This is a genomic window from Paracoccus sp. 228, from assembly GCF_000967825.1.
GTDB classification, from domain to species: Bacteria; Pseudomonadota; Alphaproteobacteria; order Rhodobacterales; family Rhodobacteraceae; genus Paracoccus; species Paracoccus marcusii.
Genome location: NZ_JYGY01000005.1, coordinates 4,485 through 115,474 on the forward strand (window position 1 = coordinate 4,485; position 110,990 = coordinate 115,474).

General features: G+C 68.9%; 106 protein-coding genes, 1 tRNA gene and 1 pseudogene (1 of these 108 only partly in view). 57 read left to right on the forward strand and 51 right to left on the reverse strand.

All coding sequences use genetic code 11. The features are described 5' to 3' along the window. The 5 genes and pseudogenes from SY26_RS21225 to SY26_RS14910 form a co-directional block, all read left to right on the forward strand. Positions 1–87 (forward strand): annotated as a pseudogene (locus SY26_RS21225) (ATP-binding protein); the annotation flags it as partial. A gap of 1,102 nt (positions 88–1,189) precedes the next feature. Next, entirely contained in the window at positions 1,190–1,813 is a 624-nt protein-coding gene (locus tag SY26_RS20020; protein WP_052715307.1) for a hypothetical protein, read from the forward strand. Further along, positions 1,806–2,207: a phage holin family protein gene (locus tag SY26_RS14900; RefSeq protein WP_046001191.1), complete on the forward strand. Its 402-nt coding sequence runs from the start codon at positions 1,806–1,808 to the stop codon at positions 2,205–2,207. The genes SY26_RS20020 and SY26_RS14900 overlap by 8 nt, the downstream gene beginning before the upstream one ends. After that, positions 2,197–3,216 carry a DUF3618 domain-containing protein gene (locus tag SY26_RS14905; protein ID WP_046001192.1) on the forward strand — a complete coding sequence of 340 codons (1,020 nt, stop codon included), beginning with the start codon at positions 2,197–2,199 and terminating at the stop codon, positions 3,214–3,216. The genes SY26_RS14900 and SY26_RS14905 overlap by 11 nt, the downstream gene beginning before the upstream one ends. Positions 3,217–3,551: 335 nt before the next feature. After that, the gene (locus SY26_RS14910) at positions 3,552–3,914 is read left to right on the forward strand and encodes a DUF202 domain-containing protein (protein WP_046001193.1); all 363 of its coding nucleotides are present in this window, start codon (positions 3,552–3,554) and stop codon (positions 3,912–3,914) included. Positions 3,915–4,181: 267 nt separating this feature from the next. Here the strand turns inward: SY26_RS14910 and SY26_RS14915 are convergent, their stop codons facing one another. The 3 genes from SY26_RS14915 to SY26_RS21935 are packed head-to-tail and all read right to left on the reverse strand — an operon-like array spanning position 4,182 to position 6,726. Beyond that, complete coding sequence (locus tag SY26_RS14915) at positions 4,182–5,333, reverse strand: MBL fold metallo-hydrolase (protein ID WP_084693868.1); 1,152 nt, start codon at positions 5,331–5,333, stop codon at positions 4,182–4,184. A gap of 10 nt (positions 5,334–5,343) precedes the next feature. Further along, positions 5,344–6,252, reverse strand: a complete 909-nt coding sequence (locus tag SY26_RS20025; protein WP_052715308.1) for a patatin-like phospholipase family protein — start codon at positions 6,250–6,252, stop codon at positions 5,344–5,346. A 15-nt stretch (positions 6,253–6,267) separates the two neighbouring features. After that, a complete protein-coding gene (locus SY26_RS21935) occupies positions 6,268–6,726 on the reverse strand; it encodes a hypothetical protein (RefSeq protein ID WP_046001194.1) in 459 nt (152 codons plus the stop codon). A gap of 295 nt (positions 6,727–7,021) precedes the next feature. Here SY26_RS21935 and SY26_RS21230 point away from each other — a divergent pair, with 295 nt between their 5' ends. Next, a complete protein-coding gene (locus SY26_RS21230; RefSeq protein ID WP_157020506.1) occupies positions 7,022–7,198 on the forward strand; it encodes a hypothetical protein in 177 nt (58 codons plus the stop codon). Between the two features lie 223 nt (positions 7,199–7,421). Here SY26_RS21230 and SY26_RS14930 read toward each other — a convergent pair whose 3' ends face one another. The 5 genes from SY26_RS14930 to SY26_RS20030 are packed head-to-tail and all read right to left on the reverse strand — an operon-like array spanning position 7,422 to position 16,334. Beyond that, on the reverse strand, positions 7,422–9,695 hold the full coding sequence (locus SY26_RS14930; RefSeq protein ID WP_084693870.1) for a glycosyltransferase family 4 protein: 2,274 nt from the start codon (positions 9,693–9,695) through the stop codon (positions 7,422–7,424). Between the two features lie 20 nt (positions 9,696–9,715). Continuing rightward, positions 9,716–10,813: a zinc-binding alcohol dehydrogenase gene (locus SY26_RS21655; protein ID WP_198143185.1), complete on the reverse strand. Its 1,098-nt coding sequence runs from the start codon at positions 10,811–10,813 to the stop codon at positions 9,716–9,718. Beyond that, positions 10,803–12,905: a glycosyltransferase gene (locus SY26_RS14935; RefSeq protein ID WP_198143186.1), complete on the reverse strand. Its 2,103-nt coding sequence runs from the start codon at positions 12,903–12,905 to the stop codon at positions 10,803–10,805. Before SY26_RS14935 ends, SY26_RS21655 begins: the two co-directional genes overlap by 11 nt. After that, a complete protein-coding gene (gene glf, locus SY26_RS14940) occupies positions 12,898–15,186 on the reverse strand; it encodes a UDP-galactopyranose mutase (RefSeq protein ID WP_046001195.1) in 2,289 nt (762 codons plus the stop codon). The genes SY26_RS14935 and glf overlap by 8 nt, the downstream gene beginning before the upstream one ends. Next, the gene (locus tag SY26_RS20030; protein WP_052715309.1) at positions 15,183–16,334 is read right to left on the reverse strand and encodes a glycosyltransferase; all 1,152 of its coding nucleotides are present in this window, start codon (positions 16,332–16,334) and stop codon (positions 15,183–15,185) included. Before SY26_RS20030 ends, glf begins: the two co-directional genes overlap by 4 nt. A gap of 316 nt (positions 16,335–16,650) precedes the next feature. Here SY26_RS20030 and SY26_RS20035 point away from each other — a divergent pair, with 316 nt between their 5' ends. Next, a complete protein-coding gene (locus SY26_RS20035) occupies positions 16,651–17,214 on the forward strand; it encodes a hypothetical protein (protein ID WP_052715310.1) in 564 nt (187 codons plus the stop codon). 272 nt (positions 17,215–17,486) lie between these two features. On the opposite strand, the gene SY26_RS14955 is transcribed toward SY26_RS20035, so the two are convergent. Both SY26_RS14955 and SY26_RS14960 read right to left on the reverse strand, forming a co-directional pair. Next, positions 17,487–18,155: a DUF1236 domain-containing protein gene (locus tag SY26_RS14955; RefSeq protein ID WP_052715311.1), complete on the reverse strand. Its 669-nt coding sequence runs from the start codon at positions 18,153–18,155 to the stop codon at positions 17,487–17,489. 107 nt (positions 18,156–18,262) lie between these two features. Beyond that, a complete protein-coding gene (locus SY26_RS14960) occupies positions 18,263–18,655 on the reverse strand; it encodes a hypothetical protein (RefSeq protein WP_046001196.1) in 393 nt (130 codons plus the stop codon). Positions 18,656–18,843: 188 nt separating this feature from the next. Here SY26_RS14960 and SY26_RS14965 point away from each other — a divergent pair, with 188 nt between their 5' ends. Beyond that, the gene (locus tag SY26_RS14965; protein WP_046001197.1) at positions 18,844–19,284 is read left to right on the forward strand and encodes a pyridoxamine 5'-phosphate oxidase family protein; all 441 of its coding nucleotides are present in this window, start codon (positions 18,844–18,846) and stop codon (positions 19,282–19,284) included. 109 nt (positions 19,285–19,393) lie between these two features. Beyond that, positions 19,394–20,191 carry a sulfotransferase gene (locus SY26_RS14970; RefSeq protein WP_046001198.1) on the forward strand — a complete coding sequence of 266 codons (798 nt, stop codon included), beginning with the start codon at positions 19,394–19,396 and terminating at the stop codon, positions 20,189–20,191. A gap of 68 nt (positions 20,192–20,259) precedes the next feature. Here SY26_RS14970 and SY26_RS21660 read toward each other — a convergent pair whose 3' ends face one another. Then, positions 20,260–20,433: a hypothetical protein gene (locus SY26_RS21660; protein ID WP_198143187.1), complete on the reverse strand. Its 174-nt coding sequence runs from the start codon at positions 20,431–20,433 to the stop codon at positions 20,260–20,262. On the opposite strand from SY26_RS21660, the gene SY26_RS14975 reads away from it, so the two are divergent. The 4 genes from SY26_RS14975 to SY26_RS14990 are packed head-to-tail and all read left to right on the forward strand — an operon-like array spanning position 20,432 to position 23,721. Continuing rightward, entirely contained in the window at positions 20,432–21,448 is a 1,017-nt protein-coding gene (locus tag SY26_RS14975; RefSeq protein WP_046001199.1) for a glycosyltransferase family 2 protein, read from the forward strand. The genes SY26_RS21660 and SY26_RS14975 overlap by 2 nt on opposite strands. Then, a complete protein-coding gene (locus SY26_RS14980) occupies positions 21,445–22,485 on the forward strand; it encodes an acyl-CoA dehydrogenase family protein (protein WP_052715312.1) in 1,041 nt (346 codons plus the stop codon). The genes SY26_RS14975 and SY26_RS14980 overlap by 4 nt, the downstream gene beginning before the upstream one ends. Continuing rightward, on the forward strand, positions 22,482–23,171 hold the full coding sequence (locus SY26_RS14985; protein ID WP_052715313.1) for a PIG-L domain-containing protein: 690 nt from the start codon (positions 22,482–22,484) through the stop codon (positions 23,169–23,171). The genes SY26_RS14980 and SY26_RS14985 overlap by 4 nt, the downstream gene beginning before the upstream one ends. After that, positions 23,161–23,721 (forward strand): SAM-dependent methyltransferase, encoded by a 561-nt coding sequence (locus SY26_RS14990; RefSeq protein WP_052715314.1) that lies wholly within the window; start codon positions 23,161–23,163, stop codon positions 23,719–23,721. The genes SY26_RS14985 and SY26_RS14990 overlap by 11 nt, the downstream gene beginning before the upstream one ends. 6 nt (positions 23,722–23,727) lie before the next feature. Here SY26_RS14990 and SY26_RS14995 read toward each other — a convergent pair whose 3' ends face one another. From SY26_RS14995 to SY26_RS15010, 4 genes are all read right to left on the reverse strand, one after another. Beyond that, a complete protein-coding gene (locus tag SY26_RS14995; protein ID WP_046001200.1) occupies positions 23,728–24,915 on the reverse strand; it encodes an MFS transporter in 1,188 nt (395 codons plus the stop codon). 85 nt (positions 24,916–25,000) lie between these two features. Next, complete coding sequence (locus SY26_RS15000; protein ID WP_046001201.1) at positions 25,001–26,233, reverse strand: GAF domain-containing sensor histidine kinase; 1,233 nt, start codon at positions 26,231–26,233, stop codon at positions 25,001–25,003. A gap of 89 nt (positions 26,234–26,322) precedes the next feature. After that, complete coding sequence (locus tag SY26_RS15005) at positions 26,323–26,886, reverse strand: DNA-3-methyladenine glycosylase (RefSeq protein ID WP_232303362.1); 564 nt, start codon at positions 26,884–26,886, stop codon at positions 26,323–26,325. 159 nt (positions 26,887–27,045) lie between these two features. Beyond that, a complete protein-coding gene (locus SY26_RS15010) occupies positions 27,046–27,348 on the reverse strand; it encodes a hypothetical protein (RefSeq protein ID WP_046001202.1) in 303 nt (100 codons plus the stop codon). Between the two features lie 293 nt (positions 27,349–27,641). Here SY26_RS15010 and SY26_RS15015 point away from each other — a divergent pair, with 293 nt between their 5' ends. The 3 genes from SY26_RS15015 (at position 27,642) to SY26_RS15025 (ending at position 31,411) form a co-directional block, all read left to right on the forward strand. Continuing rightward, positions 27,642–28,337: a haloacid dehalogenase type II gene (locus SY26_RS15015; protein WP_046001426.1), complete on the forward strand. Its 696-nt coding sequence runs from the start codon at positions 27,642–27,644 to the stop codon at positions 28,335–28,337. Between the two features lie 324 nt (positions 28,338–28,661). Continuing rightward, on the forward strand, positions 28,662–30,809 hold the full coding sequence (locus SY26_RS15020) for an FAD-dependent oxidoreductase (protein ID WP_046001203.1): 2,148 nt from the start codon (positions 28,662–28,664) through the stop codon (positions 30,807–30,809). Continuing rightward, positions 30,806–31,411, forward strand: a complete 606-nt coding sequence (locus SY26_RS15025) for a CDP-alcohol phosphatidyltransferase family protein (protein WP_046001427.1) — start codon at positions 30,806–30,808, stop codon at positions 31,409–31,411. Before SY26_RS15020 ends, SY26_RS15025 begins: the two co-directional genes overlap by 4 nt. 567 nt (positions 31,412–31,978) lie before the next feature. On the opposite strand, the gene SY26_RS20040 is transcribed toward SY26_RS15025, so the two are convergent. Together SY26_RS20040 and SY26_RS22120 are read right to left on the reverse strand one after the other, a co-directional pair. Beyond that, positions 31,979–34,087 carry a glycosyltransferase family 2 protein gene (locus SY26_RS20040; RefSeq protein ID WP_052715315.1) on the reverse strand — a complete coding sequence of 703 codons (2,109 nt, stop codon included), beginning with the start codon at positions 34,085–34,087 and terminating at the stop codon, positions 31,979–31,981. 26 nt (positions 34,088–34,113) lie between these two features. Continuing rightward, complete coding sequence (locus SY26_RS22120) at positions 34,114–36,300, reverse strand: glycosyltransferase family 2 protein (RefSeq protein ID WP_052715316.1); 2,187 nt, start codon at positions 36,298–36,300, stop codon at positions 34,114–34,116. Positions 36,301–36,574: 274 nt separating this feature from the next. Here SY26_RS22120 and SY26_RS15040 point away from each other — a divergent pair, with 274 nt between their 5' ends. Continuing rightward, the gene (locus SY26_RS15040) at positions 36,575–38,203 is read left to right on the forward strand and encodes a Na/Pi cotransporter family protein (protein ID WP_046001204.1); all 1,629 of its coding nucleotides are present in this window, start codon (positions 36,575–36,577) and stop codon (positions 38,201–38,203) included. Here SY26_RS15040 and nagA read toward each other — a convergent pair. From nagA to SY26_RS15055, 3 genes are all read right to left on the reverse strand, one after another. Then, the gene (gene nagA / locus SY26_RS15045) at positions 38,200–39,324 is read right to left on the reverse strand and encodes an N-acetylglucosamine-6-phosphate deacetylase (protein ID WP_046001205.1); all 1,125 of its coding nucleotides are present in this window, start codon (positions 39,322–39,324) and stop codon (positions 38,200–38,202) included. The genes SY26_RS15040 and nagA overlap by 4 nt on opposite strands. Next, entirely contained in the window at positions 39,321–40,154 is an 834-nt protein-coding gene (locus SY26_RS15050) for a BadF/BadG/BcrA/BcrD ATPase family protein (RefSeq protein ID WP_046001206.1), read from the reverse strand. The genes nagA and SY26_RS15050 overlap by 4 nt, the downstream gene beginning before the upstream one ends. Before the next feature lie 122 nt (positions 40,155–40,276). Then, positions 40,277–40,361: transfer RNA gene (locus SY26_RS15055), tRNA-Leu, on the reverse strand. Positions 40,362–40,558: 197 nt separating this feature from the next. On the opposite strand from SY26_RS15055, the gene SY26_RS15060 reads away from it, so the two are divergent. The 5 genes from SY26_RS15060 to gltB all read left to right on the forward strand — a co-directional run bounded on the left by SY26_RS15060 (position 40,559) and on the right by gltB (position 49,320). After that, the gene (locus SY26_RS15060; RefSeq protein WP_046001207.1) at positions 40,559–41,542 is read left to right on the forward strand and encodes a complex I NDUFA9 subunit family protein; all 984 of its coding nucleotides are present in this window, start codon (positions 40,559–40,561) and stop codon (positions 41,540–41,542) included. Continuing rightward, positions 41,542–42,345 carry an undecaprenyl-diphosphate phosphatase gene (locus SY26_RS15065; protein WP_046001208.1) on the forward strand — a complete coding sequence of 268 codons (804 nt, stop codon included), beginning with the start codon at positions 41,542–41,544 and terminating at the stop codon, positions 42,343–42,345. Before SY26_RS15060 ends, SY26_RS15065 begins: the two co-directional genes overlap by 1 nt. A 150-nt stretch (positions 42,346–42,495) precedes the next feature. Then, positions 42,496–43,980 (forward strand): NAD(P)-dependent oxidoreductase, encoded by a 1,485-nt coding sequence (locus SY26_RS15070; RefSeq protein ID WP_046001209.1) that lies wholly within the window; start codon positions 42,496–42,498, stop codon positions 43,978–43,980. 97 nt (positions 43,981–44,077) lie between these two features. Next, positions 44,078–44,785: a hypothetical protein gene (locus SY26_RS15075; RefSeq protein WP_046001210.1), complete on the forward strand. Its 708-nt coding sequence runs from the start codon at positions 44,078–44,080 to the stop codon at positions 44,783–44,785. A 2-nt stretch (positions 44,786–44,787) separates the two neighbouring features. Further along, positions 44,788–49,320: a glutamate synthase large subunit gene (gene gltB / locus SY26_RS15080; RefSeq protein ID WP_162198035.1), complete on the forward strand. Its 4,533-nt coding sequence runs from the start codon at positions 44,788–44,790 to the stop codon at positions 49,318–49,320. 37 nt (positions 49,321–49,357) lie between these two features. Here gltB and SY26_RS15085 read toward each other — a convergent pair whose 3' ends face one another. Continuing rightward, positions 49,358–49,798: an MliC family protein gene (locus SY26_RS15085; protein WP_084693875.1), complete on the reverse strand. Its 441-nt coding sequence runs from the start codon at positions 49,796–49,798 to the stop codon at positions 49,358–49,360. Here SY26_RS15085 and mtgA point away from each other — a divergent pair. From mtgA to queG, 3 genes are all read left to right on the forward strand, one after another. After that, positions 49,790–50,509, forward strand: coding sequence for a monofunctional biosynthetic peptidoglycan transglycosylase (mtgA, locus tag SY26_RS15090; protein ID WP_064503569.1), 720 nt, complete (start codon positions 49,790–49,792; stop codon positions 50,507–50,509). The genes SY26_RS15085 and mtgA overlap by 9 nt on opposite strands. A 77-nt stretch (positions 50,510–50,586) precedes the next feature. Then, positions 50,587–51,273, forward strand: coding sequence for a glutathione S-transferase family protein (locus SY26_RS15095; protein WP_045982541.1), 687 nt, complete (start codon positions 50,587–50,589; stop codon positions 51,271–51,273). Positions 51,274–51,322: 49 nt separating this feature from the next. After that, complete coding sequence (gene queG, locus SY26_RS15100; protein WP_255352890.1) at positions 51,323–52,360, forward strand: tRNA epoxyqueuosine(34) reductase QueG; 1,038 nt, start codon at positions 51,323–51,325, stop codon at positions 52,358–52,360. Here the strand turns inward: queG and SY26_RS15105 are convergent. Then, on the reverse strand, positions 52,357–55,869 hold the full coding sequence (locus SY26_RS15105) for a calcium-binding protein (protein WP_052715318.1): 3,513 nt from the start codon (positions 55,867–55,869) through the stop codon (positions 52,357–52,359). The two genes, queG and SY26_RS15105, sit on opposite strands and share 4 nt — an antisense overlap. 133 nt (positions 55,870–56,002) lie before the next feature. Continuing rightward, complete coding sequence (gene cobA / locus SY26_RS15110) at positions 56,003–56,746, reverse strand: uroporphyrinogen-III C-methyltransferase (protein ID WP_046001212.1); 744 nt, start codon at positions 56,744–56,746, stop codon at positions 56,003–56,005. Positions 56,747–56,894: 148 nt separating this feature from the next. On the opposite strand from cobA, the gene SY26_RS15115 reads away from it, so the two are divergent. Beyond that, on the forward strand, positions 56,895–58,271 hold the full coding sequence (locus tag SY26_RS15115) for a deoxyribodipyrimidine photo-lyase (protein WP_046001213.1): 1,377 nt from the start codon (positions 56,895–56,897) through the stop codon (positions 58,269–58,271). Next, positions 58,268–58,936, forward strand: coding sequence for an SDR family NAD(P)-dependent oxidoreductase (locus SY26_RS15120; RefSeq protein ID WP_046001214.1), 669 nt, complete (start codon positions 58,268–58,270; stop codon positions 58,934–58,936). The genes SY26_RS15115 and SY26_RS15120 overlap by 4 nt, the downstream gene beginning before the upstream one ends. Here SY26_RS15120 and SY26_RS15125 read toward each other — a convergent pair whose 3' ends face one another. Beyond that, positions 58,937–59,473 (reverse strand): glutathione peroxidase, encoded by a 537-nt coding sequence (locus SY26_RS15125; protein WP_046001215.1) that lies wholly within the window; start codon positions 59,471–59,473, stop codon positions 58,937–58,939. A 27-nt stretch (positions 59,474–59,500) separates the two neighbouring features. After that, on the reverse strand, positions 59,501–60,307 hold the full coding sequence (locus SY26_RS15130; RefSeq protein WP_232303363.1) for a tryptophan-rich sensory protein: 807 nt from the start codon (positions 60,305–60,307) through the stop codon (positions 59,501–59,503). A 60-nt stretch (positions 60,308–60,367) separates the two neighbouring features. Here SY26_RS15130 and SY26_RS15135 point away from each other — a divergent pair, with 60 nt between their 5' ends. Continuing rightward, positions 60,368–61,390 (forward strand): LacI family DNA-binding transcriptional regulator, encoded by a 1,023-nt coding sequence (locus SY26_RS15135; protein ID WP_046001216.1) that lies wholly within the window; start codon positions 60,368–60,370, stop codon positions 61,388–61,390. On the opposite strand, the gene SY26_RS15140 is transcribed toward SY26_RS15135, so the two are convergent. Further along, on the reverse strand, positions 61,387–62,244 hold the full coding sequence (locus SY26_RS15140) for a hypothetical protein (RefSeq protein WP_052715319.1): 858 nt from the start codon (positions 62,242–62,244) through the stop codon (positions 61,387–61,389). The two genes, SY26_RS15135 and SY26_RS15140, sit on opposite strands and share 4 nt — an antisense overlap. Next, a complete protein-coding gene (gene mobA, locus SY26_RS15145) occupies positions 62,231–62,839 on the reverse strand; it encodes a molybdenum cofactor guanylyltransferase MobA (RefSeq protein ID WP_046001217.1) in 609 nt (202 codons plus the stop codon). The genes SY26_RS15140 and mobA overlap by 14 nt, the downstream gene beginning before the upstream one ends. Positions 62,840–62,997: 158 nt before the next feature. Between mobA and exbB the strand changes: the two genes are divergently transcribed. From exbB to SY26_RS15160, 3 genes are read left to right on the forward strand one after another with little or no spacing between them, the layout of a single operon-like run. Then, complete coding sequence (gene exbB, locus SY26_RS22125) at positions 62,998–64,041, forward strand: tonB-system energizer ExbB (RefSeq protein WP_046001218.1); 1,044 nt, start codon at positions 62,998–63,000, stop codon at positions 64,039–64,041. Between the two features lie 3 nt (positions 64,042–64,044). Then, entirely contained in the window at positions 64,045–64,506 is a 462-nt protein-coding gene (gene exbD, locus SY26_RS15155; RefSeq protein ID WP_046001219.1) for a TonB system transport protein ExbD, read from the forward strand. After that, positions 64,503–65,402, forward strand: a complete 900-nt coding sequence (locus SY26_RS15160; RefSeq protein ID WP_052715320.1) for an energy transducer TonB — start codon at positions 64,503–64,505, stop codon at positions 65,400–65,402. Before exbD ends, SY26_RS15160 begins: the two co-directional genes overlap by 4 nt. Positions 65,403–65,572: 170 nt before the next feature. On the opposite strand, the gene SY26_RS15165 is transcribed toward SY26_RS15160, so the two are convergent. The 4 genes from SY26_RS15165 to SY26_RS15180 are packed head-to-tail and all read right to left on the reverse strand — an operon-like array spanning position 65,573 to position 69,144. After that, positions 65,573–66,331: an ABC transporter ATP-binding protein gene (locus tag SY26_RS15165; RefSeq protein ID WP_046001220.1), complete on the reverse strand. Its 759-nt coding sequence runs from the start codon at positions 66,329–66,331 to the stop codon at positions 65,573–65,575. Further along, positions 66,328–67,284, reverse strand: a complete 957-nt coding sequence (locus tag SY26_RS15170) for an iron chelate uptake ABC transporter family permease subunit (RefSeq protein WP_052715321.1) — start codon at positions 67,282–67,284, stop codon at positions 66,328–66,330. Before SY26_RS15170 ends, SY26_RS15165 begins: the two co-directional genes overlap by 4 nt. Beyond that, on the reverse strand, positions 67,277–68,245 hold the full coding sequence (locus SY26_RS15175) for an ABC transporter permease (protein WP_046001221.1): 969 nt from the start codon (positions 68,243–68,245) through the stop codon (positions 67,277–67,279). The genes SY26_RS15170 and SY26_RS15175 overlap by 8 nt, the downstream gene beginning before the upstream one ends. Beyond that, complete coding sequence (locus SY26_RS15180; RefSeq protein ID WP_046001222.1) at positions 68,245–69,144, reverse strand: siderophore ABC transporter substrate-binding protein; 900 nt, start codon at positions 69,142–69,144, stop codon at positions 68,245–68,247. The genes SY26_RS15175 and SY26_RS15180 overlap by 1 nt, the downstream gene beginning before the upstream one ends. A 181-nt stretch (positions 69,145–69,325) precedes the next feature. On the opposite strand from SY26_RS15180, the gene SY26_RS21665 reads away from it, so the two are divergent. From SY26_RS21665 to SY26_RS15225, 9 genes are all read left to right on the forward strand, one after another. Further along, entirely contained in the window at positions 69,326–69,613 is a 288-nt protein-coding gene (locus SY26_RS21665) for a DUF2218 domain-containing protein (RefSeq protein ID WP_052715322.1), read from the forward strand. A 109-nt stretch (positions 69,614–69,722) separates the two neighbouring features. Then, positions 69,723–70,337: a ribonuclease D gene (locus SY26_RS15190; RefSeq protein WP_046001223.1), complete on the forward strand. Its 615-nt coding sequence runs from the start codon at positions 69,723–69,725 to the stop codon at positions 70,335–70,337. A 39-nt stretch (positions 70,338–70,376) separates the two neighbouring features. Further along, positions 70,377–71,321, forward strand: a complete 945-nt coding sequence (locus tag SY26_RS15195) for an SIS domain-containing protein (RefSeq protein WP_046001224.1) — start codon at positions 70,377–70,379, stop codon at positions 71,319–71,321. Between the two features lie 2 nt (positions 71,322–71,323). Then, the gene (locus tag SY26_RS15200; RefSeq protein WP_046001225.1) at positions 71,324–71,932 is read left to right on the forward strand and encodes a hypothetical protein; all 609 of its coding nucleotides are present in this window, start codon (positions 71,324–71,326) and stop codon (positions 71,930–71,932) included. 40 nt (positions 71,933–71,972) lie between these two features. Next, positions 71,973–72,452 carry a lipopolysaccharide transport periplasmic protein LptA gene (lptA, locus tag SY26_RS15205; RefSeq protein WP_046001226.1) on the forward strand — a complete coding sequence of 160 codons (480 nt, stop codon included), beginning with the start codon at positions 71,973–71,975 and terminating at the stop codon, positions 72,450–72,452. Further along, positions 72,452–73,186, forward strand: coding sequence for an LPS export ABC transporter ATP-binding protein (lptB, locus tag SY26_RS15210; RefSeq protein ID WP_046001227.1), 735 nt, complete (start codon positions 72,452–72,454; stop codon positions 73,184–73,186). Before lptA ends, lptB begins: the two co-directional genes overlap by 1 nt. A 179-nt stretch (positions 73,187–73,365) precedes the next feature. After that, positions 73,366–73,941, forward strand: coding sequence for a ribosome hibernation-promoting factor, HPF/YfiA family (gene hpf, locus SY26_RS15215; RefSeq protein ID WP_045984022.1), 576 nt, complete (start codon positions 73,366–73,368; stop codon positions 73,939–73,941). 104 nt (positions 73,942–74,045) lie between these two features. Further along, positions 74,046–74,510, forward strand: a complete 465-nt coding sequence (locus SY26_RS15220) for a PTS sugar transporter subunit IIA (RefSeq protein WP_046001228.1) — start codon at positions 74,046–74,048, stop codon at positions 74,508–74,510. Between the two features lie 82 nt (positions 74,511–74,592). After that, positions 74,593–74,781, forward strand: a complete 189-nt coding sequence (locus SY26_RS15225) for a hypothetical protein (RefSeq protein WP_045983215.1) — start codon at positions 74,593–74,595, stop codon at positions 74,779–74,781. Between the two features lie 43 nt (positions 74,782–74,824). Here the strand turns inward: SY26_RS15225 and SY26_RS15230 are convergent, their stop codons facing one another. After that, a complete protein-coding gene (locus SY26_RS15230) occupies positions 74,825–75,691 on the reverse strand; it encodes a branched-chain amino acid aminotransferase (RefSeq protein ID WP_369799449.1) in 867 nt (288 codons plus the stop codon). Between the two features lie 156 nt (positions 75,692–75,847). On the opposite strand from SY26_RS15230, the gene SY26_RS15235 reads away from it, so the two are divergent. The 5 genes from SY26_RS15235 to SY26_RS15255 are packed head-to-tail and all read left to right on the forward strand — an operon-like array spanning position 75,848 to position 82,635. Further along, on the forward strand, positions 75,848–76,366 hold the full coding sequence (locus SY26_RS15235; protein ID WP_046001230.1) for a MarR family winged helix-turn-helix transcriptional regulator: 519 nt from the start codon (positions 75,848–75,850) through the stop codon (positions 76,364–76,366). A 7-nt stretch (positions 76,367–76,373) separates the two neighbouring features. Then, positions 76,374–77,075 (forward strand): response regulator, encoded by a 702-nt coding sequence (locus tag SY26_RS15240; protein WP_046001231.1) that lies wholly within the window; start codon positions 76,374–76,376, stop codon positions 77,073–77,075. Positions 77,076–77,102: 27 nt separating this feature from the next. After that, positions 77,103–77,909: a uracil-DNA glycosylase family protein gene (locus SY26_RS15245; RefSeq protein ID WP_046001232.1), complete on the forward strand. Its 807-nt coding sequence runs from the start codon at positions 77,103–77,105 to the stop codon at positions 77,907–77,909. A gap of 54 nt (positions 77,910–77,963) precedes the next feature. Beyond that, positions 77,964–79,292, forward strand: coding sequence for an efflux RND transporter periplasmic adaptor subunit (locus SY26_RS15250; protein ID WP_052715323.1), 1,329 nt, complete (start codon positions 77,964–77,966; stop codon positions 79,290–79,292). Further along, complete coding sequence (locus SY26_RS15255) at positions 79,285–82,635, forward strand: efflux RND transporter permease subunit (protein ID WP_046001233.1); 3,351 nt, start codon at positions 79,285–79,287, stop codon at positions 82,633–82,635. The genes SY26_RS15250 and SY26_RS15255 overlap by 8 nt, the downstream gene beginning before the upstream one ends. On the opposite strand, the gene SY26_RS15260 is transcribed toward SY26_RS15255, so the two are convergent. Further along, on the reverse strand, positions 82,632–83,432 hold the full coding sequence (locus SY26_RS15260; RefSeq protein ID WP_046001234.1) for a protein-disulfide reductase DsbD domain-containing protein: 801 nt from the start codon (positions 83,430–83,432) through the stop codon (positions 82,632–82,634). The genes SY26_RS15255 and SY26_RS15260 overlap by 4 nt on opposite strands. Positions 83,433–83,535: 103 nt before the next feature. On the opposite strand from SY26_RS15260, the gene SY26_RS15265 reads away from it, so the two are divergent. After that, a complete protein-coding gene (locus tag SY26_RS15265; RefSeq protein WP_046001439.1) occupies positions 83,536–84,129 on the forward strand; it encodes a YqgE/AlgH family protein in 594 nt (197 codons plus the stop codon). A gap of 150 nt (positions 84,130–84,279) precedes the next feature. Here SY26_RS15265 and map read toward each other — a convergent pair whose 3' ends face one another. Then, positions 84,280–85,077: a type I methionyl aminopeptidase gene (gene map, locus SY26_RS15270; protein ID WP_046001235.1), complete on the reverse strand. Its 798-nt coding sequence runs from the start codon at positions 85,075–85,077 to the stop codon at positions 84,280–84,282. Positions 85,078–85,179: 102 nt separating this feature from the next. On the opposite strand from map, the gene SY26_RS15275 reads away from it, so the two are divergent. Both SY26_RS15275 and SY26_RS15280 read left to right on the forward strand, forming a co-directional pair. Then, positions 85,180–85,920: a molybdopterin-binding protein gene (locus SY26_RS15275; RefSeq protein WP_045983329.1), complete on the forward strand. Its 741-nt coding sequence runs from the start codon at positions 85,180–85,182 to the stop codon at positions 85,918–85,920. Then, positions 85,917–86,636 carry a GNAT family N-acetyltransferase gene (locus tag SY26_RS15280; RefSeq protein WP_046001236.1) on the forward strand — a complete coding sequence of 240 codons (720 nt, stop codon included), beginning with the start codon at positions 85,917–85,919 and terminating at the stop codon, positions 86,634–86,636. Before SY26_RS15275 ends, SY26_RS15280 begins: the two co-directional genes overlap by 4 nt. Positions 86,637–86,734: 98 nt before the next feature. Here the strand turns inward: SY26_RS15280 and SY26_RS15285 are convergent, their stop codons facing one another. From SY26_RS15285 to SY26_RS15340, 11 genes are all read right to left on the reverse strand, one after another. Further along, the gene (locus SY26_RS15285) at positions 86,735–87,556 is read right to left on the reverse strand and encodes a tryptophan 2,3-dioxygenase (RefSeq protein WP_046001237.1); all 822 of its coding nucleotides are present in this window, start codon (positions 87,554–87,556) and stop codon (positions 86,735–86,737) included. Next, positions 87,553–89,166 (reverse strand): benzoate-CoA ligase family protein, encoded by a 1,614-nt coding sequence (locus tag SY26_RS15290; protein WP_046001238.1) that lies wholly within the window; start codon positions 89,164–89,166, stop codon positions 87,553–87,555. The genes SY26_RS15285 and SY26_RS15290 overlap by 4 nt, the downstream gene beginning before the upstream one ends. 10 nt (positions 89,167–89,176) lie before the next feature. Further along, on the reverse strand, positions 89,177–89,572 hold the full coding sequence (locus SY26_RS15295; RefSeq protein WP_046001239.1) for a RidA family protein: 396 nt from the start codon (positions 89,570–89,572) through the stop codon (positions 89,177–89,179). Continuing rightward, positions 89,565–89,954: a thioesterase family protein gene (locus tag SY26_RS15300; RefSeq protein ID WP_046001240.1), complete on the reverse strand. Its 390-nt coding sequence runs from the start codon at positions 89,952–89,954 to the stop codon at positions 89,565–89,567. Before SY26_RS15300 ends, SY26_RS15295 begins: the two co-directional genes overlap by 8 nt. Further along, a complete protein-coding gene (locus SY26_RS15305) occupies positions 89,951–91,081 on the reverse strand; it encodes an acyl-CoA dehydrogenase family protein (RefSeq protein ID WP_046001241.1) in 1,131 nt (376 codons plus the stop codon). Before SY26_RS15305 ends, SY26_RS15300 begins: the two co-directional genes overlap by 4 nt. 48 nt (positions 91,082–91,129) lie before the next feature. After that, positions 91,130–91,942 (reverse strand): enoyl-CoA hydratase family protein, encoded by an 813-nt coding sequence (locus SY26_RS15310; protein ID WP_084693878.1) that lies wholly within the window; start codon positions 91,940–91,942, stop codon positions 91,130–91,132. Then, positions 91,939–92,373: a MarR family winged helix-turn-helix transcriptional regulator gene (locus tag SY26_RS15315; RefSeq protein WP_046001243.1), complete on the reverse strand. Its 435-nt coding sequence runs from the start codon at positions 92,371–92,373 to the stop codon at positions 91,939–91,941. Before SY26_RS15315 ends, SY26_RS15310 begins: the two co-directional genes overlap by 4 nt. Next, positions 92,370–93,095 (reverse strand): SDR family NAD(P)-dependent oxidoreductase, encoded by a 726-nt coding sequence (locus SY26_RS15320; RefSeq protein ID WP_046001244.1) that lies wholly within the window; start codon positions 93,093–93,095, stop codon positions 92,370–92,372. Before SY26_RS15320 ends, SY26_RS15315 begins: the two co-directional genes overlap by 4 nt. Then, a complete protein-coding gene (locus SY26_RS15325) occupies positions 93,092–95,371 on the reverse strand; it encodes a bifunctional salicylyl-CoA 5-hydroxylase/oxidoreductase (protein WP_046001245.1) in 2,280 nt (759 codons plus the stop codon). The genes SY26_RS15320 and SY26_RS15325 overlap by 4 nt, the downstream gene beginning before the upstream one ends. Before the next feature lie 42 nt (positions 95,372–95,413). Continuing rightward, positions 95,414–96,682 carry a DUF4202 family protein gene (locus tag SY26_RS22235; protein WP_369799444.1) on the reverse strand — a complete coding sequence of 423 codons (1,269 nt, stop codon included), beginning with the start codon at positions 96,680–96,682 and terminating at the stop codon, positions 95,414–95,416. A gap of 120 nt (positions 96,683–96,802) precedes the next feature. Beyond that, complete coding sequence (locus tag SY26_RS15340; protein ID WP_139598994.1) at positions 96,803–97,834, reverse strand: FAD-binding oxidoreductase; 1,032 nt, start codon at positions 97,832–97,834, stop codon at positions 96,803–96,805. 28 nt (positions 97,835–97,862) lie between these two features. Here SY26_RS15340 and mnmD point away from each other — a divergent pair, with 28 nt between their 5' ends. From mnmD to SY26_RS15355, 3 genes are all read left to right on the forward strand, one after another. Next, a complete protein-coding gene (gene mnmD / locus SY26_RS15345) occupies positions 97,863–98,546 on the forward strand; it encodes a tRNA (5-methylaminomethyl-2-thiouridine)(34)-methyltransferase MnmD (protein ID WP_046001247.1) in 684 nt (227 codons plus the stop codon). 108 nt (positions 98,547–98,654) lie between these two features. Next, positions 98,655–99,584, forward strand: a complete 930-nt coding sequence (locus SY26_RS15350; RefSeq protein ID WP_046001248.1) for an ABC transporter ATP-binding protein — start codon at positions 98,655–98,657, stop codon at positions 99,582–99,584. 2 nt (positions 99,585–99,586) lie between these two features. Next, positions 99,587–100,348, forward strand: a complete 762-nt coding sequence (locus SY26_RS15355; RefSeq protein WP_045983333.1) for an ABC transporter permease — start codon at positions 99,587–99,589, stop codon at positions 100,346–100,348. Here SY26_RS15355 and SY26_RS15360 read toward each other — a convergent pair. Next, a complete protein-coding gene (locus SY26_RS15360; RefSeq protein ID WP_232303364.1) occupies positions 100,345–100,815 on the reverse strand; it encodes a hypothetical protein in 471 nt (156 codons plus the stop codon). The genes SY26_RS15355 and SY26_RS15360 overlap by 4 nt on opposite strands. A gap of 246 nt (positions 100,816–101,061) precedes the next feature. On the opposite strand from SY26_RS15360, the gene rimO reads away from it, so the two are divergent. From rimO to ettA, 3 genes are read left to right on the forward strand one after another with little or no spacing between them, the layout of a single operon-like run. Then, positions 101,062–102,432 (forward strand): 30S ribosomal protein S12 methylthiotransferase RimO, encoded by a 1,371-nt coding sequence (gene rimO / locus SY26_RS15365; protein ID WP_046001249.1) that lies wholly within the window; start codon positions 101,062–101,064, stop codon positions 102,430–102,432. Then, a complete protein-coding gene (locus tag SY26_RS15370) occupies positions 102,422–103,321 on the forward strand; it encodes a sulfotransferase (RefSeq protein WP_198143188.1) in 900 nt (299 codons plus the stop codon). The genes rimO and SY26_RS15370 overlap by 11 nt, the downstream gene beginning before the upstream one ends. A 55-nt stretch (positions 103,322–103,376) precedes the next feature. Further along, entirely contained in the window at positions 103,377–105,032 is a 1,656-nt protein-coding gene (gene ettA / locus SY26_RS15375) for an energy-dependent translational throttle protein EttA (protein WP_045983314.1), read from the forward strand. Positions 105,033–105,101: 69 nt separating this feature from the next. Here the strand turns inward: ettA and SY26_RS15380 are convergent, their stop codons facing one another. The 3 genes from SY26_RS15380 to SY26_RS15390 all read right to left on the reverse strand — a co-directional run bounded on the left by SY26_RS15380 (position 105,102) and on the right by SY26_RS15390 (position 106,549). Further along, entirely contained in the window at positions 105,102–105,674 is a 573-nt protein-coding gene (locus SY26_RS15380) for an outer membrane protein (protein ID WP_046001250.1), read from the reverse strand. A 265-nt stretch (positions 105,675–105,939) separates the two neighbouring features. Beyond that, entirely contained in the window at positions 105,940–106,149 is a 210-nt protein-coding gene (locus tag SY26_RS15385; protein ID WP_046001251.1) for a hypothetical protein, read from the reverse strand. A gap of 79 nt (positions 106,150–106,228) precedes the next feature. Further along, positions 106,229–106,549, reverse strand: coding sequence for an HNH endonuclease (locus tag SY26_RS15390; RefSeq protein ID WP_232303365.1), 321 nt, complete (start codon positions 106,547–106,549; stop codon positions 106,229–106,231). A 60-nt stretch (positions 106,550–106,609) separates the two neighbouring features. Here SY26_RS15390 and SY26_RS15395 point away from each other — a divergent pair, with 60 nt between their 5' ends. Continuing rightward, positions 106,610–107,227, forward strand: coding sequence for a DsbA family protein (locus SY26_RS15395; protein WP_046001252.1), 618 nt, complete (start codon positions 106,610–106,612; stop codon positions 107,225–107,227). Here the strand turns inward: SY26_RS15395 and zapE are convergent. Further along, on the reverse strand, positions 107,224–108,333 hold the full coding sequence (gene zapE, locus SY26_RS15400) for a cell division protein ZapE (protein WP_046001253.1): 1,110 nt from the start codon (positions 108,331–108,333) through the stop codon (positions 107,224–107,226). The two genes, SY26_RS15395 and zapE, sit on opposite strands and share 4 nt — an antisense overlap. A gap of 131 nt (positions 108,334–108,464) precedes the next feature. Between zapE and SY26_RS15405 the strand changes: the two genes are divergently transcribed. Both SY26_RS15405 and SY26_RS15410 read left to right on the forward strand, forming a co-directional pair. Then, complete coding sequence (locus SY26_RS15405) at positions 108,465–109,073, forward strand: 5'-methylthioadenosine/S-adenosylhomocysteine nucleosidase (protein WP_046001254.1); 609 nt, start codon at positions 108,465–108,467, stop codon at positions 109,071–109,073. Positions 109,074–109,143: 70 nt separating this feature from the next. Continuing rightward, positions 109,144–110,946 (forward strand): ABC transporter transmembrane domain-containing protein, encoded by a 1,803-nt coding sequence (locus SY26_RS15410; protein WP_046001255.1) that lies wholly within the window; start codon positions 109,144–109,146, stop codon positions 110,944–110,946. On the opposite strand, the gene SY26_RS15415 is transcribed toward SY26_RS15410, so the two are convergent. Next, positions 110,943–110,990, reverse strand: the end of a protein-coding gene (locus SY26_RS15415; protein WP_052715324.1) for a CAP domain-containing protein. 429 nt of this gene lie beyond the right edge of the window; only the last 48 of its 477 coding nucleotides appear in the window; its start codon lies off the right edge, out of view — the gene reads right to left on this strand; the stop codon is at positions 110,943–110,945. The genes SY26_RS15410 and SY26_RS15415 overlap by 4 nt on opposite strands.

The window sequence follows — 110,990 nt, forward strand, 5'->3', positions numbered from 1 at the left end:
ACCCACCACGTCAATATCCTCGAGATGAACGGCGACAGTTATCGGCTCGGACAAAGCCGCGCCCGAAAGGCTGAAGCAACCACATAATCGCACCTTGCGAGATTGGCCCTGCGGGCCAAAGCGCCATGGCACGCGCCAGCTATTTGGGGAGCGCGCGCGCCATGGCGCTTGGCGCCCCGCCACTGGCCTGGTTTTGCGCCGCCGCGTGGCCGGTTTTTACGCCGCCGTTGACAAATTGATTTAATCAAGGGTTGCCGCGACTTCTTGTCCCTTTGAAATTTTCTATTGTTCTGCCTTGCTTATGAAGGCGCGAATTTCAGATTCACGGCCTTGGTTCCAAGGCCATGTTTCACGGAGGCAGTTGCTATTGCGGTTGCACTTCCAGTGTTAATTGTAGACGCTATGCTGACCGCTTTGCTGTATGATTTTCCAAGCGATTATCGGTACAAATAGCGTAGATTCTGTCGGCTATGTCATATCGGAGAAGACTAAGAGCAAATTCAACGGTGGCGTTGGCTCTGGATCAAAGGATTGGTGCCTCTCCCGCGGCCTGTTATGGCTGTGAAGTTTGCCGATGCTCGCAAGGGCGTCGTAAGCTAGGAGAGGTTTCCGATGACGTTTAAAGGTGATGCCGCCTGTTCTCTATGAGGGCAAAACATTAGGACTACTGCTGACGAAGTCGCGGGGTGCAACGGTTGGTCAGCGTTCTGCGATCATAATAAATGCTGATGAAAACATGGCGTACTATATGCGCGGCAGTCGAAATCTGTGCACTGCCATATCTGATACGGATATGATCACGTGTGCTGCGGGGTGTTTCGATATCACTGAATGGACGGCCTGCCTCTTTTTTGCAATCTTCGGTTGATTTGTATAGAGGTCTATCCCTCCTTAATAGATAATCCGAGTCATTATTCCCACGGTCAAGAGACCGAAACCATATAATCGTAGAACGGTCCGTTTCGACATGGCGCTTTCAGCGAAATAAAAAATCAGCCTAATAACTTAAAAAATTCAAGACAATGTAGTAAAAAGATAATTTCCCTATTTTGGCATTGTTGCCGCGTGAAAAATCTTCAAGTTGATTAACGTTACTGGAACATCATCTCCGTCGCTTGGTTGGGGCCCCGATAAACCTGTCGGCGGGTCGCTGTGATGCTCGTCTTCAGCCAGACAAGGGAGATCTCAGATGTCCATCAACGATCCGAACCTCAGGGAGACTGATACGTCCGAACAGGGCAGCATCAGGGCCGAGGCCTCCGAACAAGCGTCGCGGTTGGCCGAAACGGTCAAGGACGAGGTCGCGCGCCGCGAGCAAAACCTGCGTTCCGGCGTTGCGCACCGTGCCGAGAGCGTGGCCGAAGGTCTGCGCAAGGCCAGATCCGAGATCGATCCGGATTCGACTGTCGCACAGATGTTCGACCGTGCCGCCGACAGCGTCAGCGGACTGGCGGAGAGCCTGAATTCGACGGACCCCGGACAGATGCTGGGTGATGTGCGTCGCTTTGCGCGTCGCCAGCCGGGCGCCTTTCTGGGTCTGTCGGCGTTGGCAGGCTTTGCCGCGGTCCGCTTTCTGCGGGCAGGGTCCGCCAGTTCGTCGGACATGACCAGGTCCGGTAGGTATGGCATGACCGGCACGACCCGGCCGACCAGCTCCGGTGATCGCGCAGCGGTCGCCCAAACGGGTGCTGCAAGCCCAGATCATCACACGGGCATGGGGGCCAAGCCTGTGTCTGGCACCGGCACCGGCGCAGCGTCATCCGGCAACCCTGGCCTCTCGGGCAGCCGCACGATCGGAGGTTCGTATGACTGATCCTGTCCGCTCCCAGAACCCTGCCACGCTTGCCACCGATGCACTGCGGCTGTCGGGGGATCTTGTCCGCAAGGAAATCGCCCTTGCCAAGGCAGAGATGCGCCGGAATCTCAGCCATGCCGGTGCCGGGCTGGGGATGATCGTGGCTGCCGCCGTCATCGGCATCGTCACGCTGAACGTGCTGACGGCGGCCTTGGTGGCCGCCTTGGCGGAAACCGATCTTGGCCCGATCTGGAGCGCGGTCATCGTCGGGGTTGTGCTTGCGATCCTGGCCTATGGCCTTTTGCGCAAGGGCATGGCCGACCTGAAACCCGAGAACCTGATGCCGACGCGCACGGTCGAGAACGTCCAGCGCGACGCGAACACGGTCAAGGAGTCCTATCATGACGCATGATGCAGACAACCCGGATCATATCGAACGCGAGATCGAGAAGGACCGTGACGCGCTGCGCCGCACGCTGAACGACCTGCAGGACGAACTGTCCCTGGACGGCCTGTCGCGCCGCCTGACAGGCTCCGTTCGTCGGAACGGCGCGGAATGGGCGGAATCGGCCAGCGCAGCCGCCCGTGCCAACCCTGTTGCCTTGGGCCTGACCGGTATCGGGCTGGCATGGATGATCTTCGGTCGCGGGCATGACCCGGTCCATGGCCTTGGCCAATCTTCCGGACGGCGCGACGACCAGACGGCATCGACGCGGGCTTACGGCACCCCGCCCCCGCGCGGCGTGGCATCGACCACGGATTGGAGTTCGGACCGTCGCCCGATGACGACCGGATCGTCATTCGACCAAAGCACCGGATCCGACAAGGAGCATAGCATGATGGACAGAACCAGAGAGACCGCCGGCCACCTGCGGGACCGCGTCAGTGACGGCTCGACGGCATTGCGCAATCGCGCGCGCCATTTCCGCGACCGTCTTGGAGAGGGCACCGAGGGGATGAGCGAAGAGGCCCGTCGCCGGATCGAGACGGCACGCCGCAAGGCACTGGATGCCAGCGACGCGGCCAGCCGCCAGATGGCGCGGGCGAACAGGCAGGTCGCCCGCAGCTATGACAACGAGCCCTTGCTGTTCGGTGCGCTGGCACTGATCGGCGGCGCGGCCTTGGGTGCCCTGTTGCCCGGCACGCGACAGGAGGGCGAGCTGATGGGCGACTATCGTGATCAGCTGTTCGACGAGGCGGAGGCGATCTATGCGGAGGAGAAGAGCCGCATTGGAAACGCCGTATCAGCGGGCTTGGACGAGGCGAAATCAGCCGCCTCCAGCGTCGTGGCCGCCGCACAGGACGAGTTGACGGACGCGGAAGAAGGCAAGGCATCCTCCGGATCCGGCCATTCCCAATCCTCCACGGCCCCCCGGACAGCCAGCTCTCCGACAGGTATGCCGGGGTCGGCAAAAGTCTAAGCGTCTAAAGCATCTTTGGCAGCCTCGCATCAGCGGGGCTGTCGTTTTCGCGAAGCTCTGTTCCGACCCGAGCTTGTCGTGATCGTCGGCGTTGTCTTTGCCGAAGAAGAAGTGCGGCACCGGATACCAGGTTGCAGTGTTCCAAAGGCGCCATCTGGCGGACGTGATGGCGACACGTGCTTTCAAGACACGCTCTCTTCTGAGCAGGGCAGGCGCTGGCCAGTCAGCCCACCGCAAAGGCACCGCCCAGAGGCACGGGGAGGCCGTGGCTCCCTCCTCAAGTGCAAACGGCCTCAACGGCTCTTCGACAGCATCGAAACCGACAGCAGCATATCATGGCAAGCAAGGACCAGCCCGCCGAAGACCGCACGGATCTTGCCGAAGATCGTACCATTCTGGCGGTAGAACGCACGTTCTCTGGCTGGATCAGGACTGGTTTGGCGACTGCTGCGGTCGCAATCGGGATGCAGGCCGTCTTCGGCCCGTTTCAGCCCACCTGGGTTCCGAAAGCCGTGGCGACGGTGTTTCTTCTCGCGGCACAGATGATGCTTCTGTTCGCTTGGTGGGCCAACCGCACATCCCGGCGCAGACTGTCCGTGCATGCGGCCCGGGCCCAACCCGCAATCCGGATCGCATTCCTCATTGTGCTGCTGTCGATCGGCATTTGGGGAACGGGTGCCGTGCTGTGGTTGCTGTGACGGAGGGCGGCTTGAACTGCAGGCGTACCCTCCTTGGGCAACAGCGAGTTTCGGGGGCTTTCGGTTAAGCTTCGGTCACGCTGGCACGGGGGGATCTTCGGACACGTGATCCCTGGTCAGGATGCGACACAGGCGCGCCGTCGTCGTGCCGCCAAGAATAACGCTCCGCGTCGACATCTGTTGTGGATCAACAACGCGCGCCTGCCCGTACATTCGGCCAAAATCCATGCGGCAATCATTGCTATCAACAAACGGCAATCCACCATCTTACGATGGTTGGCGAAGATAGCGGCTGTCGTTCGGCAGTGCACGCTGACGGAATGTCGTCGCCAGCGCATGCAGCCGTTCTGACAGCGCATCTCCCTGCAGTGCCGGGCCATGACCTGTCACCATGATCCGGGGCTCCAGGTCCGCCAGTCGCCGGACCGACAGATCGGCCGCTGTCCAATCGGGTGTGAAATAGGCAGGGGGGCCCTGCAGGTGGCCCTGCGGCATCAGGGCACCTCGGAGGGACTCCTGGCGCGTCGTGATGACGGCATCGCCCGCCAGCAAGGCCCGCGTGCCGGCGTTCCAGAACGAGACATGACCCGGCGTGTGGCCGGGCGTATGGATCCACCGCCAATCCTCCAGATCCGGAATGCGGCCATCCTCCGGCAGGGCCCGAAGATGGCGCGACACGTCGATCGGATGCCGGGGGAACAGCCAGGACAGTTCCGCCATCATACCGCCCCCCACCTCGGGGGCTGCAGGGGGATAGGCTTGGCGGCCGGTCAGGAAGGGATGCTCGGCCGGGTGGGCATAGATGGGCGCGTCCCATGTTTCTGCCAGATGATGCAACGCGCCCACATGATCGAAATGCCCATGCGTCAGCAGGATCGCGGCGGGGCGGGATGCGCCATAGCGCCGTCGTGCCGCCTGCAGGATGGCCGCGGCCGAACCCGGCACGCCCGCATCGACCAGATACCAGTCCCGGTCGCCGGCACCGGCAGCACCGATGAACGCGACATTGACGATGCCGCAGCGCAAACAGGCCAGATCGTCGCCAAGATCAGTCGCCCAAGCCTCCGCAGGGACGGCAATGCCGGTCGGTCCGGGGGGCGAGGACGCCGCCGCCACCGCCAGTGAGAACGCCCCATAGCCGCGCAGCATCGTGCGCACCGTCTGGTCGTCCACGTCGCGTGCCAAGGCAAGGCAGGCCGCACCCTGCGCGGCATCCAATAATCGGTGCTGGTCCATGCGGATCGGCCGCCCGGGCGAGCGACCGCGATAGGATGTCGCCAGCGAATACGCGGCCACCCCCAACCCGAGGGCGGTCAACGGCGCCCGAAGGCCGGCGTTTCGTTTCATGGATGCCGGCCCCAGGACCAGCAGGGCCGCGGACACGGCATCAAGCGCGGCGTGCAGTCGGGATGGGATCATGATGGGCCTCTCATGTCGGGGGTTCAGCGATGATGCTCTCAAGCGCCTGGGCCATCAGCATATGTCCTAGCTTGGATCGGCGGCGCAGCGACGCCTGGCTGTAATCGAAGGACTTTCCGGAAAAGTCGTCCTCGGGGTCCGACAGGATGACATGATGAAAGCGACGTCCGGTCAGGTCGCACGCCGCGATCGCGCGGCGCGATTGGCACCCGAAGGCAAGCTCCTGTGCCCGGTCGGCGATGCCGTCCATCGTCTGGCGCAGCGGCCCCGCTGCGCTGTACAGATCGCAGGCCAGGATCAGGGCGTCGTCATCTCGATCCAGCAGCGTGCGCAGGGGCAGGTTCTCGGCCAGGCCCGCATCCATGAAATGCCGCCCGTTCAGGGTGACAGGGGGGAACAGGACCGGCAACGCGCTGCTGGCCATAAGATGATCCACCGTCAGCGGTTCCACCGTATTGCGGAACGCCGCCACGGTGCCGGTTTCGGCATCCGTCGCGGTCACGGTGACCTCGATGCCGCCCGCGTTCAGCAGATCGAAATCCACGTATTCCTCGATCAGCCGACGGGTCGCCCTGCGATGGAAGACTGCCCTGTCGGGCGGCACACCGGGGAGGATTTCGGCCAACCCGGGGACCGATGGGCTGAACAGCGCAGGGTTTCCGAACAGCAACGTGCCCGTGACCAACCGGCGGCGCCCGCTTCCCGACAAGGCAGACTGAGCGATGTCGTTGAGAAAGCGGTCCAGGCTTTCGACCCGCCGGTCTGGCGGATTGCCCGCGATGACCGCCGCGACGATCGCCCCGATCGAGGCGCCCGAGATGCGTGTGACGTTCAGCGCTGCGTCCTGAATTGCCTTCCATGCGCCCGCATGAAAGGCCCCCAATGCGTTTCCGCCGGACAGGCACAACCAGGTCTGCATTCCGTCATTCCCCATTTACTGTCCGTTCAAAGGCGTGCCGATGGTCGGCGTGGCGCCCATAGGCACGCTCCAAAGCGGCTGTTCGGTGATGTCGGGGGCATGGGCTGTACGCACGGTCAGGGGCGGCTCATGGTCGGAGATCTGGCTGGCCGGTAAGGTGAGATCGAACGTCGGGCTTGCCTGCCTTGCGCGCAGGGGTTTTGCGGCGGCGGCATGGTTGGCGATATCATCGACGCTTGGCACTCTGTCAGCAGTCACGGCGGCAGTCTGATGCTGGCAGAGGTGCCGGCTGACGCAGCTGCTCGCTGTGCCGGCTGTCATACGCCTGCTTGCCATATGAACGTTCCACCCGAAAAGGTCGCTTGCCGGCAGGATCGTCGGCGTGGCGCCAATGACAGGGGGAGCGAGCCTGAGCCTCGACGGGGTCGGGACGGTGTCGGCGCATGTGACTGCAAAGACGCGTGGGTGGTTCATCGGATCCTCCTTGTCGGTGGAGGTCCGCCAACCGGCAGCCGCAGCAAATGTTCCTGGCCATGACGACGTCAACGTTTCGGGCAAAGCGCTGGTTCGAAGGCGTCGTGCCACCAGCGACGACCGATCCATTCCCGACCGTATTTGGAAACTCGGACGCAGTATGTTGCTTTCTCGAGTGCTTGTAACCTCAGGAGTGGCGCCTGGCTTATCGGTGAGGAGACCTGACAGGACGTGCAAGCTTGGGAACCGCCTGACGCGCTGACATGTTCAATGAAACGATACAGGAGAGCGGAACATGACCGGTTCGACCCCACCAATTGACCTTCCCGACGACCTTCGCCGTGGCTTGGAGACCGCGGCAGCCGAAGCGGGAGATTCGCCCACGAACATCATCGTCAAAGCATTGGAAGCTTTTGGCATCGAACGGCTGACTGATGATCAGCAGCTGAAACGCATGACCGGATCGCAATAAACGTAGTCAACAAGGTGTCAGAGGCTGCGATCCAGTCAGCCCCTTACCTGCAAACAGATGCGTGAAATATCGGTTCTACCGGTAAACCTTGCCGAACCAATTCAGACTGGTTGATAGGTCAACGCCACTTCTAGCGATGATTCACTTGGGATACCAAGCTAACGCATTTCGCTGAAACTGGATAACCAGCGCTGCGGCGGGTCTGTGCTCATATCCCTCGGCATTACCAATGTGACACGCCTCGCAACATGCGTGCCAAGGGGACGTGGACGTCGCGTGTGCCGCTGCTGGGGTCTGCGCCCAGCAGGCCGTTCGGGCACATGCGGTCGTCGTCCCATCCGGGGTGGTCGGCAATGGGGTAGAGGCATACCCCCTCCACCCGGACGCCGCGATGGCGGGCGTGATGGGTCTGGGTCATGACATGATCGAACCACGCGGCGCGGCGCGCGCCTTCGGTCCCGGTCTCGGCCAGCATCACGGGGCGGTCATAGCGCGCCGCGACCTCGACGAGCAGATCTGACAGGGGGCTGTGCAGCGCATGGTCGACGTCGATGGGCGGGCCGCCATGGATCCATTGGTTGTTCCAGTAATAGTTGACGCCGACCACGTCCAGCGCGGCCTCGGACCCGCCGATCTGCGGCCAGATGCGGCCCGCGATCAGATCGAAGGCCTGGAACTGGGCGTCGTGCCAGCCATGCGCCTCGAACAGCGGGCGGCCGGTCCAATCGGCATGCTGGACCGCGATCAGCGGCTCGGCGGTGACGAAGCGCGCCCGCGGGTCGATGGCCAGCAGCTCCGCACGGGCGGCCAGATAGCAGCGGGCCAGCTGGACCTTCAGCTCGAACCCGCGGCCCCCGGCGAACGGGTTCAGATAGCCCGCATCCCCGCCGGCCCAGGACAGGAAGCTGATCTCGTTCACCGGGCACCAGAAGGGGACGGCATCCGTCACCTGGCGATGGTGCCGACCGGCGGCGCGGGCCAGCCAGGCAAAGCGGTCGACGAAGGCCGGGGACCAGACGTCCAGATCGTCAGGCCAGCCGTAATGCATCATGTCCCAGATCACCTGCGTGCCGGTGTCGCGCGCCGCCTGAAGCATCGGGGTCCAGGATCCCAGGTCCAGCGCGCCGCCCGCGTCGATCGACGGCCAGCGCAGGGCATCGCGGCAGGTGCGGATGCCCAGGCCTTGCAGCTGCAGGTAATCCTGGGCGGCATGGGTGTCGTGACCGATGGCCGCGATGACATCCAGCCGCCGCCCGTCGCGCCGCCGATGGGTCGAGGATTCCCATCCCCCCTGGATCATGCTGGCGAACAGCGTGGGCGCCGGCGCCGGGACCTGTTCGGCCAGGACGGTGTCGATCAGCGCCTGCCATTGCGGCACCACGACCGCGGCGGAATAGGTTGCGCGCACATGGGCCTGCAGCGCCGATCCCAGGCCGTGCCGCAAGGCCGGATCGTCGATCAGCCGACGCATGGTGGCGGCCACCGCCGCAGGATCCTCGTGCGGCACGAACAGGCCGCTGACGCCGTCGCGGATCTGCTGCAGGGCGCCGTTGTCGGGGGTGGCGATGACGGGCAGGCCCGCGGCCCCGGCCTCGGCGATGACATGGGGCATGCCCTCGCCCCGGCTGAGCCAGCAGAAGACATCCATCGCCGCCAGCAGGTCGGGGACGTCCGCCCGGTCGCCGGTAAAGATCACGCGGTCGCCAAGGGGTGCCGCCAGCGCCTGCAGCTGCAGCGCGTATTCCGGCATGAAGGCGTCCGGCCCGCCGATGACGACGAACCGCGCCTGCGGATGGCTGGCGGCGACGCGCATCGCGGCGGCCAGGAAATCCTCGACCCGCTTCTTGCGGTCCAAGCGCCCGACCCATCCGATCAGCACCTGGTCGTCGGCGATGCCAAGCGCCGCGCGGATGGGTGCCCGGCGTGCCGGATCGAACTCGGTCAGATCGACCATCGACGGGATCTCGACCGCATGGTCGGGCCGGTCGGGCATGCGTCCCGCCGCCGCCGCGCGGATGCTGTCGCAGACGCCCACATAGCGCGCGGTCAGGTGCTTGGGCCCGGCCAGCGCCTCGCTGACCAGCCCGCCATGTTCGATCAGCGGCGGGCGCAGGGCCAGACGCTCCATTGCGGGATAGATGTCGGCAACGTTCTGACAGCTGACCACCACGTCGGCCCCGCAGATCTTGCGGCGCAGATAGTCGATGGTGTCGTCGAACCCAAGCGCATAGGGCGTCGTGTCGACATGGATGCCAAGCGCGCGCAGCTGGTCGGTCGTCTGGTCGGGCATCCCCTCCTTGCGAAAGCAGGGGATGACGTCGATCCGGTACCGGTCGCGCGGCAGCGTGCGGGCCAGCAGGCGCAGTTCCGTCTCCTCTCCGCCGACGACCAGCCAGGCCAGGACGAACAGGATGCGGATCTTGCCGGCGTCAGGGTGCGGGACGGGCAGGTCCTGGGGCGGCTGAACGCCCCAGGGCTGGTTCAGATCGTCGTTCATCGGATCGCTCCTTGGCGGGATCAGGTCGCGAAGACGACCTGGAGGAAATCGAACCGCTCGGCCACCAGGCGTTCCAGGAACCGCGGCGCCTCGTCGAAGGGCACGACATGGGTGATCAGGTGCTGACGGATGGCGGGGCCCATGCGCTCCAGCAGCCGAACGGTCTCCGCGGCCAGCCGCCGCTGGTTCCAGTCGGCGGCCAGACGGCGCGGCATGCGGTTGATCTGGGCGCAGATCAGGCGCAGGCCGTTGTGGTGGAACTCCTCGCCCAGGCGCAGGTCCGGCAGGCCGCCCTGATAGAAGGCCAGGTCGATCACCGTGCCCTGCGGGCGCAGGGCGGCCAGCGCGCGGTGCAGGCTGTCGGAATGGGCCCGGGTCTGGAACACCACCTCGGCGCCGCGGCCGCCGTGACGGTCGTGCCATGCGGACTTGGCATGGGCCACGGCCGCGTCCTCGTCCATCGGTGTCATGCCCAGCTTGCGGATGATGTCCTGGCGGAAGGGAGAGGGATCGACGACCACCACCTCGGACGCGCCGGCGGCTTGCGCGAATAGCGCGCAGAACAGGCCCACCGTGCCGCCACCCCAGACCAGCGCGGGGCGCCCGTCCAGGCTGGCGCCCAGATGCGGGACGGCGGCGCCGAAGGCCTCGGCATCGGCATGCAGGATGCCGTTCGCGGCGATCGGTCCCATCTGGCCCACGAAGATGCCCAGCATCGGGTCCATCCCGTCGGGCAGCGCCGTCAACAGGTCGTGGGACGGATCGGCGGTGTGGCCTGTCTTGTGACCGAAGGCGGTGCCGACCACCTGACCGTTCCGCCAGCCCGGCGCGCGCGCGTCGATCACGCGGGCACTTTCCATATAGCCCAGGAAATTGACCGGGAACCGGGCCGACGGCTCGCCGGGCACGAAGCGGCCCGCGACATCGTCCCACCGGCTGTGCAGATAGGGGTTGGTGCCCTTCAGGAAGGTCAGCTCGGTCCCCGCAGACAGCCCGGTATAAAGCAGGTCCAGCCGAACCTGCCCGTCCCCCGCCGGCCCTTCGTCATAGCCGAAGAAGTCCGGACGGCCCTGGTCCAGGATGGCCAGCGACCGGATGTGGCGATGTTCATGCGGCATCGTCGGCGCCCGCCGCAGCGGCAGGACAAAAGGTGGGCTGCGGGTCGGCCCGCAGCCCCTCCATCCGCACAAGGGTTCCGGTTTCGGCCGACCGGCCCACGGCCAGCGCGACTTGATGGGTCAGCAGCGCCTCGGCATAGTCGCAGCGGATGCGGTTCTCGCGGCCCATGACGGCCTCGACGAAATCGCGGTCCTCGCGCCAGACCGGATCGCCGCTGGCCTGCCGGACGGGTCGGCCCTGGCCCACGTCGACCATCAGGTCGTGGTCGGTGATCTCGATCGCCATGGCGTCGCTGAAGACATGCAGGCCGACGCGGTGGTTCCACCGCATCAGGCAGGTCGACGACAGGTTGGCCACCGCCCCCGACGCAAAGCGCAGCGTGGCCGCGGTGGCGGTGGGGACGGTCAGGCCGGGAAAGTCGTCGCGGTCGCGCCGCGCGGACAGGCCGAACACCTCGGTCACGTCGCCGGCCAGGAACCGCGCCGCGTCGATGATGTGGGTGGCCTGTTCGACGACCTGGCCCCCCGATCCGTCGGCCCGCCACCACCATTCCGGCGGCGGCGTCTGGTCGATCCAGAACCCCTGCATCAGATGCGCGGGATTGGTCGCCAGATGGGCGCGCGCCTCGTCCATCGTGTCCAGATAGCGCCAGTGATAGCCGACGGCGGTGATCAGCCCGGCCTGCTCGACCTCTGCCGCGATCCGCTCGGCCAGATCGACGTCCAGGGTAATCGGCTTTTCGACGAAGAACGGCAGGCCCCGCGCGATGCAGGCCCGTTCGGGCGCCCCATGCGCAAAGGGCGGCACGCAGATGTAGACGGCGTCCAGATCATGCGCGGCCAGCATCGCGTCGTGATCGTGATGGGCCCTGGCCCCCATGCGGTCTGCGGCCTCCTGCGCGCGGGCGGGGTCGGTGTCGCAGATGGCCACGACTTGGACGTCGGGCATGGTCTGCAGCACGCCGAAATGGCGATGCGCGATGCCGCCCGCCCCGATGAAGCCCAGTCTGATACGGTCCATAGGCGGTTTTTCCTTCCTTGCGCGGGCGGCGCGATAGGCGGCCAGGGTGTCGCCGGCCATGCGGGCGGCGGTGAAATGCGCGGTGAAACGGTCCTGCTGTGCCCGGGCCACGCGTGCGCGCGCCTGCGGATCGCGCAGCGCCGCGGCCAGGTGGTCGGCAAGGGCGCGGCTGTTGCCCGGCTGGTGCAGCCAAGGGTGGTCGGGGCCGAGCGCCTCGACGGTGCCGCCGATCCGGCTGGCCGCGACGGGCAGGCCGGCGGCCATCGCCTCCAGCGCGACCAGCGGCAGCCCCTCGAACCGCGAGGGCAGGGCTAGGATGCCGGCCTGCGCCATCAGCGCGGGCACGTCGTCGCGTCGCCCGGCCAAGGTCACATGGTCCTGAAGGCCCAGCCGGCAGATCGCGCGCTCCAGCAGCAGCCGGCCCGGACCGTCGCCGACGATCACGACCCGCGCATCGCCGCCGCCCCGCCGCAGCCGGGCCAGCGCCCCCAACAGGACGCGCTGCGCCTTTTGCGGGGTCAGGCGACCGACGCAGAGGATTATCCGGTCGTCGCGGTCCGCCTGTGGCGCAGGGCGGTGGTGGATGCCGTTGGGCACCGCGCGGACGGATGTTCCCGGGCCAAGTGCCCTGCGCCACCCGTCCGCGGCCTGGCGCGACACGGCGATCACGCCGTGCACCCCGGCCAGCGCGGTGCGGTATTCGGCGATCTGATCGGGGTCCGTCAGCAGCCAGGGCAGATGTTCGGTCCGCAGCACGGTCGCGCCGGCAGCATGGGCGGCGCGGGTCAGGGCGTGCCCCTCCCACCCGATGCCGGCGTGCACATGGACCGTTCCGCGGCCTTGCCCCGCCCAGTCCGCAACCGCCTGGGCCATCACCCCGGTATCCGTCACCGTGGCCATGCCGCCCGCCCCTGTGACCTGCGCAGCTAAGGCGCGGCCCGCCGGATGGTCGGGCCACAGCGTCTCAGGGCGCAGCCCCCACTCCGCCAGCGCGGTGGCCAGGGCGACCATATGCGCGCCCACGCCAGACGGCTCGGCGCTGTCGGTGACCAGCAGCAACCGGTCAGGCATGCACGGGGACCGCCATCATGCGCCGGTGCAGCGCTAGGGCCTGGGCCACCACCTGGTCCATGTTGTAATAGCGGTAGCTGCCAAGACGACCGGCAAAGATCACGTTCGGTTCCGCATCGGCCAGCGCCTGATAGCGGCGGAACAGCGCCTGGTTCTCCGGGCAGGGGATGGGATAATAGGGATCGCCCCGGTCCGACGGATATTCGCGGGTGATCGCCGTCATCGGATGGTCCTGCCCGGTCAGGTGCTTGTATTCGGTGATCCGCGTGAAGGGCACGTCCGGGTCGGGATAGTTCACGACACCCACCGGCTGGAACTGGCGCTGGGGCAGGGTCTCGTGCGCGAAGGTCAGGCTGCGATAGGGCAGCGCGCCGAAGCGGTGGCCGAAATAGGCGTCGATCGGCCCAGTATAGACGGTCAGCGCGCCGCGATCGGCCGGGTCGATGTCATGGAAATCGGTGCCCGTGCGCACGTCGATCCCCGGATGGTCCAGCATGCGCGCGAACATCGCGGTATAGCCGTCGCGCGGCATCGCCTGGAACCGGTCGGTGAAATAGCGGTCGTCGGTATCGGTGCGCGTCGGCACCCGCGCCGTGACCGAGGGGTCAAGCTGGGACGGATCCAGCCCCCATTGCTTGCGGGTGTAACCCTCGAAGAACAGCCGGTACAGATCGTCCCCCACGGCCGAGACGACGACATCGCGCGCGGTGCGGATCGGGTCCACGGGCCGGGCGCGCGCCGCCAGGAAGGCGGCGGTGTCCGCGTCGCCGGTCAGCCCGGCATCATAGAGCATGTTCAGCGTCGTGCGGTTGATCGGCATCGGCACCCGGCGATCGCCCAGATCGGCCAGCACGCGGTGCGCATAGGGCCGCCATTCGGTGAAGCGCGACAGGAAATCGACGACCTCGGTGGCGTTGGTGTGAAAGATGTGCGGGCCATAGCGGTGGATCAGCAGGCCGTCGGCATTCTGTTCGTCAAAGGCGTTGCCGCCGATATGGTCGCGCCGGTCGACGACCAGCACCCGCTTGCCCGACTGTTCGGCCAGCTGGCGCGCCATGACCGCGCCGGCAAACCCCGCGCCGCAGATGGTCACGTCGGGACGGGGCCGCGCGCGGCGGGGACGGGGGATGGCAGGCCGCCGGCGTCGGTCGACCGCCCGGTCCAGCAGCGCCGCCATGCGGGCTTGTGTCAGGTCCCAGCTTTGGCGGGCCAGCACCGCGTCGGCCTCGGTGCAGATGTCGGCCGGGGCATCCGCCAGCGCATCGGCGCAGGCAGCGACAAAGGCCGCCGGGCCGTCGGCGATACGGACCGCGTGCAGATGGCCGTACTGGCGCACCACGTCGCGCACCGGGGTGGACACGACCGGGCATCCGGCGGCCAGATATTCCGGCGTCTTGGTCGGAGAGATGTAGCGCGTCGCCTCGTTCATCGCGAAGGGCATCAGCGCCACGTCCCACCCCGCCAGATAGGCGGGCAGCTGGTCATAGCTCTTCTGGCCCAGCCAATGCAGGTTGGGCGCCTGGGGAAGGCTGGCGGGGTCGATCTTGACCACCGGACCGATCATCACCACCGACCAGTCGGGCCGCGCCGCGGCCAGTCCCGCGATCAGGTCCAGATCGACGCGTTCGTCGATCACCCCGTACCAGCCAAGCCGCGGACCGGGCAGGCCGGCCTGATCGTCAGGTTCGGCAGGTCTCGTCCGTGCGGTCGCGAAATGCCCCGTCTCGACCGAGGAGGGGAAGGCGTGGATGTTGGCGTGATCGTTTCGCCGCGCCTCCCACAGGGACCAGCCGCCGGTGGTCACCAGATCCGCCGAGGCCATCAGCGCGGCCTCCAACCCGGCCAGCGCGGGCGGCGCAAAGCGGAACGAGGCCAGCTCGTCCATGCAGTCATAAACCACGGCTGCGGCATCGACATGCTGCACGACGGGCCACATCATCGGCGTGTACAGCCACAGGACCGGGCGCACGATCCCGTTCAGCGCCAGCATTTGGTCGAACAGACCCACCAGGCCCGCGGCCTGATCCTGGGGCGACCAGCGGTCGGGAATGCGGGGGCGCACGGCCTGGACGGTCGTGCCGTGAAAGGCGTGGAACTCCAGATAGGGCAGGTGATGCGTGGTGGGGATCGCCTCCTCCCAGAACAGCACGCGGTAATCGCGGGCAAAGCGGTCCATCAGGTGCTGGGGCCTCTGGGTCACGAAATCCCACCGCAGATGCGACAGGCAGATCAGGGCGGGCTTGTCGGTCGTCGCGGGGTGCGACAGGTCGCGGGGCGTCATGACGGCTCCTTCCGGCGACCGCTGCGGATCGCGTCGATGTCTTGGCCAAGGCAGGCGATGCTGGCGCGCCAGCCCCATCGGGCGATCGCGTCGGGGCGGGGATCGGCGGGCGGCGATGCCAGCAGCCCATCCAGCGCGGCGGCAAAGGGCGCGCCGGGGGATGCGATGGTCCCGGCCGATGCAGGCACGTGGTCCAGCCCGCAGACCAGGTCCGCATTGGCCAGCACCGGCAGGCCGGCCAGCTGATATTCGGTCAGGATCGCGGGGGCGCCGTCATGCTGACCGCAGACCACGCCGATGCGGGCACGGTTGATCAGCCGGTTGACGGCATCATGATCCACCCCCGGTGGCCCCACGATCTCGACGTCCAGGCCGCGGCGGTCGGCGTCGTCGCGCAGGTCGTCGTCGCCGTATCCGACCACCAGCAGGGCCGTGGTGCCGGGGCGGCGCTCCATCGCGTCGAACAGGATGTCGTGGCGCTTGTAGGGCTGCGCGCAGGCGACATAGACCACGTCGCGATCCTTGGCCGCACCGGTCGGATGAAAGGTCACGTCGGACGCAAAGTTCGGGCCGATGGGCAGCACGCGCGTGCGGGCGCCGGGGATACGCGCCCTGATTTCGGTCGATTGCCAAGGGGCGCCGGTCAGGAACAGATCGAACCGCGCCGCCAAGTCGTAGGGGATCCGCAGTGCCGGGGCGTCGATGGAATTGTAGATGGTGACCGCACCGCGTGCCGCATCCATGATGTCGTGCCCGACCCCCAGGCCCCAGACGCACAGGATGTCCGGCGCGCCGGTCTGCTGCAGATGGCGCACCGCCTCGGCCGATCCGTACGGGGCGTCATGCGCGTCGGCGCGAAAGACGCGCCGCGTCAGGCCGGGGCGGTCCGGATCGGCCCGGCCCGCGGCAAGGCCCCGGCTGGCATCGGATTCGCCGCAGCGCCCGGCAAAGCTCCAGATCTCGGCGGTATCGACGATGCCCGCCGCGATGGCTGCCAAGGGCAAACGTTCCAGATAGCCGCCGGTGACGGTGACCTGTCCCGTCGGGGGCGGCGGCAGGATGGTGTCGATCTGCGCCGGATGCGTCACCGGGACCGGCGGACCATCGCTGCAATGATCCGAGATGACGACAAGACGACGAGAATGCATGGGGCCGCCGCTGAAAGAAAACGCCGTAGGACATCGCGATGTTCACGACATGTTTCAGCTAAGATCAGGGTTCACGACCACGCAACTTGATTAATGTCAGCGTTGCTGGGGCAGGTTTTGCATTCTGTGCCATCCGCCGTTCGGGCGAACCCTTTGCCTTTCATCGGCTTGGCGGATCGTAGCGTCCGGTGCCGACCGCCCGGCCGGAAGGGTGCCGATTAGCAAACGTTATAGGTCATCTGCTGGAACATCGGGCGTAGGCAGGAGCTTCGTTACGTCTTCTGAGGAGGAGACGCTGCATCATGGGAGACGAGACATGAAGTATTCGATGACCTGGATGGCCGGCTGCGCGATCTGCGCATTTGCCGGTATGGCGCAGGCGGATTGCGCCGCCGATCTGGCACGCTTTACCGATACCACCGCGATGACCGGCGACAGCACGGGTGCTGCGTCAGGCGGGACCGAGGGCATTGCCAAGGACGGATCGCTGGCGCCCCTGGAGCAGCCGGCGGGCGATGACACCCAAGCGGATGCCCCCGATGCGTCGGCCGATGCGTCGTCCGACATGCCCGCAGCCGACATGCCCGCAGCCGACATGCCTGCAGCCAATGGGGCCGACAGCGCGTCGGGCGAGGGCATCGCCAAGGACGGCTCGCTTGCGCCGCTGGAGGGAACGGAGGCAGAGCCCGGAACGGCCGTCGCCATGTCCGGCAGCGACGTCCAGGCGCAGCAGGAAGGCGAACCGACCGCCGCGGAAGAGGCCGAGGGAGACGAGGCCATGCCCGATCGCGACAGCCTGATCGCCGATGCGGAACGCGCCCTTGCCGAAGGGGACGAGGCTGCCTGTCAGGAAGCGGTCGACCAGCTGGAGGCGATGTGACGACACGCTGCGCCCGGCATCAGGGCGCAGCGGTGACTGTGGAACAGCGGACGGTGGGGATGGGCGTTAGCCGATTTCAGATTGCGACCTGTAAGGTTCCGCGAAATCGGGCTGACGTGGTCGATCTGTCGTGGACAGGCTGAAACGCGAAATTGCCCTTGCCGGTAGACCCAATGACTGGGTGAATGGGCCGCGACCGTCAGCCCTACGCTTTCAGAACACTCTGTCCGGCGGGCACGAGCCAAAGGCCACGCCCGCCGTCTCCGCGAAGGTCAGCGATAAATATACATGATCTGACGATCCTGAGGGTTCACCAGCACCGTCTGGCCATTGATCTGCGCATAGCGATAATCCGGCTGATCCGGGATCTCGTAGATCATCACGTTTTCCGGAACGCCCGCGCCGATCACGACCTCGCCGTCCAGATAGACGGGATCCACCGTGTTCGACGTGACATAGGTGGTCACTTCGGTCGTGGGCTCCTCGGCTGCGGCAGCACCGGTCGCGCCGCCGATGGCAAGACCGGCCACCGCCCCGACCGGGCCGCCGATCAGCGCACCCATCGCGGCGCCGCCCAGACCGCCCACAGCGGCGTCCTGCCCGGTGGTCGGGTCCTCGACGGGGGCCTCGATGATGGTCACACCGACCGTCTCGCGGTTGGGATAGAGCGACACGACCTCGTCGCCCGCCTTGACGTTCAGATAGTCGCCATAGGCCCAGCCTTCCAGACCGTCATCACTGACCTGGCACCAGTTCGCGCTGTCGATGCAGCCCAGGACCGACACCTCGTCCCCCGCGCCGATGGCGCCGATCACGCCGTGCTGGACGCCCGGGCCGGACCGGACGTTCAAATCCGTTGCAACGGTGGCCGTCACCTGCGCCGAGGCGGCCCCCGCAACCGTCAGGGCCGCAACCAAGGTCGGAACAAGATACGCTTTCATGGTAATCTCCTGTCTCTCGGGCATGCTGCCCGATGATGCGGTGCAAACTTGCCGCACGGATCGGCGGTTCCGAACCGGTCCGTTCACAAATGCATAAAGTGCAATCTTCAGTTGAAAAGCGCGCGGGCCAGGTTGATTACGGCCAGAATCTGACGCGTCTCGGCATCGACCCGGTACAACTGATCGTCGCTGCGGTAATAGCGCCAACCCTCTCGGCGTTCGACATCGTAACGGTTGAGGTCGCGGACCAGGACATAGTCCTCGACGCGCAGCCTGTCGCCGACGCCGCGGCCATAGCGGATGTCATCGCGCTTTGCCTGACCGGGTGGAACGCAGGACGGCGATTTCTTGGCAAGGCCCGGCGGGCACCCCTGATGGGCGTGGTTGCGGTCGTTGTCGTGATGGCGTCCGCGGCCCGGATCGGCCGCGACGGGTGCGGCCAAGGCAAGCGTCAGCGCGGTCGCCAAGGCAATCCCTGGAAAGGTTGGGGTCATCGTCATGCACCTGATGCTGGCTCCGACAACGGAGCAAAGGACACCCCCCGACCGGCGCGTGGGTTGCCGCACCCTGCCGGTCATGTGAATGCCGGTTATCGCGCGAAGGATCACCGCGATGCAGGGGGCATGGATCGAATGACCACGGCCGCGCGTTCATGTGCCAGAAGCCGATACGGCAGTCAGGAGTTCACATGTCCGACAGAACCATAGGCGATCTGGCAAAGGCGATGGGCAAGATCGACTTTGCCATGCTGACCACCCGGACCGAGGGTGGTCAGCTTGCCACCCGTCCCATGAGCAACAATTCCGATGTCGAATGGGATGGCGACAGCTATTACTTCACCTATGACGACACGCGCACCGTGTCCGACATCGAACGCGATCCCCATGTCGCCCTGTCGTTCCAGGGGCGCGCAGGCATTCTGGGCGCGCCGCCGCTGTTCGTGGCCGTCGAGGGCGAGGCCGGCATCATCCGCGACAAGGCCACGTTCGCCGACCATTGGACCAGCGATCTGGAACGGTGGTTTCCGGACGGCATCGACACGCCGGGCATGGCGCTGATCAAGGTCGCCGCCGTGCGCGTCCATTACTGGGACGGCGAGGAAGAGGGCGAGGTCGCCCCCCGGGCCTGACCCATCGCAATCCCGAAAGACCCGCGGGCCGGCATGCCGTCCGCAGGTCTTTCAACGACCTCGGCCTGAAGACGATCAAGCGATATTTCGACAGGGGAACGGCATCCTGATGCAGCATCACCGCTATCTGTTCATCGGTGGCCTGCACCGGTCCGGGACATCGCTTCTGACGCGGCTGGTGGCGGCGCATGACGCGGTGGCTGCAATCAGCGATGCGCCGGTGCCCGAGAACGAGGGATGCTATCTGCAGGGCGCCATCCCCCATACCGCGCAGCACGGCCGACCGATGCATTTCGCGACCGATCCGCGTCAGCACCTGACCGAGGGCCACACGCTGGACCAGCTGGAGACCCGCCTGCGCCTGGAACACGACTGGAACCCATGGTTCGACGGCGATCGTCCGTGGCGGGTCGAGAAGTCGCCGGTGAACCTGACGCGGACGCGGTTGTACCAGCAATTGTTCCCGCTGTCGCAATTCGTGCTGATCATCCGCCACCCCGAGGCTGTTGCGGCGGCGGTCGCAAAATGGGTCGATGGGCCAGCCCATCAGCTGATCGACCACTGGCTGGACGCGCACTCTCAGATGCAGCAGGACCTGTCCCACCTGCACGCGGCCATGGTCATCCGGTACGAGGACTTAGTGGCATCGCCCGCGGCGGTGGTGAACAGCGTTCACGCCTTCATGTCGCTTTCCCCGTCCCGGATGGACGCGACGGTCCGAGACGGCAATCTGGACTACGGATCGGCGCCGCAGATGACCCCGTCGCAGGCAGAGCGTGCCGCGGCATGGGGCTACGGACCGGGTCTTGAGGTAAGACCTGTCGGTCCTCGCCTGTCCCACCCGTTGCGGTCGGTCAGGACAGCGGCCGAAGACGCTTGGACAGGTGGAAAGGCCATCACCGGCTGATGGAACGCAGGCGGGACACTGCGCCTGAAGAAAGTCGCCGTCCTGCACTTGTCCATAGCCTGCTGAATTCACGCCGATTTCAGGGAACCGATGCCATGATGCCTGATCTTTATCAGGCGCAGGTTCAGGAACTGCCCTGTCATGCGTCCGTTTTGCAGGGGGATGCGCAGGACACTTCGGTCATGCATCCGTCGCCGCTCGACCGCCTCGGCCGGACCTTCCTGCACAATACGGATGCCCATGACCCCTTGGCACGATACCCGTCCCGCACTGCGCCACGTTACCATCGCCATCCCCGTGCGCGATGAGGCCAAGCGGTTGCACCGGCTGCTGCAGGCGCTGGCCGGGGCCGCCCAAGCCTGTGATCTGCCCGTCACGGCCCTTGTGCTGGCCAACAATTGTACGGATGCCAGCGAACGGATCGCCCGGTCCTTTCGCAGCCCTGCGCTGCAGGTGTCGGTGCATTCCGTCACCTTTCCGGTATCGACCGCCAGTGCCGGACGCGCGCGGCGGGTGGCGATGGACCTGGCCGCCAGGACCGGCGGGCTGCTGATGACGACGGATGCCGACGCGATCCCGGCGAAGGGCTGGATCCGGGCTGCGCTGGACGCGATGGGTGACGGGGCCGATCTGATCTGCGGATCGATCAGCGCCGACGTCCCGCATGTTCTGGCCACGCCTTCGGGCGCGCGCATCACCCGGGCCGAGGAGGCCTACAGCGCGTTGCTGCGCCGGGTCCGCCACCGGCTGGACCAGGTGGCGGGGCGCCAGGCCGCGCAGTCGCAGACCCCGCATTACATGGAATCCGGCGCGTCGATGGCGATCCGCGCGGATCTGTACCGGGCCATCGGCGGCCTGCCGGCGCTGGATTTCGGAGAGGATCGCGCCCTCGTCTTTCGGGCCGAGGCGCATGGGCTGGCCGTCCGCTATTCCTGCGACATGACGGCGCGCGTGTCCGGGCGACTGCAGGGGCGCGCCGATGGCGGCATGGCTGCCTGCCTGCGCCATCGGATGCAGGATGCCGATCCGCTGGCCGATCAGGCCATGATCCTGCCCGACGCGCTGCGCGCGATGTGGGACGAGGCGATGTCAGGGACCATCCGCGCCTATCCCGACCGCAGCGTTCCGGCCGGCCCGACGCTGCGCGCCTCGGACCTGGAGGCGCGGCTGGCGGATCTGGCGGCGCTGGTCGATGGGACCGTCGATCCGGACTTTGCCCGGTGGTCCGACCGGCACGCCGCGATGGTGGTCGGATGACCAACGCCATCGACCGTGCCGAACGGATGATCGCCGATGCCCTGCCGGACGGTGCCGACGGCCCGTCGGGCCCTGCCTTGGCCGCCGCATTGCGCGACAGCGGGCTGTTGGCGGAATGCCTGACCTTGGCGCATCACCCGCGTGATCCGCTGCGGCTGCTTGACGCGCTGCAGCGGGTGGGCGGCGCGAACCTGTCGGCCGGGCGGCTGTTCGAGGGGCATGTGAACGCCGTCAAGCTGCTGATGCTGCATGGCGGCCCGACCGCGCCCGTGGCGCAGGGGGCGCTCTACGGCATCTGGGGCGCCGACGGTCCTGACCCCGCGCGGATCGAGGGTTCGGTCATCCGCGGGCAGAAGCTGTTCGCCAGCGGTGCGGACGTGCTGGACCACATGATCGTCACCGTGCGGTCGGATGCCGGGCTGCACCTGATGATGTTCGCGCGCGATCAGCTGGACGGGCGGCTGTTTCCCGGCGAATGGGACATGTCGGGGATGAAGGCCACCGCATCGGGTCGCTGCGACCTGGACGGGCTGGCCGTGGCGGAGGCCGTGACCCTGGGCGCGCCCGACGCCTATCTGACCGAGCCGCATTTCCACGGCGGCGTCTGGCGCTATGCCGCGGTCCAGCTGGGGGCGATGCGCAGGCTGACGGCCCTGACCGCCGATCAGCTTCGCGCCCGCGGCCAGCAGGATGCCCCCCTTCAGGCGATGCGCCTGCACCGCATGATCACGGCCTGCGAGACGGCCCGACTGTGGCTGGCCCAGGCCGCCTGCCGGATCGAGCGTCCGGGCGCGACCGCAGCCTATGCCCAGACCGCGATCCTGGCCCGCCTGCGCACGACAGACGAGGCCGTGGCCCTGCTGGCCAACATGGACCAGGCGCTGGGGGCCGCGTCATTCGCCACGGCGCATCCGGCCGACCGCATCCGGCGGGATCTGGGCCTGTACCTGCGGCAGGCGGGCCCGGATGCCCTGGCCCTGTCATCGGTGGACCGGATCCTGGCCGACCCCGACCTGCACCGGCGGTGGATCGGATGAGCGGCTTTCTGGACCATGCGGCATCCGCCCCGTCGATGACGCCCGGTTCGCTGGTGCAGGGCCGCCCGCTGGTCATCCTGGCCCCGCATCCCGATGACGAGACGCTGGGCTGCGGCGCGCTGCTGTTCGATGCGGCCGCGCAGGGCACCCCGTGTCACGTCATCTGCGTGACCGACGGCACGCGCTCGCATCCCGGATCGCGGCGCTGGCCCGCCCCGGTGCTGGCCGCAACCCGCGCGGCGGAACTGCGCGCCGCCTGCGCGATCCTGGCACCCGCGGCGCGGGTCACCTGCCTTGGCTATCCCGATTGTGCCGCCTCCGACGACGCGCAGGCGGCGGAACGGGTGTCGGCGCTGATCGCGCCCGACGCGCTGGTGCTTGCGACCTGGGAGCACGACCCGCATGTCGATCATCAGCAGGTTGCGCGTCTTGCCATGCGCCTTGCCGCCATGCGGGCGGATCTCGCGCTGGCCTTCTATCCGGTCTGGGGGCGGTTCACCGACCGCGCGGCGGAGGTCCGGCTGATCGCGGCTTCGGATGCGGCGGTGGCGGCCAAGCGGCGCGCGCTGTCCTGTCACAGGTCGCAGATGACCGGGCTGATCGACGACGACCCGACGGGGTTCGTCATGACCGACACCCATCAGGCCCATTTCCTGACCCATCCGGAGATCGTCATTGCCCCATAGGGAAACGCTGGACCATCTGGCCCGCCTCTATGCCGCCAGTGACGATCCCTGGGATCATCGCACCAGCCCCTATGAGGCCGGCAAGTACGCCGCCACGCTTGACGCCATCGGGCACGGCCCGTTCAAGGCCGCGCTGGAGATCGGGTGCGGCAATGGCACGCTGGCGCGGCGGCTGGCCGACCGGTGCGACCGCCTGACGGTGATGGACTGCATCCCCGCCGCGATCCGGTCGGCGCGGCAGGTGCTGGACCCCCTGCCGCAGGTCACCGTCCTGCAGGGCTGCGCGCCCCAGGACCTGCCGGACCTGCGCCCCGATCTGGTCCTGCTGTCCGAGGTGCTGTATTTCCTGACCCCCAAGGAGATCACCGGTCTTGGCGGCTGGCTGCGCGCCCGGGCGACGGGCCCGGTGATCGCCGTCAACTGGACCGGCCCGACCGACGAGGCGCTGGACGGACCACGGGCCGTGGCCATTCTGCAGAATGTCCTGGGACCATCGGACAGCACGGTGCATGACGGCTTTCGCATCGACCGCTTTGCCCTGCCGGCCTGATCGGGATCACCGCCGGGGTCGCGTGGCGATCAGGAAGCCCAGGACACCCGCGACGGGCCCGGGGATCAGCAGCCAGACGGCCGTGGGGCCGATGCGCTGGAACAGCGCCGTCGTCAGCGCGATCGATGCGACCGTGATGGCAAAGCCGATGGCGTTCTGGATGGCCAGCGAGGCCCCCACCGCATCCTGCGGACAGGCGCGCGCGGAGAGGGCCGAGAATTGCGGCGAATCCGCCACGACGGTGGCGCCCCAGACCACCAGCAGGACCAGAAGCCAGCCCGGCTGCAGCACCGGCCACAGCGTGACCACGCAAAGGGCGCTGGCCCCGGACAGGATCAGCGCCGCAAGGGCTGTCGGCGCGCTGCCCAGGACACGGGCCAGGCTGCCGCCCGCCAGGCAGCCCGCGGCCCCGGCACCGATGATCAGGAAGGACAGGCCCGACACGCCAAGGCCTGGATAGGCGTCCGCCAGACCGGTCGCGGCCACCAGCAGGGGGGTGATGGTCCAGAAGGCATAAAGCTCCCACATGTGACCGAAATAGCCGAAGGCGGCGGCACGGAACCGGGGGATGGCAAAGGCCCGCAGGGCGCCGGCGCTGCCGCGATGGGCGAGGCGCGCCAGATGCGGTCCGTCGCCCAGGGCGCGGATCATCGCGGCGCCGATGACGGCCAGACCCGACGAGGTCGCGACCACCCATTGCCACGGCACCGCCCCCGCGGTCGAACGCAGCAGATGCGGCAGCGCGGTGCCAAGCGTCAGCATCGCCACCAGCAGGGCCAGCGACTGTCCCGCGCGGTCGGGCGCCCAGCTGACGATCATCTTCATGCCGATGGGATAGATGCCGGCCAGCGACAGCCCCACCAGGAACCGGAACCCCGCGCCGGTCGCGACATCCTGCGCCAGCCATGCAAAACCCAGGTTGAACGCCGCCCCCGCCAGGGCCGAGACGACGAAGATCGCACTGGCGGCGGACCGGTCCGCCAGGCCGCCAAGCGCCATTACCAGGGTGCCGACGATGAAGCCCGCCTGCACGGCATTGGTCAGCAGGCCGATATCGGCCGCGGTCGCGCCCCAGGCCTGCATCAGCCCCTCTGCCGCGCTGTTGGCGCTGAACCACAGCGATGTCCCGAACAGCTGCGCGATCGCGATCACCGCGATGGGGGGCAGCCGGTGGCGTCCTGGGGGTCTGGTCATCGATCGTCCCGACTGGCGATTGCGTCAGGGGGCAGAATGGCCGATCGGGGCGATGGGGGGCAACCGTTTCGGATGGCGCGCGCGGTCAGGCGGGCAGGACCGGAAAGGTCAGGCTGAAAGTCGTCGTGCCGTCCCCGCAAGCGACGGCGATCGTGCCGCCATGCGCCTGCGCGATGGACGACGCGATGTGCAGGCCCAGGCCCAGCCCGGAACTTTCGGCGGTCCGGCCCCGCTGGAACGGCTGAAAGATGGCGCGTTGGGCGGCCTCTGGGATCGGCTCGCCCTCGTTCTGGACCTCGATCACGACGGCGCCGTCGGTGCGGCGGCCACGGACGATCACCGGGGTGTCGGCGTCGCCATGGTTGATGGCGTTCGACACCAGGTTCGACACCGCCTGCGCGATGCGCGACGGATCGCAGCAGACCGGCCCGCCGAAATCCAGCTCGGTCGTGACCCGGTGCCGGGGCGCGGCCAGACGGATCTCGGCCACGACCTGGGCGATGGCGTCGCCCAGAGGGGCGTCGGGCGTGGCCGCGACGGTGATCCCGTCGCCAAGCCGCGCCTTGGCATGCAGCATCATGTTCTCGACCAGCTCTCCCATCCGGTGCAGGGAGGACTGCATCAGCCCGATCAGGCCGCGGCCGCGTTCGGTCAGCGGCTCCTTGCCCAGCATGCGGATGCCCGACCGCAGGGCGGTGACGGGGTTGCGCAGGTCATGGCCCAGGATGGCGGTGAACTCCTCCTGGATGCGGACCAGCATGCGTTCCTGTTCGATCATGCGTTCCTGGGCGTCCAGCCGTTCGGCGGTGTCCAGCGTGCCACCGATGATGGTGGCGAACATCTTCAGCATCGCGACGGTGCGGGCGTTGTTCACGTCCTTGGTTTCGGTGTCGATGGCGCACAGCGTGCCGAAGAAGCTGCCGTCGCCGCGAAAGATCGGCACCGAGGCATAGCTGACGATGCCGAAGGCGGCGGCGATGGGATGGTCGCGATAGACCGGGTCGGACGACGCCTCGTTGAAGATGATCATCTCGGAGGTCTTGCGGACCGTCTGGCAGAAGGTCGACCCGATCTCGATCTCGTCGCCCGCGGCGATCCCGAATTTCAGGTCGTCGACGGTGCGGCAGGCGACCCACCGGTCGGCGGTGACGCGCGCCACCCCGGCAAAGCGCATCCGCGTGGCCAGCATCACCGTCTCCAGGATCGTCCCGACCAGCTCGTTCTCGGCCAGGCGCTGGATGTCGGACTGGAAATCATGCTGTCCGGCCTGATAGGCCGCGTGGTCCTGCCTGGGGTGGTCGCTGCTGTGCAAATCCATCGATGATCCCCGGCATTGGACGGCTTGTCGGCCCGCATCTGTATTGTAGGGCGGCGGGAATGCACAGTGTCTTTTCCGCAGCCCCGCCGTCAGCGATCCGGGCGCGCCCGCGGGAATGGCCGGCTGAGCCCCGCCGCCCCGGCAAGGCCGAACCGCCATGGCAGGTCCTGCGCCCGGCTGATCCCGATCCGCGGCCCGACCAGCAGATCGGGCACCGCCGCTGCCAGGACGATGCCGAAATCGGGACCGTCGAAGGCGGCGCCGTCGTCGTCGGGCCGGATGTCCAGCGCCTGCGTCAACCGCCCCGGCCCGCTGCACAGCGGGGGGGCGGGGCGGCGGGCGCGCATCAGGTCCAGGCCGGTGTCGGGGTCCAGCGCGCGGATCAGCACGGCCGCGCCGGGGGTCGCCACGACGTTCAGGCACAGGTGGATGCCGTAGGATCGATAGACATAGGCGTGGCCCGCCGGGCCGAACATCGAGGCGTTGCGCGGCGTCGGCCCCCGATGGCTGTGCGAGGCGGGATCGTCGGGGGCATAGGCCTCGGTCTCGATGATGGTCCCGCCGGCGCCGCGGACGGTCAGCCGCGCACCGATCAGCCGACGGGCCAGGACCACGGCGTCCAGTCCCGCGATCTGCTGCATGAACGACGACATGGCATCCCTTCCGATCCCGTTGCGGAAGGGGCCTTGTGGCATGAACGTGCCGGGATTGCCAAACCTTGGCGTGGACGGGTGGACGGGGGAGGGAGATCGCACCTGATCCGGAATGGAGACCCAACTGGCGTGTCACTGGACGGTTACAGGGGGCAGCGGTCAGACCCGCATCCTCTGCACCATGCCGCCGATCCCGGTACGCAACGCAACGCCCAAGTTGAACGCCCGGATGTTCAATGCAAGCGGGACATCGACCACGTTCGGGCTGACCGTCTGCCCGTCCTGGACCTCACGCGGCGGCAGATTGGCAAAGGCGAGGCGGCCCCAGAGGCCGATGACCGGGACTGCGATGACGGACGGTCTCAGCACCCTTCTGGTGCTGAGGCGAACGCATGGCCGATGCTCGATCGACCCAGGCCCGGCGTGGCACGAACCGACAATGATGGTGATAGACCCGGCCATGGACGGTCCGATGGCGTTCCGCACCGCCTTCCATGTGGCATCCAGTACCGCACCATAGGTTGACTGGTTCTCGGTCAGGGCCAGGCGCAGTGGATCATGCGGGTGACAATGAAAAAACGTGGGTTACGGCGCGCCATTCGCTACCGGAAAGGCTGCATCGGCTGCCGCCTGCGATGGTGGTCAGCAGGGGCGTCCAACCTGCATTGGCCAGAACTTCGCCGGAGGGCAATCGCAAGGAACGATAATCGCGACCAATGGTTCTGCATGATCGTCAACCGATCAGGATCGCCCCCATGTCCCCGCGCCCCATCCTGGTCTTTGACGTTAATGAGACATTGCTGGACCTGGACCACCTGTGTCCGCTGTTCGACGACATCTTCGGCGACGGGGCCGTCATGCGCGACTGGTTCGCGCAGCTGATCCTCTATTCCCAGACCCTGACAATCACCGGACTGCGCAGCGATTTCGGCACCTTGGCCGTCGCGGTGCTGCGCATGATCGGAGAGATTAGGGGCGTGGCGATCACCGAGGGGCATGAGGATGCGCTGCGCCGGACTATGGGCACGCTGCCCGCCCATCCCGATGCCGAGGCGGCGCTGGTCCATCTGCGGGACAGGGGGTTCCGTCTGGTGACACTAACCAACTCGCCGCCCTCTGGGGGAGTGACCGCGCTGGACCGCTCGGGCCTGGCGCAGTATTTCGAGGCCAGCTTCAGCGTCCAGCCGACCAACCGTTTCAAGCCCGCGCCCCAGACCTATCAACTGGTGGCCGAGGCACTGGCGGTACCTCTGTCCGATCTTTGCCTGGTGGCCTGCCACGTCTGGGACACGATCGGGATGCAGGCGCTGGGCGGCAAAGGCGCGCTGGTGACCCATGACGTGAACGCGGCGCTGATGCTGCCGGGCGTGCCGCAGCCTGACGTGACGGCCCCCGATCTTGCCGGACTGGCGCAGACCATCGCCGCGCGTTGGGGTCCGGCAGGGGCGTAATCGGTCATACCAAGGGGCATTGGAGACCGGTTTCCGCAGGGCGTTACCGTTCCGTAGATGCATCGGATCGAGCCGTTATTGACCAGCCTTGTTGTCAGGTGTGGACATGACAGGCCAAAAGACCCATCCGGCTCCGACGGCTCCGACGGCTCCGACGGCTCCGACGGCTCCGACGGCTCCGACGGCTCCGACGGCTCCGACGGGGATAAGGGGGCCGCGTGTACACGGGGACGTGACCGTGCGGGTCGCGGCGGTCCGGTAAGACTTCGGGCATCCTGACGACCTGTCGGATAGGTGCCCCGAGGCCGTGATGAAGGACATGCCGTGACCAGACCCCTTCTGCTGATCCTTGTCGCGGCGCTTGTGCTGGCCGGGTCGTGGCTGCTGGGCGGTCAGGACGTAACGCTGCAGTCGCTGCGCGGGCATCTGGCCGCCGTGGCCGAGTATCAGCAGCAGCGGCCGGTGCTGGTCGCGGCGCTGTTCGCCGCCGCCTATGTCGCGATCACCGCGCTGTCCCTGCCGATCGCGGTCTGGCTGACGCTGGCCGGGGGCGCGCTGTTCGGATTCTGGGCGGGGCTGGCGATCGTCTCGTTCGCGTCGGCCATTGGGGCGACGCTGGCCTTTCTGGCGGCGCGGTACCTGCTGCGGGACTGGGTGCGGGCGCGGCTGGGCGCGCGGGCCAAGGGGATCGAGACAGGGCTGGCGCGGGACGGGGCGTTCTATCTGTTTTCGCTGCGGCTGATCCCGGTGATGCCGTTCTTTGCCACGAACCTGCTGATGGGCCTGACGCCGATCCGGACCCGGACGTTCTATTGGGTCAGCCAGCTTGGCATGCTGGCGGGCACCGCGGTCTATGTGAACGCGGGCACGCAGCTGGCCGCACTGCACAGCCTGTCCGAGATCGTGTCGCCGCCCCTGTTGGCGTCCTTTGCGGCGCTGGCCGTGTTTCCGTGGATCGCCCGCGCCATCGTGGGCATCCTTCGCCGCCGTCGCGTCTATGCCGGATGGACCCGACCCCGGCGGTTCGACCGCAATCTGGTGGTGATCGGCGCGGGCTCGGCCGGGTTGGTCTCGGCCTACATCGCCGCGGCGACCAAGGCCAAGGTGACCCTGATCGAGGCCGGCGCGATGGGCGGCGACTGCCTCAACCATGGCTGCGTTCCGTCCAAGGCGCTGATCCGCAGCGCGACCGTGGCGCATCAGATGCGCCATGCCGCGCGCTTCGGGCTGGCCGACACACCGCCCGCGGTCCCGTTTCGCGCGGTCATGGACCGCATCCGCCGGGTCATCGCCGACATCGCGCCCCATGACAGCGTCGACCGCTATGCCGGGCTGGGGGTCGATGTGCTGCAGGGCCACGCCCGCCTGATCGACCCCTGGACGGTCGCGGTCACCGACCCGCAAGGCGCCGAGCGGCGGCTGACCACGCGGGCGATCATCATCGCGACCGGTGCGCGGCCCGTCATGCCGCCGCTGCCGGGGCTGGACCTGGTCGACCCGCTGACCTCGGAGACGCTGTGGTCGCGGCTGGCGGATCATGACCACGCGCCGCGGCGGCTGGTCGTGCTGGGCGGCGGGCCGATCGGCTGCGAGCTGGCGCAGGCCTTTGCGCGGCTGGGGTCCGACGTCACCCAGATCGAGATGGCCCCCCGCCTGTTGATGCGCGAGGACCCCGAGGTGTCGGCCTTGGTCGCGGACGCCCTGCGCGCCGACGGGGTGACGGTGCTGGCCGGACACCGCGCGATCCGCTGCGGCATCGACGGGGGCAGGTGGATCGAGGTCGAACGGGACGGCGCGGCCCGCCGCATCGGCTTTGACCAGATCATCGTGGCCGTGGGCCGCAGCGCCCGGCTGGAGGGGTTCGGACTGGACCGCCTGGGGATCGAGACCGACCGCACCATCGTCACGAATGCCTTCCTGCAGACCCGCTTTCCCCACATCCTGGCGGCGGGCGACGTGGCCGGACCGTTCCAGTTCACCCATGCCGCATCCCACCAGGCATGGTTCGCCAGCGTCAACGCGCTGTTCGGCACCCTCAGGCGGTTCAAGGTCGATGACCGCGTGATCCCCTGGGCCACCTTCACCGACCCGCAGATCGCCCGCGTCGGCCTGTCCGAGACCGAGGCCCGCGACCGGGGCATCGCGGTCGAGGTCACGCGCTATGACCTGGCCGACCTGGACCGCGCCATCACCGACGGGGCAGCGCGCGGCTTCGTCAAGGTGCTGACCCCGCCGGGGCGCGACCGCATCCTGGGCGTGACCATCGCGGGCGATCACGCCGGTGACCTGATCGCGGAGTTCGTCCTGGCCATGAAGCACGGCCTGGGCCTGAACAAGGTTTTGGCCACGATCCACATCTATCCGACCTGGGCCGAGGCCAACAAGGCGGTTGCCGGCACCTGGCGGCGCGCCCATGTGAACCCGCGCCTGCTGGCGCTGGTCGAACGCTATCATCGATGGAGGCGCGGATGATCGACGCCCGACTGCAACCGCTGCAGCGCGCGGCCCTGCGGCACCCGGCGCAGATGCTGGCCGCCCGCGGCGTCAAGGCGGACACCATCAGCATCGCGGGCTTTGCCGTGGGTCTGCTGGCGGTGGCCGCGCTTGCCCTGGGGTGGTGGACCGCGGCGCTGGTGCTGATCGCGGCGAACCGGATCATGGACGGGCTGGACGGCGCGGTCGCACGCATCCAGGGCCCGACCGACCGCGGCGCCTTTCTGGATATTGCGCTGGACTTCGTCTTCTATGCGCTGGTGCCGGTGGGGTTCGCGCTGCACGACCCTGCGGCCAACGCGCTGCCCGCGGCGGTGCTGATCGCGGCCTTCGTGGGGACCGGATCGTCCTTTCTGGCCTTTGCCGCCATCGCCGCCCGGCGCGGCGACCGGGCGGCGGCCTTTCCGACCAAGGGCATCTACTATCTGGGCGGCCTGACCGAGGGGTTCGAGACGATCGTCCTGTTCCTGGCGATGTGCCTGGTCCCCGCATCCTTTCCGCTGCTGGCCTGGATCTTTGCCGCGGCCTGCGGCGTCACCACGATCCTGCGGTGGCACCAGGGCTGGACCGCGTTCCGGTAAAGCCTGGGGCTGACCGGTCCGGCGCAGGTCCGAGGCTGTCACCGACAGCCGGCAGGCGGGGCGCAAGGCAAGCCTCAGCTGCGACGTTGATCAGCAGATCGACAGCTCTGCCGCCAAGGTGAAACATAGGGTCAGTTTCGAACCGCGTCACCAAACCCCTCCTTGGAAGGCCTGCCGCGGCCACGGCTGTGCCGATCAGACAGGGGCAGGTGCTTCCGATCCCGGGCTGCGGTGAAGACCGACCCCGTGGCGCGTGACGGTGACGATCATGGCTCCGGGCTTTCCCTCTCCAGGGGATGTCACGCCGAACCAAGGCCATGTCATTAATCTGCCGGCCAAGATTAGCAGATCAGCATGCCACAGGGCAAATCATCGTCGCGGCTGCCTCCCTTCCGCCAGACGCGTGCCATGCAACCGCCAGACAGCACGGCGCGTGCTTTGAGATCCACTGCTTGCCGCATCCGCCCATCTATCGCCCGCAGACTGGCATTCGCGACAGAAGGATCCGATCAGGGTCCGGCGGCCGGTTTATTACCGCCTTCACGGGATCACGGCGCAGGTCTCTGATCAGGGTGCCAGACGTGCGATCGCGCGGTCGAGGCGCACGGCGCGGGCGGGATCGCCGCCGCGTTCGGCCCGCGCGCGGACGCCTGCCAGATAGTCGGGCAGGTGCCTGCAGGCGCGGTAGTGCTGCATCATCCGCGGCAGGGTCGCCCGGCCGGTCGCGATGTCGCGCATCACGTCGCTGAGCACGCGGCCGTTGCGCAGCATCAGCGCCGTCTTGTGATCGGCATGGCGCAGCGGCACCCGCGTTACGTTCGGACCGTCAAAGCGCTGCACGTGGCGGCGGTCATGGTCAATCGCAGGGTCATAGAACAGCCAGACCTGGGACGCCCTGCGCGATTCGGCGGCGGCATCGGCGAACGGTCCGGTCCAGTCAGCCCGCTTGCCGGTCGGATAGCGCTGGTCCCATCCCGCCAGACGCGGCGACAGCGTCGACTGGGGCGAAAACGCGGCCACCCGGCATCCCGGCGCCAGCGAGGCGAAGGCCGCTGCCCCATAGCCCCCCATCGACGTCCCAAACAGCGTCACCTGGTCGAACTGTCCGAAAAAGCCGCTGTCGCGCAGCGACATCAGATAGCGGTGCAGCGCTGCGTCGCGGAACCATCCGGGCACATAGGACAGGATGCCCATATGCGACCAGCCCTCCTTGCGGATGAACTTGTAACCCCAAGGTTCGCGGGTCACCGGGTGTTCGCGCACCGACGCCAGGTTGTCGAAGGACACCAGCAGATGTTCGCGCGACCGTGCCACATAGGTGCAGGCATAATTTGGCATCGAATGATAGAATCCGTGCGCCTGTCCCGACAGCCGCAAGTCGCTGAGCCACGCGGGCGCCACGATCTGGGGCGCGCCGTCGGGGGTGGCGGTGCCGGGCTGTTGGGGCACGGCGTCGTGGCCCTGGGTGTCGTCATCGGTGTCGTCCCAGTCCTCCTCCGGCGGGGCATCCTCCTCGGTGGGGCGGGACAGGCGTTCAGCCCAGGCCGAATCCATCTCGGACAGGGCGGGGGGCGTCGCGGCCACGCCGAAGGGCACGGACCAGTCGAAGGCCAGGCCCTGGATCGGGCGCCCCTCGACGAAGGCAGTGATGATCCTGGCCGCCTGGGGGTCCTGATGCGCCAGCAGGCGGTCCAGCCGCCCTGCGAATTCGGTCACCACCGCCGCATGGCGCGCCGCGACCTTTGGATGGCTGGCCAGGAACTCGGCGCGCCGCGTGCGGTGGGCCTGAACGAACGCCTGGTCAGGACCGGTATCGGCCATCGTGAAGTTCAGGCGCTGATACTGCTGGATGGTCATCCGCAGGTGGTCGGGCGTGACGAAGGGCAGCGTTTTGCCCGCCCCGGTGCGGCGCAGCAGGAACGTCTCGCGGTCCTGGGCCATGAAGGCGATGACATGCGCCAGGCCCAGCCCCGGCTGGTCGGGCATCGTCATCCAGCCCTTCTGCAGATAGCGGTCGGCCACGTCCTCGGCCGCGCCGTTCAACCAGGTCACGGGCTCCTTGCCGCGGGCGAACTTGGGTTTCAGCGTGGGGCGCGCGGGCTTCAGCCCGCGGGCCAGCTGCGGCCGAAAGATCGTGCGTAGGGGTGTGGCCACCGTCATCCGCCCTGCCGCCCCGCCGGTGCCGCGGCGAAAGCGCTCGACCAGAGGCAGATCGGCATAGCGGTTCTGCCCCGACCCGCCCGCGACCTGGACGGTCAGCGACAGGAGGTCGGGGAACCGTCCCAGCCCCTGGGCCAGGTCGGCAAGGGTGCCGGCCCCGGTGTCGATCATGACGAAATCGTCCGGTTCCAGCCACAGCAGGTGATCGTGGCGATCGCGCAGCGCCGTCTCCAGCGCCAGGTCCAGCGCGCGGATCTGGCGGGCCTTGTCATGGGCGATGCCGGGACGGGTCGTGGGCACGAAGTCGATCAGGCCTGCCGCGGCCAGGGCCTGGGCCAGCGCCGTGGCCTGCGCGTTGGCGCCGTCGCCGTGGACGGTGATGCTGCGAAAGCCCGCGTGACGGTGATGCAGCACCCAGTCCAGCAGGACCGGCGCGCTGTCGTTCATCAGCATGTGCAGCGCGATGTCCGGGCCGGCCGGGACGGGTTGAGGCTGCGGGGCGGTCTTGCGGGGCATGCGGGCGCTTTCGGTTGCGGCGTGGGTCAGGACGGGTGCGGCACGGGGGCGGCGGCGCGCGTCTCCAGCGCCTTGGCCATGCCGGGCCGGCCGTTGCGGGCCGCGATGTCGGACAGCCGCCGCAGCCAGGCGGTCCGGCCCCGCGCCTGCAGGCGCTGGCCAAGCGTGTCCAGGTACCACGGCTGAAGGCGCGACTGGCGATAAAGGGCGTGGAACGCCGCCGCATCCATCGTGCGCGTCGCAAGGCCGCGGACCACCGTGGACAGCATGTCGGTCTGGCGCAGTCGCAGCGCGGTCTTGTGGCCTGCCCGCGGAGTCCGCAGCCGCACGATGTTGTCCCCGGTGAACCGGTCCGCATGGGCGGCGTCCGCGGGTTCCGTCGGGTCATAGACCAGAAAGACCGTCCGCGCGGAGGCGGTCTGGGCCGCGGCATCGGCGAAATCGCCGCTCCAGTCCGCGGCGCGGCCGCTGGGAAAGCGCGCCTCCCACGGGACCAGGGCCGGGGACAGCGTCGACTGCGGGGAAAAGGCGATCACCTGCGCCCCCGGCGCGACCGAGGAGAAGGCGCAGGCCGCATAGGCCCCCATCGAGGTTCCCGCAAAGGTCACCGTCTGATAGCGCGCGAACAGCCCGTTGTCGCGCAGCTGGCGCAGATAGGCGAACAGCGTCGGATTGCGGAACCAGTTGGCGCGGAACGCGAAGATGCCCAGCTGGGACCAGCCTGACTTGCGCGCGAATTCGTATCCCCAGGCCTCGCGGTCGATCTGGTCCTGGCCCACCTGGGACAGGTTGTCGAAGCTGACGAACAGATGCGCCCGTTCGCGTTCGACGTGCAGCGCCGCGAACTCCTCCTCCGAGTGGTAGAAGCCCCGGCGGTAGGGCGAGCGCCGCAGGTCGACCAGCCATTGCGGCGGCACCTCGGGGGCGGGTGGATCGGCGGGGGCGGCGGGTTCGGGCGTCTCGGGGATGGTGGCCCAGGGCGTCATCGACAGCAGCGGCATGGTCGGCACCGGCGGACCGTCCGGCAGCGGTGCCAGCAGGATGGCCGATGCGATCACCGGGCGCGCGGGCAGCTTGGCCGGGGGCGGCGGGGGCGGGGCGGCCGCGATCGACGCCTGCCGCGCACGGCGGGCGGCCAGTTCGGCCTGGCGGCGTTCGGTCTCGGCCTGCAGGACCGCGGGGTCGAACAGGCGGGCGTGCTGGTCCGGCGCCTCGGCCAGCAGCTGTGCGGAGAGGACGTCGATCTGGCGGCGGAACCGGCCCACCGCCTCGGCATGCAGCGCGCCCAGGGCGGGCATCAGCCCGACCAGCTCGGCCCGCGCCTGCGCCACGCGGTCGGCCCATGCGGTGATGCCGGTCTCCTCGACCACATTCAGATTGTGCTGGTCATAGTAGTCGAAGTTGATCCGGTCGGCATCCGCGCTGTTGGCGGTGCCGCGCCAGCGCTTCATCAGGAAGACCTCGCTGGCGCGGATCATGTAGTGGTTGACGTGGCACAGATCATACCCCGCCATCTTCGGGGAGGTGGTCCACCGCTGCCGCAGAAGGTCGCGGGTCACGTCCTCTCCCGAGCCGTTCACGATCAGCAGCGGATGCGCGGGCAGGCCGTAGAAGTTCTTGAAGACCGGTCGGTGGACGCCCAAGTGCTGCACCGGCAGTGGTCGAAAGATGGTCTTGATGGCGAACTGGCTGTGCGTGAACGGAATGTCCGTGGGCGAGGCCATGGTGAACTGGCGGATCTGCAGCTCGTCCCTAAACGGGATCACGCCGCCGTTGCCGAAGATGCGCCACTGCGCGGCGACTGCGTCGGTGCGGTCGGGCAGGGCCGCGAACAGTGCGTCCAGTGTGCCGTCGCCGGTGTTGACGTGAAAGAACTCGTCTCCGTCCAGCACCGCGATCCAGTCGCTGCCCGTCACTTCGGGCAGGGCCATGGCGCGGGCATAGGCGCGGCGCTGCGGGTCGTCGGGCAGGCCGGCGATCAGGTCGCTGTTGTCGAAGTGGATGACAATCCCCGCCTGGTCCAGCAGCTGCAGCATCTGGTGCGTGCCGTCGGTGCAGTCGTTGGAATAGATGACAAAGCGGTTGAACCCGATCAGCCGGTGATAGCACAGCCATTCCAGCAGGAACGGCCCCTCGTTCTTGACGGTCGTGACGATGGTCCGCGTCGCGTTCGATTTCCAGCGGAACGAAAGATCGGGGGACAGGCTGTTCATGGCCGCACGGGTTTCCTGTGTCGTGACCCCGTCCATATCAGAGCGGCGCGGGTTCCTCAAAGGGATATGCCACCCTGTGGTTGTCGGCGCGCGCCCGGCCTGCCCCATGGCGTGCCCGCCTGCCGCGCGGCATGGCATCGGCCCAAATCCTGTGCGCTTTGTGCAACACCGGCGCCCGCTGCGTCGTTATCCCCTTCACAGGATGCAAGGGGCGGCTTCAAGTCGGATCTGTGACGGCCCGCGCGGGCAGCCCGGAAAGGGATGGTAGAGGCACATGGCATCGATTCTGGGGTTCCTGCAGCTGGCAGGCGCGGTGGCGCTGTTGCTGTTCGGTCTGGGACTGGTGCGCGACGGCATGGTCGAGGCCTTCGGCCTGCGGATGAAGCTGATCCTGGGCGCGGGCACGCGCACGGGGCTGCGGGCCTTCGCATCGGGGCTTGTCGCCACCTTGGGTCTGCAATCGTCGACGGCCACCGCCCTGCTGACCGCGTCCTTCGTCCAGCGAGAGATGATCGCCACCCGCCGCGCGCAGATCGTGCTGCTGGGCGCGAATGTCGGCACGGCGATGACGGCGGTGATCGTGTCGACCGACATCACCGCGGTCGCGCCGGTCCTTGTTCTGCTGGGTTACGGCCTGCGCCGCCGGGGCACGACGGTGACGTCGGGGGTGGGCACGGCGCTGATCGGCGTAGGGCTGATGCTGGTGTCGCTGACGTTGCTGGACCAGGCGACCGCGCCGCTGCGCGCCTCGCCGCAGATGGCCGCCTTCCTGCCGATGCTGGATCAGGCCTGGCCCGTGGCCCTGGCCTTTGCGGCGGGAATCGCGCTTTTGTGTTCGTCATCGCTGGCGGCGGTCCTGTTGATCGGGTCGCTGGTTCTGCCGCCCGACCTGACGGTGGTCATGGTGCTGGGCGCGAACCTGGGCGGCGCGATGGCGCCGGTGCTGGCGGGGGCCACGCTGGACATCGCCGCGCGGCGGGTGCTGCTGGGCAACCTGACGGTGCGCGCCATCGGCTGCCTGATCGCGCTGCCGCTGGCGGGGCTGGCGGCGGGCGCGCTGAATGCCATGCCCCTGGCCGTGGGGCCCTTGGCGGTCAGCGCCCACCTGGCGTTCAACCTGGCGCTGGCGGCGCTGATCTGGCCCTTCAACGGGCTGGTCTGCCGTCTGGTGGCGGTGCTGATGCCGCAGGACGCGCATGCGGCCTCGACCGCGCCGCGCTGGCTGGACGCGCAGGTTCTGGACGCGCCGCCCCTGGCCCTGACCGGCGCCCGGCGCGAGGTTCTGGACATCGGCGACAGCGTCGAGCGGATGCTGGCCCAGACCCGCGCGGCGTTCCGCAAGCACGATCCCGCCCCCCTGGCCGAGGTCCGCGCGATCGAGGATCAGGTCGACCGGCGACAGCAGCAGGTCAAGAACTATCTGTCGCGCCTGACCGGCGACGCGACCGAGGCCGAGCGTCGGCAGGCCATCGACATCCTGGATTACGTCATCAACCTGGAACATATCGGCGACATCATCGACCGGGGCCTGTCCCCCGAGGTGGCCAAGAAGATCGGCCTGGGCCTGCGCTTTTCGGGCGAGGGGTTCCGCGAACTGGACGCGCTGTTCCTGCTGACGCAGGAGAACCTGCGCATGGCACAGACGGTGTTCATGACGCGCGACCGCGACATGGCCCGCCGCCTGATGGAGCAGAAGGTCACCATCCGCAACCTGGAACGCCAGTCCGCGCAGCGCCACCTGATCCGCCTGCGCGAAGGCCAGACCGAAAGCCGCGAGACCTCGTCCCTGCATCTGGACCTGCTGCGCGACCTCAAGCGCATCAACGCCCATGCGGTCTCGGTCGCCCATCCGATCCTGCAGGACGAAGGGCTGCTGATCGAAAGCCGGTTGCGCGGCAGCTAGGCCCGGGGCGCGCGCCAGCCCGCGCCGTCGCGGATGCCGGTCAGGTGCAGGTCCGCGTCCAGAAGGATCAGGTCCGCGGCGCGGCCCGGCGCGATGCGCCCGGCCTTGGCGCCGATCAGGTCGGCCGGGACCGACGTCGCCATCGCCAGCGCTTGCGCCGGGTCCGCGCCCGCTGCCACCGCGACGCGCACCGCGCGGTCCAGCCGCAGGTCCGCGCCGGCCAACGTGCCGTCCGCCAGCGTCAGCCGTTCGTCGCGCCGCAGGATGCGGCGGCCCTGCAACGGAAATTCGGTCAGCGTGGTGCCCGCGACAGCCATGCAGTCGCTGACCAAGAACAACCCCCCAGGCCGTGCGCGCAGCGCGATGCGCAGCGCCGCCGGGTCGACATGGGTGCCGTCCGCGATGATCCCGGCCTGCGCATCGCCCGACAGGACCGCGCCGACCAGACCGGGCTGGCGGTGGCCAAGCGGGCTCATGGCGTTGAACAGATGCGTGGCGCAGCGCGCCCCCGCCGCAAAGGCCGCCTGCGCCTGATCCAGCGTGCAGTCGCTGTGGCCAAGGCTGACGATGATCCCCGCCGCGGTCAGGGCGGCGATCTGGGCGGGGGTGGCGGCCTCGGGGGCCAGGGTCACCATCAGCGCGGGCAGGTCCGCGCGGGCGGCGATCAGGGCGGCCATGTCGGCATCGGTCATCGGGCGGATCAGGGCTGCGTCATGCGCCCCGGCGCGGCGCGGGTCCAGATGCGGCCCCTCCAGGTGCAGGCCCTGAAAGCCCGGCGTGTCGACGCGGGCGGCGGCGATCCCGGCGTCCAGCACGCGCGCCGTGACCTCGGGTCCGTCGGTGATCAGCGTCGGCAGGATGCCCGCGCAGCCCAGATCGCGATGTGCCGCGCAGATGCGCGCCAATGCTGAGGCGTCGGTTCCTGCGCCGACCATCAACCCGGCGCCGCCGTTCACCTGAAGGTCGACGAAACCGGGGGCCAGGATGCCGGGCATCGGAACCACGCCTGCCGGGCGCGGCACGATGGCCTCGATCACCCCGTCGCGCAGGATCACCGCCATGTCGTCCAGCAGCTGCGCGCCGTCGAACAGGGTGGTGGCGGCCAGGGTCTGCAGGGTCATGGCGCCCAGGCCCGTGCCATGTCCAGCGCACCGTCCACGCCTGTGCCGCGGGCGGGAACGACGGGCCAGTCCGCCGCCAGCGCCGCGGCATAGAAGGGGCCCAGCCCGCCGGTGCAGACCACCGGCAGGCGGTCGCCATCCTGCAGCACGCGCACCGCGTCGCCGATCTGGGCCACTGCCTGGTCCAGAATCGCGCGGGCCGCGGGATCGTCCGAGGCGACCAGGCGCGGGGCCAGTTCCGCAAAGCGCGCGGGCGCGGCGCTGGTGCCGAAGGCGATGATCCCCTCGAACCCGCCGAATTCGTCGCGCAGCGCGGACAGCAGGGGCGTGTCCGGGACCAGCCCGTCGCCCGCCCGCATCGTCCGCGCCAGCAGGGTGCGGCCCAGGACGGCACCGCTGCCCTCGTCCCCCATCAGAAAGCCGCGCCCCCCGATCTGGCGCAGCTGGCCGCCGCGCTGGACCGCCAGCACCGACCCGGTGCCGACCGCGACCAGGATGCCGTCATCCGCGCCAAGCGCGCCGCGCGCGGCGGTGACGGCATCGTTCACCACCAGGCTGCGGGCGAAGGGCAGGCGCGCCTGCATCGCGCGGGCCGCGTCCTGCATGCCGCCCCCCGCCAGGCCCAGCACCGCGGTCAGGTCCGCAGGCGAGGCCCCGGCCTGAGCCATCGCCGCCGTCGCCGCGGCCAGCACGCTGGTCACCGCGCCGAATGGATCGGAATTGATGTTTGCCGGCCCGCCCTGACCGCGGCCCAGCACGCGGCCCGCCGCATCGGCAATGGCTGCCCGGCAGCCCGTGCCGCCCCCGTCGATCCCCAGATACAAGCTCATCACGTCCCCATGTTTCGCCAGAGGGAACGCGACCAGCGCGGAAATGAAAAGCCCCAAGGTCGGATCGTCCCGCCGGACAAGCAAAACCCCCGAAAACACGAGGTTTTCGGGGGTTTTGTTTTTGGTGCCCAGGAGAGGACTCGAACCTCCACACCTTGCGGCACACGGACCTGAACCGTGCGCGTCTACCAATTCCGCCACCTGGGCAGGTGGTATGAGCGGCTGATTAAAGCGAGTGCGGGGGGGCGTCAATGGGGGTCGTGAAAGTTTTTCGACAGTTTTTTGCCAAGACCTGCCAAGGCGGTGCGCGAAGCTGCCCGCGACCCTGCGCAGCCTTGCCCGGAACGCGCGTCGGGGGTAAGGATCACGCGACATTCGGCCTATCAGAGGGAGGCGAGACGCCCATGGCGAAACTGGTCACGATCTTTGGCGGATCGGGCTTTGTCGGCCGGCAGGTGGCCCGGCTGATGGCCAAGGAGGGCTGGCGCGTCCGCATAGCCGTCCGCCGCCCCGACGAGGCGCTGTTCACCCGCACCTATGGCGCGGTCGGGCAGGTCGTCCCCGTCATGTGCAACATCCGCGACGAAAACTCTGTCCGGGCTGCCCTGACCGGGGCGGATGCCGCGATCAACTGCGTCAACATCCTGAACGCGCAGGGCAAGAGCACTTTCAAGACCGTGTTCGAGACCGGCGCCGACAACATCGCCCGCCTGTCGGCGGAGATGGGCGTCGCGCGGCTGGTCCATATCTCGGGCCTGGGGATCGATCCCGAATCGGACAGCACGTACATCGCGTCGAAATCGCGGGGCGAGGCCGCGGTGCTGGCCGCGCGTCCCGATGCGGTCGTGCTGCGCCCGTCGGTGATCTTCGGTGCCGACGACAATTTCTACAACCGCTTTGCGGGCATGTCGCGGATGGGGCCGGTGATGCCCATCGTGGGCGGCAACACCCGGATGCAGCCGGTTTTCGTGGGCGACGTCGCCCGCGCGGCGGTGATGGGCGCCACTGGCACCGCCGCCCCCGGCATCTATGAGCTGGGCGGCCCCGAGATCCTGACCACCCGCCAGATCGTGGGGCAGGTGCTGTCCGCCGTCCACCGCCGCCGCGCGGTGGTGAACCTGCCGTTCCCGATCGCGCGACTGGCATCGGCCGCGATGGGCGTGGCGCAGGCGGTCACCGGCGGCCTGTTCACCAGCCCGCTGAGCCGCGACCAGCTGGCCCTGCTGCGCAAGGACAACGTCGTCACGCCCGGCGCCCGCGGTTTCGCGGATCTGGGCATCGTGCCCACGGCGGCCGGGTCCGTTCTGGACGACTATCTGGTGCGCTTCCGCCCGTCGGGCCAGTACGATTCGATCAAGCGGTCCGCCAAGAACCTGCGCGAGCACTGATGGACCACAACACGATCGTCGCCGCCGCCCTCGGGGTTCTCGAGGGCCTGACCGAGTTCATTCCGGTGTCGTCGACGGGCCACCTGCTGCTGGCCGGTCATTTCCTGGGCTTCGATTCGCCCGCCCGGTCCTTCGAGGTGCTGATCCAGCTGGGCGCCCTGCTGGCGATCCTGGGCCTTTACGCCGCCCGGCTGGTGCAGGTGGTGCGCGACGCGCCCCACGATCCGGTCGCCCGGCGGTTCATCGGCGCGGTCCTGCTGGCCTTCGCCCCGGCGGCGGTGATCGGCGCGATGGCGCACGGCTTCATCAAGACGGTGCTGTTCGAGACGCCGATGCTGGTCGCGGTCATGCTGATCCTGGGCGGCTTCGTCCTGCTGTGGGTCGACCGCCGCGCCGCCACCCCCCGCTATACCCGGGCCGAGGACATTCCTTTGTCGATGGCCTTCCGCATCGGCCTGTTCCAGTGCCTTGCCATGATCCCCGGCGTGTCGCGGTCGGGGGCCACCATCGTCGGTGCGCTGCTGATGGGCGCGGACAAGCGGTCGGCCGCCGAATTCTCGTTCTTCTTGGCGATGCCCACGATGCTGGGCGCCTTCAGCCTGGACCTGTGGCAGAATCGCGCGGTGCTGGATGCGGGCGCGATCAACGACATCGCCGTGGGCTTCATCACCGCCTTTCTGGCCGCCGTCGTGGTGGTGCGCTGGCTGCTTGGTTACGTGTCCCAGCACGGATACGGGCTGTTCGCATGGTGGCGCATCATTGTCGGAAGCCTTGCATTGCTGGCGCTTGTACTGGGTATGTAAGCAATGCTGACCTAATATGGCAGGTATGCGGACAAAAACTTGGCCCGCGCACCGAAAAAGTGGCGATTAGGTCAGCACTGCTGACTTTTCATCGCAAAAGCCTTGGTTTATTGCGGTTGCCGAAGTCCTTTCAGGGAAGGTAGCGCAGCCATGGCCACGCAGAAGATGCTGACATTCGTCTCGACCCCGCGCGAGATGCCCGAAAAACGCGCCGCTGCCGACCGCAGCGAGGATTTCCACGAGATCTATCGCGAATTCGCCGCAGCCAAGGCCGCCGAACAGTCCAGCCGCTGCAGCCAGTGCGGCGTGCCCTATTGCCAGTCGCACTGCCCGCTGCACAACAACATCCCCGACTGGCTGCGTCTGACCGCCGAGGGTCGCCTGGAGGAGGCCTATCGCGTCAGCCAGGCCACCAACACCTTCCCCGAGATCTGCGGCCGCATCTGTCCCCAGGACCGCCTGTGCGAGGGCAACTGCGTGATCGAGCAGTCGGGCCACGGCACCGTCACCATCGGCGCGGTTGAGAAGTACATCACCGACACCGCCTGGGACAACGGCTGGGTCCAGCCCTTCAAGCCCGCGCAGGAGCGTGCCGAATCGGTCGGCATCATCGGGGCCGGGCCGGGCGGCCTGGCCGCCGCGGACATGCTGCGCAAGCAGGGGTTCCAGGTCACGATCTATGACCGCTATGACCGCGCGGGCGGGCTGATGACCTATGGCATCCCCGGCTTCAAGCTCGAGAAGGACGTGGTGATGCGCCGCAACCAGCTGCTGGCGGACAGCGGCGTCGAGTTCGTGCTGAATTGCAACGTGGGCGAGGACATCAGCTTTGACGCGATCCGCGGCAAGCACGATGCGGTGCTGATCGCCACGGGCGTCTACAAGACCCGCGACCTGGACCTGGACAACGCCGATCACGGCGGGATCGTCCGCGCGATCGACTATCTGACCGCCTCGAACAAGGTCGAGTTCGGCGACGACGTTCCTGATTTCGACGACGGAGAGCTGAACGCCAAGGGCAAGCGCGTCGTCGTCATCGGCGGCGGCGACACGGCCATGGATTGCGTGCGGACAGCCATCCGTCAGGGCGCCCAATCGGTCAAGTGCCTGTACCGGCGCGACCGCGCCAACATGCCTGGGAGCCAGCGCGAGGTGCAGAACGCCGAGGAGGAGGGCGTCGAGTTCGTCTGGCTGTCGGCCCCCGGCGCCTTTGCGGGCCACGTGACCGGCATCGCCGCCGAGGCGCAGGAGCGTGACGTTGACGGCCTGCCGCAGATCGCCTCGGTGCGCATCCAGAAGATGCGCCTGGGTCAGCCCGACGTCACCGGCCGCCAGTCGCCCGAGCTGATCGAGGGCGCCGATTACGACGAACCCGCCGACCTGGTCATCAAGGCCCTGGGATTCGAACCCGAGGACCTGCCCAAGCTGTGGGGCGTGGACGGGCTGGAGGTCACGCGGTGGGGCACCATCAAGGCGAACTTCCAGACGCACCAGACCTCGATCCCCGGCGTATTCGCGGTGGGCGACATCGTGCGCGGCGCCAGCCTGGTCGTCTGGGCGATCCGGGACGGGCGCGAGGCCGCGGACGCGATCGTGACCTTCCTGACGGGCGATGCCCGCATCGCCGCCGAATAGGGGCAGGGCGATGGCGCACCACCATGACACGGGGCGTGCAGCGTGCGGACGGCGGCATGGAGCAGCGGCGGCGCGGGCCGTCCCCGCTATCGGGATCATGTCGGGCCTGTTGACGCTTCTGGTGCTGGCGGACGGGATGCTGGCGGCGGGGCAGGCGGGGGCGGCCAGCTTCACGCCGCCCGCGGGCTGCACCCTGAACGTCACGGTGCAGAACCGCAGCTGCACCGTCAGCCAGTACTATACCTGCAGTGCCGATCCCCAAGGCTATCAGCACAGCGCCCATTTCGGGCGCGAGGGGCTGTACCACCTGTCCACCATCGACGCCGAGACCCGCTGGATCGAGAGCCAGAGCATGTCGTCAGGCCTGGTCGACCGGCTGGTCGAGGAGGCCGAGGACCATGCCAGCTTCAGCGAGCTGCTGGCCACGGGGCGCGATGATTTCGACTTCTGGACCCAGACCGATGACGGCCAGCGCCTGCACCACCAGGGCGCCGACACCCTGACCGGAGAGACCGTCACGATCGATGGCCAGGCACTGGAACGGACCCGCTTCCGGCTGACCACCCGCGACGCCGGCGGCGAGGTTCTGATCACCCGCGAGGGCAGCCAGTACATCAGCCGCGAGTTCAACCGCTTCTATGGCGGGACCGAGACCGGCAGCGACTGGACCGGCGCCAAGACCGAGACCGACGACAGCCCCGTGCTGTTCACCTTTCCCGGCGAGGCCGGGTTCGGTTCCACAACCCCACAATTCGACTGCGATCAGTTGCTGACGCAGATCCCGCAGGAAAGGGCCGCATCATGACCATGGACTGGCAAGCACAGGAAGAAGCCCGCCGCGCATGGATGGACCAGAACAGCCTGTACCGCGAGGAGGACGAGCATTCGTCCTGCGGCGTGGGCTTCGTGGTCGATCTGGACGGCAAGGCCAGCCGCCGGGTCGTGCAGAACGGCATCGACGCGCTGAAGGCCATCTGGCATCGCGGCGCGGTGGATGCGGATGGCAAGACCGGCGACGGCGCGGGCATCCACGTCCAGATCCCGGTGCCGTTCTTCTATGACCAGGTGCGCCGCACGGGCCACGAACCCGATCAGAACAAGCTGATCGCGGTCGGCCAGGTGTTCCTGCCGCGCACGAACTTTGCCGCCCAGGAGGCCTGCCGGACCATCGTGGAATCCGAGGTCCTGCGGATGGGGCACTATATCTATGGCTGGCGCCATGTGCCGGTGAACACCGCCGTGCTGGGCGAGAAGGCGAACGCCACCCGCCCCGAGATCGAGCAGATCCTGATCCGCTGCGAGAAGGACATCGACCAGGTCCGCTTCGAGCGCGAGCTGTACATCATCCGCCGCCGCATCGAGAAGGCCGCCATCGCGGCGCAGGTGCGCGAGCTTTATTTCTGTTCGCTGTCCTGCCGGTCGATCATCTACAAGGGCATGATGCTGGCCGAGCAGGTCGCCGAATTCTATCCCGACCTGAAGGACGAGCGATTTGAATCGGCCTTCGCCATCTATCACCAGCGTTACAGCACCAACACCTTCCCGCAATGGTGGCTGGCCCAGCCTTTCCGCATGCTGGCCCATAACGGCGAGATCAACACGCTGAAGGGCAACCTGAACTGGCTGCGCAGCCACGAGATCCGCATGGCATCGTCGGCCTTCGGCGACGCGGCCGAGGACATCAAGCCGATCGTGCCCGCCGGGTCGTCGGATTCGGCGGCGCTGGATGCGGTGTTCGAGGTTCTGGTGCGGTCCGGGCGGTCCGCGCCGATGACCAAGACGATGCTGGTCCCGGAAAGCTGGTCCAAGGCCACGACCGACATGCCCAAGGCCTGGGCGGACATGTACGCCTATTGCAACGCGGTGATGGAGCCGTGGGACGGCCCCGCGGCGCTGGCCATGACCGACGGGCGTTGGGTCTGCGGCGGCCTGGACCGCAACGGGCTGCGGCCGATGCGCTATGTCGTGACGGGCGACAACCTGCTGATCGCGGGCTCCGAGGTCGGCATGGTGCCGGTGGACGAGACCGGCGTGCGCGAGAAGGGCGCATTGGGACCGGGGCAGATGATCGCGGTCGATATGTGGGACGGCAAGCTGTACCACGACACCGAGATCAAGGACCGCCTGGCCGGCAGCCAGCCCTTTGGCGAGTGGATCGAGAAGGTCACCGAGCTGAACGACATCATGCGCGACCTGCCCGAGGTCGTGCGGTACCAGGGCGACGCCCTGCGCCGCCGGCAGAGCGCGGCCGGGTTCACCCATGAGGATCTGGAGCATGTCCTGGCCCCGATGGCCGAGGACGCCAAGGAATCCATCGCGTCGATGGGCGACGACACGCCCCCCGCGGTCCTGTCGAACCAGTACCGCCCGATGAGCCATTTCTTCCGCCAGAACTTCAGCCAGGTGACGAACCCGCCGATCGACAGCCTGCGCGAGACGCGGGTGATGTCGCTGAAGACGCGCTTCGGCAACCTCAAGAACGTGCTGGACGAAAGCAGTGCCCAGACCGAGATCGTGGTGCTGGAGAGCCCGTTCATCGCCAATGGCGAATACGATGAGATGGTCAAGATGTTCGGCGACACCGTCACCGTCATCGACTGCACCTTCGCCGAAGGCGCAGGGCCGGACGCCTTGGGCGAAGGCCTGGCGCGCATCCGCGCCGAGGCCGAGGATGCCGTGCGGTCGGGCGCGGGCCATCTGGTTCTGTCTGACGACGCGCAGGGCCCTGGCCGGGTCGCGATGCCGATGATCCTGGCGACCAGCGCGGTGCACTCCTGGCTGACCCGCAAGGGCCTGCGGACCTTCTGTTCGGTCAACGTGCGGTCGGCGGAATGCATCGACCCGCATTACTTTGCAGTGCTGATCGGCTGCGGCGCGACGACGGTGAACCCCTATCTGGCGCAGGATTCGATCGACGACCGGATCGCGCGCGGGCTGCTGACCGGAACCCTGGTCGAGAACATGCGCCGTTATCGCACGGCCATCGACGCGGGCCTGCTGAAGATCATGGCCAAGATGGGCATCTCGGTCCTGTCGTCCTATCGCGGCGGTCTGAACTTCGAGGCGGTGGGCCTGTCGCGCGCCATGGTCGCCGAATATTTCCCCGGCATGCAGTCGCGGATCTCGGGCATCGGCCTGCACGGGCTGCAGGCCAAGCTGGAGGCGCTGCACCGGGTCGCCTTCCGCACCGACAACGTGGACATGCTGCCGGTCGGCGGCTTCTACAAGCTGCGGCGGACGGGCGAGAAGCACGCCTGGGAAGCCAACACCATGAAGCTGCTGCAGGTGGCCTGCGAAAAGGCGTCCTATGACATCTGGAAGCAGTTCAGCGCCACGATGCGGACCAACCCGCCGATCCACATCCGCGATCTCTTGGACATCAAGCCCTTCGGCAAGCCGGTGCCGATCGAGGAGGTCGAATCGATCACCTCGATCCGCAAGCGCTTCGTGACTCCGGGCATGTCGCTTGGGGCGCTGTCGCCCGAGGCGCACATGACGCTGAACATCGCGATGAACCGGATCGGCGCAAAGTCCGATTCGGGCGAGGGCGGAGAGGACCCGGCGCACAGCCACCCGCTGCCCAACGGCGACAACCCCTGCGCCAAGATCAAGCAGGTCGCCTCGGGCCGCTTCGGTGTCACTGCCGAATACCTGAACGCCTGCGAGGAGCTGGAGATCAAGGTCGCCCAGGGTGCCAAGCCCGGCGAGGGCGGCCAGCTGCCCGGCATGAAGGTCACCAAGCTGATCGCGCGTCTGCGTCACTCGACGCCGGGCGTGACGCTGATCAGCCCCCCGCCGCACCACGACATCTATTCCATCGAGGATCTGGCGCAGCTGATCTATGACCTCAAGCAGATCAACCCGCGCGCCAAGATCACCGTCAAGCTGGTGGCATCATCGGGCGTGGGCACAATCGCGGCGGGCGTGGCCAAGGCCAAGGCCGACGTGATCCTGATCAGCGGCCATAACGGCGGCACGGGCGCCTCGCCCGCCACGTCGATCAAGTTCGCGGGTCTGCCCTGGGAGATGGGCCTGACCGAGGCGCATCAGGTCCTGGCCATGAACCGCCTGCGCGAGCGCGTGACGCTGCGCACCGATGGCGGTCTGCGCACGGGCCGCGACATCGTCATGGCGGCGATGATGGGCGCCGAGGAATACGGCATCGGCACCGCCGCGCTGATCGCGATGGGTTGCATCATGGTCCGCCAGTGCCAGTCGAACACCTGCCCGGTGGGCGTCTGCACCCAGGACGAGAAGCTGCGCGCCATGTTCACCGGGTCGGCGGACAAGGTGGTGAACCTGATCACCTTCTATGCCCAGGAGGTCCGCGAGATCCTGGCCTCCATCGGCGCGCGGTCGATCGACGAGATCATCGGTCGTGCGGACCTGCTGACCCAGGTCAGCCGGGGTGCGGCGAACCTGGACGATCTGGACCTGAACCCGCTGCTGATCACCGTCGATGGGGCGGACAAGATCGTCTATGATCGCACCAAGCCGCGCAATGCCGTGCTGGACACGCTGGATGCGGAAATCGTCAAGGACGCCGCCCGTTTCTTCGAGGACGGCGAGAAGATGCAGCTGTCCTATGCGGTCCGCAACACCCACCGCACCATCGGGACGCGCACGTCGTCGCTGATCGTGCAGAAGTTCGGGATGCGCAACAACCTGCAGCCCGACCACCTGACGATCCGCCTGACCGGCAGCGCCGGGCAGTCGCTTGGTGCCTTCGCGGCCCCGGGGCTGAAGATCGAGGTCTCGGGCGATGCCAACGACTATGTCGGCAAGGGTCTGTCGGGCGGCACCATCGTGGTGCGGCCGCCGATGGCCAGCCCGCTGGTCGCGGCCGACAACACGATCATCGGCAACACGGTCCTCTATGGCGCGACGAACGGGCATCTGTTCGCGGCGGGCCGTGCGGGCGAACGCTTTGCGGTCCGCAACAGCGGTGCAAGCGTGGTGATCGAGGGCTGCGGGTCGAACGGCTGCGAATACATGACCGGCGGCGTGGCCGTCATCCTGGGTCGGATCGGCGCGAACTTCGGTGCGGGCATGACCGGGGGGATGGCCTATCTGTACGACCCCGAGGGGCTAGCGCGCGACTACATCAACCCGGAAACGCTGGTGATGTGCGCCGTGACCCAGGACCACTGGGAGGATCAGCTGAAGGGCCTGATCGAACGGCACCTCAAGGAGACCGGATCGCGTCGCGCCGACGAGATCCTGTCGAACTGGGACCGCGAGAAGGGCAACTTCCTGCAGGTCTGCCCCAAGGAGATGCTGCAGCACCTGTCCCACCCCATCGAGGCGGTGGACCAGACCCGCGCGGTTCCCGCGGAATGACATCCGGCGCGGCCCCCTTGCGGGGCCGCGCTGCGTTTTAGGGCCGGGCGGTGCAGGTGACGGGGTCCGCGTCCGACATGGCGTCGATGAACGTCACCTGGTCGCCCTTGGTCCACCATTCCAGCGCCCCGGAGACATAGCGCGCACCCGATGCCGCGATCACGTTGACGAAGATCCGCGGGCCGTCCTCCAGCGTGACCAGCGCCAAGGCATCGTCCCCCGACGTCACATAGGTCGCCGCCACCTGACGCCCGTCGTCGCAATCATGCGTGACGCTGGTCATGGTGGCATCGGGCGCCAGCGGCAGGGACAGCATCGGCTGTGCCAGCGCGGGGGCGGCAAGGGCCAGCAGCAGGGGCAGGATCGGCGCGGCATGTCGGGTCATGGCATCCTCGGGGCGGTTGTTCGCGGGCAGGGTGGCGCGGGGCCGCGCGGCTGGCAAGGTGCGCTTGACGCAAAGCGCCGCACCATGAGACATGCGGGCATGATCCTGCGCCGCGCCCACCCCCCCAAGACCGAACCGGCCCGATCCGCCCGCAGGCGCGGCAGGCCGATGTTCTGGCTGCGCTTTCTGGCGCTGCGGGCGGTGCTGGTGATGCTGGGGTCGGTGGCGATCTATGGCGTCGTGAACCCGCCGCATACCTGGACGATGGTCGGCGCCGCGCGCCAGCACCCGCTGACCCCGCGCGAATGGACGCGGCTGGCGGACATCGCCCCCGTGATGCGCCGTGCGGTGGTCGCGGCCGAGGACGCGAATTTCTGCAGCCACTGGGGTTTCGACATGGTCGAGATCCGCAAGGTGGTCGCGTCGGGGTCGTCGCGGGGGGCGTCCACGATCACACAGCAGACCGCCAAGAACGCGTTCCTGTGGCAGACGCGCAGCTGGCCGCGCAAGGCCGCCGAAACGATCCTGACGCCGCAGATCGAGGCCTTGTGGTCCAAGGCCCGCATCCTTGAGGTCTATCTTAACCTGGCCGAATTCGGGCCGGGCATCTTCGGCATCCATGCCGCGGCGCGCGACCATTTCGGCACCACCCCCGACCGGCTGACCCCCGTGCAGGCCGCGCGCCTGGCCGCCGTCCTGCCCAACCCGCGCCAGCGCAGCCCGTCGGGGCCGTCGGCGCGGTCGCGGGCCATCCTGGACGGGGCAGAGACGATCGCGCGGGACGGGCGGGCCGCCTGCTTCTGAGGGCTGCGGTTGAAAGCGGCGGGGTCGGGGCGTATCAACGGGGCGTTGCGACAATAAGAAGAAGGTCTCGAGCAGCCATGAACACCAACACGCAGACCACGCGACTGTACCACACCGCCCTGTCCCCGTTCTGCCGCAAGGTGCGGCTGGTCCTGGCCGAGAAGAAGATCGAGGTCGAACTGGTCGAGGAGCGGTACTGGGAGGGATCGCCCGATCTGAAGCGCCGCAATCCGGCGGGCAAGCTGCCGGTGCTGCGCTATCGCGGCAACCTGCTGGCGGAAAGCCAGGCGATCATCGAATACCTGGACGAGGCGGTGCCCGCCCCGTCGCTGATGCCGCAGACCCCGCTGGAGCGCCACGAGGTGCGCCGCCTGTGCGCCTGGTTCGACGACAAGTTCCACACCGAGGTCACCCAGCCCATCCTGAACGAGCGCGTCTGGAAGAAGATCACCCGGTCGGGGTATCCCGACAGCCGCGTGGTCAAGGATGGGCTGCGCGCGGTCAAGGACCACATTGACTATCTGTCGTCCCTGCTGGAGACGCGGCGCTGGCTGGCGGGCAACACGCTGAGCCTGGCGGATTTCACTGCGGCCGCGCATTTCTCGTGCCTGGATTACATCTCGGACGTGGATTGGGACCGGTCCGAGGGTCTGCGCGACTGGTATGCGACCATCAAGTCCCGCCCCGCGTTCCGGTCGGTCTTGGCCGACCAGGTGCCGGGCATCCATCCTGCGCCGCATTATGCCGAGCTTGACTTCGGCTGAGGGCGGGGGGGCCAGCCCCCCATCGCCTGGCGGCGATCCCCCCCGGGGTATTTGGGCAAAGCAGAAGGCCCGGATTCAGGCCGAGGCGCGCGCGGTGGGATTTGCCGCGATGGGCGTCATGCGCCCGGACGGCGTGCCGGAGCTGGCCGGGCGGCTGGCGGATTTCGTGGCCCAGGGGCGGCACGGGCAGATGGGCTGGATGGCCGAACGCATGAGCTGGCGCGGCGATCCGGCGGCGCTGTGGCCCGAGGCGCGGTCGGTGGTGATGCTGGCCGAGCTGTACACCCCCGAGGGCGATCCGCTGGCGGTGCTGGATCAGCGCGACCGCGCCGCTGTCAGCGTCTATGCGCAGGGGCGCGATTATCACGATCTGGTCAAGAAGCGGCTGAAGCGGTTGGGGCGCTGGATGCTGGAAACGGCGCCCGAGCCGGGGCACCAGATCAAGGTCTTTGTCGACACCGCGCCGGTGATGGAAAAGCCCCTGGCGCAGGCCGCGGGCCTGGGCTGGCAGGGCAAGCACACCAACCTTTTGTCGCGCGATCTGGGCAGTTGGTTCTTTCTGGGCGCGATCTTCACGACCATGCCGCTGCCACCGGACGCGCCGCAGGTCAGTCATTGCGGGTCCTGTCGCGCCTGTCTGGACGTCTGTCCGACCGGGGCCTTTCCTGCGCCCTATCAGCTGGATGCGCGGCGCTGCATCTCCTACCTGACGATTGAGCACAAGGGGCCGGTGGACCCCGACCTGCGGGCGCTGATGGGCAACCGGATCTATGGCTGCGACGATTGCCTGGCGGTCTGTCCGTGGAACAAGTTCGCGCAGGCAGGCTCCGAGATGCGCTATCGGGGGATCATCGATGCGCCGCCGCTGGCGGAGCTGGCGGGACTGGACGACGCGGCGTTCCGGGCGCGGTTTTCGGGGTCGCCGATCAAGCGGATCGGGCGCGACCGCTTTGTCCGGAACGTGCTGTACGCCATCGGCAATTCCGGCGACGCCGCGCTGGCACCCGTGGCGCGGGGGCTGACCGGGGACGCCGATCCGGTCGTGGCCGAGGCCGCGTCCTGGGCCGCGGCGCGGCTGGCGCGCTAGAGCAGGAAGTCGTCGCCGTCCAGCGACAGCCGACCGTCCAGCCGGATCAGCATGTCGGCCTGTCGGTCGCCGTTCACGTCGATCAGCAGGTGCGTCTGCTGGCCCACATGCTCCCACCGCAGGGATCGCTGGCCCTGATGCCCGCCCGACCCGGCATAGGTCAGGTTCATCGCGCGCAGGTCCAGCAGATCCTCGCCCGTCCGGAAATCGGTGATCAGGTCGGGGGCCCGGCGCGGGCTGTCCATCGCGCCGAAGAACCGGAACGTGTCGCGCCCCGCACCGCCCTGCATCACATCGCCGCCCATCCCGCCGACCAGCACGTCGTTGCCCGGCCCGCCCAGCATCCGGTCCGACCCCGGCCCGCCGCGCAGCAGGTCGTTGCCCGGCCCTCCGGACAGCCAGTCATTGCCCACGCCCCCGTCCAGCGTGTCGTTGTGCCAGCCGCCGTTCAGGCGGTCATTGCCCAGCCCGCCAACCAGCCAGTCCGCCCCGATGCCGCCATCCATGACGTCGTCGCCCGCATCCCCGAACATGCGGTCGTTGCCGGCCTCTCCGAACAGGCGGTCCGCCCCCGCGCCGCCGGACATGCGGTCGTTGCCGGCCCCGCCGCGAAGGATATCATTGCCCAGATCGCCGTTCATCCAGTCGTTGCCGCCGCCGCCCAGCAGGGTGTCGTTGCCCATGCCGCCGGACATGACGTTGTTGCCGCCCCCCCCCATCAGCAGGTCGAACCCCGTGCCGCCGAACATACGGTCATGCCCGGGGCCGCCGTTCATGCGGTCGTTGCCCGTCCCGCCATCCAGCGTGTCGTCGCCCGCTCCGCCCTGCAGGACGTCATTGCCCACCCCGCCGATCAGGCGGTCGCGCCCGATCCCCGCGGTGAGCGTATCATTGCCCGTGCCGCCGTCCAGCACGTTCCATCCGACCATCGAGATCAACAGGTCGTTGCCGTCCTCTCCGAACAGGCGGTCGTTGCCGGATCCGCCGAACAGGCGGTCGTCGCCCATGCCGCCGAACAGCATGTCATTGCCGCCCTCGCCGTTCAGGACGTCGTTGCCGCCATCGCCGTACAGCGTGTCCCAGCCCCAGCCGCCCCACAACGTGTCCTGGTCATCGCCGCCCCACAGCATGTCATTGCCGTCACCGCCCCACAGCACGTCATGCCCGGCACCGCCCAGCAGGCGGTCGCCCCCCGTCCCGCCGAACAGCGTGTCGTTGCCCTCGCCGCCGTCGAGCTGGTCGTCATCCTCGTTTCCCTCCAGGACATCGTCGCCGACCCCGCCCAGCAGGGTGTCGCGGCCGGTGCCGCCTGACAGGCGGTCTGTGCCGTCGCCCCCCTCCAGGTGGTCGTTGCCCGCCCCGCCGATCAGCAGGTCATCGCCGCCATCGCCGAACAGCCGATCGTCGCCATCCCCGCCCAAAAGCGTGTCGCGCCCGTCGCCCGCCTGCAGGCTGTCATGGCCTGCGCCGCCGTCCAGGTAGTCGATTCCGGCCCCGGCGATCAGCGTGTCATCACCGTCCCCGCCCAGAAGGCGGTTGTTGCCGGACAGATCCTCCAGCCAGTCGTTGCCCACCTCGCCGGACAGCACGTCGTTGCCGTCGCCCCCCGACAGCCGATCGTTGCCCACCCCGCCATACAGCGTGTCGTTGCCCGAATCGCCATGCAGCGTGTCCGTTCCGTCGCCGCCATAGAGCAGGTCGTCGTCATCGTCGCCGTGCAGCAGGTCGTCGCCCGCATCCCCGAACAGCGTGTCGCGGCCCGGGCCGCCATGCAGGCTGTCATGGCCGTCGCCGCCGCGCAGATAGTCGTTGCCCGCCTCTCCGCGCAAGGTGTCGTCGCCCGCGCCGCCGGAGACGGTGTCGTTGCCCGACCCGGCCATGATCTGTTCGCGCCGGGCGCCGCCGATCAGGTGATTGGCGTCCGCCGTACCGAAGATCCACAGCGCCTCGGTCGAGGGGGGCGGGACGGGGGGCGTCACCACGGGGTCGGTCTCGGGTGCCAGATAGTGGCCCACCGGGAACAGCGCGTTCGAGAAATCGGCCGCGGTCAGGCCGCGCCCGGTGCGGGTGGTGATGTCCAGGATGGTGTCGCCATAGATGATCATCACCCCGTTCGCCGTGGGGATGAAGCGCAGCTGCCAGACACTGCGGATGTTGCCCAGCATCGACATGTCCAGCCGGTCCACCGCGGGGTCATAGTCCAGGATGGTGATCCGCCCGGTCACCCGCGACGGCACGAAGATGTCGGCCCCCGCGCCGCCCATCAGGGTCACCGGGCCCGCGCCCGCGACCAGGATGTCGTTGCCGTCGCCCCCCTCGATCCGGGTGGTGGCGGCGCCGGCGACCAGCAGGTCGCCCCCGGTGCCGCCACGCGCGGTGCCCGCTCCCGCCGTGGCCGTGGCCCCGATCGGGCCGGGCTCGAAGACCAGTTGCGTCACGCCCGTCTCGGTCCCGGAACCGACGAACAGCAGGATGCGGCCGTCGATCACCCGCGCCTCGATGTCGGTGACATCGGCCAGGGTCATCGCGTCGGTGTCGATGATGGTGGTCAGGTGCAGCAGCCGCCCGTCGGGCAGCATGGTGAACACGCTGATCCCGTCATCGGCCCCGCCCGCAAAGACGAAGGCCCGCCCGCCCAGGACCACGGTCTCCAGCGCGGTGGCGTTCTGGAACCGGGTCGTCCCCTCGTCCAGGACGTGATCGACGGTGGTCAGCCGCCCGTCGGCGGTCAGGCGGAACACGGTCAGCGTCCCGGACCCTGTCGCCGCCATCACCACATAGGTGCGGCCGCCGAACTGCACCGCATCCACGTCGGATGGCACGTCATAGCCGGTGCCGCGGTCCGCGCCGTGCACCATGCCCGGCGTCAGCGCGCCCGACGCCGACACCAGATGCGTCGCGATGAAGTTCCCGTTCCCCGAGATCGAGATCAGGATCCGCTGCCCGTCCACGCTGACATCGGTGATCTTGTCCAGGTTCGCGTCGGTCGTGCCCGCCGGGGTGGCAATGGTGGCCTGGCCTGCCCGGACCAGCGCGCCGTCCGCGCCCATCCGGTGGGTGGTCAGCGTCAGCCCGCCGCCCTGCGCCGAATACAGCACCTGCGCCTGGCCCGTGTCCACCTGGCCCAGGGCCGTCACCTGCGGACCCAGGCTGGTGCCGAACAGCCAGCCAAAGGTCGACATCGCCCCGATGTCGCCGCGCAGCGTCACGCCCAGGTTGCTGGCCCCGCCCATCTGGCCCACATGGATCAGCGTGTCGCCACCCATGTGGATCGCGGTGATCTGCGGCGGTCCCTGATAGGTGAAGTCGGCCAGATAGGGGCGGGTGCGCAGCATGGTGATGGGGGCCGCGGGGTCGCTGATTGCATAGGTGCTGATCCCGCCCCGGACCTGGTTCGCCGCCACCAGCAGCAGGCGGCCGTCGGCCTCGACGATCTCGAGGTCGGTCAGATTGGACAGCCAGCGTTGTTCCGTGACGCCAAAGGTCGTCACGTGGCGATACACGATCATGGCAATACTGCGGGTTGTCCGGCCATCGGCGCCGGGAACAGGGGGCAGGTGTTAAGATGGTCTTAACCGCGCCGCCTGGCCAGTCTTGCTTGACGTGCATTTTAGGCAAAGGCCCGCGCCGGGGCGGGAACCCTCAGGCGGGCAGCGCCAGCGGTCCATAGAGGATCAACCCCGGCTGGCTGGCCGGCCCGTCGCGCGACAGAAGATCGGCCAGCGACGCCACCGTTCCGGGCAGCAGGCGCTGGCCGGGATGGCCAACGGCCTCGGCCAGCAGGGCGGGGGTGTCGGGGGGCAGGCCGTGGTCGATCAGCCCCTGTGCCATCTTGGGAAAGCTGCGCTGGCCCATGAAGACCACGGTCGTGGTCAGCGGGTCGGCCAGGGCCGCCCAGTTGATGTCGCCGGGCAGCTGCCCGGTGATGTCGGCGCCGGTCACGAACTGCACCCGCCGCGCGGTCAGGCGCCGGGTCAGCGGCATGCCCATCGCCGCCGCCGCGGCACTGGCCGAGGTGACGCCGGGCACGATCTCCCACGGGATGCCGGCGGCGGTCAGGGCCACCAGCTCCTCCTCCAGCCGGCCGAAGATGCCGCTGTCGCCCGACTTCAGGCGCACGACGCGGCGCCCGGCCTGCGCATGCTGCACGATCAGTGCATTCACGGCGTCCTGCTTGGCCGACGGGCGGCCCGCCCGCTTGCCCACGGCGATCAGGTCGGCCTGCGGGCCCGCATGGTCCAGCACCGGTCCCGATGCCAGGTCGTCGAACAGCACCACGTCGGCATGGGCCAGCCTGCGCGCGGCCTTCAGCGTCAGCAGGTCGGGATCGCCCGGACCCGCCGAGACAAGCGAGACGAAGCCGGGGGGAAAGCTGGGATCGGACAAGGGCTGTGGGCCTTATGGGCGGGCGGGGTTTCAGCTATACCACCCCGGCCCGGTGTGACAATGCCGCGCGTTTTCTTTGCACGCGGCACGGGCGATGAAACCATATCGCCGCTGGCGCGTGATCATCCGGGCATCAAGGGAGAATGCGATGACGGTCATCTGTTGGTTCAGGCGGGTTCTGCGGCTGGACGACCACCCGGCGCTGGTCGCGGCGGCCGCCGCGGGCGCGGTGATCCCACTGGTGATCCTGGACCCGCGCGAGGCAAGCGACCGGCCCGCCAGCGCGCAGCGCCAGGCGATGGCGCTGGCGCCGCTGGACCGCGCGCTGCGCAAGATCGGCAGCCGGCTGATCGTGCGGCGGGGCGATCCGGCCAAGGTGCTGGAACAGGTCCTGAACGATACCGGGGCCGATGCGGTGCACACCACGGTGGGGTTTCCCTTCGCCTCAGACGACGGGCTGGCAGAGGTGGTCGAACGCGGCGGGGCGCGGCTGCATCTGCACGACCTGGCCGATCTGGTGCCGCGGGGGTCGGTGCTGACCGGGTCGGGCGGGGTCTACAAGGTCTTCTCTCCGTTCTGGAAGGCGGTGCGCCAGGTGGACATCGCGCCGCCCGTGGCGCCACCGTCGCTGTCCGCACCCGATGCCTGGCCCGACAGCGACGGCACCGACTGGCCCGAGGCCCGCGCCGCGATGGACCGGGGCTGGGATGTCATGGCCGCCCATGTCCGCGCCGGAGAGGAGGAGGCCCATGCCCGGCTGGAGGAGTTCATGTCGGGCGACGTTGCGGGCTACAAGCAGGAGCGCAACCATCCCTGGCGTCCCCAGGCCACGTCGGGCCTGTCCGATGCGCTGGCCGTCGGAGAGATCAGCGCCCGGCGCATCTGGTCGCGCTGCCGCGGAGAGTTCGAGCAGGGCATTCCGGGGATCGAGCCGTTCCTGTCCGAGGTCTGCTGGCGCGAGTTCGCGCGCGAGCTGATGTTCGAGACGCCCGACATGGACCGCAGCTGCTGGCGCAAGGAGTGGAACGACTTTCCCTGGCGCGCCGACAATGACGACGCCGAGGCCTGGCGGCGGGGCCGCACTGGCGTGCCCATCGTCGATGCCGGGATGAGAGAGCTGTACGTCACGGGGCGGATGCACAACCGCGTGCGGATGATCACCGCCAGCTATCTGACAAAACATCTGCTGACCGACTGGCGCGTGGGGCTTGCGTGGTTCGAACATTGCCTGGCCGATTGGGACGCGGCGTCGAACGCCATGAACTGGCAATGGGTGGCGGGCTGCGGGCCGGATGCCTCGCCCTATTTCCGGATCTTCAATCCGGAGACGCAGGCCGAGAAGTTCGACGGCAAGAGCCAGTACCAGGACCACTGGATGCGCCCCGACGCGCCCGGCGCGCGGGAATTCGCGGCGGCCATTCCGCGGGCCTGGGACCTGGACCTGACGAAACGCGCCATGCCGCGGATCTCGCTGGCCGAGGGCCGCGCCCGCGCGCTGACGGCCTATGAGGAGGTAAAATCGTGACACGCGCGCTGATCCTGGGGGCGACGGGCGGCATCGGGCAGGCGCTGTCCGCGCGGCTGGAGGCGCAGGGGGCGCAGGTCACGGGCCTGTCGCGATCAGCCGACGGGATGGACCTGACGCGGCCCGACACGGTCACGGAACACGCCGCGCGGCTGGCGGGGCAGTCCTTTGACCTGATCGTGAACACGACGGGCGCGCTGGTCATCGACGGGCACCAGCCGGAAAAGTCGCTGGACGCGGTCGATGCGGATGCCATGGCGCGACAGTTCGCGCTGAACGCCACCGGAGTCGCGCTGGCGATCCAGGCCTTTGGTCCGCTGCTGGCGCGGGACGGGCGGGCGGTGTTCGCGTCGCTGTCGGCGCGCGTGGGCTCGATCGGCGATAACGATCTGGGCGGCTGGATCGGCTATCGCGCGGCCAAGGCGGCGCAGAACCAGATCATCCGCACCGCATCCATCGAATACCGCCGCCGCAATCGGCACGCGATCCTGGTCGCGTTGCATCCGGGCACGGTCCAGACGCCGCTGACCGCGAAATACGCCTCCCGCTATCCGACCATCACCCCCGACCGCAGCGCCGAGGCGTTGCTGGCGGTGATCGACGGGCTGACGACCGACGATACCGGCAGCTTCTGGGACTGGAAGGGCGCGCGGGTGCCGTGGTGATCAGGTCAGATAGGGCGACGCGGCGCCCATGATCTGACGCCCGCCCGGCTTGACGAACGACCCCCAGGTGCCCGCGATGCGGCCCTGCGGGTCCAGCAGCACCTTGTTGAAGTTCCACTGCGGCACGAATCCTGTCTGCGCCCGCGCCCAGGCATAGAACGGGTGCACGTCCCCCTTGGCCACGTGCAGGATGTCGGTCATCGGCAGGGTCAGGCCGTATTGCAGCTCGCAATATTCCTTGGCCTCGGCGCCGCTGGCCAGTTCCTGGTTGAAATCGTCCGACGGCACGGCCAGCACCACCAGACCGCGTGGGGCATAGGCATCGTGCAGCGCCTGCATGTCGGCCAGCTGGCCCGCAAAGCCGCACATCGACGCGGTGTTGACGACCAGGACCGGGCTGCCGCGCCACTGCGCGGTGTCATAGCTGCCCCCGTCGACGGACGGAAAGGTGAAATGCGGCACGTCCTCTGCCCGCGCGCGGGTCAGGCCCAGGGCGGGCAGGGCGGTGGCAAGGGACAGGAAAAGGCGGCGTCTCATGGGCTTTCTCCTCGGGTGCGGGTCAACTCATCGGGCGGTGGCAAGGCGACCCGCCAGCGCGGCGGCGCCAAGGGTTGCGATCAGGATCACGGGCCAGTTTCCGGCGCCCCAGTTGGCGACGACGATCCCGGCCAGCGCCCAGATCACGGCCGCGGAATAGGCCCATTCGCGCGGGCGCAGCGACTGGACCGCCAGCGCCAGCGCGCTGACCGCGATCAGGCACAGGATCGCGGCGGTCTGGGCCGACAGCCAGCCGTGACCGCCCAGCCAGATCCCCACCGACACGCCCGACGCCGCCGTCAACCAGCCCGCGTAAAGCGCGATGGGCCGCCCCTCCAGCCAGCGGTCGCGGCGACCGGCCCAGATCATCGCGACGATGGCGCTGATCAGCATCGCGATGATCATCAGCGTGGCCAGCCCCGGCAGGCGCTGCGCCACCGGCAACCAGAAGAACCCGATGACCAGGCTGACCAGCAGCGGCGCCCGCAGCGGCAGCCAGCCCTCGTCGTCGGCACGGCGCCACAGGCCGAAGGTGGCGCCGGCGATCAGCCACAGATAGATCAGTCCCCAGATCGAGAAGGCCCAGCCCGCGGGCTGGATCGGCGGGTCCGGCTGGGGAATCGGAAAGCGGTCGGGATCGTAGCCCGCAAAGCCCGGGAACAGCAGCGGAGAGACGGCAAAGGCCACCGCCGCCAGCAGGACCAGAAGGGCAAGGGTGCGGTTCGGCATGGGCAGGGCTTTCTGCTGGGTCGCGGGGTGCAGGTTGGCGCGTTGTGCGCGTTTGTCAACGTGCAGGGTGGCGCGGCGGTTGCCATGGGCGCGCGTTCGCGCCATGGATAGGGCCCCCGCATCCCGGCGCGACACCGCGCCGCAGCCCGATGGCCCGTGCAGACGATGAAGCTCAAGGATTTCGCCAAGCTGGTGGGCATGTCCGCGACCACGGTCAGCCGTGCCCTGAATGGCCACCCCGAGGTGAACGAGGCGACCCGCGCCCGCCTTGTCGCCGCCGCCCGCCAGCACGGCTATCAGCCGAACGCCCATGCGCGCTTTCTGGCGATGGGCCATGCCAGCACCATCGGCTGCGTGATCCCCATCGGCGGTCGGAACGAGATCGTGAACCCGATCTATGCCGATTTCCTGGCCGGGGTCGGCGAGGAATGCGCCCGCCGCCGGTTCGAGATCAACCTGACCGTCGTCCCCGAGGAGGATCAGCCCGACGCCTATCGCGCGCTGTCGTCCAAGGGTCTGATCGGCGGCGTGATCGTGCAGTTCCCACGCCATGACGACCCGCGCCCCGCGCTGCTGGACCGGATCGGACTGCCTTACGTGGTGCATGGGCGGGTGACCGGGCATGACGGCCCCTACAGCTGGGTGGACGTGAACAACCTGCGGGCCTTTGAACGCGGGACGGGGTTCCTGCTGCAGCTTGGTCATCTGCGCATCGCGCTGCTGAACGGGGACGAACGGCTGGATTTCGCACGCCGCCGCCGCGACGGATACCTGCGCGCGCTGCGCGATGCGGGCCATGCGCCGCGGCCCGCGCTGATGACCACCGGAGAGATGACGGCCGCCTATGGCTATGCCCAGGCCCGCGCCCTGCTGGCGGGCCCCGAGGCGCCGACCGCGTTCCTGTGCGCGGCCACGATGATCGCAACCGGCGTGCGCCAGGCGATCGAGGAGCGGGGGCTGGTCCTGGGCCGCGACGTGTCGGTGCTGACCTTTGATGATGACCTGTCCTATTACGCGAACCGCGATGCGGTGCCGGTGTTCAGCGCCATGCGGTCGCCGGTGCGGGTGGCGGGGGCGCGCTGTGCGGCATTGCTGATCGACCGGATCACCGGCGGTCCCGGTGATCCGGTGCAGGAGCTGCTGGAGGCCGAACTGGTCGTCGGCCGGTCCACCGCGCCGCCGGCCTAGGGCATCGGCCCGTCGCCCGTCCGGGGCATCGCCGCGCGCAGGGCCGCGTCATGGCCGAACCCCAGGATCTGCCCCTCGGCCGCCAGATCGGTGATGCGGGGGTCGGGGGCCAGCATCGGCACCAGCGCGTCGCGGTCGTCCAGCGCGCGCAACGTGCGGGCCAGCAGCCCCACCTGTGCCGCATCCAGGCAGGGCCAGCCCGCGACATCCAGCCGCCCCAGCATCGAGGGATAGACCTCGGCCAGCACCAGTTCCGCGTCCTGCCATGGCTGGAACGGCCAGACCGCCGTGCCCGCCCGCTGGCGCAGGCGGTTCAGCCAGGGGATGCCTGTCAGGCTCTGCGCGCCGACCGCACCCGCGCCGGCCAGCTGAAAGGGCGATTTCGGGCGCGGGCCTCCGGGAATTGGGGTTTCCGTCACGCGGTGCGGTGCCAGGCCGGGATGGGGCGGGGGCCTCAGCCGCGGCAGGTCCGGCGTGGGCAGCCGCCGCCCGTCCCCCCAGAAGACCGGCGCATCCAGCGCCCGGTTCAGCCCCGCCGCCACGTCACGATAGTTGCTGCAGTTGCGCGCGCCGTCACTGTGCTGCGCGTCCAGGTGGTCCCACAGCGCCAGCGCGTCGGCCCGTCCGGTGATCTGGCGCGCCAGCCCCGACGGATGGCCGAACGCGAAATCCGCTCCGATCAGCAGCCGTGTTCCCGGTTCGGCCAATCCCTGCAGCAGGTGGTGAGCCTCCATCCGGGTCGGCGGGTTGGCCAGCAGGCCGCGGTCGTCACCGATCCAGATCGAATCGGCCCCTCGTGTCGGGCGTCCCGCCGCCGACCAGTCCAGGACCACGATCCGGTCAAAGCGCGGCAAGACGCGCCTCGGCCCGGGCCAGGTCGGCGGGCGTGTTGATGTTGGCAAAGACCGCGTCCGGCCAGACCGCTCGCCCCGGCTGATGGCGTTCGGCAAAGCGGCGGACGCGGCGCTGGTCCGCGGCCAGCGTCGCGGCCAGATCGTCGCGCAGCGCCACGGGCCACAGCCCGAAGGTCGGATGATCGCGCGGCCCCTGCGGATCGTCGCCCGCCGCCAGCGCAAGCCCCATGGGCCCCCGCGCCGCCCACAGCCGCGCCGCCAGGTCCGGTGGCAGAAAGGGCGAATCGCCCGGCACGGTCAGCACATGCGCGGCCCCCAGGTCCCGCGCCCAATCCATCGCCACCAGCACCCCCGCCAACGGCCCGGGGCGGTCGGGCAGGCTGTCGGGCAGCACGGGCAGACCGAACCGGGCAAAGCGCGCCGGATCGCCGTTGGCGTTCAGCGCCAGCGGCCCGGCCTGCGGGCGCAGGCGGTCCAGCACATGCGCCAGCATCGGTCGCCCGGCCAGCGCCATCAGGGGCTTGTCGCCGCCGCCCATGCGGGTCGCGCGGCCTCCGGCAAGGATCAGGGCAGGGATGCGGGGGGGGGATGTCATGGCGCGACTGTGGCCCCGCCGCATCGGCGGCACAAGGCATCACCGCGTTTCCAATAGTTGACAGTTTTGCTTGGTGGGCCGATAACGCCCCGGACCGCCGCAGGCCCGACGCCCTTTCGCGCCCGCCTGCCCGACACCAACTGGATGCAAGGACCGCCATGACCCATCTGCCCAGACAGCCGCTTCGCGCGGGGCTTGCCGCATTTCTGGTCGCCGCGACGCTGGCCGGTGCAGGCCTGGCCCAAGACGTGCCGACGACCCAGGGCCAGCCAGAGGCTGCAGTTCCTGCCGCCCCGCAACCCGCCGCCGACGCGGCCGCACCGGTGGCTGCGCCCGAGGCCGCGGCGCCTACGGCCGTCCCCGACGCCGCGACCCCGGATGACGCTGCAGCGGGTTTGCAAGCCCCGTCCCCGACGCAACCTGCCGCGCCGGGCCAGACCGCGACCCCTGCTGACCCTGCCGATGCGGCGCAACCGGTGCCGGTCGTGGCCGAACGCGACCCCGGCCTGCCGCATGACCTGTCGCCGATGGGCATGTTCCTGGCTGCGGACTGGGTCGTGAAGGGGGTCATGATCGGGCTGGCGGTGGCGTCGGTCATCACCTGGACGATCCTTCTGGTGAAGCTGATCGAGCTGTGGGCCGCCTCGCGCCGGGTCACGTCGGCCACGCGGCGCATCCAGGCCGCGCCGTCCCTGCCGGACGCCCTGGCCGGGATCGGGCGCCGCCGCGATCCGGTGTCGCGCATGATCCGCTCTGCCGCCGAGGAATACCGCCGGTCCGAACCGGCCCTGGCGCAGGCGGGCGATCACGGCATCAAGGAGCGCGTCGCCTCCCAGCTGGACCGGATCGAGGTTGCAGCCGGTCGCCGCATGGCACGGGGCACGGGGGTGCTGGCCACCATCGGGTCGACCGCCCCCTTCGTGGGTCTGTTCGGCACCGTCTGGGGGATCATGAACAGTTTCATCGGCATTTCCGAATCGCAGACGACCAACCTGGCCGTAGTGGCGCCGGGCATCGCCGAGGCGCTGCTGGCCACCGCCATCGGCCTGGTCGCGGCGATCCCCGCCGTGGTGATCTACAACGTCTTTGCCCGCGCCGTCACCGGCTACCGGATGCGTCTGGGCCATGCCGCGGCGGGGGTTCAGCAGATGGTCAGCCGCGACCTGGACTTCCGCGGCCGCGGCCCTGCGGCGGGGGTCTAGGCCATGGCCGGAGGCATCCGCGACACCGACGACCTGGCCGACAACCACGAGATCAACGTCACGCCCTTCATCGACGTGATGCTGGTGCTGCTGATCATCTTCATGGTGGCCGCGCCCCTGGCGACCGTCGACGTGAACGTCGATCTGCCGGTGTCGAACGCGACCCAGGCCGAACGCCCCGAGCAGCCCGTCTATGTCAGCGTCAGGCCCGATCTGAGCCTGGCCGTGGGCGATGACGACGTGGCCCCCGGCGCGCTGGCCGCGGCCCTGACCGCGGCGACAGGCGGCGACCGCGAACAGCGCATCTTCCTGCGCGCGGACCGTGCGGTGGCCTATGGCGACCTGATGGGAGTGATGAACACGCTGCGCGACACCGGCTATCTGAAGATCGCCCTGGTGGGGCTGGACGCCGTGCAGGCCCCGCCCGAGGCCGCGGCCGTGCCCGCCGCGGGTGCCGCGCCATGAGCGGTCGCGCCCTGCGCATGCTGGGCGAGGGGGGGCTGTGGGCGGGTGCCTCGGTCCTGGTGCTGGCGGCGCATGTGGGGGCGGGGATCTGGATCATGGGGCGCGCGGATGCGGGCGCCCCGCCGGGCCTGCCCGATGCGGTCTTCGTCGACCTTGCCCCCGCGATGCCGCCTGCCGCCGACATGCCCCAAGGCGCGGAGGCTGCCGCCGGCTCGGACGCCCGTCCCGAAGTCGAGGCCGAGGAGGAGCCTTTGCCTGAGGAGCCGCAGCCCGAACCCCAGGCCGAGCCCGAACCCCAAGCCGAGCCCGAACCCGATCAGGTGGTCGAACCCATCGACCCGGCGACGCTGGACCTGCCCGATTTCCGGCAGTTCGCGCCCCCCGACATTCCGGTCCGGACGGCGCTGGCTCTGGACAGCTCGACCCGCCCGCAGCGGCGTCCCGAGCCGCAACCCGAACCCGAACTGCGCCGCGACCCGAAACCGGCGGCAGAGCGTCAGCCCGAACCGCAACGCCGACAGGCGGCACAGGCCGCCGGGCAGCGCGGTCAGGCCGAGACCAGTCGCCCGGCGGGCAATGCCCAGGGCGGCGGGGCCTCTCGGCAGGCTGCGGCCGATGCCGCATCGCTTTGGGGCGCGCAGGTTGGGGCCTGCATCCAGCGGCGCGCATCGCTGCCCCGGAACGTTCGTCAGGGGGGGCGGGTCAATCTGGCGCTGACGGTCTCGCGAAGCGGTGCCATCCAGGGTGTTGGCATCGCCGGATCGTCAGGAAGCCCGAACGTGGACCAGGCGGCGCTGACCGCCGCGCAGCGCGCAGGGCGCTGTCCCGCAGCTCCTGCAGCGCTGACCGATCCGATCTATTCGTTCACGCTGCCGATCCGTCTGGACGTCCGCTGACCGCAGGGTCGCGCAAGCCGCCCCCATCGAAGGGGCGTCTTGCGCCGGGGGCTGCGCCCCCGCGGTACGGTGCCGTGAGGATCGTCCCGTGCGATCCGTGGCCGGCGCGGGGGGTCCGGGGGGTGCAGCCCCCCGGGGCTCCGCCGGGCTGCAGGCCCCGCAACGGCGCGTCAGACGTGGTGCAGGACCAGCGGGCGGCCCTGATGCGCGCCGACGCGGATCGGCGCGTCGTAGAGGTCCGACAGCACCGCCTCGGTCAGCACCTCGGCCGGGGTGCCTTTGGCGGCCACGCGGCCGTCCTTCATGGCGATCACGTGATCGGCCCAGGCCGCGGCATAATTGATCTCATGCACGACCATCGCCACGCTGCGCCCGCTCTGGTCCACCAGCCCGCGCAGCCGGCCCATCAGGGCGCGGGCATGGGCCATGTCCAGGTTGTTCAGCGGCTCGTCCAGCAGCAGCCAGTCGGTATCCTGCGCCCAGGCCATCGCGATATGCGCGCGCTGCGCCTGACCGCCCGACACCTCGTCCAGGAACCGGTCGGCCAGATCGGTCAGGGCGAAGGTCTTCAGCGCCAGCCAGACCAGCGCCTGATCCTGCGGACCCGGGCGGCCGTTGTGATGCGGCCAGCGGCCGAAGGCCACCAGCTCGGACAGGCGCAGGCGGCTGGCGATGGCGGTCTGCTGGCCCAGGATCGCCATCACCTGCGCCAGCCGGTCGGTCGGTGTCGTGGTCACGTCGTGGCCGGCCACGGTGACCCGGCCCCGCTGCAGCGGCTCCAGCCGGCCGATCAGGCGTAGTAGCGTCGACTTGCCCGCCCCGTTCGGGCCGATCAGCGCCGTCAGCCGACCCTTGGGCAGGGTCGTCGTGATGTCGTGCAGGATCGGCGCGCCGGCGATCGCGTGGCAGACCCCTTCGATCTGGATCATCGGATGCGCCCCTTCAGCAGCAGATACAGGAAAAACAGGCCGCCCGCGAATTCCACGACGACCGACAGCGTGGCGGCCTGGCCCAGCTGGCGTTCGAACAGCCACTGTCCCCCCACCAGCAGGATCGCCGCCGACAGCGCCGCCGCGGGCAGCAGCGCCGCGTGGCGCGCGGTCCGCATCAATCCATGCGCCAGCCCCGCCACGATCAGCCCGAAGAAGGCCACCGGCCCGACCAGCGCGGTCGAGACCGAGACCAGCACCGCCACCAGCCCCAGCACGCCCAACACCATGGCGCGATGGGCCAGCCCCAGGGACACCGCCGGATCGCGTCCAAGCGCCAGCACGTCCAGCCGCGCTGACAGCCGCCACGCGACCAGCACCGCCGCCGCGGTGATCGCCGCCGCCCAAGGCAGCAGCGTGGCATCGACCCGGTTGAAGCTGGCGAAGGTGACGGACTGCACCACGGCGAATTCGTTGGGGTCCAGGATACGGCCCAGGAACCCCGACAGCGACCGGAACAGCACGCCGAGGATCACCCCGGTCAGGATCATCCGCGGCAGGTCCCGCGCACCGCGCAGCAGCAGCGTGCCGAACAGCAGGACGGCCAGGGCGGTCATCACCGCGATCTCGGCCAGGAATTTCGGGCCCGCGGGCAGGGCGGTCAGGCCTGCGCTGCCCAAGGCCATCACAAAGCCCGTCTGCAGCAGCACGTACAACGCGTCGAAGCCCATGATCGAGGGTGTCAGCACCCGGTTCGCGGCGACCGTCTGGAACAGGATCGTGGCGACCCCGATGGCGGTCGCCACGGTGACCAGCGCCGCCAGCTTGGTTGCGCGCAGGCCCAGGATGAAACCGCGATTGCCGCCGCCCAGCCCCTGCAGCATCCAGACCGCCGACAGCGCCGCCAGCAGCAGCGCCATCCCGCCCAGCATGATCCGCGCCCGCTTATCCACGGGCGGCCCCCGACCGGGCGGGGCGGCGATGCAGCAGCCACAGGAACAGAAGCGCGCCCAGCACGCCCAGGATGGTGCCGGCTGGAATCTCATAGGGGTGGATGACCAGGCGCCCCGCCAGATCGCAGCCCAAGACCAGCACCGCCCCGGCCAGCGCCACCACCGGCAGGGATGCGCGCAGGTTGTCGCCCATGATCCGCGCCACCAGGTTCGGCACGACCAGGCCCACGAAGGGGATCATCCCCACCGTCGTCACCACCATCGCGGTCACCACCGACACCACCGCCAGCCCAAGGCGCATCACCGCCGCCGTCGACAGGCCCAGCCCCGTGGCCACCTGATCGCCCAGGCCAAGGATCGCGAAACGGTCGGCCGAGAACCACGCCAGCCCCGCCGCCGCGCCCGCGATCCACAGCAGTTCATAGCGCCCCGAGATCACGCCCGAGAATTCGCCGCTGAACAGCCAGGTGCCGACATATTGCATCAGGTCGCTCTGCCAGCCCACGAAGGTCACGACCGAGCCCAGCACCCCCGACAGGACCAGCCCCGCGATGGGGACCAGCATCACCTCGCGCACGGGCAGGCGGCGGATCACGGCCAGGAACAGCGCGGTCGTGACCATGGCCGACAGGCTGGCCGCGATCATGCGCAGCCACAGGGGACTGGCGGGCCACAGGATGGTGATGGCCAGAAGGCCAAGCGCCGCGCCCTCGGCCGTGCCCGAGGTGTCGGGGCCGACGAAGCGGTTCCTGACCAGCGCCTGGATCAGCACCCCCGCCACCGACAGGGCGGCCCCGGTCAGCACCACCGACAGCGTGCGCGGAAGCCGCGATTCCAGCAGGACCAGCATGGCCTGCGGATCGCGGAAGGCGTCCGTCACGCGGATGTCGGCGGCGCCGACCGTCAGGCTGGCCAGCATCAGCGCGACCAGCGCCGATGCCAGGGCGGGCAGGGGGCGCATCAGTCCGCGAAGGCCTGCGTCAGCTGGTCCAGCACCGCCATGGTCGAGCCGTAGCCCCCGGCCGAGATATAGGTCGCCGCCGGGTCCAGCTGGATCACCTGATCCTGCGTCCAGGCGGTCGTGCCCGCCACCAGGTCCGAGCGCAGCGTCTCCATCGCGCCTTGGCCGTCCTCGCCGATGGCGGCGCCGCGGTCGACGACCAGCAGCCAGTCGGGATCGGCCTGGGCGATGAATTCATGGCTGATCGCCTGCCCGTGGGTGGCGTCGTCCAGCCCCGGCACGGCCTCCTCCAGCCCGGTCGCGTCGAAGATCCAGCCAAAGCGCGACCCTGCGCCATAGGCGGACATCTTGGGGCCGTTGGTCATCACGATCAGCGCGGTGCCCTGGCCATCAGCGGCGGCACGCAGGTCGGCCAGCCTGGCGTCCAGGGTGGCGGTCATTTCCTCGGCCTGGGCGGTCTTGGCGAACAGCGCGCCATAGGCGTCGATCCGGGCGCGGGCATCGGCCAGAAGATCCGGGCCGAAGGTCATGTCGATGGCCGGCGCCACCTGCGACGCCGCCGCCAGCTGGGTCGAGGAGCGGCCGCCGACGATCACCAGGTCGGGCGCCAGCCCCGCCAGCGCCTCCAGATCGGGTTCGAACAGGGTGCCGACGGGGGTGGCGCCCGCCGCCGCATCGCGCAGGGCGGGGACCAGGATGTTGTCGATGCTGCCCGTGGGCGTCACGCCCAGGGCGGTGATCGTGTCCAGCGCGGCCATGTCATAGACCGCGACGCTGTCGGGATTGTCCTGCAGGGTCACGGGTCCCTGGGCGGTATCGACGGTGACCTGGGCCAGGGCCGCGACCGGCGCGGTCATCAGGGCGGTGGCCAACAGGGCGGGCGATGCGATGCGGCGCATGGCGATCCTTTCGATCAAGGTTGCGCGTGGTGGCTGGATCCTGGCTGCACGCCGGGCGGGCTTAGCGCCGTCGCGCGCGCCGCGCAAGAATGTCAGGGTCTTTTTGTCGGAATATCGCGGCGAATTGTTGACTCAATCAATTTGGCATCCTAGCTGCGGCGCATTCGCGAAAGGACATCCCATGCGCATGACTGCCGATTTCCCCACCGCCCGCGCCGCCGCGCTGACGGGCACGATGGCCAAGCATTTCGGTCACAAGATCCCGGTGACCCATGACGACCGCCTGGCGGTGCTGACCTTCGAGATGGGCGTGGCCCGGATCGAGGCGCAGGACGCGTCCCTGCACCTGACGCTGGAAGCCGCGGATACTGAATCGCTGGAGCGGCTGCGCGCGGTGATCGAAAGCCACCTGATGCGGTTTGCGCATCGCGAGGAGCCCGCGCCCCCGGCCTGGACGCCCCCTGCCTGACCGGTCACGCGATTTTCGCTGGATTGGCGGGCCGGTTTCTGGTCGAAGGGGCGCCAAGCCGCGGGTCCGGGGACGGGCCGGGCGGCGCGCAATTCAGGCAGGACCGGCGATGAGCATCCATCTGTACCCGAACGACCTTCCCGACGATCTGATGCTGGGCCCGGTCGTGGCCATCGACACCGAGACGATGGGCCTTGACCCGCGCCGCGACCGGCTATGCCTGGCGCAGCTGTCGTCGGGCGACGGCGAGGCGCATCTGGTCCAGATCGACCGGGGCCAGACCGAGGCTCCGAACCTGACCAAGCTGCTGACCGACCCCAAGGTGGTCAAGCTGTTCCATTTCGGCCGTTTCGACATCGCCGCGCTGGAGAACGCGTTCGGGGTGGTCACCTCGCCCGTCTGGTGCACCAAGATCGCCTCGCGGCTGGTGCGGACCTTCACCGACCGGCACGGGCTGAAATACCTGCTGCAGGAGCTGGTGGGCGTCGATGTCAGCAAGCAGCAGCAGACCAGCGACTGGGGTGCCGCCGACCTGTCGGACGCGCAGCTGGAATATGCCGCGTCGGACGTATTGCACCTGCACAAGCTGAAGGATGCCCTGGAGGAGCGGCTGAAGCGCGAGAACAGGCTGGGCCTGGCGCAGGCCTGCTTTGACTTTCTGCCCGCGCGTGCCCATCTGGACCTGCTGGGCTGGGGCGAAGAGGGCGACATCTTTCGCCACTGAGCGGGCAACGGGTATTTGGACAAAGAAGAAGGGCAGGGCGTGGCGGATTACATCGAGACGGCGCGACGGGTGATCGGGGTCGAGATCGCAGGGTTGGAGGCCCTGTCGGCGGGTCTGGGCCACGAGTTCTCGCGCGCGGTCGAGATGATCCTGGCGGTGCGCGGCCGGGTGGTCGTGTCGGGCATGGGCAAGTCGGGCCATGTGGGCCGCAAGATCGCGGCGACCTTCGCCTCCACCGGGACGCCCGCGCAGTTCGTGCACCCGGCCGAGGCCAGCCACGGCGATCTGGGCATGGTCACCGAATCCGACCTGGCGCTGGTCCTGTCCAACAGCGGCGAGACGCCTGAGCTGGCCGATCTGATCGCGCATACGCGGCGGTTCTCGATCCCGCTGATCGGGGTTGCGGCGCGGCCGCAATCGACGTTGATGCGGCAGGCGGACCTGGGGCTGGTGCTGCCCGCCGCGCAGGAGGCCTGCGGCAACGGGATCGTGCCCACGACGTCGACCACGATGACGCTGGCCTTGGGCGATGCGCTGGCCATCGCGTTGATGGAGCATCGCAGGTTCACGCCCGAGCATTTCCGCACCTTTCATCCCGGCGGCAAGCTGGGCGCGCTGCTGGCGAAGGTGGGCGATCTGATGCACACCGACCTGCCGCTGGTCGGGCTTGATGCCCCCATGTCCGAGGCGCTGCTGGTGATCAGCCAGAAGGGCTATGGCGTGACCGGGGTCGTGGACGGGGACGGTCTGCTGGCGGGGATCATCACCGACGGCGACCTGCGCCGCCACATGCAGGGCCTGCTGGACCTGGACGCGCGCGCCGTGATGACGCCCGCCCCGCGCACCATCGCGCCCGGCGCCCTGGCCGAGGCCGCCCTGGCGCAGATGCAGGAGCGCAAGATCACCTGCCTGTTCGCGGTCGAGGACGGGCGCCCCCGCGGCATCCTGCACATCCACGACTGCCTGCGTGCGGGGCTGGTCTGACCATGTCGCGGACCCGCATCGTCCGCTGGCTGCGCGTGCTGCTGCCGCTGGTGGCGCTGGCGATGCTGTCGACGATGTTCCTGTTCAGCCGCGGCTCTGACGTGGAATCGCGCATTCCCTATGCCGAGGTCGATGCCCAGGCCGCAGCGCGTGACAACCGCATTGTCGCGCCCGAATACAGCGGCGTGACCGGCGACGGGGCGCAGTTGACCCTGCGCGCGGCGCAGGTCACGCCGGGCGGGTCCGGCGGGGCGGCGGGGGACGTAGCGCTGGACTGGCTGCGCCCCGACGGGCTGCGCGCGAATCTGACCGCGCCGCAGGGCGGGTTGCTGGACGGGCTGGTGCGGCTGGAGGGCGGCGTGCGCATGACCACCAGCAGCGGCTGGCAGTTGGACACGCCGCAGATCGACGCGCGGACCGATACGTCGGTCCTCCAGGCCGACCGCGGGGTCGAGGCGCAGGCGCCCTTTGGCCGCATCACCGCGGGCCGCATGCGGCTGGCCCCTGCTGCGACCGATGCCGATGCCGGGGCCGCTGCGGGCGATTCGGCGGGCGACGGGGCCGCAGTCTTGAATTTCTCGGACGGCGTGCGTCTGATATACCAACCCTGACACCGGGCCGCTTTCCGCCCGAAGCCCTATCGAGGACCCGATGACCCTTCGCCCCCTGCTGATCGCGCTGGCGCTGGCCGCGCCGCTGCCTGCCCTGGCGCAGACCACCTTCGGGGGGATGCAGGCCGACACCTCGGCCCCGGTCGAGGTGTCGGCCGACAATCTGGACGTCAACCAGGCCGACGGCACCGCGCTGTTCACCGGCAACGTGGTCATCGGCCAGGGAGAGATGCGCCTGTCGGCGGACCGCGTCGCCGTGCAGTACGCATCCGGCGACCAGCAGCGTATCGACAGCCTGACCGCGACCGGCAACGTGACCCTGGTGTCTGGGGAGGACGCGGCCGAGGCCGCCGAGGCGGTCTATGACGTCGCCGCGGGGTCGGTCCTTCTGACCGGGGACGTGCTGCTGACCCAGGGGGGCAACGTGCTGGCCGGAGAGCGCATGACGGTCGACCTGGCGACGGGCGCGGCGCAGGTCCAGGGGCGCGTGCGGTCCGTCCTGCAGCCGGGGTCCAACTGATGACTGACCGTTCCGGGCTGGACGTGCGCGGCCTGCGCAAGTCCTATCGCAACCGCCCCGTGATCCGCGACGTGTCCGTCAGCCTGCAGCGCGGAGAGGTCGTGGCCCTGCTGGGCCCGAACGGGTCGGGCAAGACGACGTGCTTCTACTGCATCGCGGGGCTGGTCACGGCCGATGCCGGGCAGGTGCTGATCGACGGTCGCGACGTCACGCGCCTGCCGATGTTCCGCCGCGCGCGCATGGGCATCGGCTATCTGCCGCAGGAGATGTCGATCTTTCGCGGCCTGACGGTCGAGCAGAACATCATGGCGGTGCTGGAGGTGGCGGTCGACGACCCCCGCCACAGGCGCGACCGGCTGGAGGAGCTGCTGGCCGATTTCGCGATCACGCATCTTCGCGGGGCGCCGGCGCTGGCCCTGTCGGGCGGCGAACGCAGGCGGGCCGAGATCGCCCGCTGCCTGGCGTCCGATCCGGGCTTCCTGCTGCTGGACGAACCCTTTGCGGGCGTCGATCCCATCGCCGTGGGCGAGATCCGAACCCTGGTCCATGCGCTGAAGTCGCGCGGGATCGGCGTCCTGATCACCGATCACAACGTGCGCGAGACCCTGGGCATCGTCGACCGGGCCTATATCCTGCATGACGGGCATGTGCTGATGTCGGGCACGACCGACCAGATCGTGGCCGATCCGCGCGTGCGCGAGGTCTATCTGGGCGACAGCTTCTCGCTGTCCTGAGCGCGCGGAAATCCGATTCAGGGTCACGCCCCCGTGTGGGCCGTTGACAGTCGGCGCGCGCTGTCACCAAATTGAGATATGCGGGTGCGGAGATGCCGCCCCGTTCAACCCGTTCGCGCCCTTGCCGGCACCAGTGGCGGGCAGGCGCCGCGACGACGGGCAACCGGAGAGGAGTGACGATGCGCTATACCATCAGCGGAAAACACATCGATGTGGGTGATGCCCTCAGCACGCATGTAAAGACCGAACTGGGCGCCACGATCGAGAAGTACTCTCAGCGTCCGACCGATGCGGCGGTGACCTTTTCCAAGGACGCGCATCAGTTCATGTGCGATTCGGTCGTGCACCTGTCCACCGGCCTGAACGTGGCCGCGCGCGGGACGGATACCGACATCTATGCCGCCTTCGAGGCCTGCCGCGAGAAGATGGACAAGCAGCTGCGCCGCTACAAGCGCCGCCTGAAGGACCACCACAAGGAACGGCCCGAACCGGTTGTCTTCGGCGAGGCAGGCAGCTATGTGCTGGCCGCCGACGAGGATGCGTGGGAATCGCAGGATGACAGCCTGCAGCCGATCATCATCGCCGAAATGCAAAGCCGCGTGCCCACCCTGTCGGTCGGCGATGCGGTGATGCAGATGGAACTGTCGGGCACCCCTCTGCTGGTGTTCCGCAACGAGAAACACGGCGGCGTCAATGTCGTCCACCGCCGCGACGACGGCAACGTCGGTTGGATCGATCCGCGCGGAAACGGCTGACCGCACGTCCGCGTCCAGACGACGCGGGACGACGGCCGCACTGGATGCCGCCCCCCTGACAGCCATGTCCGGGGGGCGGACAGCTTGGGAAAGACAAAGGCGCCATGCAACTTGCTGAAATCCTCCGGCCCGGGGCGGTCCGTTCCTTGGGACAGGTCACCTCGAAGAAGCGGCTGTTCCAGGAGCTGGCCGATCTGGCCCATGCGGAATACGGGCTGAATGCCTCCGAGGTGCTGGACGCGCTGCAGGAACGCGAAAGCCTGGGGCCGACCGGGGTGGGGCAGGGCGTGGCGCTGCCGCATGCGCGGCTGCACGGGCTGGACAAGGTCGCGGGGCTGTTCCTGCGGCTGGACAAGCCTTTGGATTTCGACGCGGTGGACCGCCAGCCGGTCGACCTGATCTTTGCGCTGCTGGCCCCCGAAAGCAGCGGCGTGGACCACCTCAAGGCGCTGGCGCTGGTGTCGCGCACGCTGCGCGATCAGGACCTGCGTGCCAAGCTGCGCGCCAATGACGACCCCGTCGCGCTGCACGCGGTCCTGTCGGCGGCACAGGGGATCAAGGCTGCCTGAGCCTGCCTTTCGAACAACACTGTTCAAATCGGACCGGATCGGCCCTATAGTCCAGGGGGTGACACCCACGGGAGGGCTGACCATGACCAGACATCATGCCGACAAGCCGCGGATGCAGGGGGCGGCGCGCCTGCGCGAATTCCTGCGCCTGGACCGCGAGGGCGGGATGCACAGCGCCATCCGCGCCCTGCACGCGCGCCCCCATGCCCGGGCCGAGGACAGCCGCAAGGCCGCCGAATACGCCCGCATCGCGCGGGGTCACCTGAAGTGACCCCGACGGGGACCGCCCGCAGGGGCGGTCCCGCATTCAGGCCTCAGGCGCGGACCAGCGCCTCATAGCTTTCGGCCACGTCGCGGGTGATCTGGCCCACCTGGAAATGCCAGTCGCCGATCTGGCCCACGGGCGTCACCTCGGCCGCGGTGCCGGTCAGCCAGCATTCCTGGAACCCCTCCAGCTCGTCGGGCGTGATGCGGCGTTCGTGAACCGTATAGCCTTTGTCCTTCAGCATCTGCACGATGGTCTGACGGGTGATGCCATTCAGGAAGCGATCGGCCAGAGGCGTGTGGACCTCTCCGTCCTTGACGAAGAAGATGTTGGCGCCGGTCGCCTCGGCCACGTAACCCTCCCAGTCCATGAACAGCGCGTCCGAACAGCCCTTGGCCTCGGCCGCGTGCTTGGACATGGTGCAGATCATGTAGAGGCCCGCGGCCTTGGCGGCGGTGGGGATGGTCTCGGGGCTGGGGCGTTTCCACTTGGCCACGTCCAGTTTCGCCCCCTGCCATTTCGCGTCGCCGTAATAGCTGCCCCATTCCCAGGCCGCGACGGCCATGCGGACCGGGTTGCGCGCCGCGGACACGCCCATGTCCAGGCCCGACCCGCGCCATGCGACGACGCGGACATAGGCGTTTTCGAAGCCGTTGGCCTTCAGCACGGCCTCCTTGGCGGCGTCGATCTCCTCGGCGGAATAGGGGATCGGCATGTCCAGCAGGCGGCCCGATTCGATCAGGCGCAGCGAATGTTCGTGGCCCTTGAAGATCTTGCCGTCATAGCACCGCTCACCCTCGAAGACCGAGCTGGCATAGTGCATCGCATGGGTCAGGATGTGTACCTTGGCGTCGCGCCAGTCCACCAGGTCCCCGTCCATCCAGATCTTGCCGTCGCGATCGTCGTAAGCCAGCATCATATGTCTCCATCCGCCGCCCGGTTTTTCGATTCTTGCGCCTGTCAGGGCGGATTTGGCATGTTTGTTACGCAAGATGCTTGACGGCTAGCAATCACGGATTAGAAAGTCAACAACGCTGCCATATCCGGGGCAGGTGACGAACAGAGGGTGCAGATGCAGGAAAAAGCGCGGATCCAGGCGATGATGGGCGAGGACCTGCTGTTCCTGACCGACGACCAGCTGCGCCGCGGGATCGAGGCGATGTTCTTTGCCTATCGCGCCTTCACCGCCGATCCGGACCTGATCCTGGCCGAGCTGGATTACGGCCGCGCCCATCACCGCGCGCTGCATTTCGTCAACCGCGATCCGGGGCTGACGGTCACCTCGCTGCTGGCGGTGCTGGGCGTGACCAAGCAGTCGCTGAACCGCGTGCTGCGCACCCTGATCGAGGACGGGCTGGTCGACAGCCGCATCGGCCGCCGCGACCGGCGCGAACGCCAGCTGCACCTGACGGCCAAGGGCACCGCCCTGGAACGCCGCCTGTCCGAGGCGCAGCGGGCACGGATGCGCGCCGCCTATCGCAATGCCGGACCCCAGGCCGTGTCGGGGTTCCGCCAGGTTCTGGAAGCGATGATGGACCCCGAGACCCGGGCGCAGTATCAGGCGCTGAAGGATCTTCCCGAAGACCGCTGAGGCCGCCATGACGCATACCGACTGCCACCTGCTGATCGTCGACGACGACGAACGCATCCGCGCGCTGCTGGGGCGGTTCCTGCGCAAGAACGGATACATGGTCACCATGGCCCGTGACGCGGTCCAGGCGCGCCGCCTGCTGGCGGGGCTGGAATTCGACCTGATCGTCATGGACGTGATGATGCCCGGAGAGGACGGCCTGGCCCTGACGCGGGCGCTGCGCGAGCGGATCGACACGCCGATCCTGCTGCTGACCGCCAAGGGCGAGACCGAGGACCGGATCAGCGGGCTGGAAAGCGGCGCCGACGATTACCTGCCCAAGCCGTTCGAGCCGCGCGAACTGCTGCTGCGCATCGGTGCGATCCTGCGCCGGGTGCCGGTGGTCGAGGTGGCGCAGCCGAAATACCTGACGCTTGGCGCGCTGCGCTATGACACGGACAAGGGCGAGTTGTGGAACGGCGACGCGCCCCTGCGCCTGACGGGCACGGAAACCGCGCTGCTGCGCCGTCTTGCGGCCAGCCGGGGCCAGCCGGTCAGCCGCGCCGACCTGATCGACGACCTGGGCCGGGGCGGCGGCGAGGACGAGAACGGAGAGCGCGCCATCGACGTCCAGATCACCCGCCTGCGCCGCAAGATCGAGCCCGACCCGCGCGAGCCGCGGTTCCTGCAGACGGTGCGGGGCACCGGTTACATGCTGGTGGTGGACTAGGGCGGTCCGCGGCCCTAGCGTGCGGCGATGAACGATCAGGCCACATATCGGGGAATCACGCTGGACGGGGACAGCGCGCTGGCGCTGCTGGACTGGCAGCTGGAGATGGGCTGCGACGTGCCCATGCTGGATGCGCCGGTCGACCGGTTCGACCTGCCGACCCGCGTGGCGCCCGCGGCCCCCGTGCCCCAGGCCCCGCCGCCGCCCGCCGACGACGATCTGGCCGGCCGCGTGGCCCTGGCGCAGGCACTGGCCGACGGGGCTGGCACCCTGGCCGCGCTGGCCGAGGCCCAGCAGGGGTTCGACGGGATCGAGCTGAAGAAGGGCGCCCGCAATTTCTGCTTTGCCGATGGCAATCCCAAGGCCCGCGTCCTGATCCTTGGAGAGGCGCCGGGCGACGAGGAGGACCGGCAGGGCCGCCCCTTCGTGGGGCGCGCGGGACAGATGCTGGACCGCATGTTCGCGGCCATCGGGCTGTCGCGCGACGGGGTCGATGCGGAACGCGCCTTCTATGTCACGAACGTCCTGACATGGCGCCCGCCCGGCAACCGCGACCCCGAGCCCGATGAAATTGCCGTGAGCCTGCCGTTCCTGCGCCGCCACGTCGATCTGGTGGCGCCTGACCTGATCGTGCTGATGGGCAACATCGCCTGTCAGGCGGCGATCGAGAAACGCGGCATCCTGCGCCTGCGCGGCCAGTGGGTGCAGGCGTTCGGACGGCCCGCGCTGCCCATGACGCACCCGTCCTATCTGCTGCGCAACCCCGCCGCCAAGCGCGAGGCCTGGGCGGACCTTCTGTCGCTGCAGGCGCGGCTGGAATCGCTTTCCGTTTAGGTTTCGTTTGCCCATCATGCGCTATCCCGGCCATCCCATAGATGGACCATCCGCATGCGTTTCCTGTCCCGCAGCCTTCTGGGGCTGTTCCTGACCTTCCTGACGCTGGCCCTGCTGATGCTGGCCGCGGGAATCCTGTGGCGTGCGGTGACGCCGGACGGGGACGGACCCGCGGTGCGCGCCCCTGCCGAACAGGTCTATGCTGCGCGGCTGGTCACGGTCGCGCAGGGGGTGGTCCAGCCGCAGATGCAGGTATTCGGCCAGGTCCTGTCGCGACGCGAACTGCAGCTTCGCGCGGGTGCCGGGGGCCGCATCGTCCAGCTGGACCCCGCCTTGCAGGAGGGCGGCACGGTCGTCGCGGGCCAGCTGCTGGCGCGCATCGACCCGTCCGCCGCACAGGCGGCGCTGGACAGCAGCCAGGCCGAACGCGCCGACGCCCAGGGCGTGCTGGAGGATGCGCGCCGCCGCGTCGACATCGCGGCCCAGGACGTGGCCGCGGCGGACCGCCAGGCCGAACTGCGCGCCGCCGCGGTGACGCGGCAGGAGCAGCTGGCCGACCGCGGCCTGGGCACCAGCCTGGACCGCGAGACCGCCGAACTGGCCGCATCCACCGCCAGCCAGACCGTGATCGCCGCCCGCGCCGCCCAGGCCGACGCGCAAAGCGCCGTGACCGCGGCCGAGAACGCCCTGCGCCGGGCCGAGATCGCCGTGACCGAGGCCCGCCGCGCACTGGCCGACACGGAACTGCGCGCGGGCTTCGACGGGCGCGTCACCGCCGTCACCGCGGTCGAGGGCGCGCTGGTCGGCGTGAACGAACAGCTGGCCACGATCATCGATCCCGCGGCGCTGGAACTGCAGATCCCGCTGTCGCTGGACCAGTTCGGGCGCCTGCTGGGCCCGGACGGCGCCCTGCTGGACCGCGAGGTGACGGTGACGCTGGACGGCAGCGCCGGCGCATTGGTCGCGCAGGCGCGGCTGGACCGGGCGGCGGCCTCGGTCGCGGAAGGGACGGCGGGGCGGGTGGTCTATGCCCGGCTGGTCCAGGGTGCGCAGGCGCTGCGCCCGGGCGATTTCGTGACCGCGCGCATCGCCGAACCGGCGCTGTCCGACGCGGCGATCATTCCGGCGGCGGCCCTAGGGTCGGATGGCGGCGTGCTTGTCGCGGGGGAGGACGGCCGCCTGCAGGCGACGCCAGTGACCGTGCTGCGCCGGCAGGGTGACGATCTGATCATCGCGGTGCCGGCCGACCTGGCAGGGGCGCGCATCGTGGCCGAACGCGCGCCGCAGCTGGGCACCGGCATCCGCGTTCGCGACGCCGCAGCCCCCGTGCCCGCGCAGGGGCCCGATCAGCGGGCGCAGGGCCGGGGCCCCACCCGTGGATAGGCGCCCGGGCCTGATCGGCACCTTCGTGCGCCATGCCACGCTGGCCAACCTGCTGCTGGCGGTGATGGTGGTGGCGGGCCTCTATTCCGCGCCGCGCCTCAGGGCGCAGTTCTTTCCCGACACGGTCGTCCAGCAGATCCAGGTGGCCGTCCGCTGGGACGGGGCCGGGGCGGATGATGTGGACCGCTCGGTGGTCGGCGTGCTGGAACCCGCGCTGATCGCGGTCGAGGGCGTGTCCCTGACCGAAAGCCAGTCCAGCCAAGGCAGCGCCCGCATCACCCTGGAGTTCGAGCCGGGCTGGGACATGTCCCGCGCCACCGGCGAGGTCGAGGCCGCCATCGCCGCCGCGGGCGACCTGCCCGAGGGCGCCGAGGACCCCGAGGTCACGCGCCGCGCCTGGCGCGACGCGGTCACCGACGTGGTGATCTCGGGACCCGTGGGCCTGGACCAGCTGGGCCGCATCGCGGACGACCTGACCAACCGCCTGTACGCCCGTGGGGTGACGCGGCTGTCCGTCACCGGCCTGTCCGCCCCCGAAACCCTGGTCCAGCTGCGCATGGCCGCCCTGGTGCAGCACGACATCACGTTGGACCAGATCGCGGCGACCATCGCCGCCGCCGCCGCGCCCACGCCTGCGGGCGACGTGGCATCGGGCATATCGCGCGTGCGCACGGGGGCCGAGACACGCACCCCCGAACAGGTCTCGGCTCTGGTCCTGACCGCGCTGCCCGACGGGACGCAGCTGACCATCGGTGACGTGGCGCAGGTGCGCGACACGGGCATCGATCGGGGCGTGGCCTATTTCGTCGACGGCAACCCTGCGGTCACGGTGTCCGTCCAGCGCAGCGCATCGGGTGACGCGATCGGCATGCAGCAGGACGTGCAGGCGGCCGTCGACGCGCTGGCGCCGACCCTGCCGCAGGGGGTCACGGCGGAACTGGTGCGGGCGCGGGCGGAACAGATCTCGGCCCGGCTGTCGCTGCTTTTGGACAATGCGCTGATGGGGCTGGGGCTGGTCCTAGGCCTGCTGTTCCTGTTTCTGAACGCCCGCACCGCGATCTGGGTCGCGGCGGGCATCCCGGCGGCGCTGCTGGCGGCGGTGGCGATGATGTACGCGGTCGGCATGACGATCAACATGATCTCTCTGTTCGCGCTGATCCTGACGCTGGGCATCATCGTGGACGACGCCATCGTGGTGGGCGAACATGCCGACTATCGCGCCCGCAAGCTGGGCGAGCCGCCGCTGATCGCCGCCGAACGGGCGGCGGGCGCGATGGGCGCGCCGGTGATCGCATCGACCCTGACCACGATCATCGCCTTTGCCGGGCTGGTGCTGATCGGCGGACAGTTCGGGTCGCTGGTGTCGGACATTCCGCTGACCGTCATTCTGGTGCTGACGGCATCGCTGATCGAATGTTTCCTGATCCTGCCCAACCACATGGCGCACGCGCTGGCCCATCACGGCAAGGACCGCTGGTACGACCGGCCGTCGGTCGTCGTGAACCGCTGGCTGGACCGGTTCGTGGCGGGCGTTCTGCGCCCGCTGGCGCGTCTGGTGCTTGTCGCCCGCTATCCGGTGCTGGCGCTGGTCATGGTGGGCTTTTCCTGGTCCACGGCGGCGCTGATCAGCGGGTCGGTGCCGTGGCGGTTCTTCGATTCGCCCGAACAGGGCAGTGTGTCGGGCAATTTCGCCATGCTGGAGGGGGCCACCCGCGACGACACCCTGCGCGTCATGGGACTGGTGCAGGACGCGGTGGACCGGGTCGCGGCCGAATATGAGGCAGAATTTGGCATCAGCCCGCTGACCCACGTGATGACCCAGGTCGGCGGCAATGCGGGCCGTCCCCTGCCGGGGGCCGAGACTAAGGATGCCGACCTGCTGGGCGCCGTCCAGATGGAGCTGATCGACCCCGATTTCCGCCCCTATTCCAGCTTCGAGCTGGTCGCCGCCTTGCAGGAGGCCATGCCCACCGACCCTCAGCTGGAAACGATCAGCTTTCGCGGCGGGCGGTCGGGGCCGGGGGGCGATGCCATCTCGGTGCTGATGACCGGCGCGGATGCCGCGACGCTGAAGGCCGCCGCCGAGGCGCTGAAGGCGCGGCTGGCCGAGGCGCCCGAGGTCTCGGCGCTGGAGGACAGCCTGGATTACGACAAGGACGAGCTGGCGCTGCGCCTGACGCCCCAGGGCGAGGCCCTGGGCTTTACCACCGACGGGCTTGCGCGCGAGCTGCGCCAGCGCCTTGGCGGGATCGAGGCCGCAACCTGGCCCGAGGGCACCCGCACCGGCGCCATCACCGTGGAACTGGCCGAGGATGACCGACGCGCCGATTTCCTGGACCGGATGCAGATGCGCACCGCGTCCGGGGCCTGGGTGCCCTTGGGCGACATCGTGTCGGTCAGCACCGAGGCGGGCTTCTCGGTCGTCCGCCGCGAGAACGGCGAGCGGATGATCGAGGTTACCGGCGACATTTCGGGCGACGATCCGGCGCGGGCGGCGGCGATCACCGCCGACCTGCAGACCCGCCTGCTGCCCGACATCGCCGCGCAGTTCGGTGTGACCTATGACGTCACCGGCCTGGCCCAGCAGGAGCGCGCGTTCCTGTCCGAGGCGCTGATCGGCTTCGCGCTGGCGCTGACCGGCATCTACATGGTGCTGGCGTGGATCTTTGCCAGCTGGACGCGGCCCCTGGTGGTGATGTCGGTCATCCCCTTCGGGCTGATCGGCGCGGTCTGGGGGCATGCGGCCTGGGGCCTGCCGCTGAGCCTGTTTTCCGTGGTGGGCCTGATCGGCATGTCGGGGATCATCATCAACGATTCCATCGTGCTGATCTCGACCATCGACGATTACCGGGCCACCCGGGCCCTGCGGCCCGCGATCGTCGATGCGGTCGCCGACCGGTTCCGCCCCGTGCTGCTGACCACGGCCACCACGGTCCTGGGCCTGGCCCCGCTGTTGTACGAACGTTCGTCGCAGGCGCTGTTTCTCAAGCCCACGGTGGTCACGCTGGCCTATGGGCTGGGGTTCGGGATGGTGCTGGTGCTGCTGGTGGTGCCGGCCGTGCTGGTCGCAGGCGACGATCTGGCCCGCGCCCGCCGGGCCTTTCGCCGCAGCCTGCGGGCCGGGCCGGTGCGCGGCGTGATGCGCGGCGCGGTGGTCGCGGCCGTCGCGGGGCTGGTGCTGATCCTGGGGCCGGTGACGGTGCTGCCCGCGATGGGCTTGGCCGCGCCCGGCGGGTGGCCGGGGGCGGGGGGCGCGCTGCTGGCCTATCTGGCGATGCTGGCGGCGATCATGGCGGGGGCGACCCTGGCGCAGGTCCGGCGGGGGCGCCGCGCGTGGGCCTAGTCCGCGGCGCAGCCGGTGGTTTCGGTCGCCCGTCCCCCATCGGCGGGGATCACCGTCAGGCGCAGCGCGTCATGGTCCAGATCGAAGGGCTTGCCCGAGGGGGCGACCATCTCGACCACTGCCTGGGGGCCCGTGGGTCCGGGCAGGATGTCCGCCGCCGAGACCCAGACCTGCGGATTGTCGGTCAGTTCGACCGCGGCCAGCGTGGCCGGGCCCTGCGGCAGGTCCATCGCGACGCGCAGCCCGTCTGCCAGTGGCGTCACCTCGCAGGCGGGGTTGCCGTCCAGGCGCTGCGGCTCCGCCGCAAGGGCGCTGGCGATCACCGGGTCCGACTGCGTGCCCACGGGCGGCGCCTGCAGTTCAAGGTGCACGGGGACGCAGATGTTCTCGCACAGGCCCAGATCGATCTGGGCGGCGATGTCGACGGGCTTGCCGGGGTCCTGCGGATGGGCGGTCAGGGGCAGCACGAGGCGGTCGTGATAGCCCATCTCCAGCGTCTCTCCGGATCGGATGGCCTGGGGCGCGGGCCAGTGCAGGGTGACATGGGACAGGTTCCGTGACCCCGCCCAGTCCAGCTGGGGCGGCAGGCCGGTGTCGCCGGGGCTGCGCCAGTAGGTCTTCCAGCCCGGCTCCAGCAACAGTTCCAACGCCAGAATGCGCGCGCCGCCGGGCTCGGTCCATCCGGGCAGCAGCTGTGCGCCGCGCAGGCCGGGCGGCAGGTCGTCCTGGGCGATGGCGGGTCCGGTCAGGACAAGCACCAGGGCGGTGGCAAGAAGCGGGCGGGGGAAATGTGTCATGCCCTTGTCCTAGCGCCCGCGCAGCGGGGGCGGAAAGTCACAATTCCGCGCAAGCCTTGCAACATCCCGCCCCAGTGCCGATCTGTCATGAAAAGGAGACATGATGACCAGCATCACCGGTGATTCCGCCCAAGACCGCAACCTGACCGGCAAGATCCTGATCGCCATGCCCGGCATGAGCGATCCGCGTTTCGAGCGGTCCGTGGTGTTGGTCTGCGCGCATTCCGACGAGGGGGCGATGGGGCTGGTGCTGAATCGCCCGCTGCCCGAGATCGGCTTTGGCGATCTGCTGGACCAGCTGGGCATCGAGGCCGAGGAGGATGCGCGGCCGATCGAGGTTCGCTTTGGCGGCCCGGTCGAGCCGGGCAGGGGATTCGTGCTGCACAAGGTGGCCGAACACGGGCAGGACCCCGAGGGCCGCTTGCGGATCGGCCAAGCGCTGGCAATGACCACGACGCGCGACATCCTGGTCGAACTGGCGCAGGGCTATGGCCCGGACCCTGCGGTTCTGGCGCTTGGCTATGCAGGCTGGGGGCCGGGGCAGCTGGAGACCGAGATGCTGGCCAATGGCTGGTTGACCGGAGATGGCGCCGAGGACCTGATTTTTGATCTGTCGCACGAGGACAAGTGGCAGCGCGCGCTGCGGGCGCAAGGGATCGATCCGTCGCTTTTGTCGGCGGCGTCCGGCCGCGCCTGAATTTTGCGTCCCGCGCGGTGCCGGGGGGTTCCACCCCCGGACCCCCTGGGGCGGAGGACGCCTTGCGGTGTTTTCATAACCAATGAATGATTGCGACCTCCGGGGGGTCCGGGGGGCGGAGCGCCCCCGGCCACCGCGGGACGCAATCGATCATGCCAGTTCGGGGAAGAACCGGTCCGAAGGGGTAAAGATCTCGCAACCGTCGGCCGTCACGCCGATCGAATGTTCGAACTGCGCCGAGAGCGACTTGTCGCGCGTCACCGCCGTCCAGTCATCGGCCAGGACCTTGGTTTCCGGGCGGCCCAGGTTGATCATCGGCTCGATCGTGAAGAACATGCCCTCCTCCAGCACCGGGCCTTTTCCCGGGCGTCCGAAATGCAGCACGTTGGGCGGCGAATGGAACACCCGCCCGATCCCGTGCCCGCAGAAGTCGCGCACGACCGACATGCGCCGTTCTTCCGCATAGGTCTGGATGGCCGCGCCGATGTCGCCGAAGGTCGCGCCGGGGCGCACGGCCTCGATCCCCTTCATCAGCGCGTCATGGGTCACCTGCAGCAGCCGCTGCGCCTTGAGCGACGGCTTGCCCGCCGCGTACATCCTGCTGGTATCGCCGAACCAGCCGTCCAGGATGACCGTCACGTCGATGTTCAGGATATCGCCGTCCTTGAGGCTCTTGTCGCCGGGGATGCCGTGACAGACCACGTGGTTCACGCTGATGCAGCTGGCATGCTGGTACCCGCGATAGCCGATCGTGGCCGAGGTCGCGCCCAGCTCGGTCACCCGGCCCCGGATGAAATTGTCCAGCGCGCCGGTGGTGACGCCCGGTGCGACCATCGGCCCCACCTCGTCCAGGATCCGTGCGGCCAGGGCGCCCGCCGCCCGCATGCCTGCGAAATCCCCGGGCATGTGCAGGCGGATGCCTTCCCTCGTGATACGGCCTTCGTCCATCGCTGATCCTTTCTGTCTGCCGCCCTAGATAGAGACGCGCGCCCACTTGTTCCAGCCCCGGCTGCGGGCATAGATGGGGCGCGACACCCAAGGGAGAGCCTGATGCAGTCCGACAACCCCACAGCCGCCATCCTGGTCATCGGCGACGAGATCCTGTCCGGCCGCACCCGCGAAGGGAACGCCCATCACCTGGCCCAGGTGCTGACCGCCACCGGCATCGACCTCCAGGAGATCCGCGTCGTGGCCGACGACACCGACCGCATCGTGGATGCGATCCGCGCGCTGGACCGGACCCTGGGCGGGGCGTACGACCTTTTGTTCACCTCCGGCGGCATCGGGCCCACGCATGACGACATCACCGCCGACGCCGTGGCCGCCGCCCATGGCACCACGGTCGAGGTCAACCCCACCGCCCGCGCCCTGCTGCAGGAGCGCTGCGACCGCATGGGGGTCGAGCTGAACGAGAACCGCCTGCGCATGGCCCGCATCCCCGTGGGTGCGACGCTGATCGACAATGCGGTATCGGCCGCGCCCGGCTTCTCCATCGGCGCGACCCATGTGATGGCGGGCGTCCCCGAGGTCTTCCGCGCCATGGTCGCCTGGCTGATCCCGCAGCTGCCCGTGGGTCGACCCGTGCAATCCCTGACCGTCGAAGTCCGCCGCGGCGAGAGCGAGGTGGCCGAGGACCTCAAGGCCGTCGCCGCCGAATATGCCGACCTGTCGCTTGGGTCCTATCCGTTCCGCGACGACACGGGCTGGGGTACGAACCTGGTCGTGCGGGGCCTGGATGCCGCGCGGGTCGATCAGGCCATGGCGGCGCTGCGCGGACGCATCGGGTTGTGAGGCCCGACCCCGATCTGGCCGCCGCCTTCGAGGCGACCTGGCCCGCGTTTGACACCGTCCGCTGCGGCGGCTTCCTGGTCGGGCGGGGCGCAGGGGCGGGCGGGCGCGTCAGCTCGGCCATCGCAGTCGGTCCGTGGGGCGATGCGGACATTGACGCCGCCTGCGCCCGGCATGCCGCATGGGGCCAGCCGCCGCTGTTCCGTGCCTGGGACGATGAGACTGACCTGATCGCCGCCCTGACCGCGCGCGGCCTCGGCGCGCATATCCCGACCCAGGTCATGGCCGCGCCCATCGCTGCGCTGACCGACCGGCCGATCCCGCCCGTCACCGCCTTCGCGATCTGGCCCCCCTTGGCGATCCAGCGCCAGATCTGGGGCGCGGGTAACATCACCCCCGCAAGACAGGCCGTGATCGACCGCGTGCCCCTGCCCAAGGCCGCGCTTTTGGGCCGCATCCGGGACCGCGCCGCAGGCGCAGGCTTCGTCGCGTTGCATGACCGCACCGCCATGGTCCACGCCGTCGAAGTCCTGCCTGCCTTCCGCCGCCAGGGTCTCGCCGGCTGGATGATGCGCCAAGCCGCCGCTTGGGCGCAGGATCTCGGTGCCACACGCATCGGCCTGGCCGTCAGCCGCGCGAACACCACGGCGCAGGCCACCTATGCCAGCCTCGGCTTCACCGCCGCCGGCAGCTACGCCTATTACGGCCCCGCCGCCTGACCCACCGGACCGACCGCGCCCGGACCGCAGGTCCGGGCGCCACCGACGGCCGCGACCCCGGCCCGTCAGGGCCGGTCAGGCGCGGTCGTCCGCCCCGCTCACAGTTCGGTCCGCAGGTCCCACAGGTCGGGGAACAGCACCACGTCCAGCATCCGCCGCAGATAGTTCACCCCCGACGTGCCGCCCGATCCGCGCTTGAAGCCGATGATCCGCTCCACCGTCGTCACATGGTTGAACCGCCAGCGGCGGAAGTAATCCTCGAAATCCACCAGCTTCTCGGCCAGCTCATACAGCTCCCAATAACGGCCCGGTTCGCGATAGACCGCCGCCCAGGCCGCCCGCGCCGTCGCGTCCGGCGCATGGGGCGCGTCCAGCGACGTGCGTGCCGCCACGTCGAACCCCGCCGCCCGCAGCCGCCCCAGAACCTCGTCATAGAGCGACGGCCGCGCGGCCTCCGCCCGCAGCGCCTCGGCCAGGTCGGGACGATGCGCATGAGGCGCGATCATCGCCATGTTGCGGTTGCCCGCGACGAATTCGATCATCCGGTATTGATGCGATTGGAACCCGCTGCTTTCGGCCAGCGCGGGGCGGAAGGTCGAATATTCCGACGGCGTCATGGTGCGCAGCACGTCCCAGGCCGAATTCAGCTGCTCCATGATCCGCGCCACGCGGGTCAGCATCTTGAAGGCGGGGCGCAGATCACCCGCAGCGATCCGGTCGCGGGCCGCCCCCATCTCCAGCAGGGCCAGCTTCATCCACAGCTCGGACGTCTGGTGCTGGATGATGAACAGCATCTCGTCATGCGCATCCGACAGGGGGTGCTGCGATGTCAGCAGCCGGTCCAGCCCCAGATAATCGCCATAGGACATGCGCCCGTCGAAGGACATGCGCGCGCCTTCCTGTGCAGGGTCGATGGTCATTGCTTCAGCCTGAACCTCTGGATCTTGCCGGTCTGGGTCTTGGGCAGGGCCTCGCAGAAGACCACCCGGCGGGGATATTTGAAGGGCGCGATCACGTCCTTCACATGCCGCTGCAACCGCTCCGCCGTCGCGGTGTCGGGCACGACGCCGGGGGCCAGCACCACATGCGCCTCGACGATCTGGCCGCGCTCCGGGTCCGGCACCCCGATCACCGCGCATTCCAGCACGTCCGCGTGCGCCAGCAACGCCGCCTCCACATCCGGCCCGGCGATGTTATAGCCCGACGACACAATGATGTCGTCGCAGCGCGCCGCGAAATGGAACCGCCCGTCATCGTCCTGCCAGAAGGTGTCGCCGGTCAGGTTCCAGCCGCCTTGCACATACTCCGCCTGCCGCGCATCGTTCAGATAGCGGCAGCCCGTCGGCCCGATCACCGCCAGCCGCCCCATCTCTCCGCGCGGCACCTCCTGTCCCGCATCGTCCACGATCCGCGCGCGGTATCCCTGCACCGGCCGCCCGGTGCAGCCCGGATGGCTGTCGTCCAGCCGGTTGGTCAGGAAGATGTGCAGCATCTCGGTCGCGCCGATCCCGTCCAGCATCGGCTTGCCGGTGCGGTCGTGCCAGTCCTGCCAGATCGGGGCGGGCAGGGTTTCGCCCGCGCTGATCGCCACGCGCAGGCTGGACAGGTCCGCCCCCTGATCCATCGCGCGCAGCATCACCCGGTACGCCGTGGGCGCGGTCACGCAGATCGTGGCGCGATGGCGTTCGATGATCTCGATCATGTTGGGGGGCGAGGCATTCTCCAGCAGCACCGCGCTGGCCCCGAAGCGCAGCGGGAACACCGCCAGCCCGCCCAGCCCAAACGTGAACGCCAGCGGCGGCGAGCCCACGAAGACATCGTCCGGCCTGACTCCCAGCACCTCCCGCGCATAGCCATCGGCGATGATCAGCAGGTCGCGGTGGAAATGCATCGTGGCCTTGGGCTCGCCCGTTGAACCCGACGTCATCCCCAACAGTGCCACGTCATCCCGCCCGGTCCGCACCGCCTCGAAGCGCACGGGTTTCGTCAGCGCCGCGCGGTCCAGCTCCGCGTCATGGTTCGCGGTGCCGTCGAACCCCACCACGGTGGTCAGCGTGGCCGAGCCCTTGGCAGCCGCCACCAGCTCATCCATCAGCCGCGTGTCGCACAGCGCGTGCGTCACCTGCGCCTTGTCGATGATCTGGGACAACTCCTTGGCGCGCAGCATGGGCATGGTGTTGACCACCACCGCCCCCGCCTTGGTTGCGGCCAGCCAGCAGGCGACCATTGCGGGGTTGTTGGCCGACCGGATCAGCACCCGGTTGCCCGGCCGCAGCCCGTAATCCGCGACCAGCGCATGGGCCAGCCGGTTGGTCCAGTCCGACAGCTCCTTGTAGGTCCGGGCCCGCCCGTTGCCGACCAGCGCGACCCGGTCGCCGAAGCCGCGATCGACCATGCGGTCGGTCAGCTCGGCCCCCGCGTTCAGCCAGTCGGGATAGTCGTATCCGGACAGGTCGATCCGCGGCCAGGCCTCCGGCGGGGGCAGGTTGTCGCGCGTGAAGCTGTCCTCGTGCCCGCTTGGTCCCAGCATGATCGTCCCCCTATTCCGGCACCACGGCCGTGGCCTCGATCTCGACCTTGGCACGGTCCTCGACCAGCGCCACGACCTGCACCAGCGCCATGGCCGGGTAATGCCGCCCGATCACGTCACGATAGGCCGCCCCCACCTCGCGCAGCGCGCCAAGGTATTCGTGCTTGTCGGTGACATACCAGGTCAGCCGCACCAGATGCTGCGGCCCCGCGCCGCCCTCGGCCAGGACCGCCACGATGTTCTCCAGCACCTGCCGGACCTGGCCCGCGAAATCGTCGGTCTGAAAGACCTGATCCGCGTCCCAGCCCACCAGCCCGCCGGTGAAGATCATCCGCCCCCGCGCCATGATCCCGTTGGAATAGCCCGAGGCGCGCTTCCACGTCGCCGGATGCAGGGGTTCATGCATGATGCGCCTCCAGGGTCTGTCGCATGTCGTCGGGCCAGGGCGAGGGGGTGAAGTCGCGGTCCATCCAGACCACGGTGGTCCGCGCCTCCACCCGGTCCCCGCCGCGCACCAGGAAGCGCGCGCTGGACCGGCCCAGATGCTCGACCACCAGCGTCCAGTCCAGCCGGTCGCCAAGCCGCGCGGGCTTGCGGAACGCCATCTCCAGCGCGACGGTGGGCATGCCCTGGCCGGCCGCCATCATCGGGCCAAAGCCATGCCCCACGACCTCCAGAAAGAAGTTCTCCACCATGTGGTTCACCATCTCCGCATAGCGGGGATAGAAGACGATTCCGGCCGGGTCGCAGTGGCAGAACTCGATGGGAATGGTACGGGTATAGGTCATGCGCCCTCCAGGATGCTGCGGGCGATGACGACGCGCTGCACGTCGCTGGCCCCCTCGTAGATGCGCAGGGCGCGGATCTCACGGTACAGGCTCTCGACCGTGCTGCCGGTGCGCACGCCGTCGCCGCCATGCAACTGCACGGCTTGGTCGATGACCTCCTGCGCGATCTCGGTGGCGTACAGCTTGGCCATCGCCGCCTCGCGCGTGATGCGGGGCGCGCCCTGGTCCTTGGCCCAGGCCGCGCGATAGATCAGCAGGGCGGCGGCGTCGATCTTCAGCGCCATGTCGGCCAGATGCCCCTGGACCATCTGCAGCTCGGCCATCGGCGCGCCCTGGATCTGGCGCGACCGCACGCGGGCCAGCGCCTCGTCAAGCGCCCGCCGCGCGAAGCCCAGGGCCGCGGCCCCGACCGTGGGGCGGAAATGATCCAGCACCGTCATGGCGATGCGGAAGCCCTGACCCGGCTGCCCGATCAGCGCGTCCCCCGGCAGCCGCACCCCCGTCAGCCGCAGATGCGCCAGCGGATGCGGGGCCATCACGTCGATGCGCCCGACCACCTCCAGTCCCGGTGTCTCTGCAGGCAGCAGGAATGCCGACAGCCCCCGCGCGCCCGGGGCCTCTCCGGTCCGCGCGACGATCACATAGACATCCGCGATCCCGCCATTCGAGATATAGGTCTTTTCCCCGTCCAGAACCCACCCGTCGCCATCCCGGCGCGCCGTGGTCGCCAGCCGCGCGACGTCCGACCCGGACGCAGGCTCGGTCAGCGCAAAACCCGAAATCGCCCGGCCCGCCCGCGTCCGCTCCAGCCACGCCCGCTGAGGCCCGCTGCCGAACAGCGTCACCGCCCCCATGCCCAGGCCCTGCATGGCAAAGGCGAAATCCGCCAGCCCGTCATGGCGCGCCAGCGTTTCGCGGATCAGGCACAGCGCGCGCACGTCCAGCGCCTCGCCCCCCGAATGCGCCAGCCACCCGCCGTCCCCCAACGCTCGCACCAGGCCCCGGCAGGCCACGTCCACATCGCCGTGATCCACCGGCAGCGCGCCCAGGGCCCAATCCTCCAGCCCCTGGGCCAGCACGCGATGCCTGTCCTCGAAGAACGGCCAGTCCAGAAAGCTGCGATCCATCTTCTTCACCCAAATATCCCGGGGTCCGGGGCCAGAGCCCCGGCGCCCTCAATTGCCTTCGAAGACCGGCGTCTGCTTGGCGACGAAGGCCCGATAGGCCCGCTCGAAATCGCGCGTGGTCATGCAGATGGCCTGGGCCTGCGCCTCGGCCTCGATCGCCTGGTCCAGACCCATGGTCCATTCCTGCAACAGCTGCGTCTTGGTGATGCCATGCGCCCAGACAGGCCCCGCCGCGATCGCCCGCGCCAGATCCATCGCGGCGGCGAAGACGTCGTCATGCAGGCTGTTCCAGAACCCCCACCGCTCGCCCTCCTCAGCGCGCAGCACGCGGCCGGTGTACAAAAGCTCCGCCGCGCGCCCCTGTCCCACGATGCGCGGCAACATCGCGCAGGCGCCCATGTCGCAGCCCGCAAGCCCCACCTTGGTGAACAGGAACGCGGCCTTGGCGGACGGTGCGGCCAGCCGCAGGTCGCTGGCCATGGCCATGATCGCGCCCGCGCCGACGCAGACCCCCTCGACCGCGGCGATCACCGGCTTGCCGCAATGGATCATCGCGCGGACCAGCTCTCCGGTCATGCGGGTGAAGGCCAGAAGCTGCGGCATCTCCATGCCGACCAGCGGGCCGATGATCTCGTGCACGTCACCGCCCGAACAGAAATTCCCGCCGTTGGAGGCGAGCACCACCACATCCACGTCCGACGCATGGGCCAGTTGTCGAAAGCAGGCGCCCAGTTCGGCATAGCTGTCGAAGGTCAGGGGGTTCTTGCGTTCGGGGCGATTCAGGCGGATCACCGCGACGCGGTCCGTGACCTCCCACAGGAAATGCTCGGGCGCCAGATCGGCCATGGGGACGGGTTTCATTCGGGCCTCCCGGCGCGGGACAGGATGTCGCGCAGCGCCTCCAGATCGGTTTCGGACAGTCGGCCCAGGATCGCGTCGACCTCGGCCTCGTGGCCCAGGGCCATGATCTCGAACGCCTCCAGGCCTTCGGGCGTCAGGCGCACGCGAATGCGGCGTCGGTCGCCGTTCTCGGCCTCGCGGCGGACCATGCCGTCGGCCTCCAGCCGGTCGACGACCGCCGTGGCATTGCCGTTCGACACCAGCAGCAGGCGCGACAGCTCGGACATGGTCACGCCCTCGCGCCTGCGCCACAGCGCCGCCATCACGTCGAAGCGGGGCAGGGTCGTGCCATGCGCGCGGCGCAGATAGTCGCGCAGGTGGTTCTCGGCCCCCCGCGTGACGCCCAGAAGGCGAATCCAGGTCTTCAGCCGCCGCTTGGACAGGTCGGTCATGCGCTCTCGCCTCCGTCCAGGACGATGGCCTGGCCGTTCATCCCCGCCGCCGCGTCCGAGGCCAGCCACAGCGCCGCGCCGGTCACCTCGGCGGGCGCGATCAGGCGGCCCTGCGGGTTGCGGACGGTCAGCGCGGCCAGCGCCGCGTCGCGGTCGCGCCCGGTCTTGGCCATGATCCCGTCCAGCGTGCGGCCGGTCATCTCGGTGTCCAGATAGCTGGGGCAGATGGCGTTGGCGGTGATCTGTTTGCCCGCCACCTCCAGCGCGATCGACCGCACCAGCCCCATCACCCCATGCTTGCTGGCCGCATAGGCCGAAGCATAGGCCGCCCCCCGCAGCCCCGCCGCCGAGGACACCGCGATCAACCGCCCCCCCGGTCCCATCTGCGACAGCGCCTGCCGAAAGGTCAGGAAGACCCCCGTCAGGTTGACCGCCATGATGCGGCTGAACTGGTCCAGCGTGGTGCGGGCAAAGGGCGCGGCCTCGGCGATGCCGGCATTGGCGATGACCACCTGGCAGGGGCCGGCGTCGTCGAAAATGCGGCGGACCTGATCCTCATCGCTGACATCGCCCGGCACGGCGCGGATCAGGCCCCCCGCCACCGCCTCCAGTTTCGCCGCATCGCGCCCGGTGATGACGACCTCATGGCCCTCAGCCGCAAAGGCGCGGGCCATGTCGGCCCCCGTGCCGCTGCCGCCGCCGGTGATCAGGACGCGGGTCATGCGCGGATCTCCTCGGCCTGCTTGGCGGCCAGTCGCCGCGCCTGATCGCGGCCTGCGTGATAGGGCAGGGGCCAGTCCGCCGGATCACCAAGGGCCGTCGCCGCATGCAGCGTCCAATACGGGTCGGCCAGATGCGGCCGCCCGATGGCCACCAGATCGGCGCGCCCGGCCATCAGGATGCCGTTGGCCTGATCGGCGTCGGTGATGTTGCCCACCGCCATCGTGGCCAGCCCCGCCTGGTTGCGGATGCGGTCCGAGAAGGGCGTCTGAAACATCCGCCCATAGACGGGCCGCGCCTCGGGCGTCGTCTGACCGGCCGAGACGTCGATGATATCCGCCCCCGCCGCATGGAAGGCCCGCGCGATGGCGACCGATTCGTCGGGCGTCACCCCATCCTCGGTCCAGTCCGTGGCCGAGATGCGCACCGACATGGGCCTGTCCTCGGGCCAGACGGCGCGCATGGCGGCGAAGACCTCCAGCGGCCAGCGCAGGCGGTTCTCCAGGCTGCCGCCATAGTCATCCGTGCGCCGGTTCGACACCGGCGACAGGAACCCCGACAGCAGATAGCCATGCGCCGCATGCAGTTCGATCATGTCGAAGCCTGCCGCATCCGCCATGCGGGTCGCGGCCACGAACTGCTGGGTCACCGCCTCCATGTCGGCGCGGGTCATCTCCTGCGGGACGGCATTGCCCTCGGACCAGGGCAGGGCGGAGGCCGCCATGATCGGCCAGTTCCCCTCCGCCAGCGGCCGGTCCATCCCCTCCCACCCGATGCGGGTGGAGCCCTTGCGGCCCGAATGGCCGATCTGGCAGCAGATCCTGGCATCAGTCTCGGCATGGACGAAATCGGTGATCCGCCGCCAGGCCGCCTGATGCTCGGGCGCGTAGAGGCCCGGACAGCCGGGCGTGATGCGGCCCTCGGGGCTGACACAGGTCATCTCGGTGAAGACCAGGCCCGCGCCGCCCTTGGCGCGTTCGCCGTAATGGACCAGGTGCCAGTCGGTCGGGCAGCCCCCCTGCGCCTTGTACTGCGCCATGGGCGAGACGACGATGCGGTTCTTCAGCGCCATGTCGCGCAGGCGGAAGGGCGCGAAGATCGGCGCGCGGCCCGGCTGGCCGCCGGCCTGCCGTTGGAACCAGTCCTCGGCCTCGCGCACCCAATCCGGGTCGCGCAGGCGCAGGTTCTCATGCCCGATGCGTTGGCTGCGGGTCAGCAGGGAATAGGTGAACTGGATCGGGTCTAGGTCCAGGTAACGCTCGACCTCCTCGAACCATTCCAGGCTGTTTCGGGCGGCCGATTGCAGGCGCAGCACCTCGATGCGCCGTTCCTCCTGATAGCGTTCGAAGGCGCGGGGCAGGTCAGGTTCGGAATGCAGGTAATCGGCCAGCGCGATGGCGCTGTCCAAGGCCAGCCGCGTGCCGGACCCGATCGAGAAATGCCCCGTCGCCGCCGCATCGCCCATCAGCACCACGTTCTCATGATACCACCGCTCGCAGATGACGCGGGGAAAGTTCATCCAGACGGCGGAGCCGCGCAGATGCGCCGCGTTCGACATCAGCTCGTGCCCGCCCAGATGATCCGCGAAGACCGCGCGGCAGGTCTCGACGATCTGCTCTTTCGTCATGCCCTCGAAGCCCATCGCATCCCAGGTCTCTTGCGCGCATTCCACGATGAAGGTCGCGGTGTCGGCATCGAATGAATAGACATGCGCCCAGAGCCAGCCTTGGGGCGTCTTTTCGAAGATGAAGGTGAAGGCGTCGTCGAATTTCTGTTTCGTGCCCAGCCAGACGAACTTGCAGCGGCGCATGTCGATGTCGGGGCGGAACACGTCCGCATACTCAGTGCGGACCTTGCTGTTCAGCCCGTCGCAGGCGACGACCAGGTCATAGTCGCGGCGATAATGTTCAGCGGTCTGGAACTCGGTCCGGAACTGCAGATCGACGCCCAGGTCGCGCGCCCGCTCCTGCAGCAGGATCAGCAGCTGACGCCGCCCGATGCCCGCGAAGCCGTGCCCGCCGGAGACCTGCCGGTGGCCGTCGCGGATGACCGCGATGTCGTCCCAGTAGATGAAGTGATCGCGGATCGCCTGGGCCGAGGACGGGTCGTTCTTCTGCAACCGCGACAGCGCGTCATCGGACAGCACCACGCCCCATCCGAAGGTGTCGCCCGCGCCGTTGCGCTCTAGCACGGTCACGTCATGCGACGGGTCGCGCAGCTTCATCGAGATCGCGAAGTAAAGGCCCGCAGGCCCGCCACCCAGACAGAGAATCTTCATCCCGTGCCACCTCCTGCGATGCAGGCTGGCACGGGTCCGAAATCATTTCAAGCTTGAAACTTCTCTGGCGATGGAGGCTGCGATCATCGCGGGCACTTCGGGGGCCAGGCCCACCGGGTCCAGGCGCGGGCCGGTGAAGCCCGCCTGATCCAGCGCCTGCGGCAGGTCGTCCAGCACATGCTCGGCGCGCAGCGCGAACAGCGGCAGGCTGATGGCGCGGTCGAGGCCGCGGGCGGCGTCGGCGATGAAGGGCTCCTGTTCGACGAAGCCCGCGACCACGCGGGCGAAATGCGGCGCGATGCGGGCGGCCAGCGCCATGGTGATGTCATGGCTGGCCTGTCCGCGCTGCGATCCATGCGCCGACAGCAGCAGCGTCGTGTCGGACAGCGCCCAGCCCTGCGTCTCCGCCGCCTGCCGCGCCTTTTCGACGACCAGCGCGTCGAGGCCCGGATCGGTGCCGAAGGGGCGCATGATATGCGCGCCCGGCGCGCCGGCCTGGGTCAGGCGGCGGGGCAGTTCGACGCCGGTGAACCAGCCCTCGGCCATGAACATCGGATAGATGATGCAGTCGCTGCGGCAGGTGCGGGGCAGGGCGTCGGGGTCGGCCAAGGTCGCGCCCAGGACCTCGACGCCGGGGGCGTGGGCCGCGACCTGGGCGGCCAGCGCCTCGATGGCGGCCTGCTGGGGGGCGGGGTCGCCGGGCTGACCATGCGAGACGATGACGGCGCGCGACAGGGTCTGCGGCTGATCGGCGTCGTGGAAATATTGGGCCAGCGCCGCGGGCATGGGGAATTCGGCCAAGGCGCGAGCGCGGGCCTCGGCCGACATCTTGCGGGCGGTCTTCTCGATGATGCGGGGGATCTTGTGATCGGGCTGTTCGGCCATGAAGTCGCCCAGATACCAGCGGATGAAGGTGAAGCAGATCACATCCTCCAGCGCCTGCACCTGGGGGTCGCGCTTGATGCCCTGTTTCGTCAGCATCTTGCGGGCGCGGTCGATGTCATCGGCGTCATAGCCCGCATCGGCCATGATGCCGGCGATGCGATCCGCGTGACGGCGGCCCTGTTCCTGGCGCCAGGCCAGATAGCCGGGGCGGTTCATCGGATAGTCGGCCCGCGGCAGCAGCCAGCGTTCGACATGCTGGCCGCGGCAGGCGATGCGCAGAACGTCGTCGGCGTCGGGGAACAGGCGCTGCTGTTCCGCCGTCATGCGCTGGCCATAGAGGAGGTTCGCAGGCTTGCCGTCGTCCAGGTTCGGATCCTGGGCATTGGCGGCATCGATAGCGGTGAAGGCATGGTCGAGGCGGGTCATCGCGGGCTCCGGCTGGTTCGGGGGGAGTGTGCGCGGGGCGCGCGCAGGTGGCAAGCGGGCAGGGGGGCGCCGCCCCCCGTCCTGCGGACTCCCCCGGGGTATTTGGGCAAAGGAGAAATCTCAGGGCAGGGCGAAGAGGTCGGGGATGTCCCGGCGGTCGTCCAGAAGGATCTGTGCGGTCAGGTCGGCGATCAGCGGGGCCATGCCGAAGCCGATCTTAAATCCGCCATTGACGATCAGGTGGCCGGGGCGGCCGGGCCACGGGGCCAGCACCGGCGCGCGCGAGCGGGCGCGGGGGCGCAGGCCGGCCCAGATGTCGAGGACGGGTGCATCGGCCAGCGCCGGGCAGATCGCGACGGCGCGGGCCAGCAGGTCCTGGGCCTGATGATCGGGGTGTACGGTGTCGTAGGTGTTTTCCGAGGTCGAGCCTATGGCCGTGGTGCCGTCCGCATGGGGCACGATGTGCAGCCCGTCGGCAAAGACCTGAGGGCTGTCCGGGGCAGCGTGGGAGAGAAGCAGCGACTGACCCTTGACCCCCTGACCGATCTTGCGGTCCAGCGCGCTGTTCAGCGCCACAAGTCCCGGCGTGCCCGTGGCCCAGATCGTGGGGGCGTGGGCGTCGGGGGCCGGCGTATGTTCATGGATCTGGCCGCCCCCGGCGCGGATCGCCGCGGCCAGGGCCTGCAGGGCGGCGCGGGGGTTCAGGCGGGCGGTCAGCCCGTCGGTCAGCCACAGGCCGGTGGGGCTGGGCGGGATCAGCGGGCCCTGGGGGTCGCGGGTCAGCGCCATGCCCATGGCGGCGGGCCACTGGCGCGCGGCGGCCGCGATGCGGTCGGGCAGGCGGGCGGCGGTATCCATGTCGGGCACGGGTTGCAGGCGGCCGGTGCGGGCGTAACCCGTGGGCAGGCGGGAGGCCAGTTCGACGCTGGCCCAGAAGGCGGGGGCGGCCAGAAGGCTGTCCAGCTGCAGCTGTTTCTTGATGTTCCAGGGGTCGGGCGCATGGGGGGCCAGGGCGCCCACATGGCCGCCCGAGGATCCTGCGCCGATGGTCGCGGCCTCGAACACGGTGACCCGCGCGCCGCGCCGGATCAACGCCCAGGCACAGGCCAGCCCGAAGACGCCGGCCCCCGCCACATGGATCACCCTTGCCAAAGCCGCGTCCTTTCCCGACAGATGCGTCATGAGCGACCTAACCCATCCCCGCCCCGATGACGAGCCTGCGCTGGACTGGCGCGATGGGGGCGTTCCCGTGTCACAGCAGTTCGACGACCCCTATTTCAGCCTGGGCGGCGGGCTGGAGGAGACGCGGCACGTCTTCCTTGCGGGCAACGACCTGCCGGCACGGCTGAGGCCGGGGTTCCACGTGGCCGAGACGGGGTTCGGCACCGGTCTGAACGCATTGGCGCTGGCGCAGGTGGCGACCGTGCCCGTGCGGATGACCAGCTTCGAGGCCTTTCCGATGAGCCGCGCCCAGCTAGAGCAGGCGCATGCCGCCTTTCCCGACCTGTCGGCACTGGCGGCGCAGCTGCGCGACGGGTGGGGGCAGGGGGTGATCCGCTTGGGACAGGTCGCGCTGACCGTGGTCCTGGGCGATGTGCGCCGGACGTTGCCCGCGTGGCGGGACGCGGCGGATGCGTGGTTCCTGGACGGGTTCTCTCCGGCCAAGAACCCGCAGATGTGGGGCGCGGACGTGATGGCCGAGGTGGGCGCACATACCGCGCCGGGGGGCACGTTCGCCACCTATACCGCCGCGGGCCATGTCCGCCAGGCGCTGTCGGATGCCGGGTTCGACGTCCTTCGCAGCCCCGGTTTCGGGCGCAAGCGCCACATGAGCCGGGGGCGGCTGAGGACGTCGGACGGCTGAATCCGCGGTCCCGCACTGGCAATCGGGGCGGGCAGGGCCTATCTGCGGGACCGGACAGCTGTGCGCGAGGCGCGCCACGGTCCCCGAACTCACCTACAGGAGAGGCCCATGGGCGCGATCATCGACATCGACCACCTGTCCAAGGAATATGGCAGCGGCACCAAGGCGCTGGACAACGTGACCCTGTCCATCGACGAGGGAGAGATCATCGCCCTGCTGGGCCCGAACGGGGCGGGCAAGACCACGCTGATCTCGATCATCTGCGGGCTGGTGGTGCCGACCGGCGGCACGGTCCGCGTGGGCGGGCACGACATCCGCACAGACTGGCGCGCCGCGCGCAAGCTGATCGGCCTGGTCCCCCAGGAAATCGCGCTGGAACCGTTCGAGAAGGTCATCAACTGCGTCCGCTTCACCCGCGGGCTGTACGGCATGCCCCCGGACGAGGCCTATATCGAGCGCATCCTGCGGTCGCTGTCGCTGTGGGACAAGCGCGACGCCGCCACGCGGGAACTGTCGGGCGGCATGAAGCGCCGCGTGCTGATCGCCAAGGCGCTGTCGCACCAGCCCAAGGTGCTGTTCCTGGACGAACCCACGGCGGGCGTCGACGTCGCCCTGCGCCGCGAGATGTGGCAGGTCGTGGGCGATCTGCGCCGCGAGGGCGTGACGATCATCCTGACCACCCATTACCTGGAGGAGGCCGAGGAGATGGCCGACCGCATCGGCGTCATCGCCAAGGGCAGCCTGCTGCTGGTCAAGCCGACCAGCGAGCTGATGGGAGAGTTCGGCAAGAAGACCCTGTCGATCGAGCTGGACCAGCCTTTGGCCGCGATCCCGGACGATCTGTCCGGGCGCGGGTTGTCGCTGTCGGATGACGGGCGGCGGCTGTCCTTCGAATACGACACGCGGGCCGAACGTACCGGCATCGCGCGCCTTCTGGGCGATCTGGCCGCGCGCAGCATCACCGTGCGCGATGTGTCCACGCGGCAATCCAGCCTCGAGGACGTCTTCCTTTCCCTGGTCTCCGAGGACGCGGCATGAGCATTAACTGGTTTGGCGTCTGGTCCATCTTTCACCACGAGATGATGCGGTTCTTCCGCACCATCTGGCAGTCGCTGGCATCGCCCGTGCTGTCCACGGTGCTGTATTTCGTCGTCTTCGGCGCGGCCATCGGCGGGCGCATCCAGTCGGTCGAGGGGGTCGAATACGCGGCCTTCATCGTGCCGGGCCTGATGATGCTGACCGTGCTGCAGCAGGCCGTCAGCAACGCAAGCTTCGGCATCTATTTCCCCAAGTTCAGCGGCACGATCTATGAATACCTGGTGTCGCCCGTCGGCTGGATCGAGGTCACGATGGGCTTCGTCGGCGCGGCGGCGGTCAAGTCGATCCTGATCGCGCTGGTGATCCTGCTGACCAGCTTCGTCTTCGTCGGCGTCCACATCCTGCACCCGTTCTGGATGGTGGCCTTCCTGGTCCTGTCGTCGATCGGCTTCAGCCTGCTGGGCTTCATCATCGGGCTGTGGGCCAAGTCGTTCGAACAGCTGCAGATCGTGCCGATGATGGTCATCATGCCGCTGGTCTTCCTGGGCGGCGCCTTCTATTCGGCCAGCATGCTGCCGCCCTTCTGGGAGGGCGTGGCCAAGCTGAACCCGGTCCTCTACCTGATCTCGGGGTTCCGCTGGTCGTTCTTCGGACTGGCCGACGTGCCGGTGGGGGTATCGCTGGTGGCGGTGGGGATCATGGTCGTGATCTGCCTGGCCATCATCCGCTGGATCTTTGCCACCGGCTGGCGCCTGCGCGATTAGGGGCGCAGGCTGCCGCAGATCCGCGCCTGCGGGTCCAGACGCACGTATTCGCGGGCCGAGATGATCTTCATCTCCATCGAGCGGTTCCAGCCCCCGAACCACCGTTCGCGGATGCCGCCACGATAGAAGTTGCCCATGATCTGATCGACATAGGGCGGGATGATTTGGGTGCCCTGGATGCGCGGCGCGTGAAACCCGATCCGCGCCTGCGGCCCCAGGCAGGCATTGGGCATCGTCGTCAGGATCGTGCAGGCCGACCGGCAATATCCGCGGATGCGCACCGTGCGGCCCGACAATGCCAGCTCCTGCCGGGTCTGCACCATCTCCAGCACGTTGCCGCCGCGGTTGTTCCACACGTCGATGAACTCTCCCGCGCGCTGGATGCCTTGCGGCTGCTGGGCCAAAGCGGGGGTCGCGACCGTCAGGGCGGCGGCAAGGATCAGGGCAAGGCGGCGGGGCTTCATCATGGCGACATCTGGTCCTTTTTTGGGCTGTGGTGAAATCACGTTCCGGCGACGACGGGCATCGGGAACGCGCATTGCCGTGAACCGGTTGCCCGCGGGGGACGTTGGGCCCGCGAACCCATATCGGAGAAGCCCATGTTCCGCCTGCTCAGGCTGTTTGCCATCTTCAAGATGATCCGTCGTTTCATGGGCCGCCGCTGACCGCGGAACGGACTTTCCCCGCGATCCAGAATCGCTTATGTGCGGCGGATGCAGCAGAACCCGCCCGAACTTCGCCCCGACCTTGCGCGTGCGCGCGTCCCGGATGACCGTCGTGATGGTCAGCCGACCATCGGCATGGTCAGCCTTGGCTGCCCCAAAGCCTTGGTGGACAGCGAACGCATCCTGACTCGCCTGCGGGCCGAAGGCTATGCGATCAGCGCCGATTACCATGGTGCGGATGCCGTGGTGGTCAACACCTGCGGGTTCCTAGACAGCGCCAAGGCCGAGAGCTTGGATGCCATCGGCGAGGCGCTGCGCGAGAACGGCCGCGTCATCGTCACCGGCTGCCTGGGGGCGGAACCGGATTACATCACCGGCGCGCATCCCAAGGTCTTGGCCGTGACCGGGCCGCATCAATACGAACAGGTGCTGGACGCGGTCCATGCCGCCGTGCCGCCGCAGCCCGATCCGTTCATCGACCTGCTGCCCGCCAGCGGGGTCAGCCTGACGCCGCGTCATTACAGCTATCTGAAGATCTCGGAAGGCTGCAATCACAAGTGCAAGTTCTGCATCATCCCCGACATGCGCGGCCGGCTGGTCAGCCGCCCGGCCCATGCCGTGGTGCGCGAGGCCGAGCGCCTGGTGCAGGCCGGGGTGCGGGAACTGCTGGTCATCAGCCAGGACACCAGCGCCTATGGGCTGGACCTGAAGCACGCGACTGACCGGGGGCACCGCGCCCACATCACCGATCTGGCGCGTGATCTGGGCAGCCTTGGGGCCTGGGTCCGGCTGCATTACGTCTATCCCTATCCGCATGTGCGCGACCTGATCCCGCTGATGGCGGATGGCTTGGTCCTGCCCTATCTGGACATTCCCTTCCAGCACGCCCACCCCGACGTCCTGCGCCGCATGGCGCGTCCGGCAGCGGCGGCCAAGACCCTGGACGAGATCGCCGCCTGGCGCGACATCTGCCCCGACATCACCCTGCGCTCGACCTTCATCGTGGGCTATCCCGGAGAGACCGAGGCAGAGTTCCAGACCCTGCTGGACTGGCTGGACGAGGCGCAGCTGGACCGCGTCGGCGCGTTCCAGTACGAAAACGTCAAGGGCGCGCGGGCCAACGACCTGCCCGACCACGTGCCCGACGCGGTCAAGCAGGACCGCTTTGCGCGGTTCATGGAAAAGGCCCAGGCCATCAGCGCCGCCAAGCTGGAGGCCAAGGTCGGCAAGCGCATCCAGGTGATCGTCGACGAGGTCGACGAGCGTGGCGCCACCTGCCGCACCAAGGCCGACGCCCCCGAGATCGACGGAAACCTGTTCATCGACGAGGGGTTTGACGCCCTGTCGCCTGGCGATATTGTGACCGTGACGGTGGACGAGGCGGGCGACTATGACCTTTGGGGAACACTTGAGCGCTGACGCCCTGTCGCGCCTGGTCACCACGCTGACGATCAGCCCGGCCTTCGATCCCCAGGGCCAGCCCCGCAAGCCCGGCGCGCTGTGCATCGGCGCGCAGAAGGCCGGGACCAGCTGGCTGGCCCAGATGCTGGGCCAGCATCCGCAGGTCTGGATCCCGCCCTTCAAGGAGGTGCAGTATTTCAACCATCTGCACATCCCCGAACACCGCCGCTGGATCGCCTGGCATTACCGCAACAAGCCGCAGGAGATCCGCGACCGCCACAAGACGCGCAAGGTCGAGCTGCAGCCCGAGCTGGACGCCTATCTGACGGCCATCACCAGCGGCAAGATGTTCCACAACCAGTGGTACAAACGCGTCTTCGCCCCCGCGCCCGAACACGCGATGCCGATGGATTTCACCCCGGAATATTCCGGCCTGCCGGACGAGGGGGTGCAGGCGGTCCGCGACCTGCTGCCCAAGGCGCGCGTGATCTATCTGATCCGCCACCCTGTCGATCGCGCCATATCGCAGCTGCGCATGAACCTGCGCCGGGAAAAGCGCGTGCCTGCGACCGAGGCCGACTGGCTGGCCGAGGTCGCGAACCCGGTCCTGGACGAACGGGGCGACTATGCCGCGTATCTGCCGCGCTGGCTTAGGCGCTATCCCGACATGCTGGTCCTTCCCTTTGGTCGGATCGCGCGCGCGCCGCACCGGGTGATGGACGCGGTCGAGGCGCATCTGGGACTGGGCCCCTGCTTCTACGCCAACCTGACGCAGAAAGTGTTCGCCAATCCCGACGGCCCGATGCCGCCCCCCGCGGCCATCGCCGCGCTGGAGGCGCGCCTGGCCCCTCAGATGGACGCGCTGCGCGACATCATGGGCGGCGATTTCGTGGACGAGGTGCGCTGATCTTCCATCGGACGCCCGTTTCCCTTACAAAGCGGCAAATTCACAGGAGTTTCCGATGGCGTCCTATCAGTTCGTCTACCACATGGACGGCGTGTCCAAGACCTATCCCGGCGGCAAGAAGGTGTTTGAGAACATCAAGCTGAACTTCCTGCCGGGCGTCAAGATCGGCGTCGTCGGCGTCAACGGATCGGGCAAATCCAGCCTGATGCGCGTGATGGCCGGCATCGACAAGGATTTCACCGGAGAGGCCTGGGCCGCAAAGGGCGCGACCGTCGGCTATCTGCCGCAGGAGCCGCATCTGGACGAAAGCCTGGACGTGCGCGGCAACGTCATGCTGGGGGTCGCGGCCAAGCAGGCCAAGCTGGACCGCTACAACGAGCTGGCGATGAACTACTCGGACGAGACCGCCGAGGAGATGTCCGCCCTGCAGGACCAGATCGACGCCGAGAACCTGTGGGACCTGGACAGCCAGGTCGATGTCGCGATGGAGGCCCTGCGCTGCCCGCCCGACGACGCCGATGTCAGCACCCTGTCGGGCGGCGAACGCCGCCGGGTCGCGCTGTGCAAGCTGCTGCTTGAGGCGCCGGACATGCTGCTGCTGGACGAACCGACCAACCACCTGGACGCCGAGACCATCGCCTGGCTGCAGAAGCACCTGATCGAATACAAGGGCACGATCCTGATCGTCACCCACGACCGCTATTTCCTGGACGACATCACGACCTGGATCCTGGAGCTGGAGCGCGGCCGCGGCATCCCGCACGAGGGGAACTATTCCTCGTGGCTGGACGCCAAGGCCAAGCGCGTGGCGCAGGAGGCCCGCGAGGACAAGTCCAAGCAGAAGGTCCTGGAGAAGGAACTGGAATGGATCCGCGCCGGCGCCAAGGCCCGTCAGGCCAAGCAGAAGGCCCGTGTCAACGCCTATAACGAGATGGCCAACAAGACCGAGAAGGAGCGCATCACCAGCGCCCAGATCATCATCCCGAACGGCGAGCGCCTGGGCGGCAAGGTGATCGAGGTCATCGGCCTGAAGAAGGCGATGGGCGACAAGCTGCTGATCGAGAACCTGGACTTCACCATCCCGCCCGGCGGCATCGTCGGCGTGATCGGTCCCAACGGCGCGGGCAAGTCGACGCTGTTCCGCATGCTGACCGGCCAGGAGCAGCCCGACGAGGGCACGATCACCCTGGGCGAGACGGTGCAGCTGTCCTATGTCGACCAGTCGCGCGACGCGCTGGGCGACAACCACAACGTCTGGGAGGAGATCAGCGGCGGTGCCGAGTTGATCGCCCTGGGCGACGCGACGATGAACAGCCGCGCCTATTGCAGCGCCTTCAACTTCAAGGGCAGCGACCAGCAGAAGAAGGTCGGCACCCTGTCGGGCGGCGAACGCAACCGCGTGCACATGGCCAAGCTGCTGAAGTCGGGCGGCAACGTGCTGCTGCTGGACGAACCGACCAACGACCTGGACGTCGAGACGCTGCAGGCGCTGGAGGCGGCGCTGGACGACTTCGCGGGCTGCGCGGTGATCATCAGCCACGACCGCTTCTTCCTGGACCGTCTGTGCACGCACATCCTGGCGTTCGAGGGCGACGCCCATGTCGAATGGTTCGAAGGCAACTTCGAGGCCTATGAGGAGGACAAGATTCGCCGCCTGGGCCCTGATTCGGTGAACCCCAAGCGCGTGAAGTACAAGAAGTTCACACGCTGATCGCACCTGTTGCGGCAATGAAAAAGGCGGCCCCCGCGGGGGCCGCCTTTCGCGTTCGGACCGTGTCGATCAGAATCGGAACGAGGCGCGCACCTGCACCATGTCGGAATCGATGTCGAAACCCGACACGTCGTTGACGTCGTCGAAGTCCTGGCGGGTGTATTCCGCGCCCAGGGTCATGCGCTCGGTGACCTTGAAGTCGGCGCCGATGCCATAGGTGAAGGCGGTTTCGGACAGGTCGTCCGTTTCGACGTGCGCAGCGCCCAGAGAGACGTAGGGCATGAAGCGGCCCAGGTCATAGCCCGCGCGGCCGCGCAGCCGGACCAGATCGCCTTCGCCGGCCTCGTCCAGGTCAATGCGGTTGTAGTCCAGCTCGCCGCCCAGGACGAACTGGCCGAAATCGCGGTTGTAGCCACCGTGGACGCCGTAGGCATCGAAGTCCAGCGAGTCGGCGTCACTCAGGTCGGCATCGCCCTGGCCGTACTGCAGACCGGCATAAAAGCCGGTCCAGTCGGACACGGGTGCCGCGACGGGGGCGACGACGGGTGCGGGGGCGGGCTCGACCACGGGGGCGACATAGCCACCGGCATGGGCGGTGACGGCGAACAGGCTTGCGCCCAGGGTTGCGAATGCAAGTTTCATGATGGGGGTCCTTCTCAGTCTGATGACGGGGCAGACCTAACCGTCTGACCCTGCTGCCGAAAGGTTGACGCCCGGAATGCCCGTGCGCGGCGTTGCATGGTCGCAACCACAGGCTTGTGAACCCGCGTGAGCGACGCCAGCCGAACCCGTGCATGGGGCCGCACAGGGGGCCTGTGCCGATCACGACCTGCCACCGCGGAGCATGTGCGCAGGCCGAGAGGGGCGGTTCACCGCCGGTGCGGACCTTGTCGAGGCCGTGAGCCTGTCAGGATGTGACCTGCCGGGCCCCGCCGCAGGACCGCTTGCCGGTCATGGCCGGATTGGTCGGCAGGGGGGCATCGGGGGTGCGGGCGTCCTGGGGGGCGGGGATCACGATGGGCGTGGGCGCCGGGGCCTGGGGCGGCCCGGTCTGGGCCCAGGCCGCAGGGCCGGTCAGGGCACCCAAGGCCAGCGCGGTCAGGAACGATCGGGGCATGGGACAGTCCTTTTGCAGGGGACGACTGTCTCAGGGTGCGCCCGAATCACGCTTCCGCAAAGCGGAAAAACCGATAGTGTCAGCGCGTCTTTCCGGAAAAGCCCGGCGGGCGGCGGGCGATCCAGGCCCAGAACGGGGCCAGGTCGGGATGGGTGCGCAGCGCCTCGACCGTGTTCACATTTCGCGCCAGCTCCGTCTCGCGCAGGGTCTTGTGGATCGTCTTGTGGCAGATGTGGTGCAGCAGCACCGTAGGGCCCCCCTTGCCGCCGCGCAGCTTGGGGATCAGGTGATGACGGCTTTGCGGCACGTCGGGCGGGATCGGGCGCAGACACAGCGGGCAGACCGGGTCGGGGTCTGACGCCATCGTGACCTCTGGTTCGGTATATCTGGATTTACGCATCTGTCCGCCGTCGGTTAGGCCGAAGGACATCTGACCCCGGACCCGCCGAAAGGACAAGCCATGCCGACCCGCCGCTTTCTTCTGGCCTCTGCCGGCGCTTTCGCGGCGATGCCCGCCTTTGCGCAGGACCGCCCCAACCCGATGCCCGAGGAGCTGCGCCAAGCGCTGGAACGCGACCCGACCGCACCGGTGCTGGGCAATCCCGATGGCAACATCACCCTGACCGAGTTCTTCGATTACAACTGTCCGCATTGCAAGACGATGCTGCCGCTGATGTCGGAACTGGTCCGGTCGGACCCACAGCTGCGGGTAGTGCTGCGCGAATGGCCGGTCTTCGGTCCCGGATCGGAATTCGCGGCGCGCGCGTCGCTGGCGACGCTGCCCACGGGGAACTACTGGCGGCTGCACGCCGCCCTGCTGGGCATGCGCGCCCGCGCCGAGGAGGCGACCGTGATGCGCGTTGTCCGCGATCTGGGCCTGGACGAGGCCGCGATCCGCACGGGCATGCAGGCCGATACCGTCGAACGCCACATCACCTACAGCCACCTGCTGGGCGACCACATGGGGCTGATGGGGACGCCAAGCTTCATCTGCGGGGACGAGGCCGCGTTCGGCGCGATGACGCTGGAAGAGCTGCGCGCGCTGGTCCAGCGCGGACGGCGGACGATGGGGGTCTAGTCCCCCGCCGGGTCGCGCCGCCCCCACGCGGCGTCCTGCATCTCGCGCAGGCGGGATGCGGTTCGTTCGAACTCGAAGCTGCCTTCGCCCTCGTTGTACAGCTGTTCGGGCTGGTCCGCCCCGCTGGCGATCAGCCGGACCCGCGCCTCGTAAAGGGCGTCGATCAGCGTCACGAAGCGCTTGGCCTCATTATAGTTCGACGCCGACAGCCGCGGCACGCCGTCGATCAGCAGCACGTCGACCGCCCGCGCCACCGCGAGGTAATCCGCGGGCCCAAGCGGCTTGCCGCACAGGTCCCAGAAGCTGGACCGTGCCGCACGCCCGACATGGGCGGGCAGGGTGACCTGGCGCCCCTGCACGGTCAGGACCAGCGGTTCGGGCGTGGCGTCGCCGGTCAGCTCGGCCCAGACGGCGTCCAGTTCGGCCCGTGCCGCCGCGTCGGCGGGGGCAAACCAGACCTGACCGCCCTGGCGGTTCTGGCGATAGTCGGTGCGGCTGTCCAGGCACACCACCTCCATCCGCTGGCGGATCAGTGCGATGAATGGCAGGAACAGCTGGCGGTTCAGCCCATGCTTGTACAGGTCGTCCGGTTCGCGGTTCGACGTTGTGATCACCGTCACCCCCTGGTCGAACAGAACCTGGAACAGCCGCCCCACGATCATCGCGTCGGCGATGTCGGTGATCTGCATCTCGTCAAAGCACAGCAGGCGGACCTGGGCCGCCACGGCCTCGGCCACGGGGCGGACGGTGTCCTGCTCGCCGCGCTTGCGCGCCTCGTTCAGGCCGGCCTGGATCTCTTGCATGAATTCGTGGAAATGCACCCGCCGGGTGGGAATGTCGCCGGCCGCGTCGGCCATCAGGTCCATCAGCATGGACTTGCCGCGCCCCACGCCGCCCCACAGATACAACCCCTGCACCGCGGGCACCGGATCGGGGCTGCCCACGCCCAAAAAGGCCCGCCACGCCGATCGCGGCTTCTGCGGCGGTGCCGCCTGCAGCTGATCCAGAACGCGGTCCATGTGCGGCAGCACCGCTGCCTGCGCGTCGTCGTGGCGCAGCGCGCCCGATGCGATGCGCTGGCGGTAAAGATCGCTGACCTTGCCCATGGCGTGCCCCTGTCCTGTGACCGATGCACCCCTGCCACGGCGCGGCCCGTGCCCGCAAGGGTCTGCGGCCTTGACCACCGCGGCGTCCCCGTGCGACGCCCGACGCGATCCCCGCTGACGAAGGTGCGCCGATGACCGACCTGCCGATCCTGTTCGTGATGGCCGCCCAGCCCGAATACGGCCCGGCCCTGCGCGCGCGCATCCAGCCGCTGATGACCGGCATCGGCCCGATCGAGGCCGCGGTGCAGTTGACCGCCGCGCTGGCCCGCATGGACCGGCTGCCCCGGCTGATCGTGTCGCTGGGGTCGGCCGGGTCCGCGCGTCTGGCCCAGACCGAGGTCTATCAGGTGGGCGCCGTCGCCTGGCGCGACATGGATGCCAGCGCGCTGGGGTTCGCGTGGGGCTGCACGCCGCTTCTGGACCTGCCGCGGGTGATCGACCTGCCGCACCGCATCCCCGGCCTGCCGGTGGCCAGCCTGTCCACCGGCGCCGACATCGTCAGCGGCCCGGCCTATGCCGCGATCGAGGAGGACATGGTCGACATGGAGACCTTTGCCCACCTGCGCGCCGCCCAGAATTTCGGCGTGCCGCTGATCGGGCTGCGCGGCATCTCCGACGGGGCGGCCGATCTGGGCGGGATGGACGACTGGACCCGCTATCTTCAGGTGATCGACGGCAAGCTGGCCGCGGCGGTGGACCTGCTGCACAAGGCGCTGGCGCAGGGACGGCTGGTCCTGTGACAGGGCGCACGCTTGTCCTTGGGGCGGCAGCCCCCTAAACCGGGGCGGCAACGGACAAAGACGGGCAAGCATGGCACGCGGCGCAAGCAATCTGGAAGACCGGCCCACCAGCCGGCGGGTGGGGGCGCTTGGCGCGCTGTGGCCGTTCGTCCGGCCCTATCGCGGGCAGATGGTGCTGGCGCTGGTGGCGCTGGTGCTGACATCGGCGATCAGCCTGATCCTGCCGCTGGCCGCACGCCGGGTGGTCGACAATTTCGACGACGGCGCGGGCCTTCTGGACAAGTATTTCGGCGCGGCCCTGATGATCGTGGCGCTGCTGGCCCTGGGCACGGCGGCGCGGTACTTCTTCGTGACACGGCTGGGCGAACGGGTCGTGGCCGACATCCGCAAGGCCGTCTATGCCCGCGTGATCACCCTGTCGCCCGCCTTCTTCGAACGCGTGATGACGGGGGAAATCCTGTCGCGCATCACCACCGACACCACGTTGATCCAGTCGGTCGTGGGGTCGTCGCTGTCCATCGCGCTGCGCAACATGCTGATCCTGGCGGGGGGCATGGCGATGCTGGCCTGGACCTCGGTCAAGCTGATGGGGCTGGTGTTGCTGATCGTGCCCGCCATCCTGATCCCGATCATCGTGCTGGGACGCCGCCTGCGCGCCCTGTCGCGCGCCAACCAGGACTGGATCGCCGCATCCTCGGGCACAGCGTCCGAAACCCTGCTGGCCGCCCAGACCATCCAGGCCTACACCGCCGAGGCGCGCAGCATGGTGCGCTTTGACGACGTGACCGAACAGTCCTATGTCGTGGCCCGCACCCGCATCGGCACCCGCGCGGTGATGACCGCCATCGTGATCTTCCTGATCTTTGCGGGCGTCATCGGCGTGCTGTGGGTCGGCGCGCGCGACGTCCAGGACGGGGTGATGACCGCGGGCCAGCTAGTGCAGTTCGTGATCTATGCAATCCTGGTTGCGGGCGCGGCCGGCGCGCTGTCCGAGATCTGGGGCGAACTGCAACGCGCCGCCGGGGCGACCGAACGCCTGGCCGAACTGCTGTCCGCGACGGACACGCTGACCGATCCGGCGCGCCCGGTGCCCCTGCTGCTGCCCGTGCGCGGAGAGATCGTGCTGGAGGGGGTGGCCTTCAGCTTTCCCTCGCGTCCCGACGCTCCGGCCCTGCACGGGATCGACCTGACCATCCGGCCGGGGGAGACCGTGGCGCTGGTCGGCCCGTCTGGGGCGGGCAAGACGACCGTGATCCAGCTGATCCAGCGGTTCTGGGATCCGCAATCGGGCCGCGTGACGATGGACGGCACCGACCTGCGCCAGCTGGCGCGCGTCGATCTGCGCAGCCATATCGCGCTTGTTCCCCAGGACCCGGTGATCTTTGCCGCATCCGCCGCCGACAACATCCGCCTTGGCCGCCCCGACGCGACCGACGCGCAGGTGCAGGCCGCGGCGCGGGCGGCGCATGCGCATGACTTCATCGCGGCCCTGCCGCAGGGCTATGATACCGCGTTGGGCGAACGCGGCGTGATGCTGTCCGGCGGTCAGCGCCAGCGCGTGGCCATCGCCCGCGCGATCCTGCGCGACGCGCCGGTCCTGCTGCTGGACGAGGCGACCAGCGCGCTGGACGCGGAATCCGAATCGCTGGTCCAGGCCGCCGTCAGCCGCCTGGCCGAGGGGCGCACGACCGTCGTCGTGGCCCACCGCCTGGCGACGGTCAAGAAGGCCGACCGGATCGTGGTCCTGGATCAGGGCCGGATCGTGGCCACCGGCAGCCATGACGAACTGGTCGCGCAGGGCGGGCTCTATGCGCGCCTGGCGCGGATGCAGTTCACCGACGGGCCGGGCGACAGGCCGGCCGACCCCGCCTAGCGCGGGGCGGCCAGCACCATCGCCCAGAACACCGTCCGCCCGTC

What these genes read in the sequence shown, in the direction of transcription:
- SY26_RS20020 (WP_052715307.1), top strand. Translation starts at nt 1,190, where the DNA reads ATGTCCATCAACGATCCGAACCTCAGGGAGACTGATACGTCCGAACAG.
- SY26_RS14900 (WP_046001191.1), top strand. Translation starts at nt 1,806, where the DNA reads ATGACTGATCCTGTCCGCTCCCAGAACCCTGCCACGCTTGCCACCGAT.
- SY26_RS14905 (WP_046001192.1), top strand. Translation starts at nt 2,197, where the DNA reads ATGACGCATGATGCAGACAACCCGGATCATATCGAACGCGAGATCGAG.
- SY26_RS14910 (WP_046001193.1), top strand. Translation starts at nt 3,552, where the DNA reads ATGGCAAGCAAGGACCAGCCCGCCGAAGACCGCACGGATCTTGCCGAA.
- SY26_RS14915 (WP_084693868.1), bottom strand. Translation starts at nt 5,333, where the DNA reads ATGATCCCATCCCGACTGCACGCCGCGCTTGATGCCGTGTCCGCGGCC.
- SY26_RS20025 (WP_052715308.1), bottom strand. Translation starts at nt 6,252, where the DNA reads ATGCAGACCTGGTTGTGCCTGTCCGGCGGAAACGCATTGGGGGCCTTT.
- SY26_RS21935 (WP_046001194.1), bottom strand. Translation starts at nt 6,726, where the DNA reads ATGAACCACCCACGCGTCTTTGCAGTCACATGCGCCGACACCGTCCCG.
- SY26_RS21230 (WP_157020506.1), top strand. Translation starts at nt 7,022, where the DNA reads ATGACCGGTTCGACCCCACCAATTGACCTTCCCGACGACCTTCGCCGT.
- SY26_RS14930 (WP_084693870.1), bottom strand. Translation starts at nt 9,695, where the DNA reads ATGAACGACGATCTGAACCAGCCCTGGGGCGTTCAGCCGCCCCAGGAC.
- SY26_RS21655 (WP_198143185.1), bottom strand. Translation starts at nt 10,813, where the DNA reads ATGCCGCATGAACATCGCCACATCCGGTCGCTGGCCATCCTGGACCAG.
- SY26_RS14935 (WP_198143186.1), bottom strand. Translation starts at nt 12,905, where the DNA reads ATGCCTGACCGGTTGCTGCTGGTCACCGACAGCGCCGAGCCGTCTGGC.
- glf (WP_046001195.1), bottom strand. Translation starts at nt 15,186, where the DNA reads ATGACGCCCCGCGACCTGTCGCACCCCGCGACGACCGACAAGCCCGCC.
- SY26_RS20030 (WP_052715309.1), bottom strand. Translation starts at nt 16,334, where the DNA reads ATGCATTCTCGTCGTCTTGTCGTCATCTCGGATCATTGCAGCGATGGT.
- SY26_RS20035 (WP_052715310.1), top strand. Translation starts at nt 16,651, where the DNA reads ATGAAGTATTCGATGACCTGGATGGCCGGCTGCGCGATCTGCGCATTT.
- SY26_RS14955 (WP_052715311.1), bottom strand. Translation starts at nt 18,155, where the DNA reads ATGAAAGCGTATCTTGTTCCGACCTTGGTTGCGGCCCTGACGGTTGCG.
- SY26_RS14960 (WP_046001196.1), bottom strand. Translation starts at nt 18,655, where the DNA reads ATGACGATGACCCCAACCTTTCCAGGGATTGCCTTGGCGACCGCGCTG.
- SY26_RS14965 (WP_046001197.1), top strand. Translation starts at nt 18,844, where the DNA reads ATGTCCGACAGAACCATAGGCGATCTGGCAAAGGCGATGGGCAAGATC.
- SY26_RS14970 (WP_046001198.1), top strand. Translation starts at nt 19,394, where the DNA reads ATGCAGCATCACCGCTATCTGTTCATCGGTGGCCTGCACCGGTCCGGG.
- SY26_RS14975 (WP_046001199.1), top strand. Translation starts at nt 20,432, where the DNA reads ATGACCCCTTGGCACGATACCCGTCCCGCACTGCGCCACGTTACCATC.
- SY26_RS21660 (WP_198143187.1), bottom strand. Translation starts at nt 20,433, where the DNA reads ATGGGCATCCGTATTGTGCAGGAAGGTCCGGCCGAGGCGGTCGAGCGG.
- SY26_RS14980 (WP_052715312.1), top strand. Translation starts at nt 21,445, where the DNA reads ATGACCAACGCCATCGACCGTGCCGAACGGATGATCGCCGATGCCCTG.
- SY26_RS14985 (WP_052715313.1), top strand. Translation starts at nt 22,482, where the DNA reads ATGAGCGGCTTTCTGGACCATGCGGCATCCGCCCCGTCGATGACGCCC.
- SY26_RS14995 (WP_046001200.1), bottom strand. Translation starts at nt 24,915, where the DNA reads ATGACCAGACCCCCAGGACGCCACCGGCTGCCCCCCATCGCGGTGATC.
- SY26_RS15000 (WP_046001201.1), bottom strand. Translation starts at nt 26,233, where the DNA reads ATGGATTTGCACAGCAGCGACCACCCCAGGCAGGACCACGCGGCCTAT.
- SY26_RS15005 (WP_232303362.1), bottom strand. Translation starts at nt 26,886, where the DNA reads ATGTCGTCGTTCATGCAGCAGATCGCGGGACTGGACGCCGTGGTCCTG.
- SY26_RS15010 (WP_046001202.1), bottom strand. Translation starts at nt 27,348, where the DNA reads ATGGCCGGGTCTATCACCATCATTGTCGGTTCGTGCCACGCCGGGCCT.
- SY26_RS15015 (WP_046001426.1), top strand. Translation starts at nt 27,642, where the DNA reads ATGTCCCCGCGCCCCATCCTGGTCTTTGACGTTAATGAGACATTGCTG.
- SY26_RS15025 (WP_046001427.1), top strand. Translation starts at nt 30,806, where the DNA reads ATGATCGACGCCCGACTGCAACCGCTGCAGCGCGCGGCCCTGCGGCAC.
- SY26_RS20040 (WP_052715315.1), bottom strand. Translation starts at nt 34,087, where the DNA reads ATGCCCCGCAAGACCGCCCCGCAGCCTCAACCCGTCCCGGCCGGCCCG.
- SY26_RS22120 (WP_052715316.1), bottom strand. Translation starts at nt 36,300, where the DNA reads ATGAACAGCCTGTCCCCCGATCTTTCGTTCCGCTGGAAATCGAACGCG.
- SY26_RS15040 (WP_046001204.1), top strand. Translation starts at nt 36,575, where the DNA reads ATGGCATCGATTCTGGGGTTCCTGCAGCTGGCAGGCGCGGTGGCGCTG.
- nagA (WP_046001205.1), bottom strand. Translation starts at nt 39,324, where the DNA reads ATGACCCTGCAGACCCTGGCCGCCACCACCCTGTTCGACGGCGCGCAG.
- SY26_RS15050 (WP_046001206.1), bottom strand. Translation starts at nt 40,154, where the DNA reads ATGAGCTTGTATCTGGGGATCGACGGGGGCGGCACGGGCTGCCGGGCA.
- SY26_RS15060 (WP_046001207.1), top strand. Translation starts at nt 40,559, where the DNA reads ATGGCGAAACTGGTCACGATCTTTGGCGGATCGGGCTTTGTCGGCCGG.
- SY26_RS15065 (WP_046001208.1), top strand. Translation starts at nt 41,542, where the DNA reads ATGGACCACAACACGATCGTCGCCGCCGCCCTCGGGGTTCTCGAGGGC.
- SY26_RS15070 (WP_046001209.1), top strand. Translation starts at nt 42,496, where the DNA reads ATGGCCACGCAGAAGATGCTGACATTCGTCTCGACCCCGCGCGAGATG.
- SY26_RS15075 (WP_046001210.1), top strand. Translation starts at nt 44,078, where the DNA reads ATGTCGGGCCTGTTGACGCTTCTGGTGCTGGCGGACGGGATGCTGGCG.
- gltB (WP_162198035.1), top strand. Translation starts at nt 44,788, where the DNA reads ATGGACTGGCAAGCACAGGAAGAAGCCCGCCGCGCATGGATGGACCAG.
- mtgA (WP_064503569.1), top strand. Translation starts at nt 49,790, where the DNA reads ATGAGACATGCGGGCATGATCCTGCGCCGCGCCCACCCCCCCAAGACC.
- SY26_RS15085 (WP_084693875.1), bottom strand. Translation starts at nt 49,798, where the DNA reads ATGTCTCATGGTGCGGCGCTTTGCGTCAAGCGCACCTTGCCAGCCGCG.
- SY26_RS15095 (WP_045982541.1), top strand. Translation starts at nt 50,587, where the DNA reads ATGAACACCAACACGCAGACCACGCGACTGTACCACACCGCCCTGTCC.
- SY26_RS15105 (WP_052715318.1), bottom strand. Translation starts at nt 55,869, where the DNA reads ATGATCGTGTATCGCCACGTGACGACCTTTGGCGTCACGGAACAACGC.
- SY26_RS15115 (WP_046001213.1), top strand. Translation starts at nt 56,895, where the DNA reads ATGACGGTCATCTGTTGGTTCAGGCGGGTTCTGCGGCTGGACGACCAC.
- SY26_RS15125 (WP_046001215.1), bottom strand. Translation starts at nt 59,473, where the DNA reads ATGAGACGCCGCCTTTTCCTGTCCCTTGCCACCGCCCTGCCCGCCCTG.
- SY26_RS15130 (WP_232303363.1), bottom strand. Translation starts at nt 60,307, where the DNA reads ATGGCGCGAACGCGCGCCCATGGCAACCGCCGCGCCACCCTGCACGTT.
- SY26_RS15135 (WP_046001216.1), top strand. Translation starts at nt 60,368, where the DNA reads ATGAAGCTCAAGGATTTCGCCAAGCTGGTGGGCATGTCCGCGACCACG.
- mobA (WP_046001217.1), bottom strand. Translation starts at nt 62,839, where the DNA reads ATGACATCCCCCCCCCGCATCCCTGCCCTGATCCTTGCCGGAGGCCGC.
- exbB (WP_046001218.1), top strand. Translation starts at nt 62,998, where the DNA reads ATGACCCATCTGCCCAGACAGCCGCTTCGCGCGGGGCTTGCCGCATTT.
- exbD (WP_046001219.1), top strand. Translation starts at nt 64,045, where the DNA reads ATGGCCGGAGGCATCCGCGACACCGACGACCTGGCCGACAACCACGAG.
- SY26_RS15160 (WP_052715320.1), top strand. Translation starts at nt 64,503, where the DNA reads ATGAGCGGTCGCGCCCTGCGCATGCTGGGCGAGGGGGGGCTGTGGGCG.
- SY26_RS15165 (WP_046001220.1), bottom strand. Translation starts at nt 66,331, where the DNA reads ATGATCCAGATCGAAGGGGTCTGCCACGCGATCGCCGGCGCGCCGATC.
- SY26_RS15175 (WP_046001221.1), bottom strand. Translation starts at nt 68,245, where the DNA reads ATGCGCCCCCTGCCCGCCCTGGCATCGGCGCTGGTCGCGCTGATGCTG.
- SY26_RS15180 (WP_046001222.1), bottom strand. Translation starts at nt 69,144, where the DNA reads ATGCGCCGCATCGCATCGCCCGCCCTGTTGGCCACCGCCCTGATGACC.
- SY26_RS21665 (WP_052715322.1), top strand. Translation starts at nt 69,326, where the DNA reads ATGCGCATGACTGCCGATTTCCCCACCGCCCGCGCCGCCGCGCTGACG.
- SY26_RS15190 (WP_046001223.1), top strand. Translation starts at nt 69,723, where the DNA reads ATGAGCATCCATCTGTACCCGAACGACCTTCCCGACGATCTGATGCTG.
- SY26_RS15200 (WP_046001225.1), top strand. Translation starts at nt 71,324, where the DNA reads ATGTCGCGGACCCGCATCGTCCGCTGGCTGCGCGTGCTGCTGCCGCTG.
- lptA (WP_046001226.1), top strand. Translation starts at nt 71,973, where the DNA reads ATGACCCTTCGCCCCCTGCTGATCGCGCTGGCGCTGGCCGCGCCGCTG.
- lptB (WP_046001227.1), top strand. Translation starts at nt 72,452, where the DNA reads ATGACTGACCGTTCCGGGCTGGACGTGCGCGGCCTGCGCAAGTCCTAT.
- hpf (WP_045984022.1), top strand. Translation starts at nt 73,366, where the DNA reads ATGCGCTATACCATCAGCGGAAAACACATCGATGTGGGTGATGCCCTC.
- SY26_RS15220 (WP_046001228.1), top strand. Translation starts at nt 74,046, where the DNA reads ATGCAACTTGCTGAAATCCTCCGGCCCGGGGCGGTCCGTTCCTTGGGA.
- SY26_RS15225 (WP_045983215.1), top strand. Translation starts at nt 74,593, where the DNA reads ATGACCAGACATCATGCCGACAAGCCGCGGATGCAGGGGGCGGCGCGC.
- SY26_RS15230 (WP_369799449.1), bottom strand. Translation starts at nt 75,691, where the DNA reads ATGCTGGCTTACGACGATCGCGACGGCAAGATCTGGATGGACGGGGAC.
- SY26_RS15235 (WP_046001230.1), top strand. Translation starts at nt 75,848, where the DNA reads ATGCAGGAAAAAGCGCGGATCCAGGCGATGATGGGCGAGGACCTGCTG.
- SY26_RS15240 (WP_046001231.1), top strand. Translation starts at nt 76,374, where the DNA reads ATGACGCATACCGACTGCCACCTGCTGATCGTCGACGACGACGAACGC.
- SY26_RS15245 (WP_046001232.1), top strand. Translation starts at nt 77,103, where the DNA reads ATGAACGATCAGGCCACATATCGGGGAATCACGCTGGACGGGGACAGC.
- SY26_RS15250 (WP_052715323.1), top strand. Translation starts at nt 77,964, where the DNA reads ATGCGTTTCCTGTCCCGCAGCCTTCTGGGGCTGTTCCTGACCTTCCTG.
- SY26_RS15260 (WP_046001234.1), bottom strand. Translation starts at nt 83,432, where the DNA reads ATGACACATTTCCCCCGCCCGCTTCTTGCCACCGCCCTGGTGCTTGTC.
- SY26_RS15265 (WP_046001439.1), top strand. Translation starts at nt 83,536, where the DNA reads ATGACCAGCATCACCGGTGATTCCGCCCAAGACCGCAACCTGACCGGC.
- map (WP_046001235.1), bottom strand. Translation starts at nt 85,077, where the DNA reads ATGGACGAAGGCCGTATCACGAGGGAAGGCATCCGCCTGCACATGCCC.
- SY26_RS15275 (WP_045983329.1), top strand. Translation starts at nt 85,180, where the DNA reads ATGCAGTCCGACAACCCCACAGCCGCCATCCTGGTCATCGGCGACGAG.
- SY26_RS15285 (WP_046001237.1), bottom strand. Translation starts at nt 87,556, where the DNA reads ATGACCATCGACCCTGCACAGGAAGGCGCGCGCATGTCCTTCGACGGG.
- SY26_RS15290 (WP_046001238.1), bottom strand. Translation starts at nt 89,166, where the DNA reads ATGCTGGGACCAAGCGGGCACGAGGACAGCTTCACGCGCGACAACCTG.
- SY26_RS15295 (WP_046001239.1), bottom strand. Translation starts at nt 89,572, where the DNA reads ATGCATGAACCCCTGCATCCGGCGACGTGGAAGCGCGCCTCGGGCTAT.
- SY26_RS15300 (WP_046001240.1), bottom strand. Translation starts at nt 89,954, where the DNA reads ATGACCTATACCCGTACCATTCCCATCGAGTTCTGCCACTGCGACCCG.
- SY26_RS15305 (WP_046001241.1), bottom strand. Translation starts at nt 91,081, where the DNA reads ATGGATCGCAGCTTTCTGGACTGGCCGTTCTTCGAGGACAGGCATCGC.
- SY26_RS15310 (WP_084693878.1), bottom strand. Translation starts at nt 91,942, where the DNA reads ATGAAACCCGTCCCCATGGCCGATCTGGCGCCCGAGCATTTCCTGTGG.
- SY26_RS15315 (WP_046001243.1), bottom strand. Translation starts at nt 92,373, where the DNA reads ATGACCGACCTGTCCAAGCGGCGGCTGAAGACCTGGATTCGCCTTCTG.
- SY26_RS15320 (WP_046001244.1), bottom strand. Translation starts at nt 93,095, where the DNA reads ATGACCCGCGTCCTGATCACCGGCGGCGGCAGCGGCACGGGGGCCGAC.
- SY26_RS15325 (WP_046001245.1), bottom strand. Translation starts at nt 95,371, where the DNA reads ATGAAGATTCTCTGTCTGGGTGGCGGGCCTGCGGGCCTTTACTTCGCG.
- SY26_RS22235 (WP_369799444.1), bottom strand. Translation starts at nt 96,682, where the DNA reads ATGACCCGCCTCGACCATGCCTTCACCGCTATCGATGCCGCCAATGCC.
- mnmD (WP_046001247.1), top strand. Translation starts at nt 97,863, where the DNA reads ATGAGCGACCTAACCCATCCCCGCCCCGATGACGAGCCTGCGCTGGAC.
- SY26_RS15350 (WP_046001248.1), top strand. Translation starts at nt 98,655, where the DNA reads ATGGGCGCGATCATCGACATCGACCACCTGTCCAAGGAATATGGCAGC.
- SY26_RS15360 (WP_232303364.1), bottom strand. Translation starts at nt 100,815, where the DNA reads ATGATGAAGCCCCGCCGCCTTGCCCTGATCCTTGCCGCCGCCCTGACG.
- rimO (WP_046001249.1), top strand. Translation starts at nt 101,062, where the DNA reads ATGCAGCAGAACCCGCCCGAACTTCGCCCCGACCTTGCGCGTGCGCGC.
- ettA (WP_045983314.1), top strand. Translation starts at nt 103,377, where the DNA reads ATGGCGTCCTATCAGTTCGTCTACCACATGGACGGCGTGTCCAAGACC.
- SY26_RS15380 (WP_046001250.1), bottom strand. Translation starts at nt 105,674, where the DNA reads ATGAAACTTGCATTCGCAACCCTGGGCGCAAGCCTGTTCGCCGTCACC.
- SY26_RS15385 (WP_046001251.1), bottom strand. Translation starts at nt 106,149, where the DNA reads ATGCCCCGATCGTTCCTGACCGCGCTGGCCTTGGGTGCCCTGACCGGC.
- SY26_RS15390 (WP_232303365.1), bottom strand. Translation starts at nt 106,549, where the DNA reads ATGCGTAAATCCAGATATACCGAACCAGAGGTCACGATGGCGTCAGAC.
- SY26_RS15395 (WP_046001252.1), top strand. Translation starts at nt 106,610, where the DNA reads ATGCCGACCCGCCGCTTTCTTCTGGCCTCTGCCGGCGCTTTCGCGGCG.
- zapE (WP_046001253.1), bottom strand. Translation starts at nt 108,333, where the DNA reads ATGGGCAAGGTCAGCGATCTTTACCGCCAGCGCATCGCATCGGGCGCG.
- SY26_RS15405 (WP_046001254.1), top strand. Translation starts at nt 108,465, where the DNA reads ATGACCGACCTGCCGATCCTGTTCGTGATGGCCGCCCAGCCCGAATAC.
- SY26_RS15410 (WP_046001255.1), top strand. Translation starts at nt 109,144, where the DNA reads ATGGCACGCGGCGCAAGCAATCTGGAAGACCGGCCCACCAGCCGGCGG.